The sequence below is a fragment of the Streptomyces sp. 4F14 genome, from assembly GCF_048159485.1.
Taxonomy (GTDB): domain Bacteria; phylum Actinomycetota; class Actinomycetes; order Streptomycetales; family Streptomycetaceae; genus Streptomyces.
On sequence record NZ_JBLRVY010000001.1, the window covers coordinates 230,687 to 342,057 of the forward strand.

At 71.0% G+C, this 111,371-nt stretch carries 110 protein-coding genes and 4 pseudogenes (1 of these 114 cut by a window edge); 49 read left to right on the forward strand and 65 right to left on the reverse strand.

Annotation, left to right across the window (positions count from 1 at the left end; genetic code table 11):
* From ACLZOT_RS00835 to ACLZOT_RS00845, 3 genes are all read left to right on the forward strand, one after another.
* A protein-coding gene (locus ACLZOT_RS00835) for a DNA-binding protein (protein WP_416966679.1) crosses the window boundary here: on the forward strand, window positions 1-510 show its 3' portion. 4,533 nt of this gene lie to the left of the window's left edge; the window shows 510 of its 5,043 coding nt (coding positions 4,534-5,043); its start codon lies off the left edge, out of view; the stop codon is at window positions 508-510.
* Window positions 507-2,090, forward strand: a complete 1,584-nt coding sequence (locus tag ACLZOT_RS00840) for an SMI1/KNR4 family protein (protein ID WP_416966680.1) — start codon at window positions 507-509, stop codon at window positions 2,088-2,090. The genes ACLZOT_RS00835 and ACLZOT_RS00840 overlap by 4 nt, the downstream gene beginning before the upstream one ends.
* A 156-nt stretch (window positions 2,091-2,246) precedes the next feature.
* On the forward strand, window positions 2,247-2,918 hold the full coding sequence (locus tag ACLZOT_RS00845) for a hypothetical protein (RefSeq protein WP_416966681.1): 672 nt from the start codon (window positions 2,247-2,249) through the stop codon (window positions 2,916-2,918).
* 137 nt (window positions 2,919-3,055) lie between these two features.
* Here ACLZOT_RS00845 and ACLZOT_RS00850 read toward each other — a convergent pair whose 3' ends face one another.
* Entirely contained in the window at window positions 3,056-3,403 is a 348-nt protein-coding gene (locus ACLZOT_RS00850; RefSeq protein WP_416966682.1) for a hypothetical protein, read from the reverse strand.
* Window positions 3,404-3,573: 170 nt separating this feature from the next.
* On the opposite strand from ACLZOT_RS00850, the gene ACLZOT_RS00855 reads away from it, so the two are divergent.
* Complete coding sequence (locus tag ACLZOT_RS00855) at window positions 3,574-4,152, forward strand: DUF4240 domain-containing protein (RefSeq protein WP_416966683.1); 579 nt, start codon at window positions 3,574-3,576, stop codon at window positions 4,150-4,152.
* Window positions 4,153-4,185: 33 nt separating this feature from the next.
* Entirely contained in the window at window positions 4,186-4,608 is a 423-nt protein-coding gene (locus ACLZOT_RS00860; protein ID WP_416966684.1) for a hypothetical protein, read from the forward strand.
* Here the strand turns inward: ACLZOT_RS00860 and ACLZOT_RS00865 are convergent.
* The 3 genes from ACLZOT_RS00865 to ACLZOT_RS00875 all read right to left on the reverse strand — a co-directional run bounded on the left by ACLZOT_RS00865 (window position 4,577) and on the right by ACLZOT_RS00875 (window position 6,858).
* Window positions 4,577-4,954: a hypothetical protein gene (locus tag ACLZOT_RS00865; RefSeq protein ID WP_416966685.1), complete on the reverse strand. Its 378-nt coding sequence runs from the start codon at window positions 4,952-4,954 to the stop codon at window positions 4,577-4,579. The two genes, ACLZOT_RS00860 and ACLZOT_RS00865, sit on opposite strands and share 32 nt — an antisense overlap.
* Before the next feature lie 90 nt (window positions 4,955-5,044).
* Window positions 5,045-5,821 (reverse strand): hypothetical protein, encoded by a 777-nt coding sequence (locus ACLZOT_RS00870; RefSeq protein ID WP_416966686.1) that lies wholly within the window; start codon window positions 5,819-5,821, stop codon window positions 5,045-5,047.
* Window positions 5,822-5,850: 29 nt separating this feature from the next.
* Window positions 5,851-6,858 carry a Rieske 2Fe-2S domain-containing protein gene (locus ACLZOT_RS00875; protein ID WP_416966687.1) on the reverse strand — a complete coding sequence of 336 codons (1,008 nt, stop codon included), beginning with the start codon at window positions 6,856-6,858 and terminating at the stop codon, window positions 5,851-5,853.
* Window positions 6,859-7,004: 146 nt separating this feature from the next.
* On the opposite strand from ACLZOT_RS00875, the gene ACLZOT_RS00880 reads away from it, so the two are divergent.
* Window positions 7,005-7,292 (forward strand): hypothetical protein, encoded by a 288-nt coding sequence (locus ACLZOT_RS00880; protein ID WP_416966688.1) that lies wholly within the window; start codon window positions 7,005-7,007, stop codon window positions 7,290-7,292.
* A 250-nt stretch (window positions 7,293-7,542) separates the two neighbouring features.
* Window positions 7,543-7,998, forward strand: coding sequence for a hypothetical protein (locus ACLZOT_RS00885; protein ID WP_416966689.1), 456 nt, complete (start codon window positions 7,543-7,545; stop codon window positions 7,996-7,998).
* Between the two features lie 231 nt (window positions 7,999-8,229).
* Here the strand turns inward: ACLZOT_RS00885 and ACLZOT_RS00890 are convergent, their stop codons facing one another.
* The 5 genes from ACLZOT_RS00890 to ACLZOT_RS00910 are packed head-to-tail and all read right to left on the reverse strand — an operon-like array spanning window position 8,230 to window position 14,506.
* On the reverse strand, window positions 8,230-10,008 hold the full coding sequence (locus ACLZOT_RS00890) for a DUF2264 domain-containing protein (RefSeq protein ID WP_416966690.1): 1,779 nt from the start codon (window positions 10,006-10,008) through the stop codon (window positions 8,230-8,232).
* Window positions 10,005-11,042: a LacI family DNA-binding transcriptional regulator gene (locus ACLZOT_RS00895; RefSeq protein WP_416966691.1), complete on the reverse strand. Its 1,038-nt coding sequence runs from the start codon at window positions 11,040-11,042 to the stop codon at window positions 10,005-10,007. Before ACLZOT_RS00895 ends, ACLZOT_RS00890 begins: the two co-directional genes overlap by 4 nt.
* A gap of 49 nt (window positions 11,043-11,091) precedes the next feature.
* Window positions 11,092-12,729, reverse strand: coding sequence for an extracellular solute-binding protein (locus tag ACLZOT_RS00900; protein WP_416966692.1), 1,638 nt, complete (start codon window positions 12,727-12,729; stop codon window positions 11,092-11,094).
* A gap of 50 nt (window positions 12,730-12,779) precedes the next feature.
* The gene (locus ACLZOT_RS00905; protein WP_416966949.1) at window positions 12,780-13,640 is read right to left on the reverse strand and encodes a carbohydrate ABC transporter permease; all 861 of its coding nucleotides are present in this window, start codon (window positions 13,638-13,640) and stop codon (window positions 12,780-12,782) included.
* An 11-nt stretch (window positions 13,641-13,651) separates the two neighbouring features.
* Window positions 13,652-14,506, reverse strand: a complete 855-nt coding sequence (locus ACLZOT_RS00910; protein ID WP_416966693.1) for an ABC transporter permease — start codon at window positions 14,504-14,506, stop codon at window positions 13,652-13,654.
* Between the two features lie 292 nt (window positions 14,507-14,798).
* Here ACLZOT_RS00910 and ACLZOT_RS00915 point away from each other — a divergent pair, with 292 nt between their 5' ends.
* The 3 genes from ACLZOT_RS00915 to ACLZOT_RS00925 all read left to right on the forward strand — a co-directional run bounded on the left by ACLZOT_RS00915 (window position 14,799) and on the right by ACLZOT_RS00925 (window position 19,176).
* Window positions 14,799-16,502, forward strand: coding sequence for an L-lactate permease (locus ACLZOT_RS00915; RefSeq protein WP_416966694.1), 1,704 nt, complete (start codon window positions 14,799-14,801; stop codon window positions 16,500-16,502).
* A 91-nt stretch (window positions 16,503-16,593) separates the two neighbouring features.
* Window positions 16,594-17,214 (forward strand): NAD(P)-dependent oxidoreductase, encoded by a 621-nt coding sequence (locus ACLZOT_RS00920; RefSeq protein WP_416966695.1) that lies wholly within the window; start codon window positions 16,594-16,596, stop codon window positions 17,212-17,214.
* 129 nt (window positions 17,215-17,343) lie between these two features.
* Window positions 17,344-19,176 (forward strand): APC family permease, encoded by a 1,833-nt coding sequence (locus ACLZOT_RS00925; RefSeq protein ID WP_416966696.1) that lies wholly within the window; start codon window positions 17,344-17,346, stop codon window positions 19,174-19,176.
* A 142-nt stretch (window positions 19,177-19,318) separates the two neighbouring features.
* Here the strand turns inward: ACLZOT_RS00925 and ACLZOT_RS00930 are convergent, their stop codons facing one another.
* The 3 genes from ACLZOT_RS00930 to ACLZOT_RS00940 form a co-directional block, all read right to left on the reverse strand.
* On the reverse strand, window positions 19,319-21,079 hold the full coding sequence (locus tag ACLZOT_RS00930; RefSeq protein WP_416966697.1) for a P-loop domain-containing protein: 1,761 nt from the start codon (window positions 21,077-21,079) through the stop codon (window positions 19,319-19,321).
* A gap of 79 nt (window positions 21,080-21,158) precedes the next feature.
* Window positions 21,159-22,736: a hypothetical protein gene (locus tag ACLZOT_RS00935; RefSeq protein WP_416966950.1), complete on the reverse strand. Its 1,578-nt coding sequence runs from the start codon at window positions 22,734-22,736 to the stop codon at window positions 21,159-21,161.
* A 285-nt stretch (window positions 22,737-23,021) separates the two neighbouring features.
* Window positions 23,022-23,900, reverse strand: coding sequence for an NAD(P)-dependent oxidoreductase (locus tag ACLZOT_RS00940; protein WP_416966951.1), 879 nt, complete (start codon window positions 23,898-23,900; stop codon window positions 23,022-23,024).
* Between the two features lie 142 nt (window positions 23,901-24,042).
* On the opposite strand from ACLZOT_RS00940, the gene ACLZOT_RS00945 reads away from it, so the two are divergent.
* A complete protein-coding gene (locus tag ACLZOT_RS00945) occupies window positions 24,043-24,612 on the forward strand; it encodes a TetR/AcrR family transcriptional regulator (RefSeq protein ID WP_416966952.1) in 570 nt (189 codons plus the stop codon).
* On the opposite strand, the gene ACLZOT_RS00950 is transcribed toward ACLZOT_RS00945, so the two are convergent.
* From ACLZOT_RS00950 to ACLZOT_RS00970, 5 genes are all read right to left on the reverse strand, one after another.
* On the reverse strand, window positions 24,605-25,117 hold the full coding sequence (locus tag ACLZOT_RS00950) for a VOC family protein (RefSeq protein ID WP_416966698.1): 513 nt from the start codon (window positions 25,115-25,117) through the stop codon (window positions 24,605-24,607). The two genes, ACLZOT_RS00945 and ACLZOT_RS00950, sit on opposite strands and share 8 nt — an antisense overlap.
* Window positions 25,118-25,181: 64 nt before the next feature.
* Window positions 25,182-25,817, reverse strand: a complete 636-nt coding sequence (locus ACLZOT_RS00955; protein WP_416966699.1) for a hypothetical protein — start codon at window positions 25,815-25,817, stop codon at window positions 25,182-25,184.
* A gap of 4 nt (window positions 25,818-25,821) precedes the next feature.
* The gene (locus tag ACLZOT_RS00960; protein ID WP_416966700.1) at window positions 25,822-26,172 is read right to left on the reverse strand and encodes a hypothetical protein; all 351 of its coding nucleotides are present in this window, start codon (window positions 26,170-26,172) and stop codon (window positions 25,822-25,824) included.
* A gap of 9 nt (window positions 26,173-26,181) precedes the next feature.
* Complete coding sequence (locus tag ACLZOT_RS00965; protein ID WP_416966701.1) at window positions 26,182-26,598, reverse strand: VOC family protein; 417 nt, start codon at window positions 26,596-26,598, stop codon at window positions 26,182-26,184.
* Window positions 26,599-26,604: 6 nt separating this feature from the next.
* Entirely contained in the window at window positions 26,605-26,982 is a 378-nt protein-coding gene (locus tag ACLZOT_RS00970; protein ID WP_416966702.1) for a winged helix-turn-helix transcriptional regulator, read from the reverse strand.
* 96 nt (window positions 26,983-27,078) lie between these two features.
* On the opposite strand from ACLZOT_RS00970, the gene ACLZOT_RS00975 reads away from it, so the two are divergent.
* Together ACLZOT_RS00975 and ACLZOT_RS00980 are read left to right on the forward strand one after the other, a co-directional pair.
* The gene (locus ACLZOT_RS00975) at window positions 27,079-27,930 is read left to right on the forward strand and encodes an NAD(P)H-binding protein (protein ID WP_416966703.1); all 852 of its coding nucleotides are present in this window, start codon (window positions 27,079-27,081) and stop codon (window positions 27,928-27,930) included.
* 43 nt (window positions 27,931-27,973) lie between these two features.
* The gene (locus ACLZOT_RS00980; RefSeq protein WP_416966704.1) at window positions 27,974-28,516 is read left to right on the forward strand and encodes a YciI family protein; all 543 of its coding nucleotides are present in this window, start codon (window positions 27,974-27,976) and stop codon (window positions 28,514-28,516) included.
* 25 nt (window positions 28,517-28,541) lie between these two features.
* Here ACLZOT_RS00980 and ACLZOT_RS00985 read toward each other — a convergent pair whose 3' ends face one another.
* From ACLZOT_RS00985 to ACLZOT_RS00995, 3 genes are all read right to left on the reverse strand, one after another.
* Window positions 28,542-29,126, reverse strand: a complete 585-nt coding sequence (locus tag ACLZOT_RS00985) for a hypothetical protein (RefSeq protein WP_416966705.1) — start codon at window positions 29,124-29,126, stop codon at window positions 28,542-28,544.
* Window positions 29,116-30,384, reverse strand: coding sequence for an MFS transporter (locus ACLZOT_RS00990; protein WP_416966706.1), 1,269 nt, complete (start codon window positions 30,382-30,384; stop codon window positions 29,116-29,118). Before ACLZOT_RS00990 ends, ACLZOT_RS00985 begins: the two co-directional genes overlap by 11 nt.
* Before the next feature lie 69 nt (window positions 30,385-30,453).
* A complete protein-coding gene (locus ACLZOT_RS00995; protein ID WP_416966707.1) occupies window positions 30,454-31,215 on the reverse strand; it encodes an SDR family NAD(P)-dependent oxidoreductase in 762 nt (253 codons plus the stop codon).
* 213 nt (window positions 31,216-31,428) lie between these two features.
* Here ACLZOT_RS00995 and ACLZOT_RS01000 point away from each other — a divergent pair, with 213 nt between their 5' ends.
* Window positions 31,429-31,980, forward strand: coding sequence for a snapalysin family zinc-dependent metalloprotease (locus ACLZOT_RS01000; protein WP_416966708.1), 552 nt, complete (start codon window positions 31,429-31,431; stop codon window positions 31,978-31,980).
* A 20-nt stretch (window positions 31,981-32,000) separates the two neighbouring features.
* Here ACLZOT_RS01000 and ACLZOT_RS01005 read toward each other — a convergent pair whose 3' ends face one another.
* The gene (locus tag ACLZOT_RS01005; protein ID WP_416966709.1) at window positions 32,001-32,825 is read right to left on the reverse strand and encodes an SDR family oxidoreductase; all 825 of its coding nucleotides are present in this window, start codon (window positions 32,823-32,825) and stop codon (window positions 32,001-32,003) included.
* A gap of 63 nt (window positions 32,826-32,888) precedes the next feature.
* Here ACLZOT_RS01005 and ACLZOT_RS01010 point away from each other — a divergent pair, with 63 nt between their 5' ends.
* On the forward strand, window positions 32,889-33,767 hold the full coding sequence (locus ACLZOT_RS01010) for a helix-turn-helix domain-containing protein (protein WP_416966710.1): 879 nt from the start codon (window positions 32,889-32,891) through the stop codon (window positions 33,765-33,767).
* Between the two features lie 22 nt (window positions 33,768-33,789).
* Here ACLZOT_RS01010 and ACLZOT_RS01015 read toward each other — a convergent pair whose 3' ends face one another.
* The 3 genes from ACLZOT_RS01015 to ACLZOT_RS01025 form a co-directional block, all read right to left on the reverse strand.
* Window positions 33,790-34,881, reverse strand: coding sequence for an XdhC family protein (locus tag ACLZOT_RS01015; protein ID WP_416966711.1), 1,092 nt, complete (start codon window positions 34,879-34,881; stop codon window positions 33,790-33,792).
* A gap of 96 nt (window positions 34,882-34,977) precedes the next feature.
* Window positions 34,978-35,142: a hypothetical protein gene (locus tag ACLZOT_RS01020; protein WP_416966712.1), complete on the reverse strand. Its 165-nt coding sequence runs from the start codon at window positions 35,140-35,142 to the stop codon at window positions 34,978-34,980.
* 260 nt (window positions 35,143-35,402) lie between these two features.
* A complete protein-coding gene (locus tag ACLZOT_RS01025) occupies window positions 35,403-36,761 on the reverse strand; it encodes a pyridoxal phosphate-dependent decarboxylase family protein (RefSeq protein ID WP_416966713.1) in 1,359 nt (452 codons plus the stop codon).
* Window positions 36,762-36,888: 127 nt separating this feature from the next.
* On the opposite strand from ACLZOT_RS01025, the gene ACLZOT_RS01030 reads away from it, so the two are divergent.
* A complete protein-coding gene (locus tag ACLZOT_RS01030; RefSeq protein WP_416966714.1) occupies window positions 36,889-37,371 on the forward strand; it encodes a MarR family winged helix-turn-helix transcriptional regulator in 483 nt (160 codons plus the stop codon).
* 118 nt (window positions 37,372-37,489) lie between these two features.
* Here ACLZOT_RS01030 and ACLZOT_RS01035 read toward each other — a convergent pair whose 3' ends face one another.
* A complete protein-coding gene (locus tag ACLZOT_RS01035) occupies window positions 37,490-38,482 on the reverse strand; it encodes an amidohydrolase family protein (protein WP_416966715.1) in 993 nt (330 codons plus the stop codon).
* Between the two features lie 41 nt (window positions 38,483-38,523).
* Window positions 38,524-39,072, reverse strand: coding sequence for a quercetin 2,3-dioxygenase (locus ACLZOT_RS01040; RefSeq protein ID WP_416966716.1), 549 nt, complete (start codon window positions 39,070-39,072; stop codon window positions 38,524-38,526).
* Window positions 39,073-39,243: 171 nt separating this feature from the next.
* Here ACLZOT_RS01040 and ACLZOT_RS01045 point away from each other — a divergent pair, with 171 nt between their 5' ends.
* Entirely contained in the window at window positions 39,244-40,140 is an 897-nt protein-coding gene (locus ACLZOT_RS01045) for a helix-turn-helix transcriptional regulator (RefSeq protein ID WP_416966717.1), read from the forward strand.
* A 99-nt stretch (window positions 40,141-40,239) separates the two neighbouring features.
* A complete protein-coding gene (locus tag ACLZOT_RS01050; RefSeq protein WP_416966718.1) occupies window positions 40,240-40,950 on the forward strand; it encodes a type 1 glutamine amidotransferase in 711 nt (236 codons plus the stop codon).
* Window positions 40,951-41,378: 428 nt separating this feature from the next.
* Here ACLZOT_RS01050 and ACLZOT_RS01055 read toward each other — a convergent pair whose 3' ends face one another.
* From ACLZOT_RS01055 to ACLZOT_RS01070, 4 genes are all read right to left on the reverse strand, one after another.
* Window positions 41,379-42,254 carry an ester cyclase gene (locus ACLZOT_RS01055; RefSeq protein WP_416966719.1) on the reverse strand — a complete coding sequence of 292 codons (876 nt, stop codon included), beginning with the start codon at window positions 42,252-42,254 and terminating at the stop codon, window positions 41,379-41,381.
* 131 nt (window positions 42,255-42,385) lie between these two features.
* Window positions 42,386-43,114 carry an SDR family NAD(P)-dependent oxidoreductase gene (locus ACLZOT_RS01060; protein WP_416966720.1) on the reverse strand — a complete coding sequence of 243 codons (729 nt, stop codon included), beginning with the start codon at window positions 43,112-43,114 and terminating at the stop codon, window positions 42,386-42,388.
* Between the two features lie 3 nt (window positions 43,115-43,117).
* Window positions 43,118-43,918: an SDR family NAD(P)-dependent oxidoreductase gene (locus ACLZOT_RS01065; RefSeq protein ID WP_416966721.1), complete on the reverse strand. Its 801-nt coding sequence runs from the start codon at window positions 43,916-43,918 to the stop codon at window positions 43,118-43,120.
* Window positions 43,915-45,354 (reverse strand): APC family permease, encoded by a 1,440-nt coding sequence (locus ACLZOT_RS01070; RefSeq protein ID WP_416966722.1) that lies wholly within the window; start codon window positions 45,352-45,354, stop codon window positions 43,915-43,917. Before ACLZOT_RS01070 ends, ACLZOT_RS01065 begins: the two co-directional genes overlap by 4 nt.
* 240 nt (window positions 45,355-45,594) lie before the next feature.
* Here ACLZOT_RS01070 and ACLZOT_RS01075 point away from each other — a divergent pair, with 240 nt between their 5' ends.
* The 11 genes from ACLZOT_RS01075 to ACLZOT_RS01125 all read left to right on the forward strand — a co-directional run bounded on the left by ACLZOT_RS01075 (window position 45,595) and on the right by ACLZOT_RS01125 (window position 55,784).
* Complete coding sequence (locus tag ACLZOT_RS01075; protein WP_416966723.1) at window positions 45,595-46,971, forward strand: glutamine synthetase family protein; 1,377 nt, start codon at window positions 45,595-45,597, stop codon at window positions 46,969-46,971.
* A gap of 20 nt (window positions 46,972-46,991) precedes the next feature.
* Window positions 46,992-47,936: a TIGR03619 family F420-dependent LLM class oxidoreductase gene (locus ACLZOT_RS01080; protein WP_416966724.1), complete on the forward strand. Its 945-nt coding sequence runs from the start codon at window positions 46,992-46,994 to the stop codon at window positions 47,934-47,936.
* Between the two features lie 172 nt (window positions 47,937-48,108).
* Complete coding sequence (locus tag ACLZOT_RS01085; protein ID WP_416966725.1) at window positions 48,109-48,678, forward strand: MarR family winged helix-turn-helix transcriptional regulator; 570 nt, start codon at window positions 48,109-48,111, stop codon at window positions 48,676-48,678.
* Between the two features lie 748 nt (window positions 48,679-49,426).
* Window positions 49,427-49,801: a cell division protein SepF gene (sepF, locus tag ACLZOT_RS01090; RefSeq protein WP_416966953.1), complete on the forward strand. Its 375-nt coding sequence runs from the start codon at window positions 49,427-49,429 to the stop codon at window positions 49,799-49,801.
* Window positions 49,802-49,893: 92 nt separating this feature from the next.
* Window positions 49,894-50,031, forward strand: coding sequence for a hypothetical protein (locus ACLZOT_RS01095; RefSeq protein WP_416966726.1), 138 nt, complete (start codon window positions 49,894-49,896; stop codon window positions 50,029-50,031).
* Window positions 50,032-50,478: 447 nt separating this feature from the next.
* A complete protein-coding gene (locus tag ACLZOT_RS01100; RefSeq protein ID WP_416966954.1) occupies window positions 50,479-51,177 on the forward strand; it encodes a nitroreductase in 699 nt (232 codons plus the stop codon).
* Between the two features lie 204 nt (window positions 51,178-51,381).
* Window positions 51,382-51,975 (forward strand): TetR/AcrR family transcriptional regulator, encoded by a 594-nt coding sequence (locus tag ACLZOT_RS01105; protein WP_416966727.1) that lies wholly within the window; start codon window positions 51,382-51,384, stop codon window positions 51,973-51,975.
* Window positions 51,976-52,079: 104 nt separating this feature from the next.
* Window positions 52,080-52,817 carry an NADPH-dependent F420 reductase gene (locus ACLZOT_RS01110; RefSeq protein ID WP_416966728.1) on the forward strand — a complete coding sequence of 246 codons (738 nt, stop codon included), beginning with the start codon at window positions 52,080-52,082 and terminating at the stop codon, window positions 52,815-52,817.
* An 83-nt stretch (window positions 52,818-52,900) separates the two neighbouring features.
* Complete coding sequence (locus tag ACLZOT_RS01115; protein WP_416966729.1) at window positions 52,901-54,241, forward strand: NtaA/DmoA family FMN-dependent monooxygenase; 1,341 nt, start codon at window positions 52,901-52,903, stop codon at window positions 54,239-54,241.
* Window positions 54,238-54,783: a flavin reductase family protein gene (locus tag ACLZOT_RS01120; RefSeq protein ID WP_416966730.1), complete on the forward strand. Its 546-nt coding sequence runs from the start codon at window positions 54,238-54,240 to the stop codon at window positions 54,781-54,783. Before ACLZOT_RS01115 ends, ACLZOT_RS01120 begins: the two co-directional genes overlap by 4 nt.
* Window positions 54,780-55,784, forward strand: a complete 1,005-nt coding sequence (locus ACLZOT_RS01125; protein ID WP_416966731.1) for an MsnO8 family LLM class oxidoreductase — start codon at window positions 54,780-54,782, stop codon at window positions 55,782-55,784. Before ACLZOT_RS01120 ends, ACLZOT_RS01125 begins: the two co-directional genes overlap by 4 nt.
* Before the next feature lie 4 nt (window positions 55,785-55,788).
* Here the strand turns inward: ACLZOT_RS01125 and ACLZOT_RS01130 are convergent, their stop codons facing one another.
* The gene (locus ACLZOT_RS01130) at window positions 55,789-56,439 is read right to left on the reverse strand and encodes a response regulator (RefSeq protein WP_416966732.1); all 651 of its coding nucleotides are present in this window, start codon (window positions 56,437-56,439) and stop codon (window positions 55,789-55,791) included.
* Between the two features lie 214 nt (window positions 56,440-56,653).
* Between ACLZOT_RS01130 and ACLZOT_RS01135 the strand changes: the two genes are divergently transcribed.
* On the forward strand, window positions 56,654-57,361 hold the full coding sequence (locus tag ACLZOT_RS01135; protein WP_416966733.1) for a class I SAM-dependent methyltransferase: 708 nt from the start codon (window positions 56,654-56,656) through the stop codon (window positions 57,359-57,361).
* Window positions 57,362-57,472: 111 nt separating this feature from the next.
* On the opposite strand, the gene ACLZOT_RS01140 is transcribed toward ACLZOT_RS01135, so the two are convergent.
* From ACLZOT_RS01140 to ACLZOT_RS01150, 3 genes are read right to left on the reverse strand one after another with little or no spacing between them, the layout of a single operon-like run.
* Window positions 57,473-58,156 (reverse strand): response regulator, encoded by a 684-nt coding sequence (locus ACLZOT_RS01140; protein WP_416966734.1) that lies wholly within the window; start codon window positions 58,154-58,156, stop codon window positions 57,473-57,475.
* The gene (locus ACLZOT_RS01145) at window positions 58,153-59,343 is read right to left on the reverse strand and encodes a sensor histidine kinase (protein WP_416966955.1); all 1,191 of its coding nucleotides are present in this window, start codon (window positions 59,341-59,343) and stop codon (window positions 58,153-58,155) included. Before ACLZOT_RS01145 ends, ACLZOT_RS01140 begins: the two co-directional genes overlap by 4 nt.
* Window positions 59,344-59,362: 19 nt before the next feature.
* Window positions 59,363-60,613 (reverse strand): DUF418 domain-containing protein, encoded by a 1,251-nt coding sequence (locus ACLZOT_RS01150; protein ID WP_416966735.1) that lies wholly within the window; start codon window positions 60,611-60,613, stop codon window positions 59,363-59,365.
* A 248-nt stretch (window positions 60,614-60,861) separates the two neighbouring features.
* Between ACLZOT_RS01150 and ACLZOT_RS01155 the strand changes: the two genes are divergently transcribed.
* Both ACLZOT_RS01155 and ACLZOT_RS01160 read left to right on the forward strand, forming a co-directional pair.
* On the forward strand, window positions 60,862-62,019 hold the full coding sequence (locus tag ACLZOT_RS01155; protein ID WP_416966736.1) for a hypothetical protein: 1,158 nt from the start codon (window positions 60,862-60,864) through the stop codon (window positions 62,017-62,019).
* Between the two features lie 104 nt (window positions 62,020-62,123).
* Window positions 62,124-62,600 carry a transposase gene (locus tag ACLZOT_RS01160; protein ID WP_416966737.1) on the forward strand — a complete coding sequence of 159 codons (477 nt, stop codon included), beginning with the start codon at window positions 62,124-62,126 and terminating at the stop codon, window positions 62,598-62,600.
* Here ACLZOT_RS01160 and ACLZOT_RS01165 read toward each other — a convergent pair.
* Both ACLZOT_RS01165 and ACLZOT_RS01170 read right to left on the reverse strand, forming a co-directional pair.
* Window positions 62,584-63,333 carry a methyltransferase domain-containing protein gene (locus ACLZOT_RS01165; protein WP_416966738.1) on the reverse strand — a complete coding sequence of 250 codons (750 nt, stop codon included), beginning with the start codon at window positions 63,331-63,333 and terminating at the stop codon, window positions 62,584-62,586. The genes ACLZOT_RS01160 and ACLZOT_RS01165 overlap by 17 nt on opposite strands.
* Window positions 63,334-63,456: 123 nt before the next feature.
* Complete coding sequence (locus ACLZOT_RS01170; protein WP_416966739.1) at window positions 63,457-63,816, reverse strand: ArsR/SmtB family transcription factor; 360 nt, start codon at window positions 63,814-63,816, stop codon at window positions 63,457-63,459.
* Between the two features lie 113 nt (window positions 63,817-63,929).
* On the opposite strand from ACLZOT_RS01170, the gene ACLZOT_RS01175 reads away from it, so the two are divergent.
* A complete protein-coding gene (locus ACLZOT_RS01175; protein ID WP_416966740.1) occupies window positions 63,930-65,270 on the forward strand; it encodes an MFS transporter in 1,341 nt (446 codons plus the stop codon).
* A gap of 16 nt (window positions 65,271-65,286) precedes the next feature.
* Here the strand turns inward: ACLZOT_RS01175 and ACLZOT_RS01180 are convergent, their stop codons facing one another.
* The 6 genes from ACLZOT_RS01180 to ACLZOT_RS01205 form a co-directional block, all read right to left on the reverse strand.
* A complete protein-coding gene (locus ACLZOT_RS01180; protein ID WP_416966741.1) occupies window positions 65,287-66,480 on the reverse strand; it encodes a hypothetical protein in 1,194 nt (397 codons plus the stop codon).
* Window positions 66,477-67,526, reverse strand: a complete 1,050-nt coding sequence (locus tag ACLZOT_RS01185; RefSeq protein WP_416966742.1) for an aspartate-semialdehyde dehydrogenase — start codon at window positions 67,524-67,526, stop codon at window positions 66,477-66,479. Before ACLZOT_RS01185 ends, ACLZOT_RS01180 begins: the two co-directional genes overlap by 4 nt.
* A gap of 30 nt (window positions 67,527-67,556) precedes the next feature.
* Entirely contained in the window at window positions 67,557-68,531 is a 975-nt protein-coding gene (locus ACLZOT_RS01190) for a GlxA family transcriptional regulator (RefSeq protein ID WP_416966743.1), read from the reverse strand.
* A gap of 104 nt (window positions 68,532-68,635) precedes the next feature.
* On the reverse strand, window positions 68,636-69,004 hold the full coding sequence (locus ACLZOT_RS01195; protein ID WP_416966744.1) for a helix-turn-helix domain-containing protein: 369 nt from the start codon (window positions 69,002-69,004) through the stop codon (window positions 68,636-68,638).
* 155 nt (window positions 69,005-69,159) lie between these two features.
* The gene (locus ACLZOT_RS01200; protein WP_416966745.1) at window positions 69,160-70,632 is read right to left on the reverse strand and encodes an aldehyde dehydrogenase family protein; all 1,473 of its coding nucleotides are present in this window, start codon (window positions 70,630-70,632) and stop codon (window positions 69,160-69,162) included.
* 48 nt (window positions 70,633-70,680) lie between these two features.
* Window positions 70,681-71,988 carry a hydroxyacid-oxoacid transhydrogenase gene (locus ACLZOT_RS01205; protein ID WP_416966746.1) on the reverse strand — a complete coding sequence of 436 codons (1,308 nt, stop codon included), beginning with the start codon at window positions 71,986-71,988 and terminating at the stop codon, window positions 70,681-70,683.
* A 483-nt stretch (window positions 71,989-72,471) separates the two neighbouring features.
* Here ACLZOT_RS01205 and ACLZOT_RS01210 point away from each other — a divergent pair, with 483 nt between their 5' ends.
* Entirely contained in the window at window positions 72,472-73,797 is a 1,326-nt protein-coding gene (locus ACLZOT_RS01210) for an MDR family MFS transporter (protein ID WP_416966747.1), read from the forward strand.
* A gap of 74 nt (window positions 73,798-73,871) precedes the next feature.
* A complete protein-coding gene (locus tag ACLZOT_RS01215) occupies window positions 73,872-75,116 on the forward strand; it encodes an ATP-grasp domain-containing protein (protein ID WP_416966748.1) in 1,245 nt (414 codons plus the stop codon).
* Between the two features lie 17 nt (window positions 75,117-75,133).
* Here the strand turns inward: ACLZOT_RS01215 and ACLZOT_RS01220 are convergent, their stop codons facing one another.
* From ACLZOT_RS01220 to ACLZOT_RS01270, 11 genes are all read right to left on the reverse strand, one after another.
* Complete coding sequence (locus tag ACLZOT_RS01220) at window positions 75,134-76,237, reverse strand: M14 family metallopeptidase (protein ID WP_416966749.1); 1,104 nt, start codon at window positions 76,235-76,237, stop codon at window positions 75,134-75,136.
* 91 nt (window positions 76,238-76,328) lie between these two features.
* Complete coding sequence (locus ACLZOT_RS01225; RefSeq protein WP_416966750.1) at window positions 76,329-77,093, reverse strand: hypothetical protein; 765 nt, start codon at window positions 77,091-77,093, stop codon at window positions 76,329-76,331.
* Window positions 77,094-77,104: 11 nt separating this feature from the next.
* On the reverse strand, window positions 77,105-77,833 hold the full coding sequence (locus tag ACLZOT_RS01230; RefSeq protein ID WP_416966751.1) for a hypothetical protein: 729 nt from the start codon (window positions 77,831-77,833) through the stop codon (window positions 77,105-77,107).
* A 36-nt stretch (window positions 77,834-77,869) separates the two neighbouring features.
* A complete protein-coding gene (locus ACLZOT_RS01235; RefSeq protein ID WP_416966752.1) occupies window positions 77,870-78,958 on the reverse strand; it encodes a hypothetical protein in 1,089 nt (362 codons plus the stop codon).
* A 218-nt stretch (window positions 78,959-79,176) separates the two neighbouring features.
* A complete protein-coding gene (locus ACLZOT_RS01240) occupies window positions 79,177-80,247 on the reverse strand; it encodes a hypothetical protein (protein ID WP_416966753.1) in 1,071 nt (356 codons plus the stop codon).
* A gap of 289 nt (window positions 80,248-80,536) precedes the next feature.
* Entirely contained in the window at window positions 80,537-80,695 is a 159-nt protein-coding gene (locus tag ACLZOT_RS01245) for a hypothetical protein (RefSeq protein ID WP_416966754.1), read from the reverse strand.
* A gap of 189 nt (window positions 80,696-80,884) precedes the next feature.
* Window positions 80,885-81,010, reverse strand: coding sequence for a hypothetical protein (locus ACLZOT_RS01250; protein WP_416966755.1), 126 nt, complete (start codon window positions 81,008-81,010; stop codon window positions 80,885-80,887).
* Between the two features lie 278 nt (window positions 81,011-81,288).
* Entirely contained in the window at window positions 81,289-82,155 is an 867-nt protein-coding gene (locus tag ACLZOT_RS01255) for a hypothetical protein (RefSeq protein WP_416966756.1), read from the reverse strand.
* Window positions 82,156-82,190: 35 nt separating this feature from the next.
* A complete protein-coding gene (locus ACLZOT_RS01260; protein WP_416966757.1) occupies window positions 82,191-82,709 on the reverse strand; it encodes a DUF4158 domain-containing protein in 519 nt (172 codons plus the stop codon).
* Window positions 82,706-82,945: a hypothetical protein gene (locus ACLZOT_RS01265; RefSeq protein WP_416966758.1), complete on the reverse strand. Its 240-nt coding sequence runs from the start codon at window positions 82,943-82,945 to the stop codon at window positions 82,706-82,708. Before ACLZOT_RS01265 ends, ACLZOT_RS01260 begins: the two co-directional genes overlap by 4 nt.
* Before the next feature lie 44 nt (window positions 82,946-82,989).
* Window positions 82,990-83,601: a TetR/AcrR family transcriptional regulator gene (locus tag ACLZOT_RS01270; RefSeq protein WP_416966759.1), complete on the reverse strand. Its 612-nt coding sequence runs from the start codon at window positions 83,599-83,601 to the stop codon at window positions 82,990-82,992.
* A 154-nt stretch (window positions 83,602-83,755) separates the two neighbouring features.
* Between ACLZOT_RS01270 and ACLZOT_RS01275 the strand changes: the two are divergent.
* The 3 genes and pseudogenes from ACLZOT_RS01275 to ACLZOT_RS01285 all read left to right on the forward strand — a co-directional run.
* Window positions 83,756-84,664 (forward strand): annotated as a pseudogene (locus ACLZOT_RS01275) (alpha-L-rhamnosidase); the annotation flags it as partial.
* A complete protein-coding gene (locus tag ACLZOT_RS01280) occupies window positions 84,662-85,192 on the forward strand; it encodes an alpha-L-rhamnosidase C-terminal domain-containing protein (protein ID WP_416966956.1) in 531 nt (176 codons plus the stop codon). The pseudogene ACLZOT_RS01275 and the gene ACLZOT_RS01280, both read left to right, overlap by 3 nt.
* A 356-nt stretch (window positions 85,193-85,548) precedes the next feature.
* Window positions 85,549-85,806, forward strand: coding sequence for an Lrp/AsnC ligand binding domain-containing protein (locus tag ACLZOT_RS01285; RefSeq protein ID WP_416966760.1), 258 nt, complete (start codon window positions 85,549-85,551; stop codon window positions 85,804-85,806).
* 300 nt (window positions 85,807-86,106) lie between these two features.
* Here the strand turns inward: ACLZOT_RS01285 and ACLZOT_RS01290 are convergent, their stop codons facing one another.
* Entirely contained in the window at window positions 86,107-86,586 is a 480-nt protein-coding gene (locus ACLZOT_RS01290; protein ID WP_416966761.1) for a transposase, read from the reverse strand.
* 78 nt (window positions 86,587-86,664) lie between these two features.
* Here ACLZOT_RS01290 and ACLZOT_RS01295 point away from each other — a divergent pair, with 78 nt between their 5' ends.
* On the forward strand, window positions 86,665-86,868 hold the full coding sequence (locus tag ACLZOT_RS01295; protein ID WP_416966762.1) for a PQQ-binding-like beta-propeller repeat protein: 204 nt from the start codon (window positions 86,665-86,667) through the stop codon (window positions 86,866-86,868).
* A gap of 60 nt (window positions 86,869-86,928) precedes the next feature.
* Here ACLZOT_RS01295 and ACLZOT_RS01300 read toward each other — a convergent pair whose 3' ends face one another.
* The 3 genes from ACLZOT_RS01300 to ACLZOT_RS01310 all read right to left on the reverse strand — a co-directional run bounded on the left by ACLZOT_RS01300 (window position 86,929) and on the right by ACLZOT_RS01310 (window position 89,910).
* Window positions 86,929-87,540, reverse strand: coding sequence for an HAD family hydrolase (locus tag ACLZOT_RS01300; RefSeq protein WP_416966763.1), 612 nt, complete (start codon window positions 87,538-87,540; stop codon window positions 86,929-86,931).
* A 36-nt stretch (window positions 87,541-87,576) separates the two neighbouring features.
* Complete coding sequence (locus ACLZOT_RS01305; RefSeq protein ID WP_416966764.1) at window positions 87,577-88,566, reverse strand: LLM class flavin-dependent oxidoreductase; 990 nt, start codon at window positions 88,564-88,566, stop codon at window positions 87,577-87,579.
* Window positions 88,567-88,671: 105 nt separating this feature from the next.
* Window positions 88,672-89,910 carry an MFS transporter gene (locus tag ACLZOT_RS01310; protein ID WP_416966765.1) on the reverse strand — a complete coding sequence of 413 codons (1,239 nt, stop codon included), beginning with the start codon at window positions 89,908-89,910 and terminating at the stop codon, window positions 88,672-88,674.
* A 90-nt stretch (window positions 89,911-90,000) separates the two neighbouring features.
* Between ACLZOT_RS01310 and ACLZOT_RS01315 the strand changes: the two genes are divergently transcribed.
* Window positions 90,001-90,762 (forward strand): DeoR/GlpR family DNA-binding transcription regulator, encoded by a 762-nt coding sequence (locus ACLZOT_RS01315; protein WP_416966766.1) that lies wholly within the window; start codon window positions 90,001-90,003, stop codon window positions 90,760-90,762.
* A gap of 14 nt (window positions 90,763-90,776) precedes the next feature.
* On the opposite strand, the gene ACLZOT_RS01320 is transcribed toward ACLZOT_RS01315, so the two are convergent.
* Window positions 90,777-91,364 (reverse strand): GMC oxidoreductase, encoded by a 588-nt coding sequence (locus ACLZOT_RS01320; protein ID WP_416966957.1) that lies wholly within the window; start codon window positions 91,362-91,364, stop codon window positions 90,777-90,779.
* Window positions 91,365-91,409: 45 nt separating this feature from the next.
* Window positions 91,410-92,313: pseudogene (locus tag ACLZOT_RS01325) on the reverse strand (GMC family oxidoreductase); the annotation flags it as partial.
* Between ACLZOT_RS01325 and ACLZOT_RS01330 the strand changes: the two are divergent.
* The gene (locus ACLZOT_RS01330; protein ID WP_416966767.1) at window positions 92,312-93,898 is read left to right on the forward strand and encodes a GMC oxidoreductase; all 1,587 of its coding nucleotides are present in this window, start codon (window positions 92,312-92,314) and stop codon (window positions 93,896-93,898) included. The pseudogene ACLZOT_RS01325 and the gene ACLZOT_RS01330 sit on opposite strands and share 2 nt — an antisense overlap.
* Window positions 93,899-93,901: 3 nt before the next feature.
* On the opposite strand, the gene ACLZOT_RS01335 is transcribed toward ACLZOT_RS01330, so the two are convergent.
* Window positions 93,902-95,509 carry a PucR family transcriptional regulator gene (locus ACLZOT_RS01335; protein WP_416966768.1) on the reverse strand — a complete coding sequence of 536 codons (1,608 nt, stop codon included), beginning with the start codon at window positions 95,507-95,509 and terminating at the stop codon, window positions 93,902-93,904.
* Window positions 95,510-95,636: 127 nt separating this feature from the next.
* Here ACLZOT_RS01335 and hisD point away from each other — a divergent pair, with 127 nt between their 5' ends.
* The 8 genes and pseudogenes from hisD to ACLZOT_RS01375 form a co-directional block, all read left to right on the forward strand.
* Window positions 95,637-96,962 carry a histidinol dehydrogenase gene (gene hisD / locus ACLZOT_RS01340; protein ID WP_416966769.1) on the forward strand — a complete coding sequence of 442 codons (1,326 nt, stop codon included), beginning with the start codon at window positions 95,637-95,639 and terminating at the stop codon, window positions 96,960-96,962.
* 197 nt (window positions 96,963-97,159) lie between these two features.
* Window positions 97,160-98,668, forward strand: a complete 1,509-nt coding sequence (locus ACLZOT_RS01345; RefSeq protein WP_416966770.1) for an APC family permease — start codon at window positions 97,160-97,162, stop codon at window positions 98,666-98,668.
* Window positions 98,665-99,333, forward strand: coding sequence for a ThuA domain-containing protein (locus ACLZOT_RS01350; protein WP_416966771.1), 669 nt, complete (start codon window positions 98,665-98,667; stop codon window positions 99,331-99,333). Before ACLZOT_RS01345 ends, ACLZOT_RS01350 begins: the two co-directional genes overlap by 4 nt.
* Window positions 99,334-99,368: 35 nt before the next feature.
* Entirely contained in the window at window positions 99,369-101,156 is a 1,788-nt protein-coding gene (locus ACLZOT_RS01355; protein ID WP_416966772.1) for a thiamine pyrophosphate-binding protein, read from the forward strand.
* 91 nt (window positions 101,157-101,247) lie between these two features.
* Window positions 101,248-101,625 carry an MMPL family transporter gene (locus tag ACLZOT_RS01360; protein WP_416966773.1) on the forward strand — a complete coding sequence of 126 codons (378 nt, stop codon included), beginning with the start codon at window positions 101,248-101,250 and terminating at the stop codon, window positions 101,623-101,625.
* Complete coding sequence (locus ACLZOT_RS01365) at window positions 101,622-102,146, forward strand: MMPL family transporter (RefSeq protein ID WP_416966774.1); 525 nt, start codon at window positions 101,622-101,624, stop codon at window positions 102,144-102,146. The genes ACLZOT_RS01360 and ACLZOT_RS01365 overlap by 4 nt, the downstream gene beginning before the upstream one ends.
* A gap of 399 nt (window positions 102,147-102,545) precedes the next feature.
* Window positions 102,546-102,653: pseudogene (locus ACLZOT_RS01370) on the forward strand (hypothetical protein); the annotation flags it as partial.
* Between the two features lie 67 nt (window positions 102,654-102,720).
* Window positions 102,721-103,932, forward strand: a pseudogene (locus ACLZOT_RS01375) (MFS transporter); the annotation flags it as partial.
* 102 nt (window positions 103,933-104,034) lie between these two features.
* On the opposite strand, the gene ACLZOT_RS01380 reads toward ACLZOT_RS01375, so the two are convergent.
* The 5 genes from ACLZOT_RS01380 to ACLZOT_RS01400 all read right to left on the reverse strand — a co-directional run bounded on the left by ACLZOT_RS01380 (window position 104,035) and on the right by ACLZOT_RS01400 (window position 110,731).
* Window positions 104,035-104,346, reverse strand: coding sequence for a hypothetical protein (locus ACLZOT_RS01380; protein WP_416966775.1), 312 nt, complete (start codon window positions 104,344-104,346; stop codon window positions 104,035-104,037).
* A 547-nt stretch (window positions 104,347-104,893) separates the two neighbouring features.
* Window positions 104,894-105,709, reverse strand: a complete 816-nt coding sequence (locus ACLZOT_RS01385) for an NPP1 family protein (protein WP_416966776.1) — start codon at window positions 105,707-105,709, stop codon at window positions 104,894-104,896.
* A 232-nt stretch (window positions 105,710-105,941) separates the two neighbouring features.
* Window positions 105,942-106,325: a hypothetical protein gene (locus ACLZOT_RS01390; RefSeq protein WP_416966777.1), complete on the reverse strand. Its 384-nt coding sequence runs from the start codon at window positions 106,323-106,325 to the stop codon at window positions 105,942-105,944.
* A 304-nt stretch (window positions 106,326-106,629) separates the two neighbouring features.
* On the reverse strand, window positions 106,630-107,319 hold the full coding sequence (locus tag ACLZOT_RS01395) for a response regulator transcription factor (protein WP_416966778.1): 690 nt from the start codon (window positions 107,317-107,319) through the stop codon (window positions 106,630-106,632).
* Between the two features lie 322 nt (window positions 107,320-107,641).
* Window positions 107,642-110,731, reverse strand: a complete 3,090-nt coding sequence (locus tag ACLZOT_RS01400) for a S8 family peptidase (RefSeq protein ID WP_416966779.1) — start codon at window positions 110,729-110,731, stop codon at window positions 107,642-107,644.
* Between the last annotated feature and the right edge of the window lie 640 nt (window positions 110,732-111,371).

Genomic DNA, 111,371 nt, shown 5'->3' on the forward strand with positions numbered 1-111,371 from the left:
CTCGCCGACCCGGGCGACCCGGTCGCGGGCGAGCGCGGCAAGGACGGCACCTGGTATCCGCAGGACCCCACCCGTTCCGTACCGGACCTGGTGACCGAGGCGGCGAAGGAGTACGGCCTCGGCGAGGACGCCGCCGCCCTCTACCTGATGCTCCTCGCGATGCCCGACCCCACCGACCGCGACACGGCCCGCTGGACCGGCTGGAAACCCGCCCGCCTCACAGCCGCCCGCACCGAACTCGCCGCCACCGACCTCGTGGTGGAAGCGAGCCGCAGCCGCGCGGGCCGCTCGCTGTTCCTGCCGGGCGCCTGGGAGGCACTGCCGTTCCCGCGCCTGCCGCTGGAGCGGTGGAAGCTGCCGCTGTACGGCGAACTCGCCGAGGTCCGCGTGGGCCGGCTCGTACCGACCGAACCGGCCCCCGATCTGTACCGCAGGGCCTGGCGGCGGATCAGGGAGGGCGATGTGCCGCGCCTCGGGCAACTGAAGACGAAGAGAGGCCACCGCCGATGACAGAACGCAAGATGGTTGAGGATCCCGCGCCCCGACGGCCCCTGGACGGCGAACAGATCGACCGGCGGCTGACCCGGATACGCGAACTGCTCACACGGTGGGACGCGTTGCGGCCGGGCGGCGGCGAGGCGTGGCGCGGGGCGTTCACACCGCTCGACGAGGCCGAGGTGACCGCGTTCGAGGCCCGCAACGGGCTGCGCCTGCCGGAGAACTACCGCCGCTACCTGCTGGAGTTCGGCGATCCCGGGCACGGGCTGATGCGGTACGCCGCCCAGCCCTTCGGGAAGGAGGACGACCCCGGCTACCGCAGGCCGTTCCCGCTGCACGAGTCCTGGGCCGGGAGACCGGACGAGATCACCGAGTGGGAGGAGACGGAAGGCACCGACTTCTTCGAGGCCGGACCGGGCGAGTTCTACGCCCAGTTCGACGACCCGGCACGGGCCTTCTACGACCTCCCGGAAGGCGCCGGCCCCGACGACGGCACCCTGGTCCTGGGCGCGACCCGGAGCCACCTGCTGGCCCGGCTCGTCCTCAACGGCCCCTGGGCGGGCACGGTCTGGCTGGACAGCTTCGGCTACGACGGACAGCTGAAGGAACCGGCGGACGACCGCTACGACGCCCTCGCGTTCCGGGAGTTCGCCGACGTGCAGAACTGGCGGACCCTCGTCGAACTGCCGTGGTTTCCCGCCCCGGTGGACGGGGTCGCGGACCCGGCCCCGGCGGACTTCCTCGACCTGACGGTGGACTGGCTCCGCCACGAGGTACGGCGGGCGGAGTCCGAACGGGCCTGCGACCGGCTCGACCTCGCCGCCGTCGCGGAGGCCGGGCGGCGACTGCTGTCCCCCGAGGAGTACGGCGGCCTCAGGGGACACCGGTACGGCACCTTCAGGCCCTACCTCGCGGGGCTGATACGGGAGGAACTCCTGCGCAGCGCACCCGACCCGGCCGCCCGCGAGCGGATCGTCGAGTTCACCGAGGCGTCGGGCGGGACCCGGAGCCTGCCCACGGCACTGGTCCTGGCCGGGCGCTGGCAACAACTCCTCGACGCCGAACGGAACATGCCGGAAGCACAGCGCAGCCCGGTCCACCTGGTCCTGGCCTCGGTGATGCTCGGCGCGGACCCGCCGACCGCTCCCGCCGCCTGGCCACACCCGGAACGCCTCCCCGTCGACCGGTGGGTGGTGCTGCACACCCTCACCCATGCCGCCGACGAACACCGCCGCCCGGTCCTCGACCGCCTGCCCGAACTGGGCCCGCTCCTCGACCTCACCGCGCTGCCCGCCACCGTGGAAGCGCTCGACGAGCTGCTCACCGACGACCTCACCGCCGTGGACCGCGACGCCGTCACCGTGGCGCTCGTACGGGCCCTGCACACGGCAGCCGCCGACGGCAGCGCGCCCACGGACCTCGTCGACCGCCTGTGCGCCCTGGCCGTGGCGGCCGACCGGGTCGGCGAGGTCTTCGCCCTGCTTGCCGCGGTGGCGGGGGACCGCTGGCCCGACTGGCGTGCCGCCCACCACGACGGGCGGGACGTCCTGGACGCCGTCCGCAGGGGACACGCGGGGCGAGGATGCCCATGAGCGCCATGACGCCTACGGCTGCCCAGGCGGAAGACTTGCTGAACGGCGCCAGGTGAAGCGCGTCCACCCGACGACCCCACCGCGGCTACTCCGCCAGCACCGAGGGGTGAAATCTCCTGTCAGAACGCCATGACGAACGAAAAGAAGGTGAACCCCATGCACGGAGTTCCACTGACCGAGCGGGTCCTCGAAGTGGTCCGGCGCGATCCGGCGGCCAGCGCGCTGTCGTACGCGAACGTGCCCTGGGTGACGGGCGGCGTCCCCCGGCCCCTGCCCGAGGACAGGCTCGCGGCCGCCGCGTTCCCGTCCGGCCGCCCGCTGTCGCCGAGCCTGCGCGCCTGGCTGGCGTACGACACCAGCCTGCTGGAGCGGCATGACTGGTTCACTCCCGACGGCGAGTTCGCGCCGCGACCGCTGGACGAACTCATCTCGGACGAGATGGGCCAGTTCTGGGGCACGGAGTTCGCGTGGCTGTCCGGGCGTCTGCCGGAGTGCTTCCTCCTCCCCGGCGGCTCGGACTCACGACGGATCCTCGCCGTGACCGAACCGGACGAGGAGGGCGAGTACCCGGTGTTCGCCCTCGACCTGGACGACATGCCCTACCTCGGACTCATGTACCCGGGCTTCGACGTCTACCTCGCCGACACGGCCGACCTCCTGGACCTGCCCAAACGGAAGACCTACTCGGACCTGATCGACCACAGGACCTACGGCCCCCGCATGCGCCGGCACGCCGCCCAGTGCCTGGCTGGAGAGGCGTGCGTGGAGTACCCCTTCGAGTTCGCGCGGGTGTACGCGGAACTGCACCCCGAGGCGGGGCACGAGTGACGCGGGGCCGTCGCGTCAACGCACCTCGACGGCCCCGTCCTGCGAGGTGCGGAACCTCTCCACCCGGGCCTGGACCTCCACGGTCACCGTTCCCGTGGTGAGCGGGGTGTCGAGCAGTACGTCGGTTCGCATCGCCGTCAGACTCCCAGGCCGTACAAGTCGCAGAGGTCGGGCTCCAGTTCGCGCCAGTCGGCGATCAGGGTGCGGTCGCCTGACGCTTCTCCTGCCGCCTCGATGGCCTGGAGTACGTCGATAAGCGGAACCTCGCGACAGTCGGGATGCTCGACCGGCGGGAACCGGACCGCGAAGCCCCGCCGGAGGAGTATGTCCATCACCCGGAGGTGCGTGAACGAGCAGTCGTGCTGGGCCTGAACCCGGTACAGAGCGCCGATCCAGCACCGCACCTGCAGGTCGTCCGCCGGGTAGCGGGAATCGAGGAGGCGGACGGACTGCTCCACCAGATCCTCAACCCAATGATCCGACACGTGTGTACCTCCTGAACCCCACGGCCTCCGGACCGGATCGACCACGGCCCGGTAAGGCCCACTCTCGCCCCGGACGCCCCCTCGGATGCTCTCCCGGCGGGAACTTCAGTGGCGGATTACGTGGTTCCACCGAGCCTGGTGACCGTGGGGCCGTGTCTACGATCACCGGCATGGACATGAACGCTTGGTGGGGGCTCGTCGACAGCGCTCGGGCCGCGGTCGGTGACCGCGCCGACGATCGTGATCTGCCGGATGATCCACTGCCTGAGGCGCTGGTCGATGTCCTTGCCGCGCTTGAGCCGGCCGAGATCATCGACTTCTACGTCAAGTACGTCGAGGTGGAGGACTCGGCGTATCGGCATTCTCTGTGCATGGCCGCCTACTTGATTGAAGGCAGCTGTACGAGTGACGGGTTCATGGACTTCCGTGGCGGGCTGATCCTCCTCGGGCGGGACACATTCGGTCGCGCGGTGGAAAATTCCGACACTCTCGCCGACTTGCCTACGGTCACCCGCATGAGCCGTAAGGAAGGCGGCTGGATCGGCTACGAGTGTGTGAGCTATCTGATCTCGGACGCATACCAGAGAATCCAGGGGGAGACCGACTCACTCGATGCGGCGGTCGAGACCGCGCTACGAGACATGGCGCGTCCGGACAAGCCGCTGGGCGAGGAATGGAACCGGGACCCCGAAGACACAGAACAGTTGAGGCGCCGTCTCCCACGCCTCGCAGCGCTCTTCCTCGACTGACCCCAGACATATCCCTGACTACGCTGACGGCATATGGACGCGATCTTCAGACTTCCGCCCCAATCCCCGCTGGCCACGGCCTTCTCCGAGAACTGGAGTCTGCTCCCGCTGCGCGTCCCCATGGGCTGGAACATCGTCTACAACACCCTGCTGGCCCGGCGCCTCCCAGATGGAAGAGTCGAGGTCAACGACTCCGAGGACCTGTACTGGGCACGCACCGTACGACCACCGTGGCTGACCGAGCAGGAAGCGCTGCGGAAAGGCGGCGTACAGGCCCGGGAGATCAGCATCGACGCCGGCTGGTACTTCGGCCACGGCTTCCGCATCGTCGTCCTCGACCCTGACTGGGATCACGAGGGAGCCTCCTTCGCGACGTCCGATCTCGACGAGTTCGTCGCCACGCTGGAGGGGTGGATGCGAATGATCACCGAGCGGGGGGAACTTCCCGAGGGGTGAGGCCGATCCAGGACGGGAAGTCGACGGACTCGACTTCGAAGCCCGCAGGACTCAGGTCGCCCAGATCGGAGGAGAACACGGCGGAGTCCGGAGCGTCGGCACGCAGGAGAAACCCGCGGCCCCCGCTGTCATCGCCGATGAGCAGGAAACCCGGTGCGTACTCCGCCACTTCGTAGGTGGCGTTGCGTTCGCCGATGCATCCGGCTGAGTACACGGTCACGCCGGCGTCAGTCATCAAACCGTCCGCCACCTTCCACAACGCCACCAGCGGAGCCGGAAGGGGCAGCGCAAGCTCCGCCCGCGCTCGCGCCACATCGGCCGACGAGGCCGCCGTCGACTCGGTCATTCCGCTGTCTCTCCTTATCGTCAGACATGCCCACATCCAACCAGCCCCTCGTGCCCTGCGGCGGCGGACCCCACGGCCGCTCGGGAAGCGCTACTCCCGATCGGCGTCGAAGAGCCCCGCCGTGACCTGAGGCAACTCGATGATGTCGGTCAAGGTCCACAGACCGTCGCCTGCCTGAGGACCGTCTCCGTACGGGGCCTGGGAGTGCCCCGAGGCCAGTGCCACCACCTGGCGGGCGGGATCGGGCAGGTAGGTCAGGCCCACGACCCCGAACCGGGCCCGGCCACCCGCTCGGGCCGCCGGCCGGTCCGCCAGCTGTGCCATGGTGGGCGCCCGGGAGAAGGAGCCGGCGTAGAACTCGATCACCGGGAACTCGTTCGCGCCGTGCAGCTCGTGGACGAAGGCGGCGTGGAAGCGGCCGGCGAGTCGGACGGAGACGACGTCGCCGGGGCGCAGGAAGGTGACCGTCCGGGGACTCCGCGGCCGACGCGTCAGCGGCGTCGGCGCCGACCGGAGCAACGCCTTGATCGCGGGGGACTGCCTTTCGAACGCGTCGGACAGGACGACACGACGGTTGAGCCCATCGACCGAGGCGAGGGCTCCAGTGGTGACGGCGCCGTCCTGGAACCCGTACTTGTGCAGCAGGGTGGCCAGCGCCACCCACCCGACATCCTGGGCCGGCGCGTCAGCGTCGTCGAGCAGGCAACGCCAACGAGCAAGGAGCGGCGGCACCACCGCCCGCTCGACCTCCGCATGGGACAGGCCACGGTACGACATCTGCCTGCCGGTCCACCGGGCCACGTCCTCATTCATCGCCTGGACGATCTCCCGAGCGGCGAGCTTGTCCAGGACCTGCTGATGCTTCATGCCCCGAAGCATTACAGGACAACGGTGGACTACTGGTTCCTCCTCGATCCGCCCGCCGGATAGAACTGCGCGTACCACCGCCGCAGCGCCCGAATCCCCTGCTCGTGCGGCAGCAGTACCGGGCGCGGCAGATGGACCTTGTGGTCCCAGATCCGTACCTCGTCGCGCACCTCGCCGAGTGCCTGCGTACGGAACACGAGCTTCAACAGCGGTGTCAGGAAGGGCAGTCGGGGCGGCTTGCGGAGGTAGTACAGCATCCGCAGCTCGCTGGTGCGCTCGTCGACGGGCGTGCTGAGCGCGACGGCCGTCAGGGACAGCACGGGCCCCTCCGTACGGACGACCATGACCCCCGGCCCGTACATGAACGCGTCGAAGGTGTTGTCGATGTCCCACTTCAGGACCCGCCGCCCGATCCGCCCCCGCGCCTCCGCGAACGGCCCGTCCTCCTTCCACTCCTGCGCCAGCGGCTCCGGCTGGCCGTGGATGAAGTGGAAGTGGGACTCGTCGACGATGTTCTCCCGCATCTCCTGCACATGCACCCGGGCCCGGCAGGTGTCCTCGATCGGCGCCGCGTACCCCCGGTCGGCGGTCTCCGGGATCCCCGGCACCTCCCACTCGGGCTCGCCCGGGCCGACGTACACGAACACCAGCCCGCTGTGCTCGCGCACCGGGAACCCGCCGAGCGCGACCTTCGGAACCCGCTGGGCGAACGGCGCCTCGACGCACCGCCCGTCCGCCCCGAACCGCCACCCGTGGAACGGGCACTCCACCGCACCCCGTACGACCTTCCCGCCCGCCCCCAGATGCGCCCCGTAGTGCGGACAGTGCGCGTCCAGCACCGCCGCCCGCCCGTCCTCCCCGCGGAACGCGATCAGCGCCCGCCCGAAGTAGTGCAGACTCGCCACCCGCCCCGCCCTCAACTCCCGGCTCCGCGCCACCGCGTACCACCCGTACGGCACGCTCGGCATCGGATACGCGTCCGCCCGCGGATCGCGCGGGAGGCGGGTGAGGTCATCGCGTCTGCTCCGTGATCGCATGCGGCGATGTTAGCGATCCTGGAGCGTTCAACTACCCCTGAGTACAAGGAAGTTGGCGGAAACCCGCGACTCGTGTCCGATTGCCATGAGTGACGATCCCGGCTCTCTGGGTAGGTACCGCGTGACCACAGGAAAGGGGAACGCCCGTGCCCGAGGGCCCCGAACGCGAACCGGCCACCGTCAGGATCCCCCAGGAGGCGATCGCCCCCTTCGTCGCCGCCCTCCAGGTCGGGATGGCCGCCATGGTCGAGGACTCGGGCGGCCGGGAGTGGTACTACCCGATGGGCCAATGGGACCAGGAACACGTCGAGTTCGCCCTCGCCCCGAACGCGGACGAGGTCCTGGTCCGCATGTCCTCGAACCGGTCCCACGTCATCGTGCTGCCGATGAGCGCCTGGCACGACCTGGTGGGACAGGTGGCGCTCCCGGAGTGAGCCGGGCCCCTGCTTCCGGGACCTTTCGGCGAGCGCCTTCGCCAGGGACAGGACGCCCGCGACGAACGCGAACACGCTGCCGCCCGCCTGGACGACAGTGAACCAGTGCATGACTGACCTCCGACTGTGCGGGCGGGACCGGCCGGTTCCCTTGTGGGCGAGGCCAGTTCAGCGCGGCGGAGGGGCTTGTGGCTGATCGGGACGACTCGACATTCCGGAACAACTCGGCGCGCGCCTCGACGCGTTGCGCGTGCGGCGCGAACTCTCCTTCCGGCAGCTCGGCATGCCGCAGAGCACCGCCGCCGACCTGGTCAGGGGCGAGGCGTGGGAGATGGGCAACCTCCGCCATTTCCTTGAGGGTTGCGGTGCGCCCAGGGCGAACTGGGCTCCTTGGCTGGCGGCGTTCGAACGCACCAGGACCGGGCCCCCGCCCGCCACCCGCGACGCGGTCCGCGTCCGGGACACCTCCCCGAGGCACCTCGATGTGCACGCCGCGATCCACGTGTCCTGCCCGTTTGGAGATCTCCCCGTCTACGTCCCGCGCGACCTCGACGAACGGCTGCGCGCCGCCCTCGACGCGGGCCGGTTCGTCCTGCTGGTCGGCGGCACCGGCCTCACCGCGTCCACCGTCCGCGCGTGTTCCTCGCCGGCACGCTCTGGCCCGACGAGTACACCGTTCCTACCAGTGTCACCAACACCGCCATGATGCGGACAGGTGGTCCGGGAACGGATGCGGTCGCGATCACCGGCCTGCGCACGCGTACAGCTCAGGAGCGAATTCTCCCGCATGCTTGCCGACTTACTGGCCGATCGGCACGGACTCGACGACGCGCGGAGGGCGTTGAGGGTGGCTGCCGACGCAGGGCAGGACGGAGCCCCGACAACCTGACCGACTTCCGCACCCACCACAGCTTCCCTGCGATCCCGCCCCACGGCCTCACCCCCCACCCCCGACCACCTCCGTCCGCCCATCCGGAAACCCCACCTCCACCCCACCTTCCACCTCCCGGGCCCAAGCCCCCGACCACCCCACCTCGGGATCCGCCGTAAGCACCACCAGCGTCACCAACAACCCCCCCGCCCCCACCAACACCGGCGTCCCCGACCACACCCCATACGCGTTCTGCCCCACCCCCGAAACCACCCCACCCTCCCGCACACCCCCCAACAACGACACCACCGCACTGGTCAACCCGTCCTCCCGCCGCACCACAGCCCACCCCTTCCCGCACGACCCCACAGGCGCGGCCGCATCACTGGCCACAGCCCACCCCCCTTCCCGCACCACGGCACCCCCCGCCCCCTCCACCGCATGCACCCGAACCTCCCAGGCCCGATGCACGACACTCGTCGTGGTGACCCTGCCCGAACCCCCCACCGGCGCATGCCACGAAGCCCCCACCCCCACCCGATGAATCCGCCCTCGGCGCGAACCCCCCACCGCCAGATGATTGTCGACCCCACCCGTCAGATCCCCCGGCGGAGTCTCAGGCGCGGTCACCGACGAATAGCCGAACCGCGTGTAATGAGGATTGGCCTCGGAGACAGCCGGCGCAGGCGCCAGCCGATCGCTGCCGTGGTTGACGAGCCGTACGATCCCGTCGGCGGCGGTCGACTGGAGCAGCCACCCCGGAGCCCCCAGCACCAGACACCGGTCCTTGTCGTCCCGAGGCTCCTCGGGGGCGGTCCACACGGGATGGTCCGGCGGCAGCAGCAGCCCGAGGAACGCCTTGGCGGCCCAGTAGGGCGAGGCGGGCCCGGAGTACGGCTGGGTCACCGGCAGGAACTCCCGGTACCACCCGAGCCTCAACACCCCGTCCGAGTCCGGGACTTGCCGCTCGGAGAAGTGCCGCAACGCCCCCGAGGCGAGCTGCCGGGTCCGCCCCGGCGACAAGGGGGTCGCATCCGCCAGCACCCCCGCCCACAACGGCGCGACAACACCGTACCGATACGTCAAGGACCGCCCTTGATGCACAGGAGCACCGTCACCCCCGAAGAAGTACTGGTACGTCCCCAGGAACTCCCGCAATCGCCCCCGGTGCCGGGCGACCACGGCGGGATCCGCCCGCACCCCCGCGATCCGGGCCCACAGCACGGGGTACAGATGCAACGCCCAGGCGTTGTAGTAGTCGAACTTCTGCCCGTCCCCGTCGGTGTACCACCCCTCGCCCCGATACCAGTCGTCGAGCCGAGCGAGCCCGGCGTCGATCTCCCCCCGGTCGGACAAGGCCCCCACGGACGCGAGGAACTCCTCCACGATCACCTGGAACAACCGCCAGTTGGAGTCGTTGACGACGGCTCCCACGAAGCCGCTGAACCACTCGACCACCCGCCCCCGCACGGCATCCGGCAGCAGCTCCCACAGCCACTCCCGCGTCTCGTGCAGCGCGACGGCGACGGACGCGGCCTCCACCATCGGCTGCCCCCGATCGGTGATGGGCGGCCAGTGCTCGGGATGCGAGGGATCGGTCCCGGCGGCCAGCCCGGCGGCGTAGCGCGAGATCAGCGCCTCCATCCCCACCCCCCGAGCCCCCGCGATGCGGAACGCGGCCAGCAGGAACGACCGCGCGTACCCCTCCAGCCCGTCCGACCACACCCCGGCGTACCCGGTCCGCCCCGGCAGCCGGTACTGCGCGAACCCGGGCGTCGCATACGGCACGAGCGCGTCGAGGAGCCGATCCGCCGCGTCCTCCCACACCGCACGGTCGGCGCTCACGCGGGCGGCCCCACGCTCTCGCGGACGACGATATGGGTCCCCAGCAGATGCCGCCCGCCATGCTCGCCTCCGTCGCGCACGGCGAGCCGTACGGCGGCACGCCCCAACTCCTCGGCCGGCGTACGGACGGTGGTGAGCGGCGGGCTGAAGTCCTCGGCCAGAGGTATGTCGTTGTAGCCGACGACCGACACATCGTCAGGTACGCGGAGCCCGGCCTCGGTGACGGCCCGCAGCACCCCGGCGGCGACCATGTCGTCCCCGGCGACGACGGCCGTGAACTCCCGCCTCTCCCTCAGGAGTTGCCCCATCGCGCGCCGCCCGGCCTCGCGCCCGAGCCCGCAGTCGACGACGTACGCGTCCCCCGGCGGCAACCCGTGCTCGGCGAGCGCCGCACGGTACCCCCGCACGCGCGCGTCGAGGGCGGTGTTCCCCGGCAGCCCGCCGAGGAAGGCGATCCGGCGGTGCCCGGCGGACAGGAGATGCGCGGTGATCGCGCGGGCCCCGGCCTGGTTGTCGAACTCCACGACCAGCGTGGGGAGTTCGGGATCCGGCGAGGGCCGTCCGCACAGCACGAGCCGGGCCCCCGACGCGCTGAGCGCCTGCGCGTAGTGCGCGACCCGCTCCCGGTACGCGTCGTCCTCGACGACCCCGCCGACCAGGATCACCACCCGCGCCCCCTCCTCCCGCATGAGCTGCACGAAGTCCATCTCCCGCTGCGGATCACCCCCGGTCGTACCGACCAGGCACAGCCAGCCCCGGTCGGCGGCCTCCGCCTCGACGCCCTCGGCGACATGGGCGTAGAAGGGGCTGGTGACCTGGCGCAGGACGACGGCGACCATCTTCCGGCCGCCGCCGACCAGCGCGCGGGCGTGCGCGTTGGCGACGTAGTCCAGCGCCCGGGCGGCCCGCAGGACGCGGGCGCGGGTGGCGGGCGGGACCGGGTAGTTGCCGGAGAGCACCCGTGACACCGTCGCCACCGACACCCCGGCCCGCTCGGCCACTTCGCGGATCGTGACCCGTTCCCTCGCCGTCATCGTGCCCTCGCTGTCATCGTGCTGCGTGTCCCCTTCTCGTCCCGGTCGGTCATGAGGCGGCGGCGTGCTCCTTCGCCAGCTCGTCGGCCATTCTGTCGCCGCCGCGCGCACGCCACGTCTTCACGGCCGTGTCGTACGCGGACAGGGGCGAGCGCCCGGCGATCACGGCGGTGACCGTGTCGTCCATGAGCGCCTTCAGTGTCGTCCCCTGCGTGGTGCGGGTCGTCGACTGGAGCCCGAAGGAGGCATCCCGGATCGCGACGGGCACCACCTTCCGCTGCCAGGCGTGCACCGCCCGCACGACCTCCGGCCGGCCCGGCACGAACAACACCTGCGGCCCCTCGGCGAGATACCGGAACGGCAGGTTGGTGACGTTCTCGACCTCGCCGAGCCGGTTCGCCTCGGGCGACCCGTCCGTACCCCGCGTGAAGTGCGTGCCCTCCACCCCGTAATGGATCAGCTCCCACTCCTTCGTACCGAACGGCGCGGCGAGGAAGTCCAGGACGCGCAGCAGGAGTTGGATGCGCTCCTTCTTCGCCTTCTTCAGGACGGTGTACCCGAACGACCGCCGCGCCGCGACGATTCCGCCGGGTGTGCCGCCAACCGCGTACGGCAGAGCCGGAGTCGGTGTCAGCAGGCCCTCCGCGTCCGGGTACAGGGTCTGGTAGGAGCCGAAGCCGTTCTGCATCGAGCCGACCGTGCCGTTGAGGAACAGCGTCGTCAGGTCGGACGTCGACATGGAGGCGGCGTCGGGGTGGTAGAGGCCCTTCTTGCGCAGCTCCGCCTGGAAGGCGATCGCCGCTTTGTAGCGTTCGTCGGTGTAGTTGGGCCGGAACACCCCCGCACCGTCGACGGCCCACCCGGACGGCGCGTTGTGCGCGGCGGCGTGCACCGCGTTCCCGAACACGGAGCCGGTGCCGGCGCCGAGTGCGTACCGTTTGCCGCTGGTTGCCTTGCGTGCGACGGCCGTGAAGTCGTCGGACGTCCACCCCTCGCGCATCCCCGCGTCCGTGAACACGCCCTGGTTCAGCCACAACGTCGAGCCGGGCAGCGGGCGTTCGAGCGGGACGCCGTAGATCAGGCCCCCGATCCGGCCCATGTCCCGCCAGGCGTGACCCGGTATGTTCGCCAGGTTGGGGTACTCCGCCGCCGCCTCGCCCGACAGGAACGGCGTCAGATCCTCGGCCCTGCGCTGCACGAACTGTGCCTCGCGCGGGAGTTGGAACCCGGAGAAGACGTTGATGACGTCCGGCAGCGCGTCCGGGTCGTCGGCCATGACGGTGGCCATCTTCTTCTGGTAGTCGTCCGTCGGGATGACCGTGAACTCGACCTTCACGCCGAGCGCCTTCTCGATGGCCTGCCAGTACCGGTTGTCGGCACGGCCCTTGGGCGGCGTACCGAACGTCACGGACATGACGCGGATCGTCGAACCGTCACCGGGCGTGCGCTTGACGGAGGTTGAGAGGTCGGCGGGGTAGGAGGTGTACCCCGGCTGCACTCCCGCCTCGGTCGGCGCGAGATCCGGCCTCGCGCCCGGCGCCGGCCGGTACACGGGCCAAGGGGCCAGTTTCTTCCCGGAGTTGGCGGTGTCGCCGTCGTCCTTGCCGGTGGAACAGGCGGTCAGCAGACCGGGGACACTCGCCGCTGCCATCGAACCGAGCAGCGCGCGTCGGGAGATGCGGGACATGAGCGGGACCTTTCCGAGTCGGCTCTTCATGACGTCGGCTTGTGACGGCGTCAGCTCTTGACGGCGCCGGTGAGCACGCCCTTGGTGAAGTACCTCTGCAGGAACGGGTAGACGAGCAGGATCGGTACGGTCGCGATCACCAGCACCGCCATCTGGATCGTCTGCGGCGCGCTGACCGTGCCCTCGCCCGTCGTCGTGTCCGTCAGCCCGGTCCCCGCGATCACGTACGTCCGCAGGACCTGCTGCAACGGCCAGTGGTCGCTTTCGAGATACAGCGACGCGTAGAACCACGAGTTCCAGTAGGCGACCGCGTAGAACAGCCCGACCACCGCCAACGCCGCCTTGGACAACGGCAGTACGACGGACCACAGCACCCGCAGATCGCCGGCCCCGTCCAGCCGCGCCGCCTCGTACAGCTCCTCCGGGATGCCCTGGAAGAAGCCGCGCAGGACGACCAGGTTGAACACGTTCACCAGCACCGGCAGCACCAGCGAGGCGTAACTGTCCAGCAGGCCCAGCTGTTTGACGAGGAGGTAGTTCGGGATCATGCCCGGCGGGAACAGGAACGTGAACAGGATCAGCAGCAGCACCGGACGGCCCCCGAACACGCCAGGGCGTGACAGCGCGTACGCGAGCGTCACCGTGCAGGCCAGGCTCAGCAGTGTCCCGGCGAGCGTCACCCCGGCGCTCACGCCGAGCGCGTGCGTGACGATCCCGCCGTCGAGGATGTCCCGGTACGCCTTCAGTGTCGGATCCTGCGGCCACAGCACCCAGCCCCCGTTGGCGACCACCTCCCGCTGCGAGGCCAGCGACGTCGACAGGATCACCAGGAACGGCACGCACACCAGCAGGATCACGGCCGTCAGCGCGAGCGCCTTGCCCGCCTGCGTGAGCGGCTTCGGCCGCTCCATCCACGCCGGCCTCACCGGTACACCCCCTGCTCGCCGAGCCGGTGTGCGACCTTGTTCGCCGCGTACACCAGCAGCGCGCCCACGATTCCCTTGAACAGTCCGGCCGCCGCCGCGAACCCGTAGTCGCCGCCGACGATCCCCTGGAAGTACACGAAGGTGTCGATGACCTCGGCGGCCTGCGGACCCACCGCGTCCCGCTGGAGCAGCATCTGCTCGAAGCCGACGGACAGGACGTCGCCCAGCCTGAGGATCAGCAGCAGGATCAGCACCGGACGGATCGCGGGCAGCGTCACGTGCCAGAACCGCCGCCAGGGTCCCGCCCCGTCGATCGCGGCGGCCTCGTACCGCTGCTCGTCGACCTGCGACAGCGCCGCCAGGAAGATGATCGTCCCCCAGCCGGCGTCCTTCCAGATCACCTGCGCGACCACGAGCGGCCTGAACGCGTCCGGGTTGCCGACGATGTCGACCGTGTGCAACCCGGCGTCGTCCAGATACCCGTTGAGCATCCCGGTGTCCCCGAGCACCTGTTGGAACAGGGCCACCACGATCACCCACGAGATGAAGTGCGGCAGATACGCCACCGACTGCACGAACCGGCGCACCGACGACCAGGTCAGACTGTGCAGCAGCAGCGCGAGCCCGAGCGGCACGGGGAAGAAGAACACGAGCTGGAGCAGCGCGATCCACACCGTGTTGGCCACCGCGTCCCAGAACGCCGCGTCCTCGAACATCCGCCGGAAGTTGTCGACGCCCGTCCACGGACTGCCCCACAGGCCGTCGAACGGCACGTACTCCTTGAACGCGATCACGTTCCCGACGAGCGCGCCGTAGTGGAACAGCAGGAAGTACCCGAACCCGGGAAGCATCAGCAGGAACAGCGTCCGGTGCTGAAAACGTTTTAACCCGCCCTGCCGCTTGTGCTGTTCGCGCCTGAGAGCCGTTTTCCCCGGTCGTTCACGTAACTGCACCGCCACGGAGCCTCCTCGGCTCGGGGTTGGGAGTGAGGCGAAGTTAAAACGTTTCCAGAGCGCGGTCAACGCCTGTGACAGGAACCGCAGATGAGCACGGGCCCGCGACGGCGCCATTGACGGCCCCGGACCCGTGATCTACAAGTTTACGAACCGGAACATCGCGTAACCGCCGCACCGGGAGGCCCACATGTACCGTCAGGTCCTCGACCCGCTGGCCGGATCGCTGTACTGGTCCGCGCTCCTCGCCGCGTTACCCCTGCTGACCCTGTTCGTCCTGCTCGGCGTCTTCCGCCTCCGCGCCCAGTTCGCGGCGCTCGCCGCCCTCGCCCTCGCGCTCTGTCTGGCCGTGTGGGTCTGGGACATGCCCGGTTCGCAGGCCCTGTCCGGCGCGGTCGAAGGCGCCTTCTACGGCCTCTTCCCCGTCCTGTGGATCCTCGTCAACGCCCTGTGGATCTACCGGATGACCGAGGTCACCGGCTGGTTCGCCGTCCTGCGCCGCTCCTTCCGCACCGTCTCCACCGACCAGCGCGTCCAGGGCATCCTCATCGCCTTCTGCTTCGGCGCGCTCATCGAGGCCCTCGCCGGATTCGGCGCCCCCGTCGCCATCACCGCCGTCATGCTGGTCGCCGTCGGCATCGCCCCGCTGAAGGCGGCGACCGTGGCCCTGGTCGCGAACACGGCACCGGTCGCCTTCGGCAGCATGGCCGTCCCCCTCACCACCCTCGCCGGCGTCACGGGCCTGCCCCTCGACGACCTCGGCGCGATGGCCGGCCGCCAGACACCCCTGATCGCCGTCTTCGTCCCCCTGGTCCTCGTCTTCCTCCTCGACGGCCGGCGCGGAGTCCGGGAGACCTGGCCCGTCGCGGTCGTCGCCGGACTGACCTTCGCCATCGCCCAGTTCGCCGCCGCGAACTACATCAGCGTCGAGGTGACGGACATCGTGGCGGGCGTGGTCGCGCTGGTCTCGGTCCTGGGATTCCTACGGGTGTGGCAGCCGGCGCTGGTGACGGTGGGCGGGGGCATCGATACGTACGAGGGGACAGCCGCGATCGCCGGTGTCGGCGCGGACTCCCGTCCAGGGTCTCTCGGCAGGTCCGGTTCCGCCGGTGGCCCCGGGGCTGCGGGCGACCCCGGTTCCGAAGAGGCCGCGAAGGGCAGCGCCCTGATGGCCTTCGCACCGTACCTGATCATCGTCGCCCTCTTCGCGCTCACCCAACTCGGCCCCGTCAAGGACTGGTTGGCCGTCCACGGCGTCGTCTCCTTCTCCTGGCCCGGGCTCGACGTCCAGACGCCCGCCGGCCAGCAGGCCGGAGCCGTCACCTTCAAGCTGGAGCACCTCAAGGCGGCCGGCACGATCCTGCTGGCCGCCGGGCTCCTCACCATGGCCCTGTACCGCCTCGGTCCCGGCCCGGCCGTGAAGGCGTACGGCGCGACACTGCACCAGCTGCGCTGGACCGTCGTCACCGTCACCTCCGTCCTCGCCCTGGCCTGGGTGATGAACCTCTCCGGCCAGACCGCGACCCTCGGCACCGCCCTCGCCCAGACCGGCGCCGCGTTCGCGTTCTTCTCGCCGATCGTCGGCTGGCTCGGCGTCGCGGTCACCGGCTCCGACACGTCCTCCAACTCCCTCTTCGGGGTCCTCCAGGTGACCGCCGCCCACGAGACCGGCCTCGACCCGGTGCTGCTGGCCGCCGCGAACTCCACCGGCGGTGTCCTCGGCAAGATGCTGTCCCCGCAGAACCTCGCCGTCGCCGCCGCGTCCATCGGCATGGCCGGCAGCGAGAGCGTCATCTTCCGCAAGGTCCTCGGCTGGAGCCTCGGCCTCCTCGCCGGGTTCGCGCTGATCGTCTACCTCCAGTCGACACCGGTCCTGGACTGGATGACGGTCTGAGCCGCCGCTCACCCGGACGCGGCCACCAGGCTGCCGGGCCGCCCCGCACATGGAACCGTCGGGAACACCCCCGAACGAACGGACCCCCGCCATGAAGATCCTCCTGATCGGCGCCACCGGCATGATCGGCTCCCGCATCGCCGCCGAGGCCCGCGCCCGCGGCCACGAGGTCACCCCCGCGAGCCGCTCCGGCAAGGACGGCATCGCCCTCGACGTCACCGACCCCGCGGCGGTCACCGCGGCCGCGGCCGGCCACGACGCCGTGGTCTCCGCGATCTCCCCGCCCCGGGACGGCTCGGACCCCGCCGCCCCGCTCCTGGCGGCGTACCGCTCCCTCCTGGACGGGCTGCGCGTGGCCGCCGTACGCCGTCTGATCGTCGTGGGCGGGGCCGGGAGCCTCAGGACGCCGTCCGGGCAGGACCGCGTGGACACCCCCGACTTCCACGAGCTGTACAAGCCGGAGGCATTGGCTCAGCGGGAGGTCCTGCGGCTGCTGCGCGCCGACGCCGGGGACCTCGACTGGACCTACGTCTCCCCGGCCGACGTGATCACTCCCGGCGAGCGCACCGGGACCTTTCGGCTGGGCAGGGACGACCTCCTGTACGCACCCGACGGCAGCAGCCGTATCAGCGCCGAGGACTACGCGGTCGCGCTGGTCGACGAGGCGGAGAAGGGGGAGGCGATCCGGCGCCGGATCACCGTCGCGTACTGATCACCCGACGGCGTAAGGAGTCCGTCAAAACGGTCACCCCCGGCGTGAAGAAGGCGCTAGGAACGATCGGAAACGATCACATTCGGGCCGACCCTGAGTGCACCCGCCCGCACGAAGGAGCCCCCGGCCATGTCCGTCCTGACCGCCGCCGCCCCCACCGGGGAGGAGCCGCCCGATACCGGCGAACGGCACCGCCTCACCGCCGTCACCGGCCTGGCCGCGCTCTCCCTGGACGCGATGGCGTCGGTCGCCTACGGCCCCGAGGCGATCGTCCTCGTCCTGGCCGCCGCCGGGGCGGACGGGCTCGGCTTCACCCTGCCGGTGACGCTGGCCATCGCCGCTCTGCTCGCGGTGCTCGTCGCCTCGTACCGGCAGGTCATCGCCGCGTTCCCGGACGGCGGCGGCTCCTACGCCGTCGCCAGGGCGCACCTCGGCGCGCGCACCGGCCTCGTCGCGGCGGCCTCCCTCGTCCTCGACTACGTCCTGAACGTCGCTGTCGCCGTGACCGCCGGGGTCGCGGCGCTGACCTCGGCGTTCCCCTCCCTGTACGGGGACCGGCTGTGGCTGTGCCTCGCGGTCCTCGCGCTGGTCACGGGGGTGAACCTGCGCGGCATCGTGGAGTCGGCGAAGGCGTTCATCGTGCCGACGGCCGTGTTCGTCGGCTCGGTCCTCGTCATGATCGGCGTCGGCCTGTTCCGCTCGGCGCCGGTCAGTACGGCCACGGCGGACGGCCACCCCTCGGTGCTCGCGGACAACGCGACGACGGTCGGCGCGCTGCTGTTGCTGAAAGCTTTCGCCTCCGGTTGTGCCGCGCTCACCGGCGTCGAGGCCATCGCGAACGCGGTCCCCTCCTTCCGCATCCCCCGCGCCAAGCGCGCCCAGCACGCGGAGGTCGCCCTCGGCGCGGTCCTCGGCCTGATGCTGATCGGCCTGTCCGTCCTGATCGGCCGCTTCCACCTCCAGCCCGTCCAGGGCGTGACGGTCCTGGCGCAGCTCGCGGACGCCTCCCTGGGCCACAACTGGGCTTTCTACGTCATCCAGTTCGCGACGACGATCCTGCTCGCGCTGTCCGCGAACACCTCCTTCGGCGGACTGCCCGTCCTGCTGAAACTCCTCGCCCGCGACAACTACGCACCCCACGTCTTCGCCCTCAAGGCGGACCGTCAGGTCCACCGCCACGGCGTCCTCGCCCTCGCCGTCGTCTCGGCCGCGCTGCTCGTCCTCTCCGGCGGCGACGCCAACACCCTCGTCCCGCTCTTCGCGATCGGCGTGTTCGTCGGCTTCACCGTCGCCCAGGTCGGCATGGTCCGGCACTGGCGCCTCGAACGCGGGCCGGGATGGGCCGGGAAGGCGCTGCTCAACGGCTTCGGCGCCCTCCTGACAGGGGTCGCGGCCGTCGTCGTCACGGCGGAGAAGTTCACGGAAGGGGCCTGGCTGATCGTCATCGCCCTGCCGCTGCTGGTCGCCGCCTTCGAGACCGTCCACCGCGCCTACGCCGGCATCGGCGAACGCCTCGGCCTCGGCCGCGTCCCCGAGGCCCCGCGCCGGGTACGCTCCCTCGTCATCGTCCCCGTCTCCTCCCTGTCCCGCCTCACCTCGCAGGCCCTCACCGCGGCCGGCTCCCTCGGCGACGAGGTCCGCGCGGTCACCGTCTCCCACCCCGACCCCGAGGACCGCGCCACCCTGCACGCCCTGGAGCGCGCCTGGTCCGACTGGGACCCCGGCGTCCCCCTGATCCGCCTGAGCTGCGAACACCGCTCCCTGGGGCGCCCCATCGCCGCCTACGTCCGCGACACGGCCGCCGCCGACCCGCACACCCAGGTCATGGTCCTCATCCCCGAGACCGAACCCGCCCACCTCTGGCAACGCCTCCTTCAGAACCAGCGCGGCGCCGTCCTCGCCCACGCCCTGCGCCGCGAGACCGACGCGGTGATCTGCCGCCTGCGCTTCCGCCTCACCTGACGACCTGGGCACCGGTTCCGTCAACGTCCCGTCAAGGGACCGCGGCAGGCCGGGGGAGTGGCCCTAGGGTCGGTCACGAGCCCCGGTCCCGCCTCCCCGCGACCGGGGCGTTCCCGGCGTTGTGGTACGCCCCTGCGCACCCTCAGCGCAACACCCTCAACCCCCGCAACCGGTTCAGCGCCGCGGCGATCTCGTGGCGTCGGGGTACGGCGAAGTCGTCGTCGTGGACCGTCCGCAGCGCGGCGACGGGATCCGCGCCGGCGAAGTCCGCGTCGAGGAGGTCGAGGGCCTCGGCCAGCGTCCGGTCACGGGTCAGGTGCCCGTGCCGGACGAGGAGTTCGAGCGCGAGGCCGATCCCCGTGACGTGCGAGGCGTCGGCGAGCGGCTCGACGGCCCGCAGGTCGATGTCGTGCTCGCCGAAGACCAGGTAGTCGGTGCCCCGCGACCGCACCCGGCTGCGCCCCTTCACCGTCGAGTCCACCGACGACGGGTCGACACGGCGGGCGACGACCCCGGGGAAGGAGTCCGCCTCGGCCCGCCGCCCCGTCGGCACGGCGGCGATCTCCCGCGCCCGCCCGGTCACGTCGTACGGCCGGTACGCGTCCATCATCACCACCCGGTCGGCGACCTCCAGATAGTCCCCGCTGCCGCCCATCACCAGCACCGTCGACACCCCGTGATCCCGGTGCAGCGAACGGACCGAGTCCACCAGCGGCGTCAGCGGCTCCCGCTCCTTCGCGACCAGGGCCTGCATCCGCGCGTCCCGGATCATCAGGTTCGTCGCGGCGGTGTCTTCGTCGATGAGCAGCACCCGCGCCCCGCTCTCCACGGCCTCGCACAGGGACGCGGCCTGCGACGTCGACCCGGACGCGTTCGGCGTCGAGAAGTCCGCCGTGTCCGAACCGCCCGGCAGATGACTCACGAACGCGTGCACGTCCACCCGCTCCACCGGACGGCCGTCCTCCGCCCGGATCTTCACCGTGTCCGGCACCGAGACGGCCAACTCCCGCCCGTCGCCCGGAACGTGGTCCCACACGCCCGTCTCCAGCGCCCGCAGCAGCGTCGACTTCCCGTGGAACCCGCCCCCGACGATCAACGTCACCCCTTCGGGCACCCCCATCCCGCTCACCGCCCCCGCATGCGGCAACTCGACCGTCACCCGCAGCTCCTCGGGCGACCGGAACTCCACCACCCCCTCACCCCGCGCGGGACGGTCGTCCGCTCCCGTCCGCCGGGCCGGCGACGACCCGTCCGCGACGAACCCGACCAGCCCGAGACCGGGCAGCGCCGCCCGCAGCGCCACCGAGTCCTCCACCGCCGCCACGAACTCCCGCACCCGCTCCGCGTCCAGCGCCGCCAGACACAACGCCCGCTCGGCGACGCGGGGCAGCACCTGACACAGCAGCCGCCACGCCGCCCGCCCGTCGATCCGGCGGTGCGGCCCCGGCAGCGCCACCCCGAGCCGCAACGTCACCGACCCGTCCCCGGCGTCCACCGTGCACGCGTTGCGGTCCAGCACCTCCTGACCGCCCGCGTCCAGGTGCAGGTCCCGCTCACCCGCCACCTCCCGCGCCGCCTGCCGCACGAGATACCCGGCCAGCGCCCGCCGCCGCACCGCCGAGTCCCACAACTCCTGGGGGAAACCCGCCTGTTCACCCGGCACCCGGACGGCGACCCGCGCGGGTGGCGCGTACGGATCGGCCTGCCCGCGCACGATCTCCAGCAGCACACCCCCGGGCAGCTCCCACGGCCCGGTGAGCCCCCGGTACCGGCTGTAGGACGCCCCGTCGAGCTGCTCCAACTCCCGGTCCAGGCCCTGCCGGATCCGGCCCGTGCGCTCCGGACCCTGCCGGGTACGGCCCGAACGCTCCGACGGTCCGGTGGGTCGCCCATGACGGCGCATACCGTGCTCACTTCCTCGCTGCGAAACCGCACATCCACATCCGCCCCCACTGCTGGCCCCTGTCCGGCCGGTGCCCGGGTCACGGGAGGGAGACCGTCGGATCGTACTGGGAGGAGATCTGGAAGACCCCCGGCCCCCGCGCCGTGAGCCGCGTGAACTCGCCGTCCTTCCGCAGCCGGGCCCCGTTGTCGGCCCGCAGCCAGGGGGAGTACGCGAGCCGTACCGTCACCGACCCGGCCTTCGGCAGGTACACCACGAGGTAGGCGTCCTCGTCCGGTGCCCGGACCACCTCCCCGGGCGCGGACACCAGCGGCACGGCGTCCCGCACCCGGTACAGCTTCCAGTGCGCGTCGCTCCACACCGGCTCCAGCCAGCCGGGCCCGCTACGGATCAGCTCCGCCTCCGCGGCCCCCGAGTGATCGGGCACCGCGTCCGGGACGGCGACGAAACCCACCGCCCACCGGTCCAGCCACGCCCGGTACGAGGCCGGCGTGAGCGTCCCGTCGTAGAAGATCCGGCCCCGTTCGACATCGAGCTGGGTGTTCCAGCCCCGCGCCATGTTGACGTGCGGCGACAGGACGGCGGCCTCGCGGTGGTCGTGCGCCGGGACGACCTCGACGCGGCCCTGCCCCGCGCCGAACCGGTCGAGCGCGTGCAGCAGGCCCTTGGTGTCGGCGGCCCACGCCGGGACCTGGCTCGACCCCTTGAGGAAGGACACGGGCGTCCCCGATCCCACCCAGAACAGCGACCCCGCCAGCGCCAGCGCGAGGCCCCCGCGCCGCAGCCGGGCGCCCGGAGCCGTCGAGACCAGACCCGCCAGCAGCACGGCCGGCGCGAAGAGCAGCGCGAGCCGCTCGACGTTGCTGCCGATCGGCGTCGCGAGCAGATAGGAGAGCCCGACCCCCGCCGCGTACACCGCGCCCCCGAGCCGCACGACCTTCCACCCGCGCGGCGCCCACACCGCCACCGCGAGCCCGAGCCCCAGCGGCCACCAGATCCGCCCGGCCGCCATCGGCTCCTCCCCGTCGAAGGGGAACAGCAGCGTCGTCGCCCCCACCACGAGGAACGGCGCGAGAGTCAGCGCGGCGGCCCGCCACCAGTCCCGCACCAGCCCGTACGCCGCACCCGCGACCACCAGGAACAGGCCGGCCACCGGACTGCCCGCCGTCGCCAGCACCGCGAACCCGGCGGCCAGGAACAGCCGCCGCCCGCCCACCAGCACCACACACGCGGCCAGCGCGAAGGCGACCCCGAGGGCGAACGTCACCCGCCCCGCCGCCACGTTCACCCACAGTCCGAACGCCGCCATCAGCGCGGGAGCCAGCGGCCGGCGGATCCCCGATCTCACGAACAGCTCGCCGGCCAGCCAGCTCGCCGCCAGCCCCGAGGCCACGGCGACCGTCCGCACGCCGAGGAACCCCATCAGATACGGGGAGACGAGGCTGTAGTTCGCCGTGTGCAGACCGCCGAACCAGAACAGGCCGTACGCCGAGTCCCCGTGCTCGGCCGCGAACCGCGCCCACGCCTCCTGCGCGGCCAGGTCACCGCCGCCGTTGGCCCGCAGCAGTGCCCACACGGCATACAGGGGGAGCATCGAGACCGCCGCCAGCAACGGCACCCGCCGCCGACGCGCCGCCCCGGACCAACGCCGCCACAGCGAGGGGGCGGTCCGGCCGGGGCCGGTGACTGTGTCGAGCGCAACGGTCACGGGAGGGCGCCTCCGATCGAAGAGCGGGTGTCGGCGACGAGACGCCTCCGCACCGCGATACGGCCGGTGGGACCACTCCCGTCGCCTTCCAGTCTCGGCCGCCGCACCACCGCCCCACCTCGGCCGAACGGCCAGACATCCCGCCCGGATCCCCGTCCACAATCGGCCGTTCGGCCGAGGCGCACCCCGCTCGGCCTGTGCTCTCCTGGGAAGCCACACCCCGGCACTCCGCCCTCACACCTCCGCACTCCGCCTCTCGATCGCCCGCACCACCGCCACCATGTCCTCCCCGCCGTGCCCCTGCTCCACCGCCTCCCCGAACAACGCGTGACACACATCGAGCAACGGCGACGCAACCCCCGCCTTCCGGGCGGCCTCCGCGATCAGCCGGTTGTTCTTCAGTACGTCCGCCGCGCCTGCCTGCACCCCGAACTCCCGCTCCACCAGCTTCGGCGACTTCATCCGCGACACCTGACTGGCCATCGGCCCGGCGTCGAGCACCTCCCGCAGCAACGCCGGGTCGAGCCCTTGCCGCTCGGCGAAGTGGAACGCCTCGCTCAACCCCGTGACCAGCGTGATCAGGAACAGGTTCACCGAGAATTTCATCAGCAGCGCCCCCGGCACGGCCCCGCAGACGAACGTCTCCCGGCACACCGGCGCCAGCATCGCCCGTACGGCCGCCACGGCGTCCTCGTCCCCGGCGAGCATCCCCACCAACTGCCCCTGCTCCGCCGGGACACGCGACCCGGAGACCGGCGCCTCCACATACCGCCCGCCCGCCGTACGGACGTCCTCCTGGAGCCCGGCGGAGTACTCGGCCGACGTGGTGCCCATGTGCACGAGGATCCGCCCGGCGACCCGCGCCGCGAACTCCGGCGTACCCCGGCCCAGCACGGCGTCCATCGCCGCCTCGTCGGCCAGCATCAGCACGACCGTGCCGGACCGCTCGAAGACCTCCCCGGGGCCGGCCGCGACCTCGGCGCCGGCGGCGCGCAGCGGCTCGGAGCGCTCCGGTGAACGGTTCCACACCACGAGCGGGGTGCCCGCGCGCGCGAGGTTGAGGGCCATGGGCTGCCCCATGACGCCGAGACCGACGAAGCCCACGTACGACATGCCGCACCACCACTCTCCGGGGACTATGACCGCTGTCATGGTAGCCCGCGCTATGACAGCGGTCATAGACTGGTCCGAGGGCAGGGAAAGAGGACACGGAAAGGGAGGTGCGCCAGTGACGGAACACGGACCGCGCGAGCGGATGGTCTTCAGTGCCGCCCAGCTCATCCGGCGTGACGGAGTCGCCGCGACCGGCATGCGCGAGGTCGCCGCCCACGCACAGGCGCCGCGCGGCTCCCTCCAGCACTACTTCCCCGGCGGCAAGGAACAACTGGTCAACGAGGCCGTCCACTGGGCGGGCCGGTACGCCGGAAACCGCGTCCCCCGCTTCCTCGCCGCGCTCCCCGCACCGACCCCCAGCGGCCTCTTCGCCGAGATGGTCCGCCAGTGGACCGACGAGTACACGACCTCCGGGTACGCGGGCGGCTGCCCCGTCGCGGCCGCCACGATCGACTGCGCCGAGACCGTGCCCTCCACCCGGGAAGCCGCCGCCGGCGCCTTCACCCAGTGGACCGGCGCGGTCGCCGAGGCCCTCACCGGCATGGGCGTACCGCACCACCGCGCGACCCCGCTCGCCACCCTCATGATCAGCACCGTCGAAGGCGCCCTCCTCATCGCGCGGGCCGAACGCAGCACCCGGGCCCTGGACACCGCGACCCGCGAACTCGGCCCCCTCCTCGACGCCGCGGTCGATCAGGACACCCTCACCTGACCGGCGCGCTGCTGCGCCCCTCCCGCCGCCCGCTCAGCTCGACGTCCAGCGTCTCCTGCGCGACCCGCATCCCCTCCACGTGCTCGGGCCACGTCAACCGCTCCCACATCTCCTCCTCGGCCACGTCCTCGACGTGCTGCACCACCCACCACACGTTCCCGAACGGATCCCGAACCCGCCCGCCCCGCTGCCCGAACGCACTCCCCATGACGGGCGTGACGACCCGGCCCCCGTCCGCGACAGCCCGCGCGACGACGTCATCCGCGTCCGCCACGAACACCCGCAGCAGACTCGGCATCACCGGCCAGTCCTCCCGCCGGTCGAACGCCAGCACCACGGTGTCCCCGACCCGCACCTCCCCGTGCCCCACGGTCCCGTCCTCGGTGACGACCCGGGCCAACTCCACACCCCCGAACACCCGCACGACGAAATCGAGAAACGCGCCGGTGTCCTCGGTGACGACCCAGGGGGCGACGGTGGTGTAGCCATCAGGCTGTACAGACATGGGATTCCCTCTCGCCGAAGTACGTTGACGACGACAGTAGGAGGCAACTAGGACGCCCCCTGTCCTAGACGATCCCGAACACCCGGCCGACCCGCTCCACCAACTCGTCCTCCGCCAACGCGACATCGACACGGATCGCGGGCAGCCCCAGCCGCCCGGTCTCCCGCTCCAGCCGCTCGACGAACATCGCGTCCCGCTCCGCGAGATTCCGCGCGGCCCTCTCGGGATCGCTGGTCCGCCGGACGAAGCCCTCGCCGGAGGCCGAGCGCCCCCGGATGGCCGCCTCGCGGAAATCGGGGGTCGGCAGGAGCCAGACGGCGTGGAGGGGATCGGCGAGCAGGGGACGGACGAGATGCGGGAGAAGCCGGAACCCCTCGACGACGACAGGCCGGTCCCGCGGCAGCCGGAGCAGATCCTCGACGATCAGACCGAACCCCTCACCCCGGTACCAGTGGAACGTCTCGAACATCGTCCGCGCCGACCGCTCCACCCACCGCTCGTCCATGCCCATGGCCATGAACTCGTGCAGAAACGGCGCCTGTTGGGGAGTGGTCCGACCCGCATGGTCCGCCATCGTGTCGTCGGTGACATACAGGTCCCAGCCATGGCGTACGGCGAGCCCGCGCGCGATCGTCGACTTGCCCGCGCCCGGTCCGCCCCCGATCCAGCGGACGTGACGCAACCGCTCCGCGAGACTCACGCCCTCAGTCACCCTGAGCCCACGCGGCCACCGGCAACGACAGATACACCCCGAAGTCCTCCAGCCCGGTCGCCTCGGCGATGCCCTCGTGCAACAGCTCCACCCGCTCCTGACGATTCCCCGCCCGGCTCTCGAACCACTTGGACCGCACCTCGATCACGACATCGAGCCCACCACTGTCATACGGCCCCCGACACCGAAACCTCAAGTCCACGTCCCCCGGCTGGAGTTCCCCGTCGTACGGCTCCTCGGGGCACTCCACGGCGACCGACACCAAGTGCGGCAGCACAGCCCCGAGTTCCCGCAACGTCCCCGACGGAACCTGAGGGGCGTAGACGATCTCCACAAGCGGCATCGGCCCACCCTAACCGGCGCCGTCCGCGTACAGGCAGAAGGGATGCCCGGCGGGATCGATCAGGACGCGGACGGTGTCCTGCGGCTGGAACTCGGCTTCCCGAGCGCCGAGTTCGAGCGCGTGCGCGACGGCGACCCGGAGATCGGTGACCTCGAAGTCGAGGTGCGTGCTCATCCGCGGGGCCCCCTCCCGCGCGGGCCAGACCGGAGGGACGTACCCGTCGGCACGCTGGAACCCGAGATACGCGACGCCTTCCGCAGGCGCGATCGCGGCCCCGTCGTCGTCCTCCTTCGCGATCGGCCACCCGAGCAACTCCGAGTAGAACCGGGCGAGTCGGTGGGGATCGGGGGCATCGAGGACCACGCCCCACCAGTCGTGCCGCGCCCTGCGGGGTACGTCGGGATCGGGCTCAGGCCGCCCGCGCACCGCGCCTCACACCCCCGCCCGCCCCGCGTCGTACTCCCGTCGCGCCCGTTCCACCCGTTCCCGGTGTTCGTCGGTCCAGCGCGCGAGTGCCCGGATCTGTACGGCGGCCTCGTGGCCGAGGTCGGTGAGGGAGTACTCGACGTGGGGTGGGACGACGGGTTTGGCGTCGCGGTGGACGAGGCCGTCGCGCTCCAGGCTGTGGAGGGTCTGGCCGAGCATTTTTTCGGTGACCTCGCCGACGGACTCCATGGCGGCGATCGCCCGGCGTAGTTCCGTGAAGCGGTGGGTGCCTTCGAGGAGGCGGATCAGGACGAGGACGCCCCAGCGGCTGGTGAGGTGTTCGATGGTCAGGCGCTGGGGGCACAGCGGGGTGCTGACGGGCATCTCAGTACCGTACTTCAAAGTACGTACTCACGCAGAGTGACGAGAACTCCTAGGCTTCCGGGCAGGAACACCACCCCCTGTGAACAAGGAGCCCTCATGAGCCACGTCGTCACCGGAGCCTCTGGGAACCTCGGCCGGCTGGTCGTCGAAGGACTGCTGGAGAAGGTCCCGGCCGACCGCGTCACCGCCGTCGTACGCAGCGAGGAGAAGGCCGCCCCCTTCACCGCACGCGGCGTACGCACCGCGATCGCCGACTACAACGCCCCGGACACGTTCGCGGACCTCTTCTCGCCCGGCGACCAGGTGCTGCTGATCTCCAGCAGCGAGATGACCGCCGACCGCGTCGCCCAGCACCGGACCGTCATCGACGCCGCCGGCGCCGCGGGCGTCGCCCTCCTCGCCTACACCAGCGCGACCGGCGGCCACGAGGCCCCGCTCACCGAGGCGCACCGGGGCACGGAGAAGATCCTCGCCGCCTCGGACGTACCCCACACGGTCCTGCGCAACAACTGGTACAGCGAGATCTTCACGGACCGCCTCGACGAGGTGATCGCCCACGGCACCCTGACCCGCGCCGCCGGCGACGGCCGGATCGCGTCGGCGACCCGAGCGGACTACGCGGCCGCCGCCGTCGCCGTCCTCACCGGAGAGGGCCACGCGGGCAGGACGTACGAACTGGGCGGCGACGAGGCCTGGAACTTCACGGAGTTCGCCGCCGAACTGACCCGCCGCAGCGGCAAGCGGATCGCCTACCGCCAGGTCACCCCCGACGCCTACGCGGACCTGCTGACCGCCACCGGCCTCCCCGCCCTCTACGCCAGGATCCTCGCCGACGCGGACGCGTCCTTCGCGCGCGGTGAACTGGCCCGTACGACCGGCGACTTGTCCCGTCTGACGGGCCGCCCGACGACTCCGATAGCGGCGACGATCGCGGACGCCCTCAAGTAAAGCCTTTTGAACCGCCGCCCGACCCGGGTGATGATCACCGGTCATGGAGTTCTTCTGCTACCACCGTGACCGCGCCGGCTCCCTGCCCCTGCGTGAGCGGCTCACCGAGGCCCACTGGTCCTACATGGACGGCTACGTTGAGGAACTGATCGCCCGGGGACCGACGTTCACCGTCGACGGCGAGACCCTCACCGGCAGCGTCCACATCGTCGACCTCCCCGACCCGGCGGCGGCCCGGGCGTTCGCCTTCGACGAGCCCAACTACCAGGCCGGCGCCTACCGGGACGTCCTCCTGCGCCGCTGGCGCAACCTCCTCGGACGCACGATGTGGGACTTCCCGGGCGGGCGCGAGGACGGCAACCGCTACCTCGTGCTGGGCCTCGCCCCGCACGAGGGCACGGACCTCGCCGTACCGGCGGACACCGACGAACTCATCGCGTTCGGGCCCCTGTTGTCGGACGACGGCACGGACTGGCTGGGTACGGCGGCCCTGTTGCGGGCGGAGACCCCGGAAGCGGCACGCGAGGTGCTGGCCGGGTACGAGGAAACGGAGGTGTACGCCTGGGAGTTCGGCGGGCGGCGCTGAAGCGGTCGCCTGCAACGACATCCGCTCAGGCCAGTTCCTCCGACACGACATCGGTGGCCCGGCCCCGCCGGTTCGTCGCGGTGACGGACAGCGCGTCGAAGGCGGCATGCCGGGCGGCCTCGAACGGGACGCGGCGGCCGTCGGCGAGCACGACCAGACCGGGATCGTCGGGGTCCGCGAAGGAGTCCCGCTCCTCGTCCCAGTCGATGCCGTATCCGGCCCAGACCACCAGCTCGAAGCTGTCCTCCCCGTCGGCGTCGACATACACCTGGTCCGCGCGGCGCGTTCGCAGCCCGTCCGCGTCCCAGCTCTCGCAGAACATCGCGTCGTAGCCGTGCACCGCGCCGTCGAACAGCAGAATCCGCTGCCCCGGCTCGGTCACCGCGTACACCAGCGCGGGCAACTCGTCCCCGCAGACCAGCCCCTCCCACCGCTGCCCGTAGTAGTGCAGCCGGAACCGCGTACGGCCGTCCTCGGCGCGCAGCCGCCCGGCCCAGCCGGCCTCCAGGAGCCCTGCCCAGAAGTTCTCGGACACATTGCCGGGCCGGTCGGCCGGCACGGTCAGGCCGAGCAGGTGAGGCGGCCCGGACTTCGGCAGGTCAGTCGTCATGCGCCCCATCATCGTCCACCCGGCCCGAACGCCCGCCCCACCACCACAACCCGGCCGCCACGATCCCGAGCCCCACCGTCGCCGCCCCGGAAACCGCCAGCACCCCCCGAGCCCCGAGCGCCGCGGTCAACGGCCCGCCCAGCGCCGCCCCCACCGGCGCCGCCGTGAGCAACGCCGCGCCCCGCGCCGCCAGTACGGTCGTCAGCCAGGCGGCCGGCGTCCGCTCCTGGAAGAGCGTGAACGACAGGGCGACGAACGGACCGTAGATCACCCCGCCCACGCCGAAGCAGAGCAGCGTGACGGCGGCGGGCGCCCCCAGCCCGAACGGCACGAGCATGAGCCCCCACCCCACGACGATCCCGACGGTCACCGGCCACAGCGGAAGCCTCCGCAGGGCGCCCGCGCCGAGCGCCCCCAGCACGGCGCCCACGCCGAAGAGCATCCAGTACAGCCCGAGCAGCCCGGCCCCGGACCCGAGATCGTCGGTCACGTGCAGGGGAAGGGCGACCTCGACAGGGCCGTACAGAAAGTTGAACAGCCAGGTCAGCGCCAGAACTCCGAGCAGCTCGGGCTGGCGGCGCAGCAACCGCAGCCCGTCGCGCGAGCGCCCCGCGTCCACGGGAGCGTCGGTCACCCCGCCCCCCTCACGCAACCGCCCCGCCTGGAGGGCGAGCACCGCGAACGACAGCGCGTCCGCCCCGATCAGCCAGGCGGGCCCCACCCACGCCACCAGCAGCCCGGCGAGCGCGGGCCCGAGGATGATGGACGCGGAGGCGCTGGAACTGAGCAACGCGTTGGCGGGGAGCCGCTGTTCGGGCGGGAGCAGCTGGGAGACCAGCGAGTACCTCCCGGCCCCGCCCCACGCGTGCAGCACGGACGACCCGGCGAGCAGCGCCACGTACAGCACGGGATGCAGCACCCCGGCCGCCCAGGCCACCGGCACACACCCCAGCATGGCCGCCCGTACCCAACTGTCCACCACCAGCAGCCTCTTGGGCGCCATCCGCCGCAGCCACCGCCCGAACACCAACGCCCCCACGGCCCCCGGAAGCGCGTACGCCGCCACAGCCGCCCCCACCACGAACCCGGCCCGCCCCTCGGGCGCGATCAACACCCCCAGCCACGCCACCGCGACCACACTCATCCCGTCCCCGAGATCGGAGACCGCCAGCGCGGGCAGCAGACGCCTGAACCCGCCGTGGGCGAACAGGGGTTGATAGGAGCGGGGTATGACGCGACGAGGCGAGAGGATGATCACCTGCCCACGTTAAGGGAACGCCCGGGGACCGGCCGGCGAACGGGGCCGGACCTCCGGCCGGTGGGCTCGTCAGCGCAGTACGGTGCCGCCGTCGACGTTCAGGACCTGCCCGTTGACCCACGACCCCTCGTCGGAGAGCAGGTACGCCACCATCCCGGCCACGTCCTCGGCGCGGCCGTGGCGTGTGCTGCGGGTCCGGTTCAGCATGGAGCGGAGCATCTCGGGCGGGGCGCCGTGTTCGATCTCCGGTGTCAGGATGAGTCCCGGCGCGACGGCGTTGGCGCGGATGCCCTCCTTGCCCCAGCGTGAGGCCACGTGCCGGGTGAGCGCGTTGATGCCCGCCTTCGTCGCGGCGTACGCCGGGCGCTTGGCGTCGCCGGTGAACGAGGCGATGGAGGACGTGTAGACGATCGCCCCGCCGCCCCGGGCGAGGAGTTCGGGCAGGGCGTGGCGGGAGACCAGCATGTGGCCACGGAGGTTGACGGCGATGGTGCGGTCCCAGATCGCGAGGTCGATGTCGACCACGTCGGTGTCCTTGCGCACCGCGCCCATGTCCCCGGCGTTGACATGGACGGCGTCCAGGCCGCCGTAGGTCCGCGTCGCGGCCAGGACGAGATGCCTCACCGAGGTGTCGTCGGAGATGTCGAACCCGACCGCGACCGCCTCACCGCCTTCGGCGCGGATGCCGGTGGCGGTCTCCTCGGCGCCGTCGGCATCGAGGTCGCCGACGACGACTCGGGCCCCCTCCTGGGCGAGCCGCCGCGCGGAGGCGGCGCCCAGCCCGGTGGCCGCGCCCGCGACGAGGATCACCCGGTCCTTGAGCCTGTGCACGCGGTCCGCCCCCTGTGTGTGGATATCGACATTCTCTTATGCGAGAACGTCAATCTCGCATCCAAAGTACGCCGGTGCCGAGACGGCTTCAAGCCCTGGGACGCGGGGACCGGACCATATCGGCCACGCCTCCAACTGAACCGGCCTGAAGGTGGGTTGAGGGCCGGACCAGTGATCCCTAGCCTCCTGTGACACTTGAATGGAGGCTCTTCCATGGCCCGAGCACTGAACCTGTTGTCGACGGTGGTCCTGGCGTCCGGCGCCCTGCTGGGTGCCGGCACGCCGGCCGGCGCGGCCGACCCGGCACCGGAGATCATCCCGATCGACCTCCTGCTGGCCGGCTCCTACACGGACGCGTCCCGCGAGGCGATCGAGATCTGGAACAAGGCCGTTCCGACGATCAAGTTCGTCGAGCAGGACACCCCGGCGGCGTTGCGGGTCATGGAGTACAAGACGGCCAAGGGCGTGCAGTCCCACGTCAACATCAAGGGCGCGGGCCGGGGTTGGGTGTACCTGGAGGTCGGGGACGCCCAGCTCTACAAGCCTTCGCGCATCGTCGTCCACGAACTCGGGCACATCCTGTCGCTCCCCGACCTGGGGCCGGGGAGCCCGTGCTCCAAGGTGATGTCCGGCGCCTGGGGCGGGTCGGACTGCGAGAACGTCCAGCCCGACGCGGCGGAGAGAGCGGCCGTCAGGGACTTCTTCGCGGCCAACGACGTCGGCGACCGGGTCCCCTGGTGGGCGTCGGCACCCGCCGCGCGGTAGGACCGGCTGCCGCCGGGCGGTTACGCGGCGCTGCCCTGAGCCCGGACGGCGACGTCCGCCCACTCCTGCCAGGTCTTCACCCGCTCCGCATAGACCTGCGGGACGAAGTGGAGGGGGAAGTCCCCGAAGAAGATCCGCAGGGGCGGGTTCTCGGCGTCCACGACCTTCAGCAGGGCGGGGCCGACGGCGGTCGGGTCGCCGTTCGGGACATTGGCGAGGTTGGCGACCACGGCCGCGTGCAACTCCTCGTACGCGGGCAGGTGTTCGGAGAACGAGGCGGAGGAACCGCCCCAGTCGGTGGCGAAACTGCCGGGCTCCACCAGGGTGACCTTGATGCCGAAGGCGGCCACCTCCTGCGCCAGGGAGTCGGTGAGCCCCTCCAGCGCCCACTTGGACGCGTTGTAGCCGCCGACCAGGGGGAAGGTGATGACCCCGCCGACGCTGGAGATCTGCACGATGTGCCCGCCGCCCTGCGCCCGCAGGAGCGGCAGGACCGCCTGCGTCACCCACAGGGCGCCGAAGAAGTTGGTCTCCATCTGGTCGCGGACGTCGCGCTCGGTGAGTTCCTCGACGGCGCCGAACAGGCCGTAACCGGCGTTGTTGACGACGACGTCCAGGCGGCCGAAGTGCTCGTGCGCCCGCCGCACGGCCTCGGAGACGGCGGCCTTGTCGGTGACGTCCAGGGCCAGCGGGAGGACCGCTTCGCCGTGGACGGCCACCAGGCCGGCGAGGGAATCGGTGTCGCGGGCGGTGGCCGCGACCTTGTCGCCGCGCTCCAGGGCGGCCTGGGCGAACTGGCGGCCGAAGCCGCGCGAGGAACCGGTGATGAACCAGACCTTGGTCATGGGGAAGACTTCCGTTCGAGGTGAGGTCTCTGTCGGAGACGCGCAAGTGACTGGAGGGCGGAAATGTCGTCGAACGCGGCGCAGGACGAGCGAGTGGCGTCCGGACTCGACCGGCGCACGGAGCTGAGGGAGTTCCTGCGCTCGCGCAGGGCCCGGATCCGGCCCGAGGACGCGGGTGTGCCGTCCTACGGCAGGCGGCGCGTTCCCGGCCTGCGGCGCGAGGAGCTGGCGCAGCTGGCGGGAGTGTCGTACGCGTACTACGCGCGCCTGGAGCAGGGGTACGGCGAGAGCATGTCGGCCGAGGTGCTGGACGCCGTGGCCCGCGCCCTGCGCCTGGACACGGAGGAACGCGGCCATCTGGTCCGGCTGGCCCAGCCCGAGCGGCAGAGCCCGCTGCCGGCCCCGCAGGAATTGCGGCCCAGCGTTCAGCATCTCCTCGACGCGCTCGGCGTACCCGGCTACGTCGTCAGCCGGCGGCTGGACATCCTGGGATGGAACCGGCTCGCCGCCGCAGTCTTCGGCGACTGGGGCGGGCTGCCGCCCGAGGAGCGGAACGTGGCCCGGCTGATCTTCCTCTCGCCCGAGGCGCGCGAGCGGTTCGCCGATCCGCAGCGCAGGGCCCTGGAGCTCGCCGGGGTGCTGCGGGTGAACGCCGCGAAGAGCCCCGGGGACCCGCGTCTCTCGTCGCTGATCCAGGAGTTGTCGCACAAGAGCGCGGACTTCCGGCAGCTGTGGGACCGGCACGAGGTGATCTGCGGCGGCGCCGGCGACGTGGTGGCGATGCGGCACCCGGTGGTGGGGGAGTTCGACCTCGTCCGCGAACCCATGGCGCTGCCGGGGGACACCCCCATGCGGCTGACCACCTTCCACGCCGAGCCCGGCTCCCGGTCGGAGAAGGCCCTGCGGATGCTGGCCGAACTGGAGGCGGAGCCGCAGCGCTGAGACGGGGGGCACAGGGGGCCTTTCAGGAGACCGGAGCGGGGACGCGGGACAGGGGAAGACCGGTGCCGCCCCGGGCCCGGGCGGCGATCTCGGCGGTGATGGAGACCGCCGTCTCCGCCGGGGTGCGGGCGCCGAGGTCCAGGCCGGTCGGCGACCGCAGGAGGGCGAGCCGCTCCTCGGGCACACCGGCCTCCCGCAGACGCTCCAGGCGGTGTTCGTGGATGCGCGGGGAGCCCATCGCCCCGACGTAGCCCACCGGGAGGCCGAGAGCCACGCGCAGCAGCGGGACGTCGGACTCGGCGTCGTGGGTGAGGACCCAGACCACGGTGCGCGCGTCGACCCCGGTGCTCTCCAGGTAGCGGTGGGGCCGCTCGACGACGACCTCGTCGGCGTCCGGGAAGCGCTCGGCGGTGGCGAACCCGGGGCGGGCGTCGCAGACGGTGACCCGGTAGCCGAGGAGCCGGCCCGCCCGGCTGAGAGCGGCGGCGAAGTCGACGGCGCCGAAGACGAGCATGCGGGGCGGCGCGGCGGAGCTGTGGACCAGGAGCGTCAGCTTCTGCGGGCCCGCGTCGACCTCGACCCGGGCGGTCCGGCCCGCCCGCAGCAGCGGGAGCGCCCGGCCGGCCACCGTACGGTCCTCCTGACGGCTGCCCAGCGTCCCGCCGTACGCGCTGCCGTCCCTGAGGAGCGACAGGGTACGGCCGAGCAGCCGCTGCGGGCCGTCGATCACCTGCGCCACGGCGACGGGCGTACCGGCCGTCGCCTGTTCCAGGGCGTCGGCGAGGTGCGGTTGGCCGGCGGGGTCGATCCGCTGGACCAGGACCTCCAGCTCGCCGCCGCAGGTCAGGCCCCCGGCGAGGGCGTCCGCGTCGGAGTAGCCGAACGAGGCCCGGACCGGGGGTTCGCCCGACGCCAGCACCTGCCCGCACAGCTCCTGGACGGCGCCCTCCACACACCCGCCGGAGACGCTGCCGACCGCCTCGCCGTCGAGGCCCACGGCCAGGGCGGTGCCGGGCGGCAGGGGCGCGCTGCCGCCGGCCCGCACGACGGTGGCGAGGGCGAAGGGGCGGTCCTCGCGGCACCAGCGGGACAACGTGTCCGCGATGTTGAGCATGACGGTGTCTCCTGAGGGGGAGGGAGGAGCCCGCCGCCGGGACGGGGGGACAGTCACGGCGGCGGGCCGTTCGGGGGGCTTCTCGGCCTGGAGGATTCAGAGCGACGCTTCGGCGGTGACGGACAGTTCGCGGACGCGGCGCCCGGTGGCGTGGAAGACCGCGTGGGCGACGGCGGGCCCCCCGCCGATCGCCACGATGGGGACGGCCCGCTCGACCGCCCGCACGGTCTTCACGTAGCAGCCGCAGATGTTCCCGCTCATGGACTCCCGGATCCCGGCCGGCGACTCGGGGGTTCGATGGACATGCCCACTCTCTCGGACGGTGGAAGGCGGGGGCGGTACACCGATCACTCTGCGGGACGCGCCGCGATCCAACGAGCACACGTCGTTGGGACAACTCGGCTGTGTACCACTGGCGTTGGTACGTCTGGCAGTAGTCGGCAGAGCGGCCCACCGGCGAGGGCCCCAGGCAGGAGCGGCCGGGGCGTGCGGCCGTCCCGGCGCGGGTGCGGGCGCCTCGCCTACGGCTTTCCCGCGGCCAGTTCCTCGACGCGGGCGTGCAGACGGCCGACGTGGTGTTCGTGCTCCGGCTTCATCAGGACGCTGCGCAGGACGCGCGCCCCGTCGGCGTCCGGGGCGAGGTGCGGGTGGCGGGCGTGGAACGCGGCGCGGTCGGCCCGCAGGGTGCTGAGGAACACGGGGTCGGGACCGGCCATGCCGGCGGCGAGGACGCGCGCGGAGGCGGCGTCGACGGCGGACAGGGTGGCCGGGGTGGCGGTCGGGAAGTAGGTGACGATGTCCAGTTCGGGGTCCTGGTAGAGGGTCAGCAGGTCGGAGGCGGTGATGAGGTCGGCCCAGCGCAGGGCGGCCCGGCGTCCGGCGGCGAGGACCCGGCCGAGGCCGGCGGGGGTGGGCGGCAGGAGCTGGAAGGTGAGCCACAGGGCGGCCGCGGAGGCGCCGGCGCGGGAGCATTCGAGGCTGATCTCGCCGAGGTGGAGTTCGGCGGAGGTGAAGTACGTGTAGGGCGAGTCGTGGAGGTAGAAGCGCCCGACGTCGGGGTCGCGGAAGAGGACGGCGCCGCAGCCGTACGGCTGGAGGCCGTGCTTGTGCGGGTCGACGACGACCGAGTCGGACTGTGCGACCGCCTGCCAGGGTTCGGGTGCCAGCCCTTCGGCGCCGGCCAGCAGCGTGAAGAAGCCGCCGTACGCGGCGTCGACGTGGACGCGGACGCCGTGGCGCCGGGCGATCGGGAGCGCCAGGTGGACGGGGTCGATCGCGCCGAGGCCGGTGGTTCCCGTGGTCAGGACGACCGTGCCGACCTCGCCGGTGCGCAGCAGGTCCTCCAGCGCGTCGAGGCGGATACGGCCGCGGTCGTCGGTGGGGACGGGGTGGCCTTTCACGCCGAGGACGTGGCACATCCGGCCGTGGGTGTAGTGGGCGTCGGCGCTGTAGGCGACACCCCGGCCGGGATGGAGTTCGCGGGCGACGAACAGCGCCTCCAGGTTCGCGATCGTGCCGCTGGTGGTGAGGTGGCCGAGGTGCGTCTCGTAGCCGAACATCGCGGCGAGCCGCGCGACGGCCTCGCGTTCCATCGCGGCGGTGGCGGGGCCGCCGTCCAGCGCGTGGTTGTTGGGGTTGATCAGCATGGCGGTGAGGTGGCCGACGACGGCCGCGGGGTGCGGGGGCTTGAGCATCTGGCCCGCGTAACGGGGGTGGAAGAAGGGGTAGTTGTCCTTGAGCCGGTCCGTGAACTCGCCGTAGGCGGCGGTGAGGCGGTCCTCGTCGACGAGCAGGGACGGGTGGGTGTCGTAGGGGCCGTAGGTGTCGGCCCAGTCCTGTATCGCCTGGGTGGCCCGCCCGAGCCAGTGCTGCAGATCCATGGTCGAAACTCCCGGTCGTCCGGATGCGAGACCTCAGAATAACGCTGACTGCTCAGTAATTGAGCAGTCAGTAGATGATGTGGCAGTAAACTGGGGGAGATCGTGCACAGGAGAGGAGCCCGGACGGATGGACGCGGAGAACCGGATCGGCACAGCGGCCCAGCAGGCCGCCAACAGTGCGCTCGTCCGGGATTTCGGCCTGCTGCTCAAGGCCGCCACCCGCCTGGAACTACGGATCGACACGGAACTGCGCCGCCGTTCCGGCATCAGTCACACCATGTTCGAGGTGCTGATCAGACTCTGCCGGCGGCCCGGGGAGAGCGTCTCCCAGCGCCACCTGGCCGACGACCTCACCCTCACCAGCGGCGGCGTCACCCGGCTCGTCGACCGGATGGAGGAAGCCGGCCTGGTCCGCCGTACACCCTCCCCGCAGGACCGCCGCAGCGTCCTGGTGGAACCCACCGAGGACGGGTACGAGGTGTTCCTCGACGCCGCCGCCGTACACGCCGAGGTCGTCCGGCGGTACTTCGCCGTCCCCCTCTCCGGCGGCGACTACACGCGGCTGACCGGCGCACTCGGCGAGATCAACCGGGCGCTCGCCGACGACTGAAGGGGAACGTCCCCCCGATCTGCCCGGCAGTACGGCGGCCTGGTCCTGGAGGCCGACGGCCTGGCCGGGGGCGGTTGGCGTTCCCGCGCAGCTGTCCTCGGCCGCGAGGGCCGGTGTCTCAGGCTCGCCGTCCGGCGGGGCGCTGTGCCGGGGCCGTTGCCAGGCGGGGGAGCAGGCGGTGGGCGTTGGTGGTGGTGAGTGAGCGCCAAGTGGTGCCTTCGGGCTGTTCGGCGATGTCGAAGGCGGCGGTGAAGGTCTCGGTGGCCGCGGCGGGGGTCCAGCAGTAGTCGCTGCCGAACAGGACCCGCTGAGGGTCCGCCAGCTTCATCAGCGCGGGGATCTGGCGGGGGAAGGCGGTGCCGGCCGTGTCGTAGTAGAGCGTGCGGAACCGGGCGACGGCGTCGGGGGCGTCGGAGCCCGTCGTGAACAGCTTGATGAACGCGTCGATGCGGTCGGCCAGCACGGGCAGGACGCCGCCGCAGTGCGGGACGACCACCTTCAGGTGCGGGTGCCGCTCCAGCGTGCCGGAGAACACCAGGTCGATGACCGAGCGGGCGGTGTCGAAGAAGAACTCGGCCATGGGCAGCGGCCGCCCCAGCGAGGTCTGCTGCCAGCCGGCCGGGGACGTCGGGTGCAGGAACACGACGGCGCTGCGGCGGTCCAGTTCGGCGAAGACCGGCTCCAGGCGGGGGTTGCCCAGGTAGATGCCGTGCGTGTTCGTCTGGAGGATCACCCCGTCGACGGCCAGGTCGTCGTAGGCGTACGCGATCTCGTCGAGCGTGCCGTCGACGTCCGGCAGGGGCAGCGACGCGAACAGGCCGAACCGCCCCGGGTGGTCGCGTACGGCCTCGGCCGCGTGCTCGTTGACCTCCCGGGCCAGAGCGCGGGCGGCGGTGTCGTCGCCGAAGTGCACACCGGGCGAGGACATCGACAGGAACGCGGTGTCGATGCCGCAGCGGTCCATGAGCTCGATGTGCCGCTCGGCCGACCAGCTGGGCCAGGCGGCGACACCGTCGGGGCTCTGGTGCCCGGCGGCGCTCGCCTTGCGGATGTAGGAGTCGGTGACGAAGTGGGCGTGGAAGTCGACCAGGCCGGGGTGGGACGGGGACATGACGTTTCCCTGTCTTTCTGTGGGTGGGGGAGGGGTTGCGGTCAGCGTTCGGCGGCGGTGGGGTCCCACTCGGGATGGAATTCGATGCCGAACTCCGCACCGCCGGCCCGGTAGTCCTCCGGGCGGGGAGCGACCGGCTCCACAGGGAGGCTCGCCGAGCCGGTCGGCACGCCCAGGGCGTGCACGTAGCGTTCGAACCCCCCGGTGTTGATACCGGCCATCCGTGCCGTGCGGGACTCGATCCGGAAGGTGTGCAGGGTTCCGGCGGGGATGAACAGGAAGTCGTCGCGTTCCAGCGTCGTCGCGACCTTGAGGCCGTTCAGATCGTCGGCCCACACCCGTACGGCCCCGTCCAGGACCCAGATCGTGTGGTGGGCTCCGGGGTGCAGGTGCCCCGGGATCACGTCCCCGCGGGGACCTTCGACGAGTTGCAGTCCGAACTGTCCGTCGGTCTCGTCGCCGCTCACCAGCACCGTCGCGAGCATGTCCACCATGTGCGAGTGCTCGCCCTCGCCGGACCGGAGGAGATACGGCCGGGGGCGCCCCGGCAGCCGGGTCCAGCCCTCGTGGGTGCGGTTGTCCTTGGTCATCGCCCTTCCCCTCCTGTGCTCCGCCGCCGGGGGAGACCACATCGCGGTTTTCGGTCAGCGGTGCCCGGCGTCGGCGGTGGCCGTGACACCTGGTCGTGTCCGGAATCGGCCTTCTGGCAGGGGAGTTTAGGATCGGGTTCTGGCCGTCCCCTTGACGTACTTGGACACGGTATGAAGAAAAACGGACACACCGGCGGGATCACCGCGGTGCCCTTCGTCCCCACAGCGGGGGCGCTGCCCGGCGCGGAGGTGATCGACTTCCCGCGTCTGCTCGACCGTGCGGGACGCCGAGGAGTCGACGTCACCCGGCCGGTGCGGCTCGGCTTCCACGAACTGATCACCGTCCGTGAGGGCGAGTTGCGGTGCTCGGTGGACTTCACCGCGTACACGCTGCGGCCGGGCGGCTGGCTGTGGGTGTGGCCCGAGCAGATCGTGCAGTACGAGGCCGGCCACACCGACTGCGACGGCAGGCTGGTCGTCTTCTCGGCGGGGTTTCCCGGCGCCGCCACCGACCGGCTGATCCGCGACGCCGAGTACGGCGCCGGCAGGCTGATCACCCCGCCGGACGCGGTTCAGGCCCCGCTCACCGCCACCCTCGACGCCCTGGAGGCGGAGTACGGCGGAGTGCTCGGTCTGCCCCTGGAGGCGCGTGCGGAGACGATGCGCAACCTGCTGTCCGTCATCCTGATCCGGCTGGCCCACCTCGCGAACCAGGGGCGGCCGGAACCCTCCGGGCACGGGACCTTCCAGAAATTCCGGCAGGCCGTCGAGGAAGGCTTCACCCGAACCCACAGCGTCCACGCGTTCGCAGCCCAACTGGGGTACAGCGAGCGGACGTTGACCCGGGCCACCCGGGCGGCGACCGGGTACGGCGCCAAGCGCCACATCGACGACCGGGTCCTGCTGGAGGCCAAGCGCCTCCTTGCCCACACCGGGCTGACCTCCGGCGCGGTGGGGGCGCGCGTCGGGTTCACCCACGCGACCGCTTTCCACGCCTTCTTCCGGCACCGGATGGGGATGACACCCACCGAGTTCCGCCGACTGCTGCACCAGGTGCACCTCCCGTAAGGGCCGTCCCGGCATGTCGGATCTCCCGCCCGTGAAGGTATTATTTGAGCTCAAACGATGAGGGTCCGGACCCGTACAAGAGCCCAAGGAGTACCCACCGTGCGCGCACTCGTCATCCAGCACGACCACGTGACGGAACCGGGACTGGTCGGTGCCCGCCTCGTCGAGCGTGGCTACGACCTCACCGCCGTGACGGTCGTACCCGAAGACCGCCGGCACACCCCGGACGTGACGTTCGACTTCCCCGAACCCGCCGAGTGGGACCTGATCGTGTCGCTCGGGGCGCCGTGGTCGGTGTACGACGAGACGGCGGTCGGCTCCTGGATCGGCGGCGAGCTGGATCTGCTGCGCAAGGCCCACGACCTCGGCGTCCCGGTGCTGGGCGTCTGCTTCGGCGCGCAGGCGCTGACCACCGCGCTCGGCGGCTCGGTCGAGCGATCACCGCGTCCCGAGATCGGCTGGACCTCGATCGACACGCACGACCCCGCCGTGGTGGGCCCCGGACCGTGGATGCAGTGGCACTACGACCGCTGCGTCCCGCCGCCCGGAGCCGAGGAGACAGCCCGCAACGCCGTGTGCGTCCAGGCGTTCCGGGTCGGCCGCAGCCTCGGCGTCCAGTTCCATCCGGAGATCACCCTGCGGATGCTGCGCGGCTGGCTGCGGGACGGCGGCGAGGAGCAGTGCATAGGACAGGGCGTAGACCCTGGCGAACTCCTCGCCCGAAGCCGAGAGCTGGAGCCGACCGCCCGGGCGAACGCCCGGCACCTGGTCGACGGCTTCCTCGACCGGGTCGTGGCGTCCGAGGGCTGAGGGGAGACCCCGGGCGGCCGGGCACGACCCGTACGCCCGCGTCCGCGAGGTCGATTCCGGCCGCCTGCCCTCGGCGGCGCAGGCTCGGCGGTCCTGGCCGGGCGGATGGCCCGGTTCGAGAGTCGGCCGAGGGCGGGCGAGCATCAGGGCGAGGGGCCAGGGGTTGGACAACCGCCCCGTGCGGACCGTCGGTTCGAGGCCACGCCGGGGCAGTGCGAGTCCCTTTCCCCGCCGGGTGCGGGCGACGGCCCGCTCGGCCGGGTTCTGCGAGGCGAGGGCTGGCGCGGCGACCGGGCGGGTGGTCGACGGAGCCGCCGGTGCGGTCCTCGCCGGCCGCCGGGTACGCGGCGTGTCCCGGGCCGGAGCCGAGCCCCGCAGCCGAGCCCTGCCGCCGCCCCCGACACCTCCGTGTCGCCCTCACCCGCCCCTCAGAACATCGTGTTGCCGTTCGCCGACGTCTCAGGCACCGCCTGCGTGACGTCCCAGTGCTCGACGATCTTGCCGTCGTGGACCCGGAAGAGGTCGACGACCGCGTTGCCGCGGTCATCGGGGCCGGTCTTGTCGTTGTTGTGGACCGCGACGAGGTCGCCTTCGGCGATGACGCGTTTGGGGAGGGTGACGGCGTCGGGGAATTGGGTGAAGTAGGCGTCGAAGCCGGCCTTGAAGTCCGCGAGGCCGTCGCCGAAGCCGGGGTTGTGCTGGAAGTAGGTGCGCGCCGAGATGTACCGGTCGGCCGCGGCGACGTCGTGGCCGACCAGCACCTCGGTGAAGAAGGACGTCACCAGACGCTGGTTGGCAGCGGTGTCGGCGTGCGGGTCGGGGGCCGGTGAGCTGAGCGTGGAGAACATGTCGTGGCCGCTGACCGTGGTCGCGGGGACGTCCTGTTCGGCGTCCCAGTGCTCGGCGATCCGCCCGCCCCGGAAGCGGAAGATGTCGAAGACGGCGGTGCCCCGGGTGCCGGGCGTCATGACGGCGTTGGAGTGGACGAGGACGAGGTCGCCGTCGGCGATGACCCGCTTGACGTCGTACCGGGCGTCGGGGAACCGCCGGTGCACGCTGGTGGCGAGGCTCTTGAGGGCGGCCGAGCCGTCGGGGGCCGTCGGGTTGTGCTGGATGTAGTCGGGCCGTACGAAGCGGTCGACGATCCGCGTGTCGCCCTGTTCGAAGACGCCCTTGAGGACGCGGACGGCGACGGACTTCTCGTACCCGGTCGTGCAGGGCGTCGCGGTGGCCGCGGGGGCGGCGGTGAGGACGGCGACGGCCGCGGTGGCGAGCGTCGCGACCAGGGCGCGGCGGGTGGTCATGGTGAGGGGTTCTCCTGTTCCGTGGGGGAGGAAGGGACTGGTCAGGCGGGGGAACGCCGACCGCGCGAGGCCGAGGAAAGGGACCCGTCGGGCGGCGGACGCCGACCGCGCGAGGCCGAGGAACGGACCGTTCAGGCAGGGAACGCCGACCGCGCCAGCCCGCCGAAGTCGAGGACGTGCGCGGTGCCGTTGACGCCCCGCGCGAGGTCCGAGACGAGGTAGCAGACGGCCGCCGCGACCTCCTCGGGCCGGTGCACCGGGAAGGGCTGCCCGTCGAACCCGGTCTCGGTGAGCCCGAGGTCGGCACGGGACATCGGGGTGTCGACGATGCTCGGGGCCACGCAGTTGACGCGTACGCCGTACGGGTCGAGGTCGGTGGCGAGCGCCTTGGCCAGCATGAGGACCCCGCCCTTGGAGGCGCAGTACGCGGCCATGCCGGGCGCGGCGACGAACCCGGAGTCGGAGGCGACGAACACGATGGCCCCGCCGCCCCGCTCCCGCATGGCCCCCGCCGCGTGCTTGGCCAGCAGGAACTGCCCGGTGAGGTTGACCTCGACGGTCCGGGCGAAGTCGGCGCGGGAGACGGCGGTGGCCTCCTGCCCCATCGGACCGGAGATCCCGGCGCAGCCCACCGCGATGGAGAGACCGCCGCTGTCCCGTACGGCGGCGGCGACCGCGTCCTCGTCGGTGACGTCGCCGGTGTGCCAGCGCACGGAGTCGGGGAGGTCCGCCGGCCGCGAGGCACGGTCGAGCACGGTGACCCGTACCCCCTCGGCGAGCAGCGCGGTGACGACGGCGCGGCCGATCCCGCTGGCGCCGCCGGTGACCAGGGCCGTACGGCCCGTCAGACGCAAGTCCATGCCTCACTCCTGCCGTGGGGTGATCCGGAAGTCGAAGGGCACCGCGCCGGGGTCGACGACCGTGGTGCCGCCGTCGACGGTGAGGGTGGCGCCGTTGACGTACGAGGAGCCGGGGCCGAGCAGCCACAGCACGGCGTCGGCGATCTCCTCGGCGGCGGCCGGCCGGCGCTGCGGAACGAGCGCGGTGACGGCCGCGTACGACTCCTCGACGTCCAGGCCGAGCGGGCCGCCGAACGCGCGCATCTCCTCGTCGGCCATCTCGGTGCGGGTCCAGCCGGGGCAGACGGTGTTGGCGCGCACGCCGAGCGGGCCGAACTCGGCCGCGACGGTGGTGGTCAGCATCGCCGCGCCGGCCTTGGAGGCGGCGTAGGCGGACATGCCCGTGGGCGCGCGCAGCCCGGCGATGGAACCGACCGTGACGAAGGCGCCCCGGGTGCGGGTGAGGTGGGGGACGGACGCGCGGGCGAGGAGGAACACGGAGGTGAGGTTGGTGCGCAGGGTGGCGTCCCAGTCCTCGTCGCTGAGGTCGAGGACCCCGCCGGGGCGCATGACCCCGGCGTTCGCCACGACGCCGTCGAGCCGGCCGTGGTCGCGGACGACGGCCGCGACCAGCTCGTCGACGTCCGCGCGGCTGGTGACGTCGGCGACGTACGCGGTCGACCCGCAGCGTTCGGCGACCGCCTTGAGGGCGTCCGGGCGACGGCCGCAGACGGCGACCCGGGCCCCGCCTGCCGCCGCCCGCTCGGCGACCGCCGCACCGATCCCGCTGCTCGCGCCGGCGACGAGGTAGACGGGGGCCGTCAACGCGCCACCGCCCGGCGGGACATGACGACGAAGGCGGCCAGCACGGACAGCACTGTCCAGCCGATCGCCGCCCAGGCCGCCCAGATGGTGGGGGAGGGTACGTGGTAGACGGAGCCGAAGAGCGCTCCGCCGGTGATGACCAGGCCGATCACGGCGGCCGTCCACGCCTTCGCGGGGGCGACCTGGCCGCGCAGTCCGCGGGGGGCGCCCACGCACATCGCGAGGTAGATCGAGGCCAGACAGAAGATGCCGAACGCGGACAGCCAGGCGTACCAGCTGAAGTAGTCCGGCAGACCCGGCACCGAGACGCCGTCGGGGAACGCCTGGCTGACGACCAGGACCAGCAGGTACGCGCCGCCGACCAGCGCCGTACCGCCGATCGGGGTGCCGCGCCGGGCGCTGACGCGGGCGAGGGGCTTCGGCAGCCAGCCGTCGCGCGCCATGGTCAGGACACCGCGGGTGACCGAGACGGAGACGCCGATGTAGACGGCCAGCATGTCGAGCAGGATGACGAGTTCGACGAGCCGTGCCAGCCAGGTGGCGCCGTACGCGTCGGGCGAGGCGAGGGCGATGAGCGGGGCGCCCGCGTTCTGCGCGACGGCGGCCACGTCGAAGTGGAAGCCGGCGATCTGGGCGTAGCAGCCGAGCAGGAAGAAGACGGCGGAGACGACGAGGGAGATCAGCACGGCCCGGGGGATCGAGCGCTTGGGCTCGGCGGTCTCCTCGGCCAGGTTGGCGGCGGCCTCGAAGCCGGTGAAGAGCAGGACGCCGTAGATCACGGAGAAGGCGATCCCGGACCAGCCCTGCGCCGAACTGGACGGCTCGAAGGCGGTGAGGCTGTTGTCCGAGCCGACCTTGACGATCAGGTAGACGAAGAACACGGTCAGGACGGCCATCGAGACCAGCGCGAGCGCCAGCTGCATCTTGACCGAGACCTGCACCCCGACGTGCACGATCGCGACCAGCGCGGCGAGGATCACCGCCTGCCAGACCCATACCGGTACGGCGTCGAAGCCGAACTCGGCCTTCAGGTCGTCGTGCAGGGTGCCGCCGATCAGGACCGCGATGCCGGCGCCGAGGATCAGGACGCCGAGGTAGTAGACGTACCCGGCCGCCGCGCCGAGGCGGGTGCCGAGGCCCTCGGTGACGTAGTTGTACAGGGAGCCGGCGGCGTGGATGCGGCGGGCGTAGGCGGAGACGATCCAGCCGATGCCGAGCATGCCGATCGTGCCGAGGAGCACGGCGAGCGGGGCGGCGGCGCCCGCGCCGTTGCCGGTGGCCGTGGTGATGCCGACGAGCTGGGGCAGGAGCACGGAGACGGAGAAGACCGGGCCCATGAAGCCCACGGACTGGGCGACCACGTCGGTGAGCGAGAGGGTGCCGGGGGCGGCGGGGGCTTGGGGAGCGGTGCTGGGTGGTGCGGTCTGGCGCGACATGGATCGCTCCATCCGGTGAGGAGCCGCGGACGCGCGGCGGCGACGGTCGGTCGGGACGGCCGGCGGATGGCGTGTGGGGAGCCGATTGCCTTTCGTTTGGGCCCGTACGTTATTCCTGGCGGGGGCGGGTTGCAATGGCCCGCGCGTCTCGACTCGGTAAAGGCATGAGCCCTTGTCGCGAGGCCCGGCCCGACCCTATTGTTTGGCATCAAATGAAAGCCTGATGGACCGGAGGCCCCGGTGTCGGACGTGCCAGACCCCACCCCGCCCACGCGCGCCGAACGGCTCGCGACCCTCGCCGACGACCTGTCCCGCCGGGGGATCGACCTCGTCCGCGTGCTCTGGAGCGACCTGCACGGCGTCGCCCGCGGAAAAGAGGTCGCCACCGGCGAACTCCCGCGCTTCGCCGACCACGGCCTCGCCTTCTGCCAGGCCCTCATGGTCACCGACCTCGGCGGCAACCCCCTCGACGTTCCCGAGTCCGCCGGCAGCGGCTGGCCCGACGCCGACGCCCTCATCGACCCCGGCACCCTCTCCGTCCCCGGCTACGCACCCGGCACCGCCTACCTCCTCGCCGAGGTCACCGACCCCGCCGACGGCTCCGCCCCGCTCCGCTTCGACCCCCGCTCCCTGCTGCGCGGCCAGACCGACCGCCTCGCCGCGCGCGGCCTGCACCCGGTCGTCGCCCCCGAGCTGGAGTTCTACCTCCTGCGCGAGGACCCCGCCGCCACCCACGGCTGGCGGCGCTACCTGGAACGGGACACCGCCGGATACGTCGTCGGCACCGCCTACGACCCCGACGACATGCTCCCCCTGCTCATCCGCGAATGCCGCGCCCTCGGCCTCGGCGTCCACGCCGGGATCCAGGAGTTCAGCGGCGGCCAGTACGAGATCAACCAGTGGCACGGACCCGCCCTCGACGCCGCCGACCGGGCCTTCCTCTTCAAGTACGCCGTCAAGGAGATCGCGGCCAAGCGCGGCATGCGCGCCACCTTCATGGGCAAGCCCTTCGCCGACCGCGCCGGCAGCGGCCAGCACCTCCACGTCTCCCTGACCGACGCGGCGGGGAACAACCTCTTCGCCGACCCGGCCACCGCCGACGGCCTCGCCCCGCCCGCCAAGGCGTTCCTCGCCGGCGTCCTCGAACACGCCCCCGCCCTCATGGCCGTCCTCAACCCCACCGTCAACGCCTTCAAACGCCTCGCCGCCCCCGGCTCCCTCGCCCCCGTCACCGCCAACTGGGGCTACGACAACCGGCTCGCCTACGCCCGCATCCCACCCGAACGCGGCCCCGGCACCCGCATCGAGATCCGCATCGGCGACGGAGCGGCCAACCCCTACCTCGCCGTCGCCGCACTCCTCGCCGCCGGACTCGACGGCCTCGACCGCGACCTCACACCCCCCGCACCCATCACCGGCGACCGCGGCGGCGACGGCGCCCCCCTGCCCACCACCCTCGGCGCGGCCCTCACCGCCCTGGAGACCGACAAACCCCTCACCCACGCCCTGGGCGAACGCTTCACCGAAGTGTTCACCGCCCTCAAACGCCAGGAACTGGCCCGCTTCGAACGGGCCGTCACCGACTGGGAGTTCTACGAATACTCGTGGATGCTGTGAAGAACGGAGCACCTACGACGATGACCGCCGCACCCCGCATGCAACTCGTCCTCAGCGAGAACTGGACCATGACCGGCGGCCGCGCCGACCTGCCGGCCCTCGTGCGCTGGGCCCGCGAGGCCGAGGACGCCGGGTTCGACTCCGTGATGGTCAGCGAACACATCGTGCTCGGCCCCGACGCGGGCGCGAACGGCGTCATGGGCAACCCGCGAGACTACGCCCTGCCCGGCAACCAGGACCCGTACACCCCCTGGCCGGGCTCCCTGCTCCTGCTCGGCGCGATCGCCGCCGTCACCGAACGGCTCCGGCTCGCCGCGTCCGCGGTGATCGCGCCCTTGCGCCACCCCCTTCTGCTGGCCCGCGAGCTGGGCACCCTCGACCTCCTCTCCGAAGGACGTCTGACCGTGCTGCCCAACGTGAGCTGGAGCCGCGACGAGTACGACGCCCTCGGCGTCCCCTTCGCCCGGCGCGGGCGGCTCCTCGACGAACACCTGGAGATCTGGGCGGCGTTGTGGGGGCCCTCACCGGTGACGTACCTCGGCGAGCACTACCGCTTCGAGGACGTGTACTTCGAGCCCAAGGCGTACCGGGCGGACGGGCCACGGCTGTGCTTCGGGGGCGCCGGCATGCACGACGCCATGGTGCGCCGCATCGTCCGGTACGGGCACGCCTTCAACCCGCTGGGGCGGCCCACGTCCGAGGAGATGCGGGTGCTCGGGGACGCCATGAAGGCAGCCGGGCGTGACATCGCCGAGCTGGAGATGATCGGGGGGACCCGTGCGGTGTTTCCCGACGACACCTCCTGCGCTGATCTCGGGCAGGCGCTGGAGTCCCTTCCCGAGCAACTGGAGCTGGGCTTCACGACCTTCTGCGTGAAGCCCTCGCAGTTCATCGACGATCCGGAGGGGGTCGGGGGCTTCTGCCGCGACGTCATGCGCCGGGTGGCGGCTCTGACCGGCGGCTGAGGATGGGCGGTGTCCGTGAGTTCCGGCTCCGCCGTGGGGGCGGGAGGTCTCGTTCGCGAGCGTGCGTTCGGAATCCGCCCGCCGAAGAGGCGGACGGCACGGCACGTATGATTTTGAGCCGAACGATTTTGTGGGGGCCGGACCAGGTCCGCATCGCGTCGGAGGTGCAGTGATGGTGCAGCGGTCCATCATCGAGACCGAGAAGCTGGTCAGGGCCAAGCTGGGTGACACACCCATCCGCCATGAGCAGATGGCCGTCGTCGCGAACATCCACCGGGCCGCCGCCGCGGTCCGCCAGCACGTCGAGAACTCGGTACTGCGGGGCTCGGACCTGACGTGGACCGGGTTCGTCGTGCTCTGGGTCGTATGGATCTCGGGCGAGACGGAGACCCGCCTCGTCGCCGAGGAGGCGGGCATCTCCAAGGGCACCCTGACAGGTGTGGCCCGCACACTGGAGACGCGGGGACTCGTCCGGCGCAGCGCCCACCCCTCCGACGGCCGACGGGTCCTGCTCGCCCTCACGGACAAGGGCGAGGCCCTGATGCAGGACCTCTTCCCGGAGTTCAACGCGGAGGAGGCGTTCGTCGCCTCCCCCCTCACCGTCCCGGAATGCCTGGCCACCGCGGACGCTCTGCGCCGGATCGTCGTCCAGGTCGAGACCCACGGCGAGGAACGCCGCCTGGAACTCCTCGACGGCGCGGAACCCGCGCCACGCCGCAGCGGCCGCCGCCCCAGAGACTGACCCACCGGCCGGGCCCGACTTGGGTCTCTTCCGGCTGCCCGCTCCGGTATGGCGGTGAGGGCAGACCAGAATGCCGCCCAACGGCACCCGCAGGGCATGTACCGCGCGGACTCCGGTGACGCCGCTCATGTCTTCAACAGGCCGCGTATCTCCGAGTTTGCCGGGTCGGCCGGCTTCCTCAGCTTGCGAAGTCCCCGGGGGGCAGCGAGGCGGCGGCGGAGTTGCCGACCACGCCGTACGTCCGCGGTGGCCCAAGTCACCGTGATCGGGCCACTGGTGTACGGGACGGTGCCGACGACGCCAGTGCCAGTGACCGTTCCCGGGATGAGGTTGGCGATGGGACCGGCGGCGAGGGAGACGAGGGCCGTTCGCGATGGGTGCTCCCACTTCACGCTCACTGCTTGTCTCTGGACCAGTGAGGACCTGGACGCGGCCCATCACTTTCCCCGGGGGAGGCGGACGTGGCCGCAGTACGCAAGCGCTCCGAGCCGGTCGCCCTCGGGGCGGGCGGTGCGCTGGTGCCGGGGGCGGGTGCGAAGACCCGGTTCGTCGTGCAGGCGGGCAGGTCACGCTGTTCGTGGGCGAGGCGAAGGGGGATACGCGGCTGGGGTGGCTGGAAGTGCAGGGTAAGTGGACGGGCCGTACCCCCGCGGACAATCTCGCCGGATTCCAGGATCTCGACGGGAGTTGGCACATCGAATGCGGCAGGCACACGTTTCCGCGGCGGCAAGCGGCGGACGGTGTGGGAATGCGCGTGAACGGGTCGGACATATGTTCCCGCGCCCCTGTCTTGTCGACATGGGTTCTCGCGGACAGGCTGGGGCTGGTTCGTCGGCGAGTGCTGCCGGGATTCCGCGGGTCGTGGTGTCCGTCACGTGTGAACGCGTGCGAGAGCTTTACGGATCACCGAGCCTCGTCCCGGGCTCGTGCCGAGGCCCGTGACTTCAGAGGGCACCGCGGCGAAGGAACGCCGTTGATCGTGAGTCCGGCTGTGCTGGATCACGCGCAAGTAAGGGGACTTGTCGACTTCGCCGCCGGTCTGGTGTTTGAGCCGCATGACGGTATTGAGCGGGTGACGCAGAAGGTGTTCCTGTTGTCGCCATCTAGAGTGGATTCCGCGTAACGCTCCTCGCGGGGGCGTGAGTTCGCTGGGGGATCCGCATGTCGTGCGGGTTCTCCACAGGGCTCACGGAGCCCGGAGGGGAGGTGGAGAGAATGCCCGGCTCGGACCATGGTGAAGATCGCCAGGCCCACCGGGAACCCCGCCGCATGCTCGGCTCTGTCGGTCAGTTTCTGGCGCTGGTGACAGCGCTCGTGATCGATCTGACGATCAGGCGTCTTTTCGGCGCCTGACACGGGCACGGCCCCGACGGTAGGACGCCGGGGCCGTGATGCTGCGGGTTTCTCCCGAGCGGGTTGGCCCTGTCGGTCGTCATGGCGTCGGCAGGGCCTTCCTGTGCCGCAAGCGTAATCGCACTCCCTGGAATCGCTGACGCTGCGGGCTCGCCAGGGTTTCGCATTGGTGCGCCCGAGGGCGGGAATCTGGCGCAAAAGAGGTCATCGTCTTCACGATCGGGGCCGGCGGGGCGGCGGGGAGTTGACCGGATGCTGCCTCCGTTTTACGCTTGACCTCATGCGGAGACATCCTCCGCTTTGCCTTGTCGCGGCATCGCTCCAGGTCGGAGGCTATGAACCTCAGGGAGTGAGCCCCCCCGCCGTGTTCCAGGGTGAGGGAGGGCGCCGAACCCGTCCGCCCCGCCATCGCGATCCGAACACACCTTCAGGAGAACCGCCTTGCCCGTGACGGCCGTCCCCTTCACCGACCTCGCGCGATCCCGGCGCTCCGTACGGAAGTTCCTGCCCGCTCCGGTGTCCCCCGCCGACATCCGCGGCGTATTACAGGACGCGCAAACCGCCCCGTCGAACTGCAACACCCAGCCGTGGACGGTGCACGTCGTCTCCGGTGCGGCCAGGGACGCCCTGAGCAAGGAACTGCTCCAGGCCGACGAGGAGGAGCGCTTCTCCTCCGACTTCACCTTCAGCTACGCCGACTTCGGCGAGGGCGCCTACCTGGACCGGGCGCACGACCAGGCCGCGACCCTCTACCGGGCCATGGGTATACCGCGCTCGGACCGGACGGCCAGGAGGGCTGCGGCCCGGGAGAACCTGAACTTCTTCGGCGCACCTCACGCAGCCTTTCTCTTCATGCCGGCCTTCGGCGACGGGGTGCGGGCGGCCGGGGACATCGGCATGTACGCCCAGAACTTCCTGCTCTCGCTGACGGCCCGCGGCCTCGACGGAATCCCGCAGACCATGCTCGGGTTCTACGCCGACACCGTCCGCGAGGCCCTGGGTGTCCCCGGGGACCTCAAGCTGCTGTTCGGCATCTCCTTCGGCACCGCCGACCGGACCGCACCTGCCAACAGCTTCCGCGTGGGACGGGTCCCGCTGAAGCGGAGCGTCGTCCTGCATGAAACGTCAGGGGTCCTCGACGAGTAGGGGTTGCTCTCTGCCGGAGCGGCGTCGAAGCGGCATCGCGGATGAGGGTGCGGGCGGCGTTCACGGGTGCGGCGCTCACGCGCAGGCCAACCACCCCCGACTTGACCGGAGGTCGCCTCCGCTTTAGCGTGGAGGCAATGCGGAGCTAGTCTCCGTTTCGACGTTTCGACCGGGTCGCCGTACCGAAAGGGCGCAGGAGAGCACATGAACGCCAGGGAGCAGCAGGCCCGCAAACCCCGCGCCGACGTCCAGCGCAACCGCACGGCCCTCCTGGAGGCGGCCCAGCGTCACTTCCTGCGGGACGGGATCGGTACGTCGCTGGAGGCGGTCGCCAAGGAGGCGGGCGTCGGACCGGGAACGCTGTACCGGCACTTCCCCACCCGCGAAGCCCTGCTGGCGGCCGTACTCCAGTCCCGCGCCGAGGAGTTGGCGGCCCGCCGCGAGGGCATCGCCGGCCTCGGCGACGCCGGTGTGGCGCTGTCGCGGTGGCTGCGGGCGATGGAGGACTACCTCAGCTCCTACAGCGGACTGCCGGAACCCCTCATGGCGGCGACCAGGGCGCAGGACCCGGACAATCCGCTGACCGTCCCCTGCGACGAGCTCATCGCCACGACCGACGGGTACGTACGAGCCGCGCAGGACGCCGGACACGTGCGCCCGTCGGTGACGGGCTACGACCTGTTCCTCGCGGCCTGCTCGGTCGCCTGGATCCAGGGCGCCGGTGCCACCGGGGAATCGCTCGACCGGCTGCGGGCGCTCATCGCCGACGGGTACCGCGAGCCGGACCACCGCGCCTGACGGTCGGCACCTCACGCGAGGCCGGACCGCGGTCCGGCGATCTCGCCATGCCTTCATCACCTCCCGCCGCCCCTGGGGTGGCACGACCTCCGGAAGGACAAATCATGAAAATAACTGTTATCGGAGCCGGGGCGATCGGCGGGAACCTGGCCCGCAAGCTGAGCCTGGCCGGTCACGAGGTCCAGGTGGCGGACGCCCGGGGCGCCGGGGCCGTCGCTGCCGAGGTCCTGGAGACCGGCGCCCGCGCCGTACCCCTGGACGAGTCGGTCCAGGACCGGGACGCGATCGTCCTGGCGATCCCGTTCGGGGTGGCGGGGAAGCTGGCGGACCTGTTCGCCGCCGTCCCCGAGGGGACCGTGGTCATCGACACCTCGAACTACTACCCGCATCTCAACGGACGGATCGAGGAGGTGGAGGACGGCGGCACGGTGGAGAGCGTGTACACCTCCCGGCTCCTCGGCCGTCCCGTCGTCAAGGCGTGGAACGCCGCCCTGGCCGAGACCCAGCGCACCCGGGGCGTTCCGGCGGGCACGGCGGGCCGTATCGCGATCCCGGTGGCCGGCGACTCCGAGAGCGCGAAGAAGGTGGCCATGGGCCTGGTCGACGACACCGGCTTCGACCCCTACGACGCCGGATCCCTCGCCGACTCGTGGCGCCAGCAGCCGATGGGCCCCGCCTACTGCACCGAGCTGACCCTCGACGAACTCCCCGCCGCCCTGGCCGCCGCCGACCGAGTCAAGGACGCCGCCGTCCGCGACAGCATGCTCGAACGCTTCGCCGCCCTCCCCGGCAACCCCACCCCGGACGACGTCGTCGAGATGAACCGCGCCGCCCACCGCTGACACCGTCGTCCCGAGAGCGCCGACCGTTCCTGTCGGTCAGGCGCCACTCTCTGATTCTCTTCCGCCTGTTCGGAGACGTACCCATGACAAGCCCGCAGATGCTCCTGGCCATGCAGTTCACCAGCGGCTACGGTTCCGAGCCCGGGGCGTGGCGGCTGCCCGGGGCGAACCTGTCCAGCTACACGGACATGGACCAGTTCGTGCGCTACGCCCAGGCCGCCGAGCGCGGCAAGATCCAGCTGCTGTTCATCGCGGACACCCCCGTCCTGGACGTGGACCTGGAGACCGAGCACCCGCACACCCCCATCGACCCGCTCCTGGTCCTCACCGCGATAGCCCGGGAGACGGAGCGGATCGGCCTGGTCGCCACCGCCTCCACCACCTTCAACGAGCCCTACACCCTCGCCCGCCAGTTCAAGGCCCTGGACGTGATCAGCCACGGCCGGGCGGGCTGGAACGCGGTCACCACCTCCCACCCGGCGGCCGCGGCGAACTTCGGCTCCACCATCCCGCCCCGCGCGCAGAAGTACGAGCGCGCCCACGAGGTCGTCCAGATCGTGCAGGCCCTGTGGGGCAGCTGGGAGAAGGACGCCTGGGTCCTGGACGTCGAGGGCAAGCGGTTCGCCGACATGGGCAAGATCCGTCCGGTCGACCTGCGGGGCCGCCACGTCGCCTCCCGCGGCCCCCTGCCCATCCCGCCCTCCGAGCAGGGCCAGCCGGTCATCTTCCAGGCGGGCGGCGGCGGTTACGGCATGGAACTCGCCGGCCGGTACGCCAGCGGCGTCTACGCCAACCCGATGACGATCGACGACGCCATCGCCCAGCGAGGCGCCCTGCGGGACGCGGCCAAGAGAGCCGGACGCGACCCCGACGAGGTGAAGATGCTCGCCGGTTTCATGCCGACCATCGCCCCCACCCGCGAAGCCGCCCTCCAGCGACGCCGCTTCCTGGACGAGTCCGTCGACCTGCACGCGCGCGTCCGCTACCTCGGCGCGATGATCGGTCTGCCTCTCGGCCACGAACAGCTCGACGAGCCGCTCACCGGACGCCAGTTGGCCGACGCCGCCCCCAGCCCGCACGACGCACGCTCCACGCGCGCCCTCGAAGTGGCACGGGAGGGCTGGACCCTACGAGACGTCCTGGCACACGGCGTCATCGACTACCACCCGGTCGTCGCCGGCACCGCCACCGACGTCGCCGACCACCTGCAGCAGTGGTTCGAGGCCGGGGCCTGCGACGGCTTCTCGCTCGCCATCGACGGCTACCACGACGGCGTCGACGCCTTCGTCGACCAGGTCGTCCCCCTCCTACAGGACCGCGGCCTCTTCCACCACGACTACGAGGGCCCCACCCTCCGCGACCACCTCGGAGCCCGTGCCCAGTACGGAACCGACCCCCGCGTCACGGAAACGGCCCGGCCATGACCACCACCCGCCTCCCCGGCACCGTCACCCCCCAGGCGTTCCGCGACGCCATGGCCACCGTCGCCTCCCCGGTCGCCGTGGTCACCGCGATGGACGGCCCACGGCCGCACGGCACCACGGTCAGCGCCTTCACCTCCCTGTCCCTGACACCCCCGATGGTCCTGGTGTCCCTGGACAACCGATCCCGGCTCCTGGCGACCGTCCGCCGCACCGGACGCTTCGGCCTCAACATCCTCGGCACCCGTCAGGCCGCACTCGCCGCCGCCTTCGCCCGCACCGGTGAGGACAAGTTCGACGACGTCCTCTGGTCACCCAGCCACGACCTGCCCCGCCTGCCCGGCTCGGCGGCATGGCTCACCGCCGAGGTCGACGAGTACGTCACCGCAGGCGACCACACCCTCCTGCTCGCCCATGTCCGCACCGCGGAACCCGGCGAGGAAGGCCCCGGGCCTCTCACCCACCACCAGCGTTCCTTCGGCACGCACCTGCCACTGGCCCCGCAGCCCCCGACCGGACCGTCAGCAAGGACGGAAACACCGTGAAACTCTCCCTCGTCGAACTCGCCACCGTCGCCCCCGGCGGCGACAGGACCCAGGCCCTCAAGGACGCGGTCGACGCCGCGCGACAGGCGGAGGACCTCGGCTACCACCGCATCTGGTACGCCGAGCACCACGACGCCGCCAGCGCCGCTTCCACGGCACCCGAGATCCTCATCGCCCTGGCCGCGGCCACCACCTCCCGCATCCGGGTCGGCTCCGGCGCGGTGCTGCTCAACCACTACAGCCCCTACAAGATCGCCGAGACCTTCCTCCAGCTCGAAGCCCTCGCACCGGGCCGCATCGACCTCGGCCTCGGCCGCGCCACCGCCGGCCCCGTGGTCGACCTCGCCCTGCGCCGCGACCGTGCCGTGCCGCCCGCCGACGACTTCGCCGAACAGGTCCGGGAAGTACTCGCCCACATCGACGGCCGCTTCCCCGCGGACCACCCCTTCGCACGCCTGAACCCGGCCGCCGGCCTCGCCTCACGGCCCGACGTGTGGATCCTCGGCTCCTCGGGCGCCAGCGCCCGGACGGCCGGCGAACTCGGCCTCGGCTACGCCTTCGCGGGTTTCATCAACCCCGACGCGGCCGGTCGCGCGCTGCTGCGCCACAGCGCGTACTCCGGGGGCAAGGGCCCGGGCGGCATCCTCTCCGTCAGCGCCGTCGTCGCCGGCACCGACGCCGAGGCACGGCGGCTGAACTGGTCCAGGACCGCCCTGATGGCACGCCTGGCCCGGCAGGGGACCGCGGCCCGGGTGCCCACGGTCGAGGAAGCCGAGCGGGAACTCAGCCAGGACCAGAAGGACACGCCCACCGTCATCACCGACGGCCGCTGGCCCCGCGAACTCGCCGGCAGCCCGCAGACCGTACGCGACCAGCTGGAGCAGATGTCCAAGGCCACCGGCGTCGACGAGATCATGGTCCAGGACCTCGTCGCGGACCCCGCGGACCGGGCCCACTCCCGCGCCCTGCTGGCCCAGGCCCTCGGCATCGCCCCTCGATAGCGCGTCAGCCGCCCAGCCCCGCGTCCCGGGCGAGCAGGGCCGCCTGGACCCGGTTGGTGACCTCCAGGGCCGTGAGGATGCGGCTGACGTGGGCCTTGACGGTGCTCTCGCGCATCGTGAGGCGGGCCGCGATGTCCGCGTTGGTGTCACCCCGGGCGACGAGGACGAGGACGTCGCGCTCCCGGGGAGTGAGCCGGTCCAGCCGCGCCTGGGCCGTGACGGCCTGCGACGGCCCGGCGGCGTGGTAGCGGTCGATGAGCCGGCGGGCCGCGGCGGGATGCAGCATGGCCGAACCGTCCGCGACGAGGTGGACGGCCCGCAGGATCTCCGCCGGATCGGTGTCCTTGAGGAGGAACCCGTCGGCCCCGGCGGAGAGCGCGTTGTAGACGTACTCGTCGAGGTCGAACGTGGTCAGGATGATCACACGCGGCGGGTCCGGCAGAGCCCGGAGTTTCGCCGTCGCCGCGATGCCGTCCAGGTGTGGCATGCGTACGTCGACGAGGGCGACGTCGACGCGGTGGGCGCGGGCCCGCTCGACGGCCTGGAGACCGTCGGTTGCCTGGGCGACGACCTCGATGCCCGGGTCCGTGCCGAGGAGATCGGCGAGACCGAGGCGGACCAGGGCGTCGTCGTCGACGATCAGGGTGCGGATCATGCGCGGATGCCGTTCTGTGCGGTGCCGGTGGGGCGGGGGAGACGGGCGGCCGCCCCCGAAGGGCCCACGCTCTCCTGATCTCCCTCATCACCGTAGAGGGAGAAAAGAGATGCGGCCCCGGACGATCCGCCATGGGCGCCCCCGACTTTCGTAGGGGGCCGGCATCGCACAACGGCCGATCCGGCGGACGCGGCCGATTCCTAGCGTCGAGATCATGAATGACCGGACCCCTCATCCCGACCGCGTGCCCCGCCCCCGCAGAGGCGAAGGCCGGATCTTCCTCGCCGAGGCCATCCGCGACCTGCGGACCACGGGCGCGGTGGCACCCAGCGGCCGGTCCCTCGCCCGGGCCCTGACCGAACCCGTACGCACCCAGGGGGACCGGCCGCTGTCGGTCCTGGAAGTGGGCGCCGGAACCGGCCCCTTCACCCGCGCCCTCATCGGCCGGCTCCCGCGCGGCAGCCACTTCGACATCGTGGAGGCCAACCCCCGCTTCGCCACCGGCCTGCGCACCCTGGTCGCGGCCCACCCGGAACTGCCGGCCCGCTCGGTACGGGCCACGGTGCACGAGACGTACCTGGAGGACTTCAAGACCGACGAGCGCTACGACGTGATCGTCTCGGGGCTCCCCCTGACGAACTTCGCCCCCGACCAGGTCGACCAGATCATGTCCCGCCTCGTCGAACTCCTGCACCCCGGCGGGACGTTGACATACTTCGCCTACCTGGGCACCCGCACGGCACGCGCGCTCACCTCCTCCCGCGCCGAGGCACGCCGGCACGCGGCGGTCGACGAGGTGATGGCCGGCTACCAGCGCCGGTACGCCGTCGGCCGCTGGACCGTCTGGGCCAACCTGCCCCCGGCGTACGCCTGGCACCTGCGGTCGCACGACGCGGCCGACGGGACCGGGCCCTCGCTGTGAACACCCTGCCGCTCGTGATCGCCGTGGCCGGCGACTTCCTCGCCCAGCGCACCGGACGGTCCTGGCCCCCCCCACAGCGTCGCCGCAGCCGTCCCGTGGGCCGGCGCCGGGTCAGCGCGCCGGTGGTCGCGGCACGCCTGATCTCGGTGCGGAATCGGTGCCGGTGGGCAGGCCGGCGCGGTGGGCGAGGAGGGCGGCCTGGACGCGGGTGCGGACTTCGAGCTTGGTGAGGACGCTCTGTACGTGGGTCTTGACCGTGCTCTCCTCGATGCGCAGCTTCCGGGCTATCTGCGTGTTGCTCATGGCCTCGCCGAGGAGGGCGAGGACGTCGAGCTCCCTCGGCGTCAGGGTGTCGGGCAGGGGCGTGGGGGCGTCGTCCGTGACGCGGGAGATCAGCCGGAGGGTGGGGCCGGGGGAGACGAACCCCTCGCCCCGGGCGACCGCGCGGATGCCCTCCAGGAGCGTGGTCGCCGGGTCGTGCTTGAGGACGAAACCGGCGGCGCCCGCGCGCAGGATGCCGAAGAGGTACTCGTCGAGGTCGAAGGTCGTCAGCGCGAGGACGGCCGGCGGATCGGGCAGGCCGGTGATCCGGCGGGTCGCCTCCACGCCGTTCATGGTCGGCATCTGGATGTCCATGACGACGACGTCCGGCCGCAGCCGCGCGGCGAGTTCGACGGCCTGGTGTCCGTCGGCGGCCTCGCCGATCACCTCCAGGCCGGGTTCGACGTCGATCATGATGCGCATGCTGGTGCGGACCATGTCCTGGTCGTCGGCCAGGAGTATGGAGACGGTCACGTGGTCCTCTCGGGCAGGGGAAGGGTCGCCTCGACGGTCCAGCCGCCGCCGGGCCGGGCCCCCGCGCTCGCCCGCCCGCCGCACAGCGCCGCCCGCTCGCGCATCCCGATGATCCCATGGCCCGGCGGCGCCCCCGGCGCGGTGTCACGCCCCTCGTCGTCGACCCGCAGATGCACACCGTCGCGCCGGTAGTCGACCCGTACGGTCGCCCGCGGCGGCCGCGCATGCCGGCTCACGTTCGCCAGGGCCTCCTGGAGGATGCGGTACCCGGCGAGGTCCAGCGCGCCGGGCAGCGGTACGGGGGTCCCGGCGACGACGACCTCGACCTCGGCCCCGGCCAGCCGCGCGAACCCGGCGAGCTCCCGCACGTCCGCCAGCGAGGGCGGCGTCCCGGTGAGCGCCGGGCCGGAGTCGCTGCGCAACGTGCCCAGCATGCTGCGCAGTTCACCGAGCGCGCTGTCGATCTCCGCGCCGATCTCGTCCAGCGCCCTGCCCTCCGCCGTCGCCGGCGCTCTGCGGACATGACCGGCCGCCGTGATCCGCATCGACACCGCGCTCAGCCTGTTGGCGACGACGTCGTGCAACTCCCGCGCGAGCCGCAGCCGTTCACCGTGCGCCGCCGCCCGCGCGTCCAGCTCCCGCAGCCGCTGCGCCTGCGCCGCCTGAGCGGTGGCGAGCTGGATACGGCCGCGTACGGCGTCGGCGGCGGTGCACAGGACCAGCGGGACGAACATCGACGTCATCGCGTTGTAGAGCAGCATCGTCGTCGGCACGTCGTCGCGGCTGACCATCCGCAGGCTCTGGAGGCCCTCCAAGGTGATGCAGGTGCCGAGTACGCAGATGGCGGCCAGCCGCATCCTGTCGGTGCCCTCGGCGATCTGGCCGAACACCACGACCCACAGGGCGGCTTGGGCCATCGTCGGCAGCAGGACCGAGTCCGGGAAGGCGACGACGGTCACCCAGGAGACGAGGTACCCCAGGCCCGCGACCACGAGCGCCGCCGTCGGCCGGACGCGGCGCCAGGCGAGGGAGACGCCGAGGGTGGCACCGGCCACGGCGATGACGGCCAGCCAGGACGTCGTGAACCCGAACCAGTGGGCGTCGCCGAGATCCAGCCCCGCCGCCACGGCGATCAGGGCGGCGACGGTCGCGCGGTGCGGGCGGGGCACGAGTGTCGGCGGGGGCATGCTGGTCAAGGCAACTCCGTTACGGTGCCGGGGCGTTCTGGCTGCTGGCGTGCCGCTGTTCGCGTTCTTCCCGGCGAGCTGCGGCCTCCTCGGCACGCCTGCGGTCACCGCGTCGGAAGGGCGCCTCGACAGCCGCCCTCCACACCAGTTCGAACGGACCCTGCCGGAAACGCCGTAGCCACAGGGACGCGGCGAGCATCAGTATCCCGCTGATCACCGCCCAGGCGAGGAGAGTTCCGACACTGTCCAACGGACCCAGCCGCAGGCCCCAGGAGTTGAAGGCGACCATCGCGAGGACGTTCTGCAGCATGTAGCACGACAGCGCGGTACGGCCCACCGCGGCGAGCTGCCGGCTCAGGAAGCCACGCCCGCCGCCGCGTCGCAGGAGGACCAGGACGAGTCCCAGATAGCCGAAGGCCACGATCGGCGCGACGGTGTAGCGGGACAGGGAGCCGAGCACCTCCGAGCCGGGCAGGTCCAGGCTCGGCCACACCGTCAGGGGGACACCCGCACCGAGGCCGGCCGCCGCCAGCCGGACGCTCAGCCGCTTCGCCCGTTCGTCCGCCCTGAACAGGCCCGCGCGCCACAGCAGGACGCCCGTGATGAACAAGAAGGCCGACAGCGGGGGAGCGGTGATGAACGCCTCCGAGCGGAGGTCCCAGAAGTTGCTGAGCCGGTTGACGATCTCGTCGGCGTAGGAGAGCGGCTCGGGCACCGGGATGGTGCCGTCGTCCGGCGGGTCCGTGAATTCGCCGCTGCGGATGGGGATGCCCCGCGCGTCCCGGATCTGCATGAACAGGTGGAAGCCTCCAGCCGCCGTCGCGGCCAGGACCAGCCAGCGGGTACGCAGCCGCAGCAGCGGCGCGACCACCATCGCCACCAGCGCGTAGCCCATGAGGATGTCGAACTCGAAGACGAGCGCGAAGTGCAGGAAGCCGTCCGCGAGAAGCAGGAGCGAACGCCACTCGTAACGCCAGGGCCATCGGTGTCCGTGACGGAGAGCCGACTCGAACTGTATCGCCATGCCGACGCCGAACAGGATCGACAACAAGGAAAGGAACTTTCCGTTGGACACCATGTCCGAAACGCGGGAGAGACGCATTTGCCAGGGCTCTGATATGAGCCCGGTCAGCGCCTCTCCTTTTATGTCGTACAGGCCCCAGGAAGCCGGGACGAAGAGCCAGATATTCGTGAGCAACGTACCGATGATCGCCAGTCCGCGCAGCACGTCCAAGGACGCGACACGGCCGACTGGGGTGCCTTTCCGCATGTCATGAGGCTAGGCGGGGCGAGGTGGCGGCCGCCTCAACCGAAAGGGGGGAATGGGCCTCATCACTTTGGGGGAGGAGGCGGATCGGGGCCGCAATGCCACATAGGACACGCTGATAGAAGGCCATCTGAAAATAATTTCGAAGAAACCTCATGACGCGTTGAGCGGAGAACCGAATGCCCGCGTACTTCTCCCCGAACGCAGGCGCCGCGTTTCGAGAATCCACCTCCCCTCGAACAGATTGAGGCATGACTATGTCCAGGGCTCTTCCCAAGTACCGCAAGCGCCGTATCGCCCTGATCGGTGGCTCGGCCGCCGTCGTGCTGTCCGGCGCGGTGATCGCCGGTTCCGCGCTGGCCGGGCAGTCCGGCTCGGACGAATCCGAGGCCACGACGAAAAGGGCCACCGCCACCGTGAACTGCCCGGACGTCGCGGCCCAGGGCAACGGCGGAGGCAACGCTGCCGGTGCAGGAAGGAAGGAGAACGGCACCGCGCAGAACAACGGGGGTATGCAGCAGGGCCAGGGCGCGGCGGGCCGGCAGAACAACAACGGCCACGCGGGGAACGGTGGTGGAGCCGCTCAGCAGGGCAACAACGCCGGGGGCGCCGCGCAGAACAACGAGGGCATGCAGCAAGGCAACGGCGCGGCGGGCCAGCAGAACAACAACGGTCACGCGGGGAACGGTGGTGGGGCTGCGCAGCAGGGCAATGGCGGGAACAACGCCGGAGGTGCCGCGCAGAACAACGGGGGCATGCGGCAGGGCAACGGCGCGGCGGGCCAGCAGAACAACAACGGTCACGCGGGGAACGGCGCTGCGCAGCAGGGCAACGGTGGTGGAGCCGCTCAGCAGGGCAACAACGCCGGGGGCGCCGCGCAAGGTGCCGGAGCCGGTGCGGCACAGCAGGGCAACGGCGGTGCGCAGGGCAACAACTGCGGCAACAACGCCGGTGGCGCGGCCGGTGACAACAACGGCGGTGACAACAACGGCGGTAACCAGAACGGCGGCAACAACAACGGCGGTAACAACAACGGCGGTAACAACAACGGCGGTAACAACAACGGCGGTAACAACAACGCCGGCAACAACAACGCCGGCAACAACAACGCCGCTGCCGTGAAGACCGTGAACTGCCCCGACATCGCGTCCCGCCTCCGCGCCGTCCCCGCTGCCGCCCAGACCGCCGTCAACCGCGAACTCGCCCTGCTGACCACGCAGATCCAGGAGGCGAACAACCGTCTCGCCGCATCGACGGGCCAGGGCGGCGCCAACCTCGTACAGAACGCGATTCTCAACCCGCTGAAGGACAAGCGCGTCGCCACGATCAACCGCATCGTCGCCGCAGTCGGTGGCTCGGCCGGTCAGCGGCAGGTCAATGCCCTTGCCACCTGCACCTTGAACAAGTAGGGGCCGCCGGACGACATCAGTACCGTGGCCGCTCGGGTCCGTCCCAGCCCGAGCGGCCACGGTGCTGTCCGATCCCCCCGATCACGAACGGAGCTGGACGAGACGTGGCCACCCCCTCGACCGCACCCGCATCCCCCTGGCACTGGATCGTGCCCGACGGCCTGTGGGACACGGCCCGCACGCTCGTCCCGGAACCCAGGACGCGCCCCCAGGGCGGCGGTACGGCGAACACCTCCGACGAGGCACTGTTCGCCGCGATCGTCTACGTCCTGGTCAGCGGCTGCGCCTGGCGTTCACTGCCGCCCTGCTTCGGTGTCTCGAAGTCGACGGTTCACCGGCGTTTCCTGATCTGGTCCGACGCCCACGTGTGGACCCGGCTGCACGAAGACCTCCTGCGCAGACGCGCCGGCCCGGACCTGACCGCCGTATCCCGGCACCTCCTCGACGCGGCCCGGCTGCGGACGGAGACGGGTGCGAACACGCGGACGCGGGACGCGTGGAGTGCGGAGGGACGGATAGCGAGGTGCGGGCCCTGCCGGAGGCGGGCCGACTGCCCCTGGTCGGTCAGGTCCGCTTCCTGAAGACGAGCACCTCGGTGGAGGCGACGCCCAGGGGGGCCAGGAAGCCGGCCTCCAGGTCGCAGCCGAGGGTCTCGAAGAGGTCCACGCAGGTGCGGCGGGGCATGGCGGCCGGGAAGGAGCCGTGTCCGTCGCCGCCCTTCGTCGCCCAGGTGCGCACCGCGACCGGGTCCAGGCAGGTCTCCGTCATGACGTCGAAGACGATCCGCCCACCGGGCCGCGTGACGCGGGCCATCTCGAAGAAGTAGCGGGAGGCGTGGAGGAAGGTCACGGTGTTGAAGACCTTGTGGGCCTGGACGAGGTCGACGCTGGCGTCGGGTGTCGGGGCGAGGCTGCATCCGGTGGTCGGCAGGGCGACCACGCCGAACGCCTCCACGAGGTAGCCGGCCCAGGGCGCGGCCGTCTCGTAGATCTCGTACCGGTCGGGCGAACATTCCCGCAGCGTCTTCTCCAGGTACCGCCCGGACCCGGGACCTATCTCCAGCACGGTCCGCGGGCCGTCGGCGAAGACGCCCAGCGCACGGAGCCGGTCGACGGTGGACCGGGTGGCGCCAGGAGTCCCGTTCATGACCTCGTCGATGTAGTCACCGACCGACAGACCGGCCGCCCGCGCGGCGCTCATCGTCGCCTCGAACGGGATGAACTCGTCGACCCCGCCCTGGATTCTGGTGCTGCGCACGATGTCGAATCCAGCACGCCCCAGAAGCCGCTTGACCCCGGACTTCACCACAGACATTCCGCCCCCTGCTGTCCTCGTCGGACATACGTCTCAGCTCGACACCCTCACCATTCCAGAAGCCTGGCTTCTTTTATGACGAAATCCCCGACCTGTCGGTAAACAGCCGGACAGGCGCGGTCCTCAGTCGTGCGGAGCCTGCCCGCTGACCCGGTGGTCGGCGTGGCTGAGCGCCTCCAGGACCAGACGGCGCAGGTGACCGTCGCTGAGCCGGTAGTGGATGTGGCGGCCCTCGCGCCGGGTGTCGACGAGTCCGGCGAGGCGCAGCTTGCCGAGGTGCTGGCTGACCGCCGTACGGGAGGCGTCGCACCGCTCGGTGAGGGTGCCGACGTCCGACTCGCCCTGCGCCAGCAGCCACAGCAGGTGCAGCCGGGTGGCGTCCGACAGCATCGCGAACACCCCGGTCGCCTCGGCGAGCCGGGCGCTGTCGGGGGCGCGTAGATGCGTACCGGCCGCAGGTGAGACCGCGTGGCTTTCAGGCATGGTGCCAGGGTAGAGGCCGGACGGCGGAGCGAGGCGACCATCATGTGCATAGGTGCGCACATGTTGGCTACACTGGCGGCAGCCCGCCTCCCCGGCAGCCCAGGAGCCGCACCATGCTCTCCGTCCTGCGCGACCGCACCTACCGCCACCTCTTCGCCGCCCAGGTCATCGCCCTCATCGGCACCGGCCTCGCGACGGTCGCGCTCGGCCTGCTGGCGTACGACCTGGCGGGCGCCGACGCCGGCCAGGTCCTCGGCACCGCCCTCGCCATCAAGATGACGGCGTACGTCGCGATCGCCCCGGCCGTCGGCGCGGTCGCCGACCGGCTGCCGCGCCGCACGCTGATGGTGAGCGCCGACCTGATCCGCGCCGGGGTCGCGCTGCTGCTGCCGTTCGTCGACCAGGTCTGGCAGGTGTACGTCCTGGTCTTCCTCCTCCAGTCCGCGTCGGCCGCGTTCACCCCGGCCTTCCAGGCCGTCGTCCCGGACGCGCTGCCCGAGGAACGCGACTACACGCGCGCGCTGTCGCTGTCCCGGCTCGCCTACGACCTGGAGAGCCTGTTCTCCCCGGCGCTCGCGGCAGCCCTGCTGACCGTCATGCCGTACACCTGGCTGTTCTCCGGGACCGTCGTCGGCTTCCTCGCCTCCGCCGCGCTCGTCGTCTCCACGCCCCTGCCGAAACCCGCCGCACGGACCGGCGGCGCCTGTGCGAAGGCGACGGCCGGCTCACGGCTCTTCTTCACACTCCCCGCCCTGCGCGCCCTGCTCGCCCTGAACCTCGCGGTCGCCGCCGCGAGCGCCATGGTCACCGTCAACTCGGTCGTCTACGTACGGGACTTCCTCGGCCTGTCCGCCGGAGCCGTACCCCTCGCCCTCGGCGCGTACGGGGCCGGGTCCATGGCCGTCGCCCTGGCCCTGCCCCGCCTCCTGGACCGGGGCGCCGCCGACCGCACGGTCATGCTGCGCGGCGCGCTGCTGCTGGGCGCCGTCTTCGCGGGCCTCGCCGCACTCACCACCGCCTCGGAGGGCACCTGGCGGCTGCCCGCGCTCCTCGCGCTGTGGGCCGCGTTCGGCGCCGCCTGCTCGATGGTGCTGACCCCGACCGGACGGCTGATCCGCGACGCCGCCCCGCCCCGGGAACGTACGGCCGCCTTCGCCGCGCAGTTCTCCCTCTCCCACGGCGCCTGGCTCCTGACGTACCCGCTCGCCGGATGGCTCGGCGCGGCGGCCGGACTCCGGGCGGCCGCGCTCACGCTGGGCGCGGTCGCGGCGGGCGCGGCGCTGCTGGCCGTACGACTGTGGCGGGACCCCGGCACCGTCCACACCCACACCGGGCTGTGCCCCGACCACCCCCACCTCGCCGGGGCGGCCCGGGTCGGGGTGGCCTGGCGGCACAGTCACGGGCTCGCCGGGGACGTGCTCCACCGTCACCTGTCCGGGGTCAGCGGATCGTGATTCTCGCGGTCGAGCGTCATCTCTCGCCCACCGGCCCGCTCGGTCGGCCGACCAGGACGTCGCTGTGGGCGGAGCGGGCCTTGGGCAGCGGGGCGGCGGTCTCCTGGGAAGTCCCTGGGTACAGTGCCGCGTGGCAGCGCCGGGCCTCGTCCGCCGCCTGTGCGCGCGGCACCACGCGGTGTTCGGCGCCGGAGGCCCCGTCCAGCGCGGTGACCAGGCACACTCCGTCCAGGCGGCGCGCGGACCGCAGGTGGACCGCCGAACCCCGGGCCCCGGCCGGAACCGTCAGACACGCCCCGCTCGCGGTGTCGAACTCCGTGACCGCCAGCCCCTCGACACGCAGCCGCCCCGCCGCCGTCCCGCGCTCGCGCGGGGAGCTGAAGCACCACACGTCGCTGTCCTGGCGGACGACGACCGCAGCCGCGCCGGGCCCCGTACCCACCTCGGTCCCCTTCCCGGCGGACCCGCTCCACGGAAAGGGCCGGCACAGCAGCCGCACCCCCTCCCGCTCCGCCCAGTCGACGGCCGACTCGTGGACGACCTTGGCGCCGTGCCGCGACATCCGGCGCAGGCCCTCGTAGCCGATGCGGTCCAGCACGCGGGCCGCCGGGACCAGGTACGGGTCGGCGGTACACACGCCGGGGACGTCGGAGAACAGCTCGCAGGTCCCGGAGCCGAGCGCGCCGGCCACGGCCACCGCCGAGAGGTCCGAGCTGTTGCGGCCCAGCATGACCGTACGGCCGGCCGCGTCGACGGCCTGCCCGCCGGGCACCACCGCCACCGGGCAGTCGGCGAGAGCCTCGGTCAGGGCTCCGGCACTCGCCGCGACCAGGCACGCACGGTCGGACGGGCCGTCCGCGACCAGCCCGGTACCGGCCGCCGGGAGCGGGCACGCCCGCACCCCCTCGGTGTCCAGGGCGGCGGCGAGCAGCGCGACGCTGACGGTCTCCCCGCTGGTCAGGAGCATCGCGGCGGCCTGTGCGGGCGGATCGTCGACCAGGGTGTCCAGGGTCTCCTGGAGGCGGCTCGTGGTGCCCGACATCGCGCTCACGACGAGGACGATCGGCCGCCGCTCCCGCGCGAGACGGCGTACGGCGTACTCGGCGACGCGGTGGAAGCCGTCGAGGTCGGCGAAGGCGGAACCGCCGAACTTCAGCACCAGCGGCAGTCCTTCGAGCGGGCGGTCGTGTCGTGCCCGGCGGGCCGTCACCCCAGCCAGCCGTTCTTGGTGGCGAGTTCCACGATCTGGAGCGCGTTGAGCGCGGCTCCCACCCAGAGGTTGTCGGCGACCACCCAGAGCGCGGCCGCCCGCTCGTCCTCCGGCTCGACGCGTATCCGGCCGACATGGACCAGGGCGCGGTTCTCCGCCGTGGCCCGGACACCGCGCGGCATGGGGTACGAGGGGCTCTGCGACCGGGGGTAGACGCGCAGCCCCTCCGTCGCGGTCAGTGCCTCCTCCAGGGACGCGGCCGTCACCGGCTCCCGCAGCCGCACGTGCACCGCCTCGGAGTGGCAGTCGAAGACCGGCACCCGTACGGCGGTGGCGCTCACCCGCAGACCGGGCAGGCCGAGGATCTTGCGCGGCTCGCGGACGAGCTTGCGCTCCTCGTGGGTGAGCCCGGTGTCGTCCTGGAGGCCGATCTCGGGGACGAGGTTGAACGCCAGGGGCTGCCCGAAACGGCCTCCGGGGGCACCCTGGGCGCTCGGGTCCTCCAGAATCGCCCCGGACTCCCGGGCCAGCTCCCGCAACCCGTGCACACCTCCTCCCGAGGCCGCCTGGTAGGTGGCCACCACGACCTCCTCCAGGCCCGCCAGCGCGTGCAGCGGGCTCAGGACGCGGACGAGCTGGATGGTGGAGCAGTTGGGGTTGGCGACCAGGTTCGACCCCGGCCTGGTGTCGAGGACGCCGGGGTTGACCTGCGGGACGACGAGGGGGACGTCGGGACGCATCCGGAAGGCGGAGCTGTTGTCCACCACCAGGACCCCGGCGCCCGCGAGCCGCTCCGCCTCACGGGCGCTGATCTCGGCACCCGCGGAGAAGACCGCGACGTCCAGTCCCGCGGGGTCCAGCTCGTCCAGGGTCACCAGTCCGGCCACGGGCAGCGACAGGTCCAGCTCGGCGCGCAGGTCCCGGCCCCGGCTGCGCGCCGACCCGACGGGCACGACCTCCTCCACCGGCACGATCCCCCCGTCGAGCAGGGCCAGGCACTCCCGGCCCACCGCTCCGGTGGCACCCACTACCGCGATGCGCAGCATGCGTCTCCTCCTGTCGGCCCCCGCGGGGGCTCAGTGCGTCGTCGTGTCGGCCGGCCGGCCGCGGAAGGCCCGCCGGTAGGCGTTGGGGGTGGTGTTGAGGGAGCGCAGGAACTGGTAGCGCAGGGCCGCCGCGTTGGCGAAGCCCGTGCGGGCCGCGATCACCTCCATGGTGTCGTCGGTGTTCTCCAGCAACCGCTGGGCGCTGAGCACCCGTTGGGACAGCAGCCAGCGGTAGGGAGTGGTCCCCGTCTCCGTGCGGAAGCGCCGGGCGAAGGTGCGCGGTGACATGCAGGCGCGCAGGGACAGCTGCTCGACGCTGATCTCCCGGTCCAGGTTCTCCTCGGCCCAGACCAGGACCTCGCGCACGCCGTCCTCCCCGGCCGGGGCGACCGGCCGCTCGATGTACTGGGCCTGGCCGCCCTCCCGGTGCGGGGGGACCACCATGCGCCGGGCGATGGCGTTGGCGACGTCACTGCCCTGGAGCTTGCGCACCAGGTGGAGGCAGGCGTCGATGCCGGCGGACGTGCCCGCCGAGGTGAGGATCGGGTCCTCGTCGACATAGAGCACGGCCGGTTCGACCACGGCCCGCGGATAGCGCGCGGCGAGCGCGTCGGCGTACCGCCAGTGCGTGGTGCAGCGGCGTCCGTCGAGCAGGCCGGCGGCGCCCAGGACGAAGGCGCCGACGCAGACGCTGACCACCCGGGCTCCCCGGTCGACCGCCTGGCGCAGGGCCTCCAGGAGGGCGGGCGGGAAGTCCCTGGTGTGGAAGTCGTCCCCGACCGGGATGGCGATGAGATCGGCGTCCGCCAGCCGGTCGAGGCCGTGGGGCGTACTGATCGTGAATCCGGGCACCGCCCGCACCGAGGGGGACTCCGCGGCGACCAGCGCGAAGTCGTAGGCGGGCAGCCCCTCCTCCTGACGGTCGATCCCGAAGACCTCGCAGATGACCCCCAGTTCGAATGGATGGACATTCTCCAGCAGCACTGCGGCTACGTTCTTCAGCATGGCACCCAATGTGGCAGTAATGCGTGGTGTTCTGACAGTCCCCGCACTGTTCCCCGGCCGGATCGACGCTCATACTCTCGGTACGGACCTGAATCGGTGAGGAATCATTCGGTGTCGCTCAGGGGCGGTGACGCGTCATCGGGGACGGGAGTTTCGAGGGAGACGATCCCGCAGCGGATGCCCAGTACCACGGCCTGTGTCCGATCGGAAACACCGGCCTTGGTGAAGACCGCGGACAAGTGGTTCTTCACGGTCTTCTCGGAAATCCCGAGTGCTTTGGCGACGCTTCGATTCGAATTCCCCTGCGAGACGAGCACGAGAATCTGGCGTTCGCGGGCCGTCAGGAGGTCGAGCGCGGCGCGGGCGGCGAGATCCTCCTCGGAGAGGGCCGGTCCCGCGGCCGCGCGCAGATCCTGGATGAGCTGTTCCTGAACCTGGAGCGCGTCCTGTGCCTCGCCGAGCGCCTTGTGCACGTTGGCGACGACCTCGGCCAGGGCCGCTACGGGTTCGTTCGGCACTCCGCACAAGCCGCAGCACCGCCGGGCACGCAACTCCGCTACGGGCACTCGCGCAACATGTGACATTCGATGATCTCCCTCCACCGGGATGAACGGACCTGGACGAGTTCTCAGCAGGGCGCGGACGGGGCAGGGGAGCCGGAGCGGATCGCCACCGTCTTGCAGCGGGTGTACTCGCGCAGCGCCTCGGTCCCCTTCTCCACCCCGATCCCCGAGCGCCGGTAGCCGCCGAACGGCAGCTCGACACCCCCGGCGGCGCCGTAGTCGTTCACGAACACCTGCCCGACCCTGAGCCGTTGCGCGAGCCAGTGGGCTGTGGTCACGTCGGACGTCCAGACCCCGGCGGCGAGTCCGTACGTGGTGTGCTCCGCGAGGGCGAGGGCCTCGTCCAGGGTGTCGAAGGGCGTGACACACAGGACCGGTCCGAAGATCTCCTCGTTGAAGACGCGGTGGTGCGGGGCGACCCCGTCGAGGAGGGTGGGCTCCACGTAGAAGCCCTCGGCGTACGCCTCGCCCTCGGGCACCTTGCCGCCGACGACGACCCTGGCGTCCCGGGCGCCCTGCGCCAGGTGGCCGAGGACGCGGGCGCGCTGCTTCGCGGAGATCAGCGGCCCCATGTCGGGGTCCTCGGCCCCCGGGCCGATCCGCAGCGCGGCGAACCGCTCGGCGAGGGCGGCCACCAGGTCGGCGTGGACGGAGCGGTGGACGAGCAGCCGGCTGCCGGCGGAGCAGTTCTGGCCGGCGTGCTCGGTGATGGCCTCCACGAGCTGCGGCACCGCGCGTTCCGCGTCGAAGTCGGGGAGGACCAGCTGGGGTGACTTGCCGCCGAGTTCCAGGGTGACCGGCACGATGGTGCGGGCGGCGGCGGCCATGACCAGCTCGCCGACCTCCCGGGACCCGGTGAACGCGATCCGGTCGATGCCGGGGTGGGCGGCGAGCGCCGCCCCGGCCCCCTCCCCGTAGCCGGGCACGACGTTCAGGACGCCGGCGGGGAGCCCGGCGCGCTCCGCGAGCGCGGCCAGCCGCAGCGGGGTCAGGGGGGCGTCCTCGGCGGGTTTCAGGACGCAGCAGTTGCCCGCGGCGATGGCGGGGGCCAGGGTCCTGGCGGCGATCTGGAGGGGGTAGTTCCAGGGGATGATGTGGCCGCACACGCCGTAGGGCTCGCGCAGGGTGAAGGCCAGCCGGTCCGGGCGCTGCTGGATCGTCTCGCCGCCGAGCGATTCGACGGCGTTGGCGTAGAACTCGAAGTAGCGGGCGGCGACGTCGGCGTCCGTACGTGCCTGGCCGAGCGGTTTCCCGGTGTCCAGGGTCTCCAGCCGGGCCAGTTCCTCACGTTCCTCGCGCAGGACCTCGGCGATGCGGCGGCAGAGCCGGGAGCGCTCCACGGGATCGGTGAAGCGCCAGACCGTCTCGTAGGTGTGGCGGGCCGCCTCCACCGCCGCGTGGACCTCGGGGGGACCGCAGCGGGCGATCCGTGCGACGGGGCGGGCGTTCGACGGATCGAGGACGTCGATCCACTGCCCGGTGGCCACGTTCTTCCCCGCGATGACGGCCGTGTGCTCCGGTAACCCTGCTGCGCTCACGGGTACAACCAGCTCCTTGGTGTGGGGGGTGGGGGCGCTGTCGCACCGTCAGGCGGTCATGGAGGCGACGATGACCCGTTCGAGGTCGCGTGCGGTGACGTCGCGCGGGCAGCACACCAGCAGCCGCTGCTGCTTGAGCGCGCCCTCGACGAGGTGCGGCAGGTCCTTGGTGCCGTAGCCGAAGTCCTTCAGCCCGGCGGGTCCTGAGGTGTCGGCGACGATGCCCAGAAGTGTGGAGGGCAGGACATCCGCGCCGTTGGCCGTGGTGACGCCGTTCAGGTTCGCGCCGAGCAGTTCGGCGGCGCGCAGGTGGCGTTCGGGGGAGGTGGGGTAGGTGAACTCGAAGGCGGCGGCGGCCGTGGAGACCACGGCGGCGCCGTGCGGGACCATCGCGTGGTCGACCTGGTACCCCTGCGGCCGGTACTCCTCGACGAGGCCGGCGATGGGGTAGGCGCAGGCATGCGGGATGTGGGTCCCGGCGTTGCCGAACCCCATGCCCGCGAAGCTGGCGGCCCGGCTCATCCCCGTACGGGCTTCGAGGTCGTCGGGGTTGAGGACCGCGCGCCTGAGGTAGCGGCCCACCAGGTCCAGCGCCTGTTCGGCCCAGATGTCGCTGATCGGGTTGGCGCCGATGTACAGCGGCCGGTCGCCGGGTGTGGGGTACGGCGGGCGCCGGTCGTAGGCGCGTGCGGTGTAGGACTCGCAGGCGTGGGTGAGGACGTCGTAGCCGGACGAGGCGGTCACCGCGGGGGGCAGGGTGAGGGTGTTCGCCGGGTCGACCAGCGCCAGGGAGGGGAGCAGCCGCAGGTCGCTGATGCCGGTCTTCACCCGCAGGTCCGTGACGCCGAGGGCGACCATGGCGGTGCACTCGCTGCCGCTGCCCGCCGTGGTGGGCACCGCGACCAGCGGTTTGAGGGGGCCCGGGATCGCGGCTCCGGCGCCGATCGGTGCGTTGAGGTAGTCGCGCACGGGGCGGCCGGGGTGGCTGAGCAGCAGGTTCAGCATCTTGGCGGTGTCGATGGAGCTGCCGCCGCCGAGGCCGACGTAGCCGTCGACCTGGAGTCCGGCCAGTTCGCGGGCCGCCTCGGCGCAGCTCTCGTCGGTGGGTTCGACCCGGGCGCGGTCGAACAGGGTGACCGAGATTCCCTCCTGTTCGATGGTCTTGGCGACCCGGGCGGGCAGACCGAGGGCGGCCAGCACGGGGTCGGTGACCAGCAGTACCGACGCGACGCCCGCCCTGCGCAGCTCGTGGCCGATCTCGCGGGTGGCACCGACACCGAACTTGAGCGGTGGAGCTTGCCAGCTGATTATTCGTTCCTGCTCCGGCGCATTTCTGCTCCAGTCGAGCGACTCCACAGTCCGACCCCGCCTTCATTCGCTGAACGTGGAAATCCGGCCGAGGCACAGAACGGTGCAGGATGCCTGTTTGGATGACTCGGCGGACTAGGCCAAAATGGTCCACGGATCACGCATAATCTGTCCGGGTGACGGCCATCCTAGACAGTCGGTTTTGAGCACGCCATAGGACTCCAGTCCTATGGCCGAATTAACTTGGTGACACATCAAGGAATAGTGGGTCCAGCGGCGGAATTAATCGTTCCGTGAATCGCTCCGCTCCTCCCCAGGGTGTTTGAGGGGCTTCGGACCCGGAAACCCTGACGGACCCGCCGGATCCGCACAAGCCCGCTCCCGGCCATTTCACCACCCACCGGAACCACCGCATCCGGTCATGGACACCCCGCCCCGATCGGGCGCTCTCCCCGGCCGTGGCAGTAATTCGTGGTTCATCGTCAGTGCTGACACTGTTGCCGGCGCGGCCGGTTCCGCACAGTGAGGGGCATGGCACAGAACAACGGGACGAAGGCGTCCGACGGGCCCGGGAAGCAGCACGCCGGGGTGCGGCAGGTCTGGCGCGAGTCACCGGCGGCGGTGAAGTCCCTGCTGATCGGGACCATGATCAACCGGCTCGGCGGCTTCGTACAGGTCTTCATGGTGCTGTACCTGACCCACCGCGGATTCTCCGACACCCAGGCGGGCGCCGCCCTCGGCGTGTACGGGGCGGGCGCCGTGCTCGGGACACTGGTCGGCGGCTGGATGTCCGACCGGCTCGGGCCGCGCCTGACCATCGTCTCCACCCTGCTGGGCTCGGCCGTCCTCCTGCCGTGCGTCCTCTACCTCGACAACTACTGGGCGATCCTGGTCGTCATCACCTTCAGCGGAGCCGCGAGCCTGGCCTACCAGCCCGCCTCCACCAGCATGATCAGCCTGCTCACCCCGCCCGAACGGCACATCATGATCTTCGCGATGGGCCGCCTCGCGATCAACCTCGGCACCACGGCCGCGCCGCTGCTAGGCGCCGCCCTGGTGAAGGTCTCCTGGGACTTCCTGTTCTGGGGCGAGGCACTGGCCGTCGTGGTCTTCTCCGCCGTCACCGCCACCACCCTGCCGCGCCGGGGACCCGAGCCGGACACGGCGACGGCCGGCGGGAAGGACGGGGACGAGGACGGCGCCGAGCCGAAGGACGCGCCGAGGGCCTCGTACCTGGCGGTGCTCGCGGACCGCAGGTACCTGATGTTCCTGCTGGCGATGTTCGTCAGCTCCGTCATCTACATCCAGCACATCTCCGCCCTCCCCCTCGCCGTGAAACACCTGGGCATGGACATCGAGGTGTACGCGGCGATGATCGCGCTCAACGGCCTCCTCGTCATCGCCTGCGAACTCCTCGTCGCCAAGGTCGTCCAGCGCTGGCAGATCAGGACCGCCGTGATCATCGGGGTGCTGCTCACCGGCGTCGGCATGGCCATGTACGCCCTGCCGTGGGGCCTCGCGGCCCTGGTGATCGCCACCCTCGTCTGGTCGCTCGGCGAGATCATCGGCTACCCGTCCCTGTTCTTCGCCTACCCCGCACAGGCGGGACCTCCCGGACTGCGGGGCCGCTACCTGGGTGCCTCCAACGCCCTGTACGGCCTCGGCAGCGCCGTCGGACCGTTCATCGGAGTGATGGTCTGGAACCGCTACCACCAGGGGCTGTGGGTCCTGTGCGGAGTCGTGGGACTGGTGGCGGCGGGCGCCGCGTGGGCCGGTGTGCGGCCACCGGCCGCGACAGCCGGTGACAAGAGCGGCGGGGAACCTGTGGCCGACGCGGAGATCCGCACCGGCACATGACAGCGGCACCGCACCGGGGCACCACCGACGATCGCGACACCAGCGGGAACCATCGCAGAAGGAGAAACAACCAGATGCCACGCCGTGTAGTCCTCGTCGACCCCTACTCCGAAGCGGCCGAGTACGCGAACGCGTTCCGGGCACGCGGAGTCGAATCGGTGGCCGTGCTCAGCACGCCCGCACCACTGAAGTCCTATCTGCACGGCTGGAAACCGGAGACCTTCGCCGCGACCCACTTCTACGACGGCGACTTCGCGAAACTCGCCGAGACCGTACGCTCCTACGACCCGATCGCCGTCATCCCCGGCAACGAGCACGCGGTGATGCTCGTCGACCGGCTCGTCGAGGAACTGGCGCCGGGAACGGGCAACGACCCCGCGCTCTCCGCCGCCCGCCGCGACAAGTGGCCGATGCTCCAGGCCGTCGCCCGGGCCGGCCTCCCGCACCTGCGCACCCACGCCGCCACCACCGAGGAGGAGGCCGCCGAGTGGCTGCGGGACAGCGGCCTGGAAGGGGCGGCCCTGGTCCTCAAACCCCGGTGCAGCGGCGGCACGGACGGCGTGCACAAGGTGGAGGCCGGAGAGGACTGGCGGCCTGCGTTCCGGGAACTGCTCGGCTCGGTCAACATGTTCGACCTCACCAACGACAGCATCCTGATCCAGGAGTTCGCCTCAGGCACCGAGTACGTCGTGGACACCTACTCCGTCGACGGGGAACTGGGCGTCGTCGCCGTCGTCCAGTACAGCAAGTCCGTCCGCGGGGACCGCATCGGCGTCTACGACGCGGAGGACTACCTCCACCCCGACGACCCGCTGGTCGCGGTCCTGGAGGGCTACACACGCCAGGTCGCCGCGGCCGTCGGCGTCCGCACCGGATGCACCCACACCGAGATCATGCAGACCGACCGCGGACCACGGCTCATCGAGATCGCCGCGCGCCTCGACGGCGGCTGCGGACAGCAGGCCGCACGGCTGGCCACCGGCGACTCCCAGATCGACCGCGCCGTACGCCACCACCTCGACGGCACCTTCACCCCCGGGTACTCCATCGCGCAGCCCACCCGGGTGGTCTGGCTCTCCGCGCCCAACGGCGGGATCATGCGTAACGCGGAGGTCCTCGACGCGGCCCGCGACACGGCCTCCTTCCAGAAGATGGCCTGCCGCTACCCCAACGGCTCCCGGGTGCCCAAGACCGAGGACCTCTTCACCACACTCGGCTGGGTGCTGCTCTCCACCTCCGACCCCGACCTCCTGGACCAGGACACCAAGCGGGTCCGGGAGATCGAGGCCAAGGTGGTGGTGGATCCGCTGGACCCGTAGAGAAGGCGGGCGGGCGGCTACTTGCCGTCGGCGAGTCCGGCGAGGGCCTGGCCGAAGACCTCCCGCGCGCGGTCCAGGACCCGGCCCCGCCAGTCGGCGTCGGCGGGGCAGAACGCCTCGCGGATCAGCCCCTTCAGCTCGGAGCGCACGGCGTCGGCCGGCGCCCGGTGCCGGTGCAGCCAGGCGTCCGCGCACAGGCCCACCAGCACCTCGGGACCCGGCTGGGTGCCGAACTCCAGGGTGATCGCGGTCAGTCTGGTCGCCGTCCCCACCCCGGCGGCGACCGCCGTCGCCGTGTTGCCGACGATCGGGGTGGAGGACGAGGTGCCCTCCTCCGACGCCGTGAGCGCGTCCCCGTACCAGCGGTGTGCCCGCGCGCGGGCGTCGGCGTCGAGGCCACCGCGGAAGATGGGCTCGCCGACGCCGCGCTCGCCGAGGCCGGTGTGCAGGTCGATGTAGCCGACGTGGGCGGCGCCCGCGATCTGCTCGGCCACGACCGTCTCGAACACCCGGCGCGACCAGGTGGGTGCCGTACCGCCGTAGAAGAGACCGTCAGGGTGGCGGTACTGGCCGCGGGTGACGGCCTCCTGGAGACGCTCCGCTCCCAGCCCGCCGCGCAGCGCGAGGAGCCGGGCGACCAGCTCGCCGGGGACGAACGCGCCGTCGTCGGCGGGGACGAGCGCCGCGTGCACCGCCTCGTACGCCTCGCTGTGCGGGGGAGCCGCGTGGTCGACGAAGTTCCGGTTGACGTCGATGTTGTCCTCGTTGACGCGCCGCAGATAGGCGAAGCCGTACGGATTGAGGCCGTGGACGAGCAGCACCCCGGTGACGGGGCCCGCGGCGGAGCGCGCGACGCCCTCGCCGAGCAGCACGCGGGTCTGGCAGGCGGAGCCGCAGAAACCCTCGATGCCGTGCGTCCCGGAGACCGCCACGAGGAGCTTCTCCGGTGCCGAGGGACCCAGGTAGGCGGTGTCCACGGCGAGTTCCCCGCCGTCCGGTCCGCGGTGGCCCGGCAGGACGAAGGACCTCAGGCGCGCGCCGGCCTCCCTCGCCGCCGTCAGGAAGTCCGCGCGCGCATGCGCGTAGTCGGGGGGAAAGCCGTGCAGGGACTCGTCGGACATGCTGCCTCACGTTCCAGGGTCGCGGTGGTCGGGGACGGCCGACGGGCCCGGCCCCCGGACAGGGACACCGGACCCGGTGGAGGGGGGCGCCTCAGCGCGGCACGGACGGCAGCGGCACCCCGAGAGCCGTGAGGATCGCGTGCGCACCCGCCCGGGTGGGCACGTCGAGCAGGCACAGCACCCGGTCGCCCGGCCGGGTGTGCTCGGCGAAGTACCGGTTGGCCGCCGGTACGTGGCTCAGCGGGCGCTCCCGGTACAGATCGAGCGGCCGGCCCAGACCGGGCACGACACCGCGTACCGCGTCGAACCGCGCGCCGGGCGCGAGCGCGCCCGCCACCTCGGCCGCCAGCTCCGCCCGGCCGGTGTCCTTCCCCGCGAGGTCCGGGTACATGGTGATGTCCGGATGGCCGCTGAAGGCGGACATCGCGCAGTGCACCACAGGGTTGTACGTCTTGAGCGCGATCACCTGGGGGAAGGGACGGCCCTCCGCGAGGAGCCGGGCGAAGTGCAGGGCCCAGCTCTCCTTGAAGACGACGCCGCCCCGGTACGCGTCCCCCACGAACTGGATCATGATGTGGAGGCAGGGCCGGCCCGAGGGCAGCTCGGCCCACCGCGAGGTGAGCAGCGAGACGACACGGTCGCGGTCCCGGTCCACTCCGGCGATCACGTAGTCGGCCTGGGTCAGCATGTCCCGGCGGAGCGTGAAGAGCTGCCGGGTACGCAGTCCCGGCATGGCCAGGACCAGGCCGTCCACGATCCACTTCTCGGTCTCGGTCGTCAGCTCCGGGCCGGGCGGCAGGGCGGTCACCTCGACCCCCCGCCGCCCGGCCGGACCTCCGGCCCGGTCGTCGGCCACCGCCGGCCCGCTCAGGCGTCGGCCGCGGTGGGCAGCGGGATCTGCGCGTCGCTCTTGCCGACGACGGTGAGCTGGTGCAGCTCGACGAAGTACAGCTTCCACAGCCAGTAGATGTGGTCGAGGTGCTCGATCACCTTCTGCTCGTCGGCCTCCGAGGTGATCAGGGTGGACAGCACCCGCCACACGAAGTCGTCGTGGTCGTCGTCGAGGTCCGTGTTGACGTGCGCGCGGGCCCCCTTGACGTTCTCCTCGCCGAGGACGGTGCCGAGGTTGTCCAGCCAGTCGGGCTGGGTTCGGGTGGTGACGTACTCGACGAAGTACACGCTGGTGATCAGCGCGAGAGGGCTGTCCTCGAACTCCATGCCGTACTGGAGGTAGCCGGTGAGCAGCTTGGTGGAGAGGAGGGGCTCGGTGGAGTAGATCTGGTCCTTGGTGACGCCGACCTTGGCGAGGTCGGCGGCGAAGAGCCGGTCGTGCAGCATCTCGTCGTCGGTGTAGTGGGCCCACGCCTTGGCCTGCACGGGGTCGACCTTGGTGAAGTACTTGATGGCCAGCGCGTCCACCGTCCGCTTGCGGCGCAGCCGCAGGATCGTCTCGATGTTGTGGCGCTTGTAGTAGTCGAGGTTCAGGTCGGAGGAATTCTTCTGGTGCTGCGCGTAGGGCACCGTCTCGTAGAAGTCCTTGATGAAGGTGTCCAGGACCGCGTCGACCCTCTTGCGCAGTTCGGGGTTGGTCGTCATGGCGTGCTTCCCTCCTCGGGTTCAGGGGCCTTGGGTTCAGTGGCAGCCGCAGCTCGCGCTGGAGACGCGCTGCATCCGGCCTCGGCGCACCGCTTTGCGGGCGCCGAGCACGGCCGTTCCGTCCGATGCGACCAGCGAACTGCGGGGGCACAGGAAGGCCAGGGCGAAGCGTGTGGTCGGGGTGACCCCCAGTCCGAGGTTGACGACGCCGCCGGTCGCGCCGTACACCTCGTTGGGGCCGCAGTTCGCCGGGATGACCTCCGTGCCGGTGTTGATCCCGAAGCCCAGCTCCCAGATGACGCGGTAGCGCGGGTCGTCGGTGAGGAGCTTGTCCAGTTCCGCCGCCGCGGGGGCGGCCGCCGCCGTCTGCGGGGTGACCGCCTCGATGCGTCCCGCGACGACGCTCAGCGTCACCGCGTTCGCGACCAGCGGCGACAGCGCCTCGAACAGCCGCTGCTGGTCGGGGCCGTCGGCCGGGTCCTCGTGGCGGTGGACGATGGGCCAGCCGCGCAGCGTGAGGTCGCCGTTGAGGCCGACGAGCCGGGCGTCCGCCTCGAACGTGGTGATGTCGGCGGCGGTGACGCTGAGCTTTCCCGGCGGGAAGATCTGCTGGTCGCCCGGTTCCAGGACACCGGCCTGCTGGTTCCACACGACGTCGCCCGCCGTGTGGTCGAACTCGGCCTCGGTGCCGGAGACGTCGTCGACGATCGTCAGCCGCTCGCTGTCACCGACCAGGTCGAAGAACTCCTCGGCCGTACGGGTCTGCCGGGCGACGTCGGTACGGGCCGCGCCGCGCAGGAAGTAGGCGACGTGCTCGTCGGTCAGCGGGGTGGAGCCGGCGGGCAGGACGGCGAGCTTGCGCGCGCCCAGCTCCTGCACGGACGGCGAGTCGAGGAACCGGCCGGGGCAGACGGCGAGGACGTGAGCGTCCTCGGGGGTGTGTCCGGCGATCAGCTCGCCGATGCGGGTCCTGGGCGGGAGTGTCAGGCGCAGCACGCGGGAGCAACCGTCGCCGGGCAGCAGGGAGAGCGCCGCACCGTACCGCTCACTCGTGATCAGACAGAAGGTGTCGGCCGGATCGCCGAACTGTTCGAAGTCGCTCGTCGAGAATTCCAGCGGTGCCACGGGGGACTCCCTGGTGAATACCTGTCGGTTGTTCGCTCGGTCATCTGGAGAACCCCACGGCGGGGCATGATGCATGCCCCGCCGCAGGTCGGTACTCAGCCCAGGAGCGTGCCCAGGTAGTTGCGGTTCTTCTGCACCTTGATCTTCTTCATGGCGAGTCACCTCCTGTCCGCGTTGGTTTCTGTGCTCACCCCGCGTGCGTCGGGGGCCGTACGCCGCTAGGAAGCGGCGGCGACCCGCTCGACGGTGGGGTGGTCGGGGTGGCCGATCACGGCGACGCCGCTCGTGGTCAGCACACGGGTGTCCGGCACGATGATGTCCAGGTGGTACTGGGTGTACGGGGTGAGGCCGAGCCCGTAGTGCAGGCAGCCCTCCGTACCCCCGTACACCTCGTTCATGGCGTGGTTGCCGGGCAGGATGTCGTGCGTGGTGTTGAGGGCGTGGCCGATCTCCCACACGATGCGGTAGCGGGAGTCCACGGCGAACATCTGCTCCAGCATCGCCACCGCGGGGGCCGCTCCCGGATCCAGCGCCTCCAGCCGCGTGATCCTGCCGTCCTCGACGACCGCCTTGATCGCGTTGTCGCGCATCGCCCAGAGCTGGGAGTGGATGCGGGCCTGGTCGGCGCGGGAGAACGACGGGGTGCCGTTGTGCAGGATCGGGTAGCCGCGGAGCGTGATCTCGCCCTCCAGCGGCAGCTTCAGCGCCTCGTCGAACTCCCTGATCTCGACCGGCAGCACGCTGATCTCGCCGGAGGGGACGATCTGCTGGTCCCCCCAGTCCAGCGGGCCGGCCTGCTGGTTCCAGACGAGGCCGTCGCGCAGGTGGTCGAGGGTGGCGCGGGTGCCGTGCTTCGGGTCGGAGTAGACGAGGTGCTCGGAGTCCTCGGCCAGCTCGAAGAACGTGTCGCAGAACGCGGCCTGGTCGGCGGCGGAGGTGCGCTCCATCACCTTCAGGAAGTGCCGGATCTCCGCGAGCGTGGTGGGCGTCGAGTTGCACGCCATCCCCATGATCTTCCGCTGGCCGACGAGGTCGGGGTCCGGCGACTCGAAGAACCTGTGGGGCGAGACGACCAGTATGTGGGCGGGTTCCGGAATCCGCTTCTCCAGGATGTCCGTGAAGTCGTCTCCACGGTCCAGTGTAATGGTGAGGAATTCGCGATAGGAGGCCGTTTTCACGACGTCGATCAGATCGACCAGCTCGGAATTCGTGACCAGACAGAAGCTGCTTCCGGTGGCTTCGCCGAACTGGCTGAAACGGCCGGGATCAATGGTTATGAGTTCGGACACGATCACTCCCGTCATAGCCTCCGCGAATTTCCTCGCCGTGGGCACAACTCTGGCTCAGCGGGGAGTGGCAGCGCTATAGGACGATGGTCCCTGGGCCGTTACTCCCAGGGGTTCGGGCATTTCGCCCGCGGGAACGTCAGCCTGGCCGGGCAACCGAGTCGACGCCGGGGCGGGCGTACCGCTCCGGGTCGCGGACGGAGGCGTGGCGGGGGCGGGTCGGTAGTCTCGGGGGCGAGGTGCCGTCATCGGAGTCGTGCGTCAGGGCGCTGTGCCGGGGCTGGCGCGGGGTTCAGCTGTCCGGGGCCTTGATGTCCTCGATGTTCTCGATGTCCTCGGGCGGGGAGAGCGGGCTGGTCAGGAGCCGGGTGGTGCCGGATTGCCGGTGAATCCGCTCGGTCGCCCCGCCCTTGGCGGTGATCTTCCCGCGTTCGTCCTGCGGGTACGCCACAGCGCGGTGATCCGGTTCTCCGCCAGGGCCTTGGTGTGGTCCGGTGGTGCTGGCCGACGCTCGATGCCGATCGTGGGATCGCCTTCGATCCAGCCCTGGCGCTGCCATCGGCCGATCGCCTTGCGGGCGATGGACAGCTCCCGGTTGACGGTGTCGGCGTCCATCTCGTCTGCCCGCGCCGCCGCCGGCTCACCGACGAGCATCCCCCCACGTCGTGAGCGAGATCCGGTAGATCCGCGCGGAGGACTCCGCGATGCCGGCGCCGGTGAGGTACCGCTCGACCGCCACGGTGTACGACGCGGGAGGGGCTGACATATGGGCACGACGCGGGCACACGGCAACCGCAACGCGCCCCCGCCTCCGAGTTCGGCCACCGGTTCGGTTGTCCCGCCCGACCAGCCCGACCAGCCCGACCCGCCCTTCCGGCACTGGCACAGTAAATCCGGCATTCACCGCGACGGGATCCGGCCGCAGGCGTGATGGTGGGGAGTTTGACCGCCGTCGCGGCCATCGACGCGGCCGAGGCTGCTGTCAAAGGCTGGAAAGAGCCCGGCGCCGCGATCCGGATTCGTCACTGCGAGTTTGGGAGCCCGCTATCCGCCGAACGCGCTGTTGATGGCTGCCGTGCCGGCCTCGTGCAACCACTGACTGGCCACCGACTCCGGGGCCCTGCCCAGCGCGCTCATGACCAAGTCGTACGCGCGACGTAGTGTTGTCGGGTTCGGCTGCTGAGCCGATGCCTGGTCGCGTAGCGCTGCGGCTTCGCCACTGAGCTCGGCCTCGGCAGCCTCATCGAGATCGAGCTCACCAATCTTCGCCAGCACATCTTTTGCGAATTGGAGCAGCGCGTTCGGTTCCATCCCCCATGTGTTGTTCATGGTGTTCTCACGTCCGAATTGAATGTTGTGGGCTCCGGACTGGACCGTCGTGTTGTAGGTGTCGCCTGCTGATGCGGACCTGGGGTGGAGGAAATCCGACACGGTCATCCCGCTTTCTGCGCAGTCGAGTCCGAGACGGGTCAGGGAAATCTTGTGCGAGGTGTAGATTTCCCGATGCCCGGGATCCGTCCAGTTCATCTTGTGGATCACTTCCACAAGGTTTCGTTCGGCCAGGTACTCCATCGCCTCCTGTAAGTCCTCGAACTCCAGCGGAATTCCTTCGAACGAGGCATCGAGAGATCCCATGAAAGCATTACAGACCGGAGTTCGGTCACCGTGGTGGTACTGCTGATGCACCCAGTGCAGGAGAGCGTTACGTGTGTAGACGGCACGAGCAGTCGGATTCTGCGCGGCGCGGGCCACGCGCAGCGCCTCACGCTCTTCCGCTTCCTGTTGTCTCTGTACGGCCCGCCTCGCCTGCTCGGCCCGAGAGGCGGTGGCAGCTGCCATCAACATGCGGCCGATTCCGTTGAGCCCTCGGCGTAGTCCGGTCGGTTGCTCGTTGGAATTATCGCGGTCCACCGGGACTCTCCCTCTTCGGCTGCCACGCTTCGGTGTCACACCACGCGAGGTGCCGGCGTGGCTGCCCGGGGGCCGGGAACGGTCGCCGATGCGAGGCCGAGGCGGCTGTACATGTCGAGGTTCACCTCACCGTAGGGCCGGACGCGCGACCAGAACAGAGGGGTCGGACCTCGCCGGTCGAAGGGGGCGAGCGGGTCGGCCCCCTCCTGCTCGTCGCGCCGGTTCGAGGCGATCTCCCCGCCCTTGCCGTAGGCGATCGCGCTTCCGTCGTCATCCTGGTCGGCGCCGGCCGCCGGAGCCACTACTCGCTCGATGCTCTCCGTACGACAGCGGGCCAGCAGTTCCAGACGCACCTGCCGCGCGACGAACTCCACTGCCTCGCCCGACAGCTCGAACCGGCCCCGGGGAAACCGTCCGTTCTGCGTGGAGAACTTCCACAGGACGATGAAGCCCAGCCGCGTCGCACCGCGCTTGCCCGCCACAAGCGCCTGCTCGTCCTTCACCAGTGTCCAGTGCTCAACCAGCTCATCAAGGTCCGTCTGCGCCCGTGTCACGGTCGCCAACCGTCCCGGCCCGGCTTCAACTGCCGCAGCAGTGCGACTATCTGTTCACCCGTATGAGGTACGCGACAGCCCGACGGCCACCCGGTGCGACGCTGCCCGCTCCTAGGTGAGGTGATCGACCGGCGGGGCGCGCAGGCCGCGTTGACCAGCGTGTCCAGGCCGCCGAGCCCGCAGGCCGCCTCGGCGACGACTGTGCCTACGGAGTCCTCGGCGGAGATGTCCGGCATGGCTGTGGCTGCTGTGACGGGGGCGCAGGGGAGAGTGGAGGGGCTCAGCGGGCCGTCTCGTCGGAGGCCGACGAACTGGGCAGGCACATCTGGTTGAACGCCCGGATGGTCCCCTCCATGTCGACGTCCGGTTCCAGCAGCCACTGCAACTGGAGCCCGTCCGACAGGGCGATCAGCATGCGCGCCATGTGGCGGGCGGAGACGTCCGTACGGGCCCCGTCCTGCTCCTGGGCCGTGCGCAGGCCGTGCTCGATCTGCCGGGTCAGGTCCGTGTAGCGGCGGGTGAAGAACGCGTGCGCCGGGTGCTCGGGGTCGGACGCCGCCGCGGACAGGGTGACGAAGAGGTCGACCAGTCCGCGCTGGCGCGTGTTGTGGGCCGCGGTGAGGGCGACGGCCTCGCCCGGTGTCGTCACCGCGGAGGTCGCCTCGACGTCCACCGCGTCCCGCTCGGCCAGGACGGCCACCAGGAGTTCCTCGCGGGAGTCGAAGTAGTGCAGGACACCCGCCTGGGACATGCCCACCCGGTCGGCGATCTCCTTGAGCGACGAACCGCGCTCACCGTGCTCGCTGTAGACCTCCAGCGCCGCGCGCAGGATCTGCTGACGGCGTTCCAGCCCCTTGCGGTAGGGGCCACGGGGCTTGCGCGGTGTCGTCACGCTCCGACCGTACTTCACACCGCGTGCCGTCCGGACGCCGGGGCGTGGCCGATGATCATGACGGTGAGGCGGGGTCCGTACGGCCCTCTCAGGCGGGCGCCTTCCCCGCCCCGGCGTCCGGCGCCGTACGAGACCGGGGGACCAGGACGAACACCCCGGCTGGACCGGCGACATCCAGGTCTTCTCACCCACCGCCGCCTACCTCTACGACAGTTCGGGCTTCCTCACCTCCTGGCTCGCGGACCTCGCCGCCGAACAGGGCGAGAGCGGCGTCGTCCCCTTCGTCGTCCCCAAGGCCGTCCCCGGCGCCGACACCCCCACCGCCGCCTGGGGCGACGCCGCGACCGTCGTGCCGTGGGTGCTGTATGAGCGCTACGGCGACACCGGAGTCCTCGCCGCCCAGTACGACTCCATGCGCGCCTGGGTCGACCACGAGACGTCCCTCGCCGGCGCGAACCGGCTGTGGGACAGCGGCTTCCAGTTCGGCGACTGGCTCGACCCCACCGCCCCCGCCGGACGCCCGGACGCCGCCGCCACCCCGGGCGAACTGGTCGCCACCGCCTGCTTCGCCCGCTCCGCGGACATCCTGGCCCGCACCGCCGGGATCCTCGGCGAGACCGAGGACGCCGAGCGCTACCGCACGCTCGCCGCCGAGGTCCGCGCCGCGTTCCAGGCGGAGTACGTCACCGGCGCGGGCCGCATGATGTCCGACGCGCCGACCGCGTACGCCCTCGCCCTGCGCTTCGGCCTCCTGGCCGACGCCGCCCAGCGCGCGCACGCCGGCGACCGGCTCGCCCAGCTCGTGCGGGCGGGCGGCCACAAGATCGCCACCGGCTTCGTCGGCACCCCGCTGATCTGCGACGCCCTCGCCGACGCCGGGCACCTCGACACGGCGTACCGGCTGCTGCTCCAGCGGGAGTGCCCGTCCTGGCTCTACCCCGTCACCATGGGCGCCACCACGATCTGGGAACGCTGGGACAGCCTCCTGCCCGACGGCACCGTCAACCCCAGCGGCATGACCTCCTTCAACCACTACGCGCTCGGTGCCGTCGCCGACTGGCTGCACCGCACGGTCGCCGGCCTCGCCCCCGCGGCCCCCGGCTACCGCCGCCTGCGGATCGCGCCGCGGCCCGGCGGCGGCCTCACCCACGCCGGGGCGAAGCTGCTCACCCCGTACGGCGCCGCGGAGGTGTCCTGGTCCCTGGCCGGCGACCGGCTCACCGTCGAGGCCCTGGTCCCCCCGAACACCACCGCCGACGTCCTCCTGCCGGGCAGCGGCACCACCGTCGAGGCCGGCTCCGGCCGTCACACCTGGACCCTCCCCTTCACCACCGCCGCCCCCGAACTCCCGCCGCTGTCCCTGGACATGACGGTCGACGACCTCCTCACCCACGAGGACGCCGCCGCCGTCTTCAAGGACCTGCTCATCTCCTACGTCCCCGAGGCCGCCGCTTTCATCGACAGCGGCTCCGGCGGCGCGACCGGCACGACCCTGCGCACCGTCGCTGCGATGCTCCCGAACGGCGACACCTTCCTCGACGCGCTCATCCGAAAATTGATCTCTCCAGAGGCGTGTCGGGGCGGCCCGTGAGCGGAGTGCCGACGGGCCGGGGCCGGTAGGGCTCATGAACGATCTCGCAGATGCCAGAGGAAACGGCCTCACCAGGCAGCAACCACCCCAATTTTCAGCACGGAACGGGCGTCACCGCAGGTGATCCGATGGGCTCATGAGAACCATCTGACCCTCTGTCAACACACTCCGCATCTCGGGGAAACCTCCGTCATATGCATAGCCTTGATGCGGTTGACGCCCGGACGGGGGTGTCGCGGAACACGGTGCACGCGCGCCTGAAGAGGCTCCGCGACGGTGGGTCGCTGGGCACACCCAGCGACCCTCTCTCCCCAGCAGCAATCGGCCTACCCCTACTCGCCTTCGTGACTCTGTCCGTGTCGCAGCAGCAGATCGACTCGGTCTGTGCGGCGATCGGCGCCATTCCAGAGGTCATCGAAGCGCACACCACGACGGGAGATGCAGATCTCATGCTCCGAGTAGTCGCGCGCGACACCGCTGATTTGCACCGGATCACGCAGAGCGTGCAGTTGGCGCCCGGTGTGCAACGCAGCAGCACCTCGATCGCGACGACCGAGGTCATCCCCCGCCGCATGTCTCTTCTCCTACATCGACTGGCGACGGACGATTCGTGACGAGCTTCGGAGGTGCTTTGGGGGACGTCAGCCTCGAGCTTGAGCGGCGCCGCCGGGCGCGCGGCCTTCCGTCGTGTCCACGAAGCAGCGGCCGAAGTCGTCGACGAGATTGACCTGGCACCTCCCGCACCGCGTCGGCCCGCGACGGCGCTGGCGTCACCCGGCGCGCTGGCACCGGATGCGCCCGGACCTGCCTCCCGCTGACATTCCGTGCTTTGCCGGAGGGGCGACGGGCTGAGTGCGTTGTGGCCAGCCGGGTCGTGTCCCATGAGGGACACCGTTGGCGAATTCGACGGTGCGCTATGCAGGGCGAAGGCGCGCGAAGCCAGAGGTCCTGGTCTTGGCCGGCGGGGTCTGGGTCAGCCAGACGTCCGTGCTGATGAGGTTGAGGGCCGTGGCGGTGAGTATGTGCTGGAGACGGGTCTTGTCCAGGCCGGTGTAGCGGCTTCTGCGCAGGCCGCAGCGGCGGAGTCCTTGGCCGATGGTCCCTTCGACGCCGGCGCGGGTGGCGTAACGCCGCTGCCACTGGTCGGTTTTCTGGAGCTGCCGCCGGGCGCGGATCGCTTCGTGTTCCTCGCGCGGGACCAGGGCGAGTTTGCGTGGCTCGGTCTTCGCGCGAGTGCATTTCGACCGCACTGGGCAGGCGGCACAGTCATGGCGTTCGAAAAACACGTTGGACTGCCAGTGGCCGGTCCGCTGCTGTTGGTGCGGCTTCCAGCGGACGCTGCGCTGTCCCTGGGGGCAGATGGCGACAGCCTGCCGGCCAGGACGCGGATCCACCGTGTTCGCCCTGGACGCCGCCGCCGGGAAAAGGAAGTGGGCCTACGCCATCGGCACCACATCAGGTCGTCTCCAGCCGTGGCCGACGGGGTCGTCCACATCGGCAGCGACGAGACAAACGTCTACGCTCTGGACTCCGCCACCGGAAACAGGAAATGGGCGTACGCCACCAGCGCCAAGGTCGGATCATCACCAGTCGTCGTCGACAACGTGGTGTACATCGGCAGCGAGGACAACAGCCTCTACGCCCTCAACACCACCACCGAGGACCACCCCGCCTAGTGTTCCTCGTGGCGAGGACGTCCGGGTTCGACGAGAGGCGGCAAGCGCCGCTCATCGGGTTCACAGCCACGCGTCGACGGCGGCCGCGAGGTCGTCCTGGCTCTGGAAGACGTGCCCGTTCATGCCGACCGCCTGCGCCGCGCGGACGTTCTCCTCGCGGTCGTCGACGAAGAGGAAGTCGGCGGGTGCGGACCGCAGGGCGACGACGGAGTACTGGAAGGCGGCCGGGTCGGGCTTGGCGGCACCGATTCTTCCGGAGAAGGCGAGGTGGTCGAGATCATGGAGCCAGGGCTGTGCAGCGAGGAAGGCGTCCGCGTGGTCGGCGGGGATGTTGGACAGCAGGGCGACCCGGACGCGGTCCCGCAGGTTCCGCACGTAGGTGACCATGCGGTCGTCGACGCGGGACCAGCTGTCGATGTCGGTGAGCCGCAGCTCCTCGATCATGTCGGCGTCGGCGGGGCAGGACAGCGCGTGCAGGACGTCGGTCCAGTACGCGGACGCGGTCTGCCGGCCAGCGTCGTAGGGCGGGCGGTGGGTCCAGTAAGCCGTGGTGAAGGCGTCGCCGGAGGTGTGGCAGCGGGCGGCCATTTTCTCCAGAGCGCCCGGTCGTTGATGGCGGGCGATGACCCCGAAGAGGTCGAAAAGCACGATGCGGTGGCGGTCGGTGATCATGTGGATCGCTTTCCTTGCGGTTGCGGGGCGTTCGGTTCAGCGCCGGTCGGGCAGAGCGCGGGCGAGTGAGTCCAGTGCGGCCAGGCGGTCGGGGCCCGCCGGGGCGAGCACGACGCTGGTCGCGCCGGCGGCGTGGCGGGCGTCGATCGCCGCGCGGGCCTGGGCGGGGGTGCCGGCGATGCTCAGCTGACGGACCCAGTCGGCGGGCATCGTCTGGGCGAAGTGCCGGGCGTCGGGGCTGGCGGCGCGGTGTGCGCGCAGTTCCTCGGCGAAGGGCAGGGGGTCGATGTGTGCGGCCCACTGCGGCTCACCGACCGACTCCAGGACCGCGCGGACACGGGCCAGGGCGGCTTCCTCGTCGTCGTCCACGGCGGCGGCGTCGTAGGCGACGATCTGCGGTGAGTTCGCGGCGGCGGAGCCCAGGTTGCGCAGGGAGGCGCTGATGTAGCCGGGTGCGGCGGGCTCGGCCAGAAGGAGGCCGTCGGCGACCTCGCCCGCGACGGCCTGCGACTTGGGGCCGCGGACGCCGAGAATCACCGGGGGGACGATGTCGGGGACCTCGGTCAGGACGACGCCCTCGCAGCGTACGTACCGGCCGTTCTCGGGACCCGGCTTGCCGGCGATGAGCAGGCGGAGTGCTCTCGCGTACTCCTTGATGAGCGTCAGGGGGCTGGTGGGCCAGGACCCGACCTGACGCATCCAGGCGGGCATGCCGTGGCCGATGCCTGCGACGATCCGGCCGGGGTGGAGCTGGGCGAGGGTGGCCAGCTCCATCGCGGCGAAGGCCACGTTGCGGGCGCCGGCGGGCATGATGCCGATCCCGACAGTGAGGTTCGTGGTGGCGGCCAGGACGGTGGCCGCCTGGGCGACACCACCGCGCCAGCCGAGGTCCTCCACAACCCAGACCTGGTCGAACCCCAGCTCCTCGGCACGCCGCACATAGGGCAGCACCTTGCCGACGGGGAGGTCGAGCGGCAGCATGACACCGACGCTGCCGCGGGCGGGCACTGCGGGGGACTCGGACATCGGGGACTCCTTCGGTCGGCTGAGGTCTTCCCTCCCCGGTCCGTGACGAGCGGGAAGATAGGGGCTTGTGCGGCACGGTTGTCAGGGACCGTGCCGCACAAGCGGTCAGTGGGTGTTGGCTGCCGTCTCGCGCTCGCGGGTGCGGTCGTCCGGCCTCTCGCTCCGGCGGACGACGACGGGGTCGGTGCGCAGGACGCCGGCGCCCACGGCGGTGGTCACGCACAGCAGGGTCAACAGGACGAATGCGTGGTTGAGGGCGACGAGTTGGGTCAGCCAGCCGATCACGGCGGGGCCGGCGAGCATGCCGACGTAGCCGAGCCCGGCGACACGGGAGACGTTGGCCCCGGCTGCGGAGGGGTCGACATGCCCGGCCGCGCTGAACAACTGCGGGATGCAGCCGGACAGACCCAGGCCGAAGAGCGCCCAGCCGATGAACACGGCCGTCATCCAGGGGCAGAGGATCACGAGGGTGATGCCGACGGCGGCCGTGGCCGCGCCGTACCGCAGGATCGCCGAAGGACCGAACCGGGCGGCGAAGCGGTCGGCGAGCAGTCGGCCGCCGGTCATGGCCGCGGCGAAGGTGCCGTACGCGAAGGCCGCCGTACTGGCGGGCGCACCCAGGGCGTCCTTGAGGTGCAGGGCGCTCCAGTCGTTGGCCGCGCCCTCGCACAGCATGACCATCAGCGCAAGGACCGCCAGCAGCCAGACCCTGCCCGTGCTGCCGCGGCGTGCGACGGCCGGTGACGCGCCGGTCTCCTTCGCGGAGCCGGGGCGCCCGACGGCGGGAGCGGCCGGCAGCAGGGCACGTTTCGCGGCCAGGGCGACCATGACTCCCACGGCACCCATGACGGCCATGGTCACGGCCGGGTTCAGGCCGATGCCAGCCGCCCCCGCTCCGGCGAGCGCGGCGAGGACACCGCCGACGGAGAACGTGGCGTGGAAGCCGGACATGACGGGTCGGCCGTACGCCTTCTCCACGTGCACGGCATGGGCGTTCATGCTCACGTCCAGGCAGCCGTTGCAGAATCCGAAGACCAGCAGCGCGGCGGCGAGCGTCCACAGGTCCTGGGCGAGGCCGGGCAGGAACAGAGTCGTGCCGCACAGTGCACCGCCGGTGGGTACCACGGTGCGGGTGCCGAGGCGGTCGGTCAGCGGACCCGCCACCTGCATGCCCACGAAGGCTCCGACCCCGAGCACCACCAGTAGGCCGCCGAGCGTGGCGTGACTGATGCCGACGCGTTCCTCGATCGCGGGGATGTGCACCACCCAGGTGCCCATCAAGGTGCCGCACAGGACGAAGTAGACGTAGGTCGCCACGCGGGCGGCTCGTAGGGAACGTTCCATACCGAACAGCGTAGCGAACATTTCTAGCGTTCGGAAATCACGGTAACGAACAGTGTTGTTGTTCATTTCACGGTGGTGTTCAATCGCGGTATGAACAACGCAGACCGGCACCGGCTGATCGCGAAGGTGGTCAGGGATTCCGGGGGTGCCACGGTCCAGGAACTCGCGGAGCTGACCGGCGCCTCGGAGATGACCATCCGGCGCGACCTCGACACCCTCGCCGCCCAGGGTGTCCTCGAACGCGTCCGGGGTGGGGCCCGTACCCTGCTGCTCCGGGGCGCGGAGCCCCCCTTCGGGTTGCGCGCCCACGAGGCGGTCGACGCCAAACGCCGGATCGCCGCCGAGATCTCCGCGCTCATCGCCGACGGTGAGAGCGTCCTGCTGGACAGCGGCACCACCTGTCTGGAGGTGGCCCGTCTTCTGCGCGAGCGGCCCGTCACCGTGATGCCGCTGTCCCTCCAGGCCGTCCATGTGCTCGCGGAGGCACCCGGCCCGGCCACCCTGGTCGTGCCCGGCGGCCAGCCACGCGCCGCGGAAGGAGCCCTCACCGGCCCCCTCACCCTCGCGTCCCTGGCCGCCTTGCGCTTCGACACCGCGGTCGTCGGTTGCTGCGGCCTGACCGCGGCCGACGGGCTGACCGCCTATGACCTCGACGACGCCGCGGTGAAGAAGGCGGCCATCGCCTCCTCCCGCCGCGTCATCGCCGCCGCCGATGGCAGCAAGCTCGGCCACACCGCCTACGCCCACGTCGGCCCCGCCGCCCTGGTGCACACCCTCGTCACCGACGCGTCCGCGGCCGCGGACGAGGTCACCGCACTTGAAGCGGGCGGAACCGTCGTCCGGACCGTGTGATCTCGGCGCGGGCGTCAGCCCGTTGACGCACGGATGAACGAGGCGGCCCTCTCACCGATCATGATGGCGGGAGCATGGGTGTTCCCGGTGACGAGCGTCGGCATGATCGACGTGTCCGCCACCCGGACGTTCTCCAGCCCGCGCACCCGGAGCTCGTGGTCGACGACCTTGCCCATCATGCAGGTGCCCGACGGGTGGTAGTAAGGAGAACGACTGCGTGCGGATGAAGTCGTCGATGTCCTGGTCGCGGTCCGACACCGGGGCGAGCCCGGCGTCGGCGGCCCCGTGCAGGTCCGAAGGTGCGAGTGGCGCAGCCGTACCGAGCCGCGGCTCGCGGGTCGTGCGACATACGGGCCGAACGACATGCCGGGCTCAAGGGGCGCGGCGAGGCCCTCGTCGCGGACGATGCCCAGCGCGGCGTGCACCTGGATGTCCGGAACGGGGACGCCGTCGCCGGAGCTGAAGAAGCCGCCGGTCTCGTTCCACGCCATCGGGCCGGTGCCCTGTCGGCGCAGGAGCCGCTCCTCCTCGGAGGTGTCCGGTCCCAGGAGCGGTTCGGTGTCGCTGAAGAAGCTGATGAAGCACCCGGTGTGATCCTGCATGTTCCTGCCCACGTCCGGCAGGTCGTGCAACGGGGTGATCCCACCCGCGGTCAGCTCCTCGGCCGGCCCCACGCCGGACTGGAGCAGCAGATGGGGCGAGTTGTACGCGCCGAGGGACAACGCGATCTCCCGGCCGACATGGATCGTCCCCACGGTCCCGAGGCGGTCGACCTCGAGGCCGCTGGCCCGCGAGCTGGTGGTGGCCCACGCCCTCCTGGTCGACTCCGTTGAAGTCCGCGTTGAACTTGTGGCCCGTGTCCTGAGCCGCCTCGACCCATGCCGTCAGCAGAGGGTGGACGGAGTTGGGGTTGCTGACCGTGAGGGGGCCGCCAACACCGTGGAAGTCGTCCGCCCCGCGCTCATTGTCCTCGGACTTCTCGAAGAACGGCAGTACGTCGTCGTACCCCCAGCCCGGGTTGCCGAGCCGCTCCCAGGTGTCGTAGTCGTAGCGGTGGCCGCGGACGTACAGCATCGTGTTCATCGAGCTGGTGCCGCCGATCGCCCGGCCGCGGGGCAGGTAGGCACGGCGTCCGCCGAGCTGCGGCTCGGGTTCCGTCTCGAAGTCCCGGTCGAACGCCGTCTTGAGCTGCTGCGAGAATGGGGCGGGCATCTCGAAGAGCCGGCCCGTGGCCGGCAGCCCGGCCTCGATCAGCGCGACCGTGACGTCGGGATCCTCGGACAGCCGGGCCGCTACAGCGCAGTCCGCCGAGCCGGCCCCGACGGCGACGTAGTCAAACGATTCCCTGTCCATTGAGCCTCCGCGGAAGTCCGGTCGCCCTGATCGGCGCGTGTCGCCCCTGGAGAGGCTAGGGACGCCGGGCATCCTCGACCCATGAACGAAGTGCGCACTTGGGGCGCCATTCGTTACCCATTCCGTGCATGTGCTGCATCCGGGCCGCTGCTTAGGATCTCTTCGAAACACCATGGCAAAGAGGGGACCCCGACTCATGTCCGACCCGGTCCGTCAGGATTACACGCCTCCGGGGCTTCGGCCCGACGCCCTCGTCTCAGCCGGTACCGCCGAGGAGATCAGCGCCGACGTCCTGATCATCGGATCCGGCATGGGCGGGTCCTCGCTGGCCTGGGCACTGAAGGACTCCGGTCTCGACGTACTCGTCGTGGAACGGGGCCGTTTCCTCCCTTGTGAACCCGAGAACTCGCAGCCGGCCGAGATGTACATCAAGGGCCGGTACAAGAACGCCGGTTATTGGTACGACGGCAGCAACGGCAAGCCGTTCGCACCGGGCGTCTATTACTGGGTGGGCGGCAACACCCGTTTCTACGGCGCGATGCTGCCCCGATTCCGGCGCAGCGACTTCACCGAGGTCGAACACCACGAGGGTGTCTCGCAGGCATGGCCTTTCTCGTACGACGACCTGGAGCCCTTCTACACCGCCATGGAGGAGTTGCTCCAGGTGCACGGGCAGACCGGTGAGGACCCGACCGAGCCGCCCCGCTCCAAGCCGTACCCCTATCCGGCGCTCCAGCACGAACCGGAGATCGAGCGTTTCTCCCGGTCGCTGCGCAGGCAGGGCCTGCACCCGTTCCACACCCCGAACGCCCTGAACATCAGCACGCAGGCCGACCGCGCCGCCGTGACGACCGCCGACGGCTGTCCGGACGAGACCGGGATGAAGTCCGACGCCGAGAACCGGCTCCTGCTGCCCGCGCTGAGCGACGGCGTCAAGATCCTCACGGGTGCGGAGATCACCCGTCTGATCACCTCGCCCGACGGCCGCAAGGTGGTCGCCGCCGAGGCACGGCACGAGGGCCGTACCCTCCGGATCAACGCCAAGTCCTTCGCCCTCGCCGGAGGTGCCGTCAACTCGGCCGCCCTGCTGCTGCGTTCGGGCGGCGACGCGCACCCCCAGGGGCTCGCCAACTCCTCGGGGCTGCTGGGCCGCAACTACATGGTCCACAACAGCACGTTCTTCGTCGGGGTGAACCCGCTGCGGACCAACCCCACGAAGTGGCAGAAGACGGTCGGCCTGAACGACTTCTACGAGGCCGGACCGGGGACGCGCTTCCCGCTCGGGAACCTCCAGATGCTGGGCAAGCTCCAGGCGCCCATGCTGAAGCCGGCGCGTCCGTGGGCGCCGACCTGGGCCCTGAAGCTGATGGCGGCCCGGAGCCTCGACATCTACCTGACGACCGAGGACCTTCCGTCCCGGGACAACCGGGTCCGGGTGGACGGCGACCGCATTCTCATCGACTGGACGCCGACCAACCTCGCCCCGCACCACGAACTCGTGCGCCGGGTGACCCGTGCGGTCCGCAGGGCCGGCTATCCGCTGATCTTCACCCAGCGCATGGGCATCGAGACCAACTCCCACATGTGCGGAACGGCTGTCGCGGGTCACGACCCGGCACGCAGCGTGCTCGATCCGCTCTGCCGCAGCCATGACGTCGAGAACCTCTGGCTGGCCGACTCGTCGTTCTTCCCGTCCTCGGCGGCGCTGAACCCAGCCCTGACGATCGGCGCGAACGCCCTGCGGATCGCCCCCTCCCTTGCGAGGGCGACGAAGGCGTCGTAGCGGTCAGGTCCGCCGCAGCGTCGGTTTGCGCAGCAAGTCGTGCCCGCGCACGGCCAGTTGCAGCCGCTGCTGGTTGCTGACCTGGGTGAGGTCGAGGCCGAGGATCTCGGCGAGCTTGTCGAGGCGGTGGTAGAGCGTGCGGCGCTGGATGAACAGCTCCTCTGCCGCCCGCGCCTTGTTGCCACCGCAGTCGAGGAACGCGCGCAGGGTGGGCAGCAGAGGGTTCTTCACCAGGGCGTCGTGCTCCAGGAGCAAACCGAGTTCGTCCTCGACGTAACGTCTGAGCTCGGGACCTTCGGAGAGGGCGACGAGGAGGCGCAGAGCCCCCAGGTCGTCGAAATGACGTACTTCCGCGGTCGAGGCGGCCGCCGCGACGGAGGCCGCGCTGCGGCTCTGGCGCAGCGCCAGCGGAAGGGCCGCCGGCTCCACGATCCGGCTGATGCCGGCCCGTACCCCGTGATCGGCCAACAGGGTCTGGACATGGCCGGCGTCCGTGCGGGTGGGCAGGCCCACGACCGCCACGTCGAAGTCCCCGGTGTCGCCCACGACGGCCGGCCACCCGGCCTCCTGCAGCAGGCGGGCGAGGAGGTGGTCCTTGTCGGGCTCCTCGTTCCCCGCCCATGCCGTGACGACGATGAGTTCCCGTCCGCGCAGGTCCTGACCGAGCGCCAGGCTGAGGACCACGAACCGCTCTCCCGTGATGTCACCGAGCAGCAGCCGGTTGAGCAGTGCCGTCTGGCGCTGGGAGGCGCGGGCGCCGCTCTCCCGCTCGCTCAGGAGTGAGATTGCCACGGCCGCGGCGGCACGCTCCAGCGTGCGCAGTTCGGGCGGGCTCGGCTGCCGTCCGCCGTGCAGAAGGTGGAGCCACCCCCAGGACTCACCCCGAAGCACCACGGGCTGGCGGGCGCACGGCGCGACCTCGCGAAACGATGCCGCCGAGGCGGTCGGAACCTCGGGGCCCTGTGCCAGGAGCGAGGGGTGGCGTTCGTGGATCGCCCGGGAGTGCGCACTCCACTCGTCCACGACCCGGTCGGCGGCCGGCGTCGCGCCGCCGTACGCCAGCATCTGGTGGGCGACGTCCTCCAGAACCACGGGGTGCCCGGTGCGCCGGGCCAGCTCCCGGACGACGCCGACGTAGTCCTCGTCCGCCAGGAGCAGATCCATGAACGCCTGACTGGTGGCCTCCTCGGCGATCAACTGCTTGACGCGCATCCCGACCAGGACCTCGTGGACCTGGGCCGACGTTTCGACGAAGGGGATCTCGTCGGCGAGTCCCACCAGGGGCAGGCCGACCGCCTCGGCCTCCTCGATCACGGCCTTCGGCATGGAGTCGAACATGCGCCCGGCCAGTTCGATGACGAGGACGGCCGCGTGGGCGTCAGCGAGCCGTCGGATGAAGGCACGCTGCTCAAGAGCGGTCGCGCCCATGCCGAGGCCGGCGGTCAGCAGCATCTCCTGACCCGTGAGAAAGCGGTGGATGTCCGGGATCTCGCCAGTGTGCACCCAGCGCACGGAACGGTCGAGATTCCTCTCCCCGGCGTACACCCGCACGACGGTGCGCGTGAACACCTCCAACTCCAGGACGGCGCGAACCGTCAGGACTTCAGCCATGAGCCACGACCTCGGTGTGTGCAGGACCGGCGCCCAATATTGCACACGTTGCGCCTGTCGCCCTACCCCCCGTTTCCCCAGACTTCAGGGCAAGCCCGCAGGCACGACCCCGTGCAAGGAGTGCAGAGTGTCAGCCCAACACCAGACCATCAAGGCTCCTGTCGCCGTGAAGACGGCACGGACCAGCCGTCCGGAAATCGTCGAGACCGTCGCGGACGTGATCGCCGACGTACGGGCGAACGGCGACGCCGCCGTGCGCCGCTGGTCGCAGAAGTTCGACGACTGGGGGCCGGAGTCCTACCGGCTCGGTCCCGACCAGATCGCCTCCGTCGTCTCCTCCGTCCCCGAGACGGTCCTTGACGACCTGCGGTTCGTCCAGAAGCAGGTCCGAGGGTTCGCCCGGGCGCAGCGTGACTCCCTCACCGACTTCGAGGTGGAGACGCTGCCCGGAGTGTTTCTGGGACAGCGCAACGTCCCCATCGGCGCGGCCGGCGCCTATGTGCCCGGCGGCCGTTACCCCCTCACCGCGTCGGCCCACATGACCGTCCTGACGGCCAAGGTCGCCGGTGTCGAACGGGTCGCCGCGACAACCCCGCCGGACCGGGGCGCCCCGCCGCCCGTCAGCATCGCCGCGATGCACCTGGCCGGGGCCGACGAGATCTACGTCATGGGCGGTGTCCAGGCCGTGGCCGCCCTCGCGCTGGGCACCGAGACGATCGACGCGGTCGACATGCTCGCCGGCCCCGGCAACGCCTACGTGGCGGAGGCCAAGCGCCAGCTCTTCGGCGAGGTCGGCATCGACCTCTTCGCCGGACCGACGGAGGTGCTGATCGTCGCCGACGAGACTGCGGACCCGTTCGTGGTGGCCACGGACCTGCTCTCCCAGGCCGAGCACGGACCCGACTCACCAGCCGTCCTCATCACCACCTCCGAGCCGGTGGGCAGACAGACCATCGCCTGGGTGGACAAGCTCCTGCCCGGCCTGCCCACCGGCGGGGTCGCCGGTCCTGCCTGGCGCGACCACGGCGAGGTGATCGTCGTCCCCACCCTGGACGCCGCCTACGCACTCGCCGACGAGTACGCGAGCGAGCACGTCCAGATCCTCACCGCCCACCCCCGCGAGGCGCTGCACCGGATGCGCAACTACGGCGCCCTGTTCCTCGGGGACAAGACCTGCGTCGCGTACGGCGACAAGGTGATCGGCACCAACCACGTGCTGCCCACCCTGGGGGCGGCCCGCTACACCGGCGGTCTCTGGGTCGGCAAGTACCTCAAGACCGTGACCTACCAGGAGATCAGGGACGCCGGGTCCAGTGCCCGGCTCGGCGAGATCTGCGGCAGGGCCTCACGCATCGAGAACTTCGAGGGACACGCGCGCTCCGGTGACGTCCGCGCCGCGCGGTACGGATCGGCCCGGCTGGACTGGACCGACCACACCTTTGAGCAGAGCTGATCCGCGATGCCGGATCGCGACTTATGCCGGATCGCTGAAGCGGCCCGGCAGCCGTTCGACAAGGAGCACGTCCCCCTCGACTCACGGAGATCGCCATGTCAGCTACGGACAATGAGGCGCACTCGGCGCCCACATCCACCCCCGTAGGCCGCTCAGGCGGGGCCCAGAGCCCTGTCTCCTCGGCCGCGGACGCGGAAATGCTCGCCGTACTCGGCTATGAGCAGAAGTTCGACCGCAAGGTCAGCCTGTGGGGGAACTTCGCCCTGGGCTTCGTGTACCTGTCGCCCCTCGTGGGTGTCGTGGCCCTCTTCGCGGTTGGTCTGGCGACCGCCGGCGGACCGTCCGTCTTCTGGATCGGCATCGTCGGCGCCGGGCAGTTCCTCGTCGCGCTGGTCTTCGGCGAGGTCGTCTCGCAGTTCCCGCTCGCGGGCGGCCTCTACCAGTGGGTCAGACGATTGTGGAACGGCCGCTATGCCTGGTTCAACGCCTGGACATACATCTGCTGCATCACCATCGGCATCACCAGCACCGCACTGTTCAGCTCGGACTTCGCGGCCAGCCTCTTCGCCGGAACCGCCGCCGAACCCTCCGCCAGCTCCACCCCCACCCAGCGCCTGTGGATCGCCGTCGCCGTGACCGTCGTCTGCCTGATCTGCAACTGCTTCGGCACCAGGACACTGGCTCTGATCTCGAAGATCGGACTCGCCGCGGAACTGATCGGCATCGTCCTCGTGGGCTTCTACCTGCTGATCTTCGAACGGCACAACTCCGTCTCGATCTTCTTCGAGACCAGCAGCTCCACCCACGACGACTACGTCATGGCCTTCATCGCCGCGTCGCTCGTCGGGCTCTTCCTCTTCTACGGCTTCGAGGCGTGCGGCGAGATCGCGGAAGAGGTTCCCAACCCCTCCCGCAGCATCCCGCGGGCCATGCAGCTGACCGTCGCCGTCGGCGGGGTGGCCGCGCTGTTCGCTTTCGTCGGGTACGCCCTCGCGGCGCCGGACCTCGGCTCGATCCTCTCCGGCAAGGACACCAACCCGATCCCCTCGATCCTCCAGAGCTCGGTCGGCACCGTCGGCACCAAGGCGGTACTCACTGTGATCATGACGTCCTTCATCGCGGGTGTGATGAGCCAGCAGGCCGCCGCCAGCCGGATCGTCTTCTCCTTCGCCCGCGACGACATGTTCCCGGGTTCCCGCGTCTTCTCGCAGATCACCCGCAAGCACCGCGTCCCCTTGAACGCGCTGCTGGCCGTGAACGTCCTGCCGCTGCTGCTCTTCGTGTTCGTCTACTACTCGCCCGACTCCCTCACCAAGATTGCTGCGTTCCAGATGCTGGCCGGATACGCGGCCTTCATGATGGTCGTACTGGCCGCGCTGCGGATGCGCATGAAGGGCTGGCGCCCCGCCGGAGCCTGGACGCTGGGTCGCTGGGGCTTCCCGGTGACCGTGGCGGCCCTGACCTACGGCGTGCTCGGGATGGTCCTTCTCGCCTGGCCCGCCGGCGACTCCGGAACCCCCTTCGTGGACCGGTGGATCGCACTCATCGGGTTCCTCGTCGTCTCGGCCGTCGGTCTGGTCTACCTGTTGACCGCGAAGCCGGAGCGCAAGTCCACCGCGCCGGAGGGTGACGCCATAGAGGTGGCCGAGCGCCTGCGCAGCCGCGCCGAAACCCTTGCCCGTACGACCTCAGGGAGCACCGCATGACCCGCGTTCTGTATCTGTACGGAGGCTGGCCGGGGCACAAGCCATACCAGGTGGCCGAGGAATGGGCCCTCCCGATCTTCAAGAACCTCGGGTTCGACGTCGACAAGACCAACGACATCTTCTCCCTCGACGCCGACCTCACCGGCTACGACCTCATCGCGCTCAACTGGAACAACGCCCTGCTGTCCGAGGGACTGACCGCCGCCCAGGAGTCGAACCTGCTGGGGGCGGTGGAGAACGGCACCGGGATCGCCGCCTGGCACGGCGCGGCCGCCGCGTTCCGCACCAGCCTCAAATACCACTGGCTGCTCGGCGGCAGCTTCCTCGAACACCCCGCCGGCGAAGGCGTGAAGTACCCCTACGAGGTCACCGTCACGGACACCGGCCACCCGATCACCACCGGGGTGAAGGACTTCAGGGTCGCCTCGGAGCAGTACTACATGTCGGTCGACCCCAACAACCACGTCCTGGCCGAGTCCACCTTCACCGGCGAACACCTGCCCTGGCTGGAGGGAAAGACCATCCCACAGGCGTGGACCCGCACCTGGGGGCAGGGCCGCGTCTTCTACAGCGCGGTCGGCCATGACCTCGACGACCTCCAGAACCCGGACGTCACCCGCCTGTGCACCCAGGGCTTCGCCTGGGCCGCCCGTCAGAACGCCTGATCGCACCTTCCGACCCAGCTGATTGGGAGCACACCATGCCCGTCCTCACCGGAGGCCAGATCGTCGCGCGGACCCTGCGCAACTACGGGGTCGACGTCGTCGCCGGCATTCCCGGCCACGGCATCTGGTCACTGACCGACGCCTTCCTCGACGACGAATCCAGGATCCCCTTCATCCAGACCTTCCACGAGCAGAGCGCCGTCCACCTCGCCGACGGCTACTACCGCGTCACCGGCCGCCCACAGGCCGCGGTGACCTCCATCGGCGCCGGCGCGAGCAACACCGTCATCGGCATGGGCACCGCGTTCACGGACTCCACCAGTGTCCTCGTCGTCACGGGTGGCCCGCCGACCCACATGCGCGGACACGGACTGCTGCAGGAACTCGACCGCTACACGGCGAACGACTTCCCCAAGGTGGCCGAAGCCGTCAGCAAACGGCACTGGGTCGTCACCCGGGTCGAGGAACTCCCCTTCGTCCTGCACCGCTGTTTCAACTCCATGCTGACCGGGCGGCCGGGCCCGGTACACCTCGAAGTCCCCATGGACGTACAGGCCGAGGCGGCGGACGTACAGCTCCACGACCTGGAGCGGCGCATCCCGGTCGGCCGCCAGCACCCCGACCCGGAGGCCGTGGAGCGCGCGGTCGACGTGCTGCGCGCGGCCCACCGGCCGGTCATCGTGGTCGGCGGCGGTGCGATCACCTCCGAGGCGTCCGACCAGGTCCTCACGCTCGCCGAGAAGTGGCAGATCCCGGTCGTCACCACGTGGAACGGCAAGAGCGCCTTCCCCGAGGACCACGAGCTGTTCGCGGGCAGCGTCGGCCAGACCGGCACGATGACCGGCAACGCGATCGCGAGCTCCGCCGACGTCGTGATCTCGGTCGGCTGCCGCTTCACCGACTGGTCGGCCTCCAGCTACGCCAAGGGCATCAGCTTCTCCATCCCGCCCGCGAAGCTCATCCACATCGACATCGACCCGCACGAGATCGGCAAGAACTACCCCGCCGAGGTGGGCATCGTCGCCGACGCGCAGCGCGCCGTGGCCGCCATCGTCGACTCCCTGCCCTCCCAGGGTATCGACCGCTCCGAGTACCTCGCCGAACTCGCCCGGCTCAAGCAGGACTGGGAGGACAAGCTCGCCGGCCGCCGCGACAGCGACCGCTTCCCCTTCACCTCCCAGCGCCCGCTCGGCGCCCTGCGCAACGTGCTCCCGCGCGACGCGATCATTGTCGCCGGATCGGGCAACACCCAGGGAGCCGTTAAGCAGACCTTCCCGGTCTACTTGCCGCGCACCCACCTGACCTCCGGCGGCTTCTCCTCCATGGGCTGGGCCGTCCCGGCGGCCGTCGGCGCCAAGCTCGCCCGACCGGACAGCCCGGTCGTGTGTGTCCTCGGTGACGGAGACTTCCTCATGACATCCCAGGAGATCGCCCTGAGCGTCACCGCCGGCGCACCGGTGATCTTCGTGGTCCAGAACAACGCGGGCTACATGTCGATCCGCGGCGGCCAGCGCAAGCAGACCTCGCGCCACATCGGCACCGAGTTCTCCCACCCCGACGGCTCGCCGTACAGCCCCGACTTCGCGGCCATGGGCCGAGCCTTCGGGATCGAGTCGTGGAAGGTCAACGACGCCGCGTCCCTGGAGCCGACGCTGCGCAAGGCGGTCCAGTCCGGGGCCCCCGCCGTGATCGAGGTCCCCACGGACCGCGACGCCGCGGGCCCCTGGGTCCCCGGCTGGTGGGACTTCCCGATCCCGGCGTACATCACCGACGAACGCCAGGACGAGTACCACCGCACCCGCGCCACCGAACAGCACCTCTGAGACGGCCCCGCGCGGTGCGACGTTCTTCGACGACGACGGCCCGCGCACCGCTCTCACGCGGCTGCGGGCCGAGGTGAAGCGGCTGCCGCACGTGCTCGGCACGAGCGACCCGGCGGGGACGCTCGCCACGGGCGGGGACGCCGCCGTGCGCGGCGGCCTTGTCTCGGCCGACGGGCGGATCGCGGTCGTCCGGGTGCAGTACCCCGACCAGAGCCGGCTGTCGGCCGAAGACCTCGACGCCCTCGTCGAGCTCGTCGACCGGCTGCGCGCCGAGCTGCCGCTGCGCATCGAGATGGGCGGGAACTTCTTCTACGCCTTCTCCGACCCCGACGGCGGCGTGAGCGAACTGATCGGCCTCCTCGCCGCGGCCGCGATCCTGTTCCCGGCGTTCGGTTCGCTCGTCGCCGCCGCGCTGCCGATCGGCATGGCGGTCTTCGGGCTGACCCGACCGTCGGGGTCGCCACGATGACGGTGCTGGCGGAGGTGACAGAGGTCCCCGCCTTCGCACCGGTCCTGGGCAGCATGGTCGGGCTCGGAGTCGGCATCGACCACGCGCTGTTCGTGCTCGCCAGGCACCGGGAGTACCTCGCGTGCGGGCTCGATCCAGAGGCGGCGGCCGGACGAGCGGTGGCAGCGGCGGGGCGGCCGGTCGTCTTCGCCGGGGGCACCGTCGTCGTGTCGACCCTCGGCCTGGGGGTCGCGAACGTGCCGTTCATTACAGTGGGCGGGTTCGCCGTCTCGATCGTCGTCCTGACGACGGTGCTCGCGTCGGTGACGCTGCTGCCGGCCTTCCTCGGTGCGGCGGGCCCGCGGCTGGGCCGGGCCGCGGCTGGATCGGCCGGGTACTTCGGGCCGGGCGGTCGGGCCGCCTCGGCCGACGCCGGGACACGGTGGCGGGCGCTGTCCCAGCCGCCGGTTGGCGGCGCTGGATCGGGCACGTCAGCCGGCACCCGGTGCCGTACGCGGTCGGCGCGGCGGGGCTGCTGCTGATGGCGACGCTGCCTGTGCTCGGCGTGCGCGTCGGCCTGCCCGACGACGGCTCGATGCCGCAGAGCCGTACCGAGCGCCGCGCCTACGGCCTCGTCGCCGAGGGATTCGGCCCGGGCACCAACGGTCCTCTTGTCATCGCCGCGGACCCCGCCGGTGATTCGGGAGTCCTGAACCGTCTCGTCGGGGCGGTCGCAGCGGATCCCGGCATCGCATCCGTCGCGCCGACGCACGTCGATCGGGCCACCGGCGTCGCGACCCTCGTGGTGTTCCCGACCACCAGCCCTCAGGACAAGGTCACGGCCGACACCAGCGCCCGGCTGCGCACCGAGGTACTGCCCGGCAATCGGGCACGGCCCGGCCACGGCGCCAGTCGGCGGGGCCGCCGCGAGCCTGTCCGATGTGGGCCAACGCTCCAGCCAACGCCTGCCGGTGTTCGTCGCCGCCGTGCTGGCGATGTCGTTCCTGCTGCTGATGCTGGTCTTCCGCTCGGTCGTCGTACCGCTCACGGCGGTACTGCTGAATCTGCTGAGCATCGGCGCCGCCTACGGCATCATGGTCGCGGTCTTCCCGTGGGGCCGGCGCGGCGGTGTTCACCACGGCATCAGTGCTGTGCAGCCTCGTGCCCTCGGTCGGCTGGCTGATCGCCGGCCGGATGCTGGAGGGCGTCGGGGCGTCGGCGCTGAGCCCCGCCTCGCTGGCCCTGCTCGCCGCCGCATATCCCGTGCCGCAGGAACGCATCAAGGCGATCGGCCTGTGGGCCGGATTCAGCGGCATCGGCCTGGCCGCAGGGCCCGTGGTCGGCGGCGTGCTGACCGATTCCTTCGGCTGGCCCGCGATCTTCCTGGTCAATCTGCCCATCGGCGTGGTTCTGCTGCTGGTCGGCCTGCGCCACCTCGGCGAGTCCCGCAATCCGAACACCCCTGCGATCGACGTCCCGGGCACGGTGCTGTCCTGTCTGGCGGTGGGGGCCCTGACCTACGGGCTGATCGAGGGCGGCGCACGGGGCTGGACCGCACCGGTCATCCTGGCGAGCTTCGCCGCGGCGGCGATCCTCCTCGCCGCCTTCGTCGTCGAAGCGCGTCGCTCCGCACCGATGCTGCCACTGCGGCTGTTCACCGTGTCCAACACCGCCATGATTGTGGTGGGGTTCGCGCTCATGGGCTCGTCGTTCTTCTTCTCGCAGTTCTTCGTGTACGTCCAGGGCAGCTCGATCCTGATCGCCGGCCTGCAGACCCTTCCGGTCTCTCTCACCATGGTGGTCGTCAGCCCGTTCGCGGGCCGGCTCGCCGCCCCGTACGGCTTCCGCGTCATCGTCACCATCGGCCTGGCCTTGGCGGGAGCAGGGCTGCTGGCGCTGGGCACGGTGCACGCCGACACCGGTTACGGGAACGTGTGGTGGCGGCTGGGAGCCATCGGCGCCGGCTTCGCCCTGACCATGTCGCCCCTGACCGGCGCCGCCATCCAGGCGGTCAGCCCGCAGGAAGGCGGTCTCGTCTCCGGCATCAGCAGTACTACCCGGCAGATCGGCGCGGTACTGGGCATGGCGGGGCTCGGCGCCGTCGTCCGCGCCCGGCAATCCGGTGGCGCCTCCCTGGAGACCGGCCTCGGCAACGCCTTCGTCGCAGCCGGTGCCGTCACCATGGCCACCGTGGTCTTCACCGGCCTGTGGCTGGCCAGGACCAAGTCCGCGAAAGCCCCGGCGGATCCGCAACCTTCCCTCGATCCGGATGCGCACACCGCGCCGAACCAGGTGTCCGCGGCAGGGGAGCGGGCTACGGGGTCCTGACGCAGGAGAACAGATCCAGATCCGCCGCCTGTTGCGGATCCCGCTCCCGGACCGCCAGCTCACGCCCGGTCAGGCCAGCGCTCACGCCCAGGTGTTCGGCGTTCAGGTACGCCAGGCGGCCGGCGCGCGGATCGCGCACCCGCACGCGGGCGAGGCGGACGCGCAGTCGGCACTCGGCGTCGGGGTTTGCCCTGACCGGGCTGGTTGGGTACGAAACCGTTCCGGGGCAACCATGACCGTCTCGTCGCCGGACAGGATCTCGGTCCTAGTCTCCCGCGCGATCTCCAGCCGGGACAGCACCACCTCACGGTCAGCGAGATGCCCCGTCAACTCCTCGATTTGATCCCGCAGTTCGTCGATCTCCTGCCGAACGGCAGCCTCCCGGCGATTGAGCTCCTCCGGCCACGACACCATCGACGCCTCCAAGACCACGTCTCAGGACACGACGATCAGCCGTCCGAGGGCCAACGGCAACGGCGCACGGCATCACCAGCTGCAGAGGAGCCGCACCCCAAGTGAAGTGTCACCGTCTTCACTCCTTGCAGCATGTGCGGGACCACCCAGGGTCGGGCCGCTGCTGAGCCTCCGCGAAACGCCCACCAAGATCTTTGCCGAGCAGGACAAACTGATGGGCCGCTTCATGCATCAGCCTGCCCATGGTTCAGCTTGACGTACGTGAACGGATCTCCCGAGCCGCCGCACACCGGATCCTGCGAGGGCGACAGTCCCCGTCGCCCGCCCGCAGTGTGAGCGTGTGGGTGTTTCCGGAAGTCGGCGCGCCTGCCCCTGCCCACGAGCACGAGACCAATTCCACGTCCGACTCCAGCCCCGACCGGCGGCTGGAGTCGACGCAGAGGATTTCCACCTGTCCCGGTGCGGTTCGGTTCGGCGAGATGCCGACACCTCGCGACCGTGCATCACTCCCGTACGGGGCGACAGGCTGGGGACGCCTGTTTGGGTGTCAGCTCCAGGCGTTGAAGCTGATGTCGGACGGCTTGGCCTTGTTCAGGGTGTTGCGGAAGCGGTCGCCTTTGTCCTGGAGCGGGAAGTTGGCCTTGCCCCAGTCCGAGTTCTCCAGTGCATTCCAGGCCGCTCGCTTCGTGCTCCAGAGGCTGTCGTAGGGAACGAGGGCCGGACGGTCCCAGTTGTCGGGGCCCCATGCCTCCGCCTGCTCCTGGTACTTTGCGAAGCGGAAGGCGTGTGTGCTGCCGCCGTCCTTGTGATAGACGACCTTGAAGCGCTTGCCCACCCGCTCCACGTCGTTGAAGCGCTTGGTGGTGTAGTCCCCGTGGGCGGAGACGGACACGTAACTGGGCCACTGGTCGTTGCCGTGGTACCAGACCACGGCGGCTTCCCAGTCGTGCCGGTGCCCGAAGGCATCGGCGCCAGCAACAACCTGGTCCTTCTCGAAGTACAGGGTGTAGACGATGCCGCACCAGCCGGTGCCCTTGTCGCACTTGGCCCGCGAGTAGGTGTTGGCGTTGCCGAGGTGGCCGGTCTTGCATCCACCTGTGATCGACCCGGAGTTCTTGAGACCGCCGTTGAGGTTGCCGTTCGCGTCGACGGCGGGCGCCGGGTAGCAGCCGTCCGAGTCGTAGTCGAAGAGCGGCTGGAACATCTCCTGCTTGGGAGCGCCGTCGCCCATGTACGGCAGAGGCTTGATCCCGTCGGCGTGGGCGGCACCGGCCAGTCCGAGTGTCAGCGCGGTGACACTGCCCGTAATGAGGGCGGTCTTGAGGAGGCGGGATGTTTTCCTGGTCGTGGCTATCTGTGACATACGTTTTCTCTCCAGTTGCTCGGTCTGTCGGTAGGCGGGCGTTTTCTGCGCAATGGACGGCTTCGGCTTCCCTCGGGTTGTTCGGCAGGGGTGGACCGGCCGGTCTGCCCTTTGGCCGTCGAGTGTGAGGTCAGCCGCACTCGCGGAAGTGGTGCTCGGTGGTACGGACTCCGACGGCGAGGTACCTGCACCGCGGGTTGTTCTCCCGAAGGTGGTCGTCGGAGGACGGCCTTTACGAGACGCCCGCGTTGAGGGGCGCGCCGGTGCAGGCTCCGTCGGTGAAGGCAGGCACGGACAAAGGCTCGTCGCCCAGGTCGTAGAAGCCCGTTTCGGTAGTCTTCGAAGCGGAGTTGAGTTTCGCGCATATCGTGACGCCGTCCCACTGGAGTTGCACACTACCGGTGGTCGAAGGCACGTTGACGTTGATGATCTGTACCTGAGGTTTCCTTGCCTGTTGACGAGGTTTCCCGTCCAGCGTGCCTTCCGGACTGGCGTGAAAGTAGAGGCATTTGACCTCAACACCGCAGAGGAGCCCTCGTGGCCGTGGGTTGGCGGGTGAAGCCGGCCGGTGGCTGTTTGTCTCAACTGCGTTGGAATGCCGCACGGCCGCTGCCATAGGCACCCCTGGTGCGGGTGAATTCTGTGTGCCAACTGAAAGAATTACCAAATGCGACGGACCCATAATTCTGAAGCGACCAAGGTGCATCCGTGAACGATGACGGAAACCGACAACACCAAGTGCCGTGTTTGCAGGACGACTCGAGTGGACCCATGTGCCGGACGGCGAAGCGTGCAGTCGGGGCTCGCCGGGCTGCTGTCCGAAGGTCAGGCCGACTGCTCGCATGATCCCTGTCCCTGGCGGTTTCTGCGACCAGCGGGGGCGAGGTGCTGTGGATAGGGTCGTGTCGTGAGGGATGCCCTTAGCTCATGGGCTGGTTCAGCGCGCCATCGATGAAGGTGGCTCTCTGCCGAGCAGCGGGTACGGATGGCTCCAGGCGGCCTATCCAGTACAGGATCGCCTCGGACTGCCCCCGTACTTCGAACTTGTGGTAGATGCGGCTCAGGTAGTTTCGCACCGACTTCTCGGTGAGCACCATGTGCTGCGCGACCTCGCGGACTTTCATGCCGGAGGCGAGCAGATCCATGACCTGGCCTTCCCGCTGTGAAAGCGTCGAACGTCGGTCCGGGCGGATCTCCGTCACCGTTCGCGACCGCTTCCTGCCGGATGTCCCCCGCACCGGGCCGGTAACCGACCTCACCCATGCGGCGGCGACGACGGGGTCCAGGAATCCGGTGCCGCGAAAGGTGCACCACAGTGCCTCGTTGAGCAGGAAGGCGTACCGGTTCTCCAGCAGATAGCCCGTAGCCCCCTGCTCGAGAGCCAGCGACACATCGTCCCAGTCCAACGAGTGCGCCAGCACCGCGGTCGGCGGCAGCACGCCCTCGAGCTTCACGCAGAAACGCATCAATTCGCGTGCCATTCCCTGTCCGTAGAACAGCAGGACATCGTCATCCACTCGGACATCGGATGGTTCGGTGACCAGCCGGACGCGGTCCGCCGACAGATCGTTCGGAACGAGGCCGCTGTCGGTGACGAGCGCAAGTGACAAAGGAAGTCTGTAAGAAGATGACCCAGAGACCTCGCGGGGCGGCATTGCAACTCCAGTCGTGGGGGCATGACGGAGTCTTGGGGGCGACTCACTCCGCCTACAGCCAGAAAGGTTACGGCCCCGTGCCCCTGCGACCGCGGGTCCGGAGAACTAAAAACCACCTCGTCGACTCCTACCGGAGTACTATCCGCATGCCTGTCGCCCACATCGCTTCGAAGCAGATGCGCAACCATCGGGAATGTCGTCAGGGAGAAACGCCCGGGGTACGCCGCCGCCCGTGAACCTCGCGGGGTTCACGGGCGGCGCTTTGTGCCGTAGGTGGCTATTGTGGCGTCACGGCCAGCTTCGTCAGCCCTTCGGGCTGGGTCCCGTCGCCGTACTCGATGATGCCGACGTACCGCTCGCCTCCCGCGGCGTCCGGCCACTTCACCGTCAGCCGGCTCTGGGCGGCCGGCGTGACGGACTGGGTGGTGGGGGTGAGGGTGGGCCGGACGGCCGGGATCGTCTGGCCCACCTTCCACAGGCGCAGCGTGTACTGCTGACTGTCGGTGCCCTTCGGCGTGGCGTACTGCACCACGTAGACGTCGTAGTCGCCGGGCGGCAGGTCGATGTAATCCTGCGAGCCGATCTGCGGCTCGGGTGACACTTCAACTCCGTTCCTGTCGAAGGCGAAGACGTCCACGATGCTTCCGGGCACATGGTCCGCCGGGTCGACCGCGACCCGGGTGAAGGGGGCGTCTTCGGGAACGTGGACGGGGATCTTCGCGTCAGCGGCACTGGCTCCCGGGGCCGAGGGGAAGTCCTGGTCCTCACCGGTGACGGTGCCGGTGATCTTCTCGGCCTTGTACAGCTCCGCCCGCGCGGTCAGCTCTCCCTTCCAGTCCGTCCGTACAGTGAGCGGAAGGGACCGCTCACCCCTGAGGGCGATCTCGCCCGGTGCGGCGACGCGGGCCGCGCGCAGCGCGATCGGGCTGGTGACCCGGTGTTGGCTGTGGGTGTCGCTCCAGGTGAGGGAGCCGCTGGAGAAGGCGCCGTAGGGCGCGTCGGTGCGAGTGAAGGTGACTCGGTACGTCGCCGAGGCTCCCGGGCGCAGGGTAAGGCTCTGCGGGGTGACCCTGGCCTGGTAGCCAGGTGGTGTCCGGAGCGTCGCCCGGTAGGTGGTGGTGTCCTTGCCGACGTTGGTGACCGTGCGGGTCACCGTCTGCCGGGCGGCCAGGTCACCGACGGCGATGGACGGATAGTTGAGATCGCTGGGGTCGAGGGAACGGGCCTTCGCGCAGGCGTCGACGCCGTCCACCGTGGTCGGCCGCTGCATCCCGCAGAGGTACGCCGTCCAGTCGGCGGACGTGGAGTCGTAGACCAGACCCGGGTCGGCGGCGAGGGTGGCTCGGGGAGAGCCGCCTCCGTAGTCGAGCGGGGTGGCGGAATCGGCGTCCTGCCGGCCGATGGGTTCGCCCTCGTTGTCGGTGGTTGTCGCCGTGGTCATCAGCGCCGACTTGACCTCCATGGGCGACCAGTGGGGGTGCAGCTGTTTCAGCAGGGCGGCGAGGCCGGATATGTGCGGGGTCGCCATCGATGTCCCGTCGAAGAATCCGAAGCGGGCAGGGGAGTCATCGTCAGGTACGACGCCCGCCAGGATGCGTTGGCCCGGAGCGGCGATGTCGGGCTTGAGCAGGTCGCCTCCGCTGTAGAGCTCGGGGCCCCCGGAGGAGAACGAGGTGACCTGCGGAGCGCGTACCTGGACGGTGCCGGAGACGAACCTGCCCGTGGCACCGGCCTTGGCCGCGTACTCCCTGACCGCCTTCCCCTCCTCCTGGCTCAGCTGGACCGAGGGCACAACGTAGTCGTTCGGGAAGATGTCCTGGGCACTGGTGGGTGTGTTCGCCACGGCCATGCCTACGCCTCCCGCGTCCGCGATCTCCCGGCCCTTGTCCCAGATGGCCACCCCGCCCCGGTCGCAGATGACGATCCGCCCCTTCACCTTGGCGGGGTCGAGCGTGCCCGGCGCGCACAGTGTGGCCTGCGCCGCGTCGGCGTCCGGCTTACGCACGTCGTCAGCGGTGACCAACGGGGCTGTGGGGACCGGGGCCTGCAGCCTGACGTTGGTGAAACGGCGGCCGTCGCCCAGGATCAGCGTGGCGTCGTAACCGGAGTCATGCGTCTCGGCCGCGACGGTGGTGATCCATGGCGCGGTGTTCCCCACCGTCTCGGGTCCCCCGTTGCCGGCGGCCGCGGAGACGAACACGCCCGCCTTGGCGGCGTTGAACATGGCCTCCATGGATTCGGAGGTGGTGAGCCGTCCGCCGATGGAGTAGCTGATGACGTCCACGCCGTCCGCCACGGCCTTGTCGACCGCCGCGGTGAGGTCCGTGTCCCAGCAGCCGTCGTGCCAGCACGCCTTGTACGCGGCCACCCGGGCGGCCGGGGCGATACCGCTGAGCTTGCCACGCATCCCCAGCTCCGGTAGTTCCACGGGGGTGCCGTAGTTGCCGGCGGCCGTGGTGGCGGTGTGGGTGCCGTGGCTGTCCAGGTCCCGGGGGGACGGAATGTCGTCGGCGGTAGGGTCAGGGACGCCCTCGCGGAACCACTGGGCGCCGATGAGCTTGTTGTTGCAGGTTACCTTGTGGGCGGGATCATCGCCCGCGTCGCAGGTGCCGTGCCACTTCTTGGCGATGGCGTCGGCGTCGGGGCGGGGTTCGGAGAGGGAGGCGAGCATCGGGTTCGTCGGGTCGATGCCGCTGTCCAAGACGCCGATGATGGTGCCTTCGCCAGCGTGTTCGGGACCGCCGAGCTTGGACCAGAGTCCGTTCTCACCGTCCAGACCCAGAAAGCGCGGGATATCGGGAGGGGGGACCGAGCCGTCGGCCGTGCTCGTGTTCCCCTTCGCACCAGCCGTGCGGCCTTCGGCGTCGGGCGCGGATCGCTGATGACGGGGCTGGTCGCCGCGGGCTGCCGCCGGGGTACGGGTGTCCCACGTCGCCGCTGCTGAGCTGGACGAATCGGGTGCCGGGGGCAGGGGGACGGCCTTGTCGGGGGTCAGTGAGACCACCCCGGGGGTGGCGGACAGCTGCGCCGCCTGGCGGGAGGTCAGTTTCGCGGCGAAGCCGTTGAAGGCGTAGTTGTACTCGTAGAGCTTCCTGACGCCGGGGAAGTCGTCGAGCACGTTGTCACGGCGGTTGTCCAGATGCCGCACATAGGCTTTCACTGCGTTCGTGCCCGTCCTGAGGCGGTTCCTGGGAGGCGGGGCGGTGCGCGCCAGACCCTTCAGACCGCCCTGGTAGGTGGAGACGGGCGGTTCGGCGAGCTTGACGACGTACATGCGGGCCTCGGCGTCGCCGGGCGTGCCGTTCTGGTCGGCGTGGGCGGGCAGAACTGTGCAGGCGATTGCCAGGGATACGGCCAAGGGTGCCATCAGGCGTTGGACAGTCGACCTGCCGTGCCTGTCGCTGCGTTTCAACTCGGTTCCGTTTTCGTTGACTTGGGATTCGGACCGCTGCCCAGCAGGCACGCTCGGGCCGGAGCGGCGACCACTGGCCGGTGTTGGTCCAGGGGGCGTGTCAACCATGGCTTTCGCAAACGAACCCGCACTAGGGGCATTTGCCCTCAACGTCAACTCCTCTTGCTCGCAAGGGGCGCTGAGCGCGATCCCCTCACATCCAGGTGCATCTCGTGTACGGCCCTGGGCAAGGCCCCCGAGTCGACTGAACGGGTCCGTTGACCGACGACATCGGCCCAACCCGAACCGGCATCGAGGCATTTCCGCCGGGACACGCCTCATGGCCTCCTGTTCGTGCCCGGGGGAGATACCGGAGCGGAGAGTGCCAGTTCGACGCCGTGTACGCCTCGGCGAAGTGCCTGCCGATGTCCTGCAGGCAGGACGGAAGCCTGCTGTCGATCCAGTAGTGGACCGGTTCTCCGTCCCGCAGACGGCTGCGAAAGCCGGTGAGCACGGTCGCCGCGTGGACCGCGCCCTCCGGTCGTACCCCGCCTGTCAGCAAGGTGGCGCGCCGTTGTCGCACCTGTCGGGAACGAGTCTGGCTGGCAATTCCTGA

Excerpts from the sequence above, each read along its gene's own strand:
- ACLZOT_RS00840 (WP_416966680.1), top strand. The coding sequence starts at position 507 with ATGACAGAACGCAAGATGGTTGAGGATCCCGCGCCCCGACGGCCCCTG.
- ACLZOT_RS00845 (WP_416966681.1), top strand. The coding sequence starts at position 2,247 with ATGCACGGAGTTCCACTGACCGAGCGGGTCCTCGAAGTGGTCCGGCGC.
- ACLZOT_RS00855 (WP_416966683.1), top strand. The coding sequence starts at position 3,574 with ATGGACATGAACGCTTGGTGGGGGCTCGTCGACAGCGCTCGGGCCGCG.
- ACLZOT_RS00860 (WP_416966684.1), top strand. The coding sequence starts at position 4,186 with ATGGACGCGATCTTCAGACTTCCGCCCCAATCCCCGCTGGCCACGGCC.
- ACLZOT_RS00865 (WP_416966685.1), bottom strand. The coding sequence starts at position 4,954 with ATGACCGAGTCGACGGCGGCCTCGTCGGCCGATGTGGCGCGAGCGCGG.
- ACLZOT_RS00870 (WP_416966686.1), bottom strand. The coding sequence starts at position 5,821 with ATGAAGCATCAGCAGGTCCTGGACAAGCTCGCCGCTCGGGAGATCGTC.
- ACLZOT_RS00875 (WP_416966687.1), bottom strand. The coding sequence starts at position 6,858 with ATGCGATCACGGAGCAGACGCGATGACCTCACCCGCCTCCCGCGCGAT.
- ACLZOT_RS00895 (WP_416966691.1), bottom strand. The coding sequence starts at position 11,042 with ATGACGGCGAGGGAACGGGTCACGATCCGCGAAGTGGCCGAGCGGGCC.
- ACLZOT_RS00900 (WP_416966692.1), bottom strand. The coding sequence starts at position 12,729 with ATGTCCCGCATCTCCCGACGCGCGCTGCTCGGTTCGATGGCAGCGGCG.
- ACLZOT_RS00905 (WP_416966949.1), bottom strand. The coding sequence starts at position 13,640 with ATGGAGCGGCCGAAGCCGCTCACGCAGGCGGGCAAGGCGCTCGCGCTG.
- ACLZOT_RS00910 (WP_416966693.1), bottom strand. The coding sequence starts at position 14,506 with ATGCTTCCCGGGTTCGGGTACTTCCTGCTGTTCCACTACGGCGCGCTC.
- ACLZOT_RS00915 (WP_416966694.1), top strand. The coding sequence starts at position 14,799 with ATGTACCGTCAGGTCCTCGACCCGCTGGCCGGATCGCTGTACTGGTCC.
- ACLZOT_RS00920 (WP_416966695.1), top strand. The coding sequence starts at position 16,594 with ATGAAGATCCTCCTGATCGGCGCCACCGGCATGATCGGCTCCCGCATC.
- ACLZOT_RS00925 (WP_416966696.1), top strand. The coding sequence starts at position 17,344 with ATGTCCGTCCTGACCGCCGCCGCCCCCACCGGGGAGGAGCCGCCCGAT.
- ACLZOT_RS00930 (WP_416966697.1), bottom strand. The coding sequence starts at position 21,079 with ATGCGCCGTCATGGGCGACCCACCGGACCGTCGGAGCGTTCGGGCCGT.
- ACLZOT_RS00940 (WP_416966951.1), bottom strand. The coding sequence starts at position 23,900 with ATGTCGTACGTGGGCTTCGTCGGTCTCGGCGTCATGGGGCAGCCCATG.
- ACLZOT_RS00945 (WP_416966952.1), top strand. The coding sequence starts at position 24,043 with ATGGTCTTCAGTGCCGCCCAGCTCATCCGGCGTGACGGAGTCGCCGCG.
- ACLZOT_RS00950 (WP_416966698.1), bottom strand. The coding sequence starts at position 25,117 with ATGTCTGTACAGCCTGATGGCTACACCACCGTCGCCCCCTGGGTCGTC.
- ACLZOT_RS00960 (WP_416966700.1), bottom strand. The coding sequence starts at position 26,172 with ATGCCGCTTGTGGAGATCGTCTACGCCCCTCAGGTTCCGTCGGGGACG.
- ACLZOT_RS00970 (WP_416966702.1), bottom strand. The coding sequence starts at position 26,982 with ATGCCCGTCAGCACCCCGCTGTGCCCCCAGCGCCTGACCATCGAACAC.
- ACLZOT_RS00975 (WP_416966703.1), top strand. The coding sequence starts at position 27,079 with ATGAGCCACGTCGTCACCGGAGCCTCTGGGAACCTCGGCCGGCTGGTC.
- ACLZOT_RS00980 (WP_416966704.1), top strand. The coding sequence starts at position 27,974 with ATGGAGTTCTTCTGCTACCACCGTGACCGCGCCGGCTCCCTGCCCCTG.
- ACLZOT_RS00985 (WP_416966705.1), bottom strand. The coding sequence starts at position 29,126 with ATGACGACTGACCTGCCGAAGTCCGGGCCGCCTCACCTGCTCGGCCTG.
- ACLZOT_RS01000 (WP_416966708.1), top strand. The coding sequence starts at position 31,429 with ATGGCCCGAGCACTGAACCTGTTGTCGACGGTGGTCCTGGCGTCCGGC.
- ACLZOT_RS01005 (WP_416966709.1), bottom strand. The coding sequence starts at position 32,825 with ATGACCAAGGTCTGGTTCATCACCGGTTCCTCGCGCGGCTTCGGCCGC.
- ACLZOT_RS01010 (WP_416966710.1), top strand. The coding sequence starts at position 32,889 with ATGTCGTCGAACGCGGCGCAGGACGAGCGAGTGGCGTCCGGACTCGAC.
- ACLZOT_RS01015 (WP_416966711.1), bottom strand. The coding sequence starts at position 34,881 with ATGCTCAACATCGCGGACACGTTGTCCCGCTGGTGCCGCGAGGACCGC.
- ACLZOT_RS01020 (WP_416966712.1), bottom strand. The coding sequence starts at position 35,142 with ATGAGCGGGAACATCTGCGGCTGCTACGTGAAGACCGTGCGGGCGGTC.
- ACLZOT_RS01025 (WP_416966713.1), bottom strand. The coding sequence starts at position 36,761 with ATGGATCTGCAGCACTGGCTCGGGCGGGCCACCCAGGCGATACAGGAC.
- ACLZOT_RS01030 (WP_416966714.1), top strand. The coding sequence starts at position 36,889 with ATGGACGCGGAGAACCGGATCGGCACAGCGGCCCAGCAGGCCGCCAAC.
- ACLZOT_RS01035 (WP_416966715.1), bottom strand. The coding sequence starts at position 38,482 with ATGTCCCCGTCCCACCCCGGCCTGGTCGACTTCCACGCCCACTTCGTC.
- ACLZOT_RS01040 (WP_416966716.1), bottom strand. The coding sequence starts at position 39,072 with ATGACCAAGGACAACCGCACCCACGAGGGCTGGACCCGGCTGCCGGGG.
- ACLZOT_RS01045 (WP_416966717.1), top strand. The coding sequence starts at position 39,244 with ATGAAGAAAAACGGACACACCGGCGGGATCACCGCGGTGCCCTTCGTC.
- ACLZOT_RS01055 (WP_416966719.1), bottom strand. The coding sequence starts at position 42,254 with ATGACCACCCGCCGCGCCCTGGTCGCGACGCTCGCCACCGCGGCCGTC.
- ACLZOT_RS01060 (WP_416966720.1), bottom strand. The coding sequence starts at position 43,114 with ATGGACTTGCGTCTGACGGGCCGTACGGCCCTGGTCACCGGCGGCGCC.
- ACLZOT_RS01070 (WP_416966722.1), bottom strand. The coding sequence starts at position 45,354 with ATGTCGCGCCAGACCGCACCACCCAGCACCGCTCCCCAAGCCCCCGCC.
- ACLZOT_RS01080 (WP_416966724.1), top strand. The coding sequence starts at position 46,992 with ATGACCGCCGCACCCCGCATGCAACTCGTCCTCAGCGAGAACTGGACC.
- ACLZOT_RS01085 (WP_416966725.1), top strand. The coding sequence starts at position 48,109 with ATGGTGCAGCGGTCCATCATCGAGACCGAGAAGCTGGTCAGGGCCAAG.
- sepF (WP_416966953.1), top strand. The coding sequence starts at position 49,427 with ATGCGCGTGAACGGGTCGGACATATGTTCCCGCGCCCCTGTCTTGTCG.
- ACLZOT_RS01095 (WP_416966726.1), top strand. The coding sequence starts at position 49,894 with ATGCCCGGCTCGGACCATGGTGAAGATCGCCAGGCCCACCGGGAACCC.
- ACLZOT_RS01105 (WP_416966727.1), top strand. The coding sequence starts at position 51,382 with ATGAACGCCAGGGAGCAGCAGGCCCGCAAACCCCGCGCCGACGTCCAG.
- ACLZOT_RS01110 (WP_416966728.1), top strand. The coding sequence starts at position 52,080 with ATGAAAATAACTGTTATCGGAGCCGGGGCGATCGGCGGGAACCTGGCC.
- ACLZOT_RS01115 (WP_416966729.1), top strand. The coding sequence starts at position 52,901 with ATGACAAGCCCGCAGATGCTCCTGGCCATGCAGTTCACCAGCGGCTAC.
- ACLZOT_RS01120 (WP_416966730.1), top strand. The coding sequence starts at position 54,238 with ATGACCACCACCCGCCTCCCCGGCACCGTCACCCCCCAGGCGTTCCGC.
- ACLZOT_RS01130 (WP_416966732.1), bottom strand. The coding sequence starts at position 56,439 with ATGATCCGCACCCTGATCGTCGACGACGACGCCCTGGTCCGCCTCGGT.
- ACLZOT_RS01135 (WP_416966733.1), top strand. The coding sequence starts at position 56,654 with ATGAATGACCGGACCCCTCATCCCGACCGCGTGCCCCGCCCCCGCAGA.
- ACLZOT_RS01145 (WP_416966955.1), bottom strand. The coding sequence starts at position 59,343 with ATGCCCCCGCCGACACTCGTGCCCCGCCCGCACCGCGCGACCGTCGCC.
- ACLZOT_RS01150 (WP_416966735.1), bottom strand. The coding sequence starts at position 60,613 with ATGCGGAAAGGCACCCCAGTCGGCCGTGTCGCGTCCTTGGACGTGCTG.
- ACLZOT_RS01155 (WP_416966736.1), top strand. The coding sequence starts at position 60,862 with ATGACTATGTCCAGGGCTCTTCCCAAGTACCGCAAGCGCCGTATCGCC.
- ACLZOT_RS01165 (WP_416966738.1), bottom strand. The coding sequence starts at position 63,333 with ATGTCTGTGGTGAAGTCCGGGGTCAAGCGGCTTCTGGGGCGTGCTGGA.
- ACLZOT_RS01170 (WP_416966739.1), bottom strand. The coding sequence starts at position 63,816 with ATGCCTGAAAGCCACGCGGTCTCACCTGCGGCCGGTACGCATCTACGC.
- ACLZOT_RS01175 (WP_416966740.1), top strand. The coding sequence starts at position 63,930 with ATGCTCTCCGTCCTGCGCGACCGCACCTACCGCCACCTCTTCGCCGCC.
- ACLZOT_RS01185 (WP_416966742.1), bottom strand. The coding sequence starts at position 67,526 with ATGCTGCGCATCGCGGTAGTGGGTGCCACCGGAGCGGTGGGCCGGGAG.
- ACLZOT_RS01190 (WP_416966743.1), bottom strand. The coding sequence starts at position 68,531 with ATGCTGAAGAACGTAGCCGCAGTGCTGCTGGAGAATGTCCATCCATTC.
- ACLZOT_RS01210 (WP_416966747.1), top strand. The coding sequence starts at position 72,472 with ATGGCACAGAACAACGGGACGAAGGCGTCCGACGGGCCCGGGAAGCAG.
- ACLZOT_RS01215 (WP_416966748.1), top strand. The coding sequence starts at position 73,872 with ATGCCACGCCGTGTAGTCCTCGTCGACCCCTACTCCGAAGCGGCCGAG.
- ACLZOT_RS01220 (WP_416966749.1), bottom strand. The coding sequence starts at position 76,237 with ATGTCCGACGAGTCCCTGCACGGCTTTCCCCCCGACTACGCGCATGCG.
- ACLZOT_RS01230 (WP_416966751.1), bottom strand. The coding sequence starts at position 77,833 with ATGACGACCAACCCCGAACTGCGCAAGAGGGTCGACGCGGTCCTGGAC.
- ACLZOT_RS01250 (WP_416966755.1), bottom strand. The coding sequence starts at position 81,010 with ATGTCAGCCCCTCCCGCGTCGTACACCGTGGCGGTCGAGCGGTACCTC.
- ACLZOT_RS01265 (WP_416966758.1), bottom strand. The coding sequence starts at position 82,945 with ATGCCGGACATCTCCGCCGAGGACTCCGTAGGCACAGTCGTCGCCGAG.
- ACLZOT_RS01300 (WP_416966763.1), bottom strand. The coding sequence starts at position 87,540 with ATGATCACCGACCGCCACCGCATCGTGCTTTTCGACCTCTTCGGGGTC.
- ACLZOT_RS01305 (WP_416966764.1), bottom strand. The coding sequence starts at position 88,566 with ATGTCCGAGTCCCCCGCAGTGCCCGCCCGCGGCAGCGTCGGTGTCATG.
- ACLZOT_RS01310 (WP_416966765.1), bottom strand. The coding sequence starts at position 89,910 with ATGGAACGTTCCCTACGAGCCGCCCGCGTGGCGACCTACGTCTACTTC.
- ACLZOT_RS01315 (WP_416966766.1), top strand. The coding sequence starts at position 90,001 with ATGAACAACGCAGACCGGCACCGGCTGATCGCGAAGGTGGTCAGGGAT.
- ACLZOT_RS01320 (WP_416966957.1), bottom strand. The coding sequence starts at position 91,364 with ATGCAGGATCACACCGGGTGCTTCATCAGCTTCTTCAGCGACACCGAA.
- ACLZOT_RS01330 (WP_416966767.1), top strand. The coding sequence starts at position 92,312 with ATGTCCGACCCGGTCCGTCAGGATTACACGCCTCCGGGGCTTCGGCCC.
- ACLZOT_RS01335 (WP_416966768.1), bottom strand. The coding sequence starts at position 95,509 with ATGGCTGAAGTCCTGACGGTTCGCGCCGTCCTGGAGTTGGAGGTGTTC.
- ACLZOT_RS01345 (WP_416966770.1), top strand. The coding sequence starts at position 97,160 with ATGCTCGCCGTACTCGGCTATGAGCAGAAGTTCGACCGCAAGGTCAGC.
- ACLZOT_RS01350 (WP_416966771.1), top strand. The coding sequence starts at position 98,665 with ATGACCCGCGTTCTGTATCTGTACGGAGGCTGGCCGGGGCACAAGCCA.
- ACLZOT_RS01355 (WP_416966772.1), top strand. The coding sequence starts at position 99,369 with ATGCCCGTCCTCACCGGAGGCCAGATCGTCGCGCGGACCCTGCGCAAC.
- ACLZOT_RS01365 (WP_416966774.1), top strand. The coding sequence starts at position 101,622 with ATGACGGTGCTGGCGGAGGTGACAGAGGTCCCCGCCTTCGCACCGGTC.
- ACLZOT_RS01380 (WP_416966775.1), bottom strand. The coding sequence starts at position 104,346 with ATGGTGTCGTGGCCGGAGGAGCTCAATCGCCGGGAGGCTGCCGTTCGG.
- ACLZOT_RS01385 (WP_416966776.1), bottom strand. The coding sequence starts at position 105,709 with ATGTCACAGATAGCCACGACCAGGAAAACATCCCGCCTCCTCAAGACC.
- ACLZOT_RS01390 (WP_416966777.1), bottom strand. The coding sequence starts at position 106,325 with ATGGCAGCGGCCGTGCGGCATTCCAACGCAGTTGAGACAAACAGCCAC.
- ACLZOT_RS01400 (WP_416966779.1), bottom strand. The coding sequence starts at position 110,731 with ATGGCACCCTTGGCCGTATCCCTGGCAATCGCCTGCACAGTTCTGCCC.